The sequence below is a fragment of the Chloroflexota bacterium genome (assembly GCA_011322445.1).
In the GTDB taxonomy this organism is placed as follows: Bacteria; Chloroflexota; Anaerolineae; order Anaerolineales; family DRMV01; genus DRMV01.
Window position 1 is genome coordinate 1 of the sequence record DRMV01000047.1, and the last position, 115,343, is coordinate 115,343.

90 protein-coding genes and 2 pseudogenes (1 of these 92 running past the window's edge) are annotated in these 115,343 nt (G+C 63.0%); 57 read left to right on the forward strand and 35 right to left on the reverse strand.

Annotated features, from left to right (window positions below; all coding sequences use genetic code 11):
• Positions 1-324: 324 nt before the first annotated feature.
• Complete coding sequence (gene acnA / locus ENJ54_09995) at positions 325-3,039, reverse strand: aconitate hydratase AcnA (GenBank protein ID HFC10162.1); 2,715 nt, start codon at positions 3,037-3,039, stop codon at positions 325-327.
• 110 nt (positions 3,040-3,149) lie between these two features.
• Here acnA and ENJ54_10000 point away from each other — a divergent pair, with 110 nt between their 5' ends.
• Positions 3,150-4,331, forward strand: a complete 1,182-nt coding sequence (locus ENJ54_10000) for a CoA transferase (GenBank protein ID HFC10163.1) — start codon at positions 3,150-3,152, stop codon at positions 4,329-4,331.
• Positions 4,332-4,409: 78 nt separating this feature from the next.
• Here the strand turns inward: ENJ54_10000 and ENJ54_10005 are convergent, their stop codons facing one another.
• Positions 4,410-5,612, reverse strand: a complete 1,203-nt coding sequence (locus tag ENJ54_10005) for a pyridoxal phosphate-dependent aminotransferase family protein (protein HFC10164.1) — start codon at positions 5,610-5,612, stop codon at positions 4,410-4,412.
• 302 nt (positions 5,613-5,914) lie between these two features.
• Between ENJ54_10005 and ENJ54_10010 the strand changes: the two genes are divergently transcribed.
• The 17 genes from ENJ54_10010 (at position 5,915) to ENJ54_10090 (ending at position 23,719) form a co-directional block, all read left to right on the forward strand.
• Complete coding sequence (locus ENJ54_10010) at positions 5,915-6,355, forward strand: dehydratase (protein ID HFC10165.1); 441 nt, start codon at positions 5,915-5,917, stop codon at positions 6,353-6,355.
• Entirely contained in the window at positions 6,355-9,687 is a 3,333-nt protein-coding gene (locus ENJ54_10015; GenBank protein HFC10166.1) for a hypothetical protein, read from the forward strand. Before ENJ54_10010 ends, ENJ54_10015 begins: the two co-directional genes overlap by 1 nt.
• The gene (locus ENJ54_10020) at positions 9,684-11,084 is read left to right on the forward strand and encodes a cation transporter (protein ID HFC10167.1); all 1,401 of its coding nucleotides are present in this window, start codon (positions 9,684-9,686) and stop codon (positions 11,082-11,084) included. Before ENJ54_10015 ends, ENJ54_10020 begins: the two co-directional genes overlap by 4 nt.
• An 85-nt stretch (positions 11,085-11,169) precedes the next feature.
• Positions 11,170-12,522: a UDP-N-acetylglucosamine diphosphorylase/glucosamine-1-phosphate N-acetyltransferase gene (gene glmU, locus ENJ54_10025; protein HFC10168.1), complete on the forward strand. Its 1,353-nt coding sequence runs from the start codon at positions 11,170-11,172 to the stop codon at positions 12,520-12,522.
• 31 nt (positions 12,523-12,553) lie between these two features.
• On the forward strand, positions 12,554-13,840 hold the full coding sequence (locus ENJ54_10030) for an HlyC/CorC family transporter (protein HFC10169.1): 1,287 nt from the start codon (positions 12,554-12,556) through the stop codon (positions 13,838-13,840).
• Complete coding sequence (cdd, locus tag ENJ54_10035; GenBank protein ID HFC10170.1) at positions 13,824-14,243, forward strand: cytidine deaminase; 420 nt, start codon at positions 13,824-13,826, stop codon at positions 14,241-14,243. The genes ENJ54_10030 and cdd overlap by 17 nt, the downstream gene beginning before the upstream one ends.
• Positions 14,243-14,965, forward strand: coding sequence for a metallophosphoesterase (locus ENJ54_10040; GenBank protein HFC10171.1), 723 nt, complete (start codon positions 14,243-14,245; stop codon positions 14,963-14,965). Before cdd ends, ENJ54_10040 begins: the two co-directional genes overlap by 1 nt.
• 7 nt (positions 14,966-14,972) lie before the next feature.
• The gene (locus tag ENJ54_10045; protein ID HFC10172.1) at positions 14,973-16,262 is read left to right on the forward strand and encodes a YibE/F family protein; all 1,290 of its coding nucleotides are present in this window, start codon (positions 14,973-14,975) and stop codon (positions 16,260-16,262) included.
• Positions 16,263-16,304: 42 nt separating this feature from the next.
• Positions 16,305-17,606, forward strand: a complete 1,302-nt coding sequence (gene yvcK, locus ENJ54_10050) for a uridine diphosphate-N-acetylglucosamine-binding protein YvcK (protein ID HFC10173.1) — start codon at positions 16,305-16,307, stop codon at positions 17,604-17,606.
• 20 nt (positions 17,607-17,626) lie between these two features.
• Positions 17,627-18,106, forward strand: a complete 480-nt coding sequence (gene folK, locus ENJ54_10055) for a 2-amino-4-hydroxy-6-hydroxymethyldihydropteridine diphosphokinase (protein HFC10174.1) — start codon at positions 17,627-17,629, stop codon at positions 18,104-18,106.
• Positions 18,107-18,161: 55 nt separating this feature from the next.
• Positions 18,162-18,617, forward strand: a complete 456-nt coding sequence (aroQ, locus tag ENJ54_10060) for a type II 3-dehydroquinate dehydratase (GenBank protein HFC10175.1) — start codon at positions 18,162-18,164, stop codon at positions 18,615-18,617.
• Positions 18,614-19,291 carry a DUF1949 domain-containing protein gene (locus ENJ54_10065; protein ID HFC10176.1) on the forward strand — a complete coding sequence of 226 codons (678 nt, stop codon included), beginning with the start codon at positions 18,614-18,616 and terminating at the stop codon, positions 19,289-19,291. The genes aroQ and ENJ54_10065 overlap by 4 nt, the downstream gene beginning before the upstream one ends.
• A 39-nt stretch (positions 19,292-19,330) precedes the next feature.
• A complete protein-coding gene (locus tag ENJ54_10070; protein ID HFC10177.1) occupies positions 19,331-20,122 on the forward strand; it encodes a lipoate--protein ligase family protein in 792 nt (263 codons plus the stop codon).
• 228 nt (positions 20,123-20,350) lie between these two features.
• Complete coding sequence (locus ENJ54_10075; protein ID HFC10178.1) at positions 20,351-20,803, forward strand: Hsp20/alpha crystallin family protein; 453 nt, start codon at positions 20,351-20,353, stop codon at positions 20,801-20,803.
• A gap of 70 nt (positions 20,804-20,873) precedes the next feature.
• Positions 20,874-21,152, forward strand: a complete 279-nt coding sequence (locus tag ENJ54_10080; protein HFC10179.1) for a hypothetical protein — start codon at positions 20,874-20,876, stop codon at positions 21,150-21,152.
• 197 nt (positions 21,153-21,349) lie between these two features.
• On the forward strand, positions 21,350-23,383 hold the full coding sequence (locus ENJ54_10085; protein ID HFC10180.1) for an ABC-F family ATP-binding cassette domain-containing protein: 2,034 nt from the start codon (positions 21,350-21,352) through the stop codon (positions 23,381-23,383).
• Positions 23,384-23,395: 12 nt separating this feature from the next.
• Complete coding sequence (locus ENJ54_10090) at positions 23,396-23,719, forward strand: hypothetical protein (GenBank protein ID HFC10181.1); 324 nt, start codon at positions 23,396-23,398, stop codon at positions 23,717-23,719.
• On the opposite strand, the gene aroB is transcribed toward ENJ54_10090, so the two are convergent.
• The 10 genes from aroB to ENJ54_10140 all read right to left on the reverse strand — a co-directional run bounded on the left by aroB (position 23,673) and on the right by ENJ54_10140 (position 34,596).
• Entirely contained in the window at positions 23,673-25,250 is a 1,578-nt protein-coding gene (aroB, locus tag ENJ54_10095; GenBank protein ID HFC10182.1) for a 3-dehydroquinate synthase, read from the reverse strand. The two genes, ENJ54_10090 and aroB, sit on opposite strands and share 47 nt — an antisense overlap.
• Before the next feature lie 30 nt (positions 25,251-25,280).
• On the reverse strand, positions 25,281-26,462 hold the full coding sequence (locus tag ENJ54_10100; GenBank protein ID HFC10183.1) for a chorismate synthase: 1,182 nt from the start codon (positions 26,460-26,462) through the stop codon (positions 25,281-25,283).
• Positions 26,463-26,468: 6 nt separating this feature from the next.
• Complete coding sequence (locus ENJ54_10105) at positions 26,469-27,920, reverse strand: hypothetical protein (GenBank protein HFC10184.1); 1,452 nt, start codon at positions 27,918-27,920, stop codon at positions 26,469-26,471.
• 66 nt (positions 27,921-27,986) lie between these two features.
• On the reverse strand, positions 27,987-29,528 hold the full coding sequence (gene rny / locus ENJ54_10110; protein HFC10185.1) for a ribonuclease Y: 1,542 nt from the start codon (positions 29,526-29,528) through the stop codon (positions 27,987-27,989).
• Entirely contained in the window at positions 29,516-30,220 is a 705-nt protein-coding gene (locus tag ENJ54_10115) for a hypothetical protein (protein HFC10186.1), read from the reverse strand. Before ENJ54_10115 ends, rny begins: the two co-directional genes overlap by 13 nt.
• A gap of 365 nt (positions 30,221-30,585) precedes the next feature.
• Complete coding sequence (recA, locus tag ENJ54_10120; GenBank protein ID HFC10187.1) at positions 30,586-31,599, reverse strand: recombinase RecA; 1,014 nt, start codon at positions 31,597-31,599, stop codon at positions 30,586-30,588.
• A 239-nt stretch (positions 31,600-31,838) separates the two neighbouring features.
• Positions 31,839-32,357 (reverse strand): hypothetical protein, encoded by a 519-nt coding sequence (locus ENJ54_10125; protein HFC10188.1) that lies wholly within the window; start codon positions 32,355-32,357, stop codon positions 31,839-31,841.
• Between the two features lie 42 nt (positions 32,358-32,399).
• Positions 32,400-32,702, reverse strand: coding sequence for a TusE/DsrC/DsvC family sulfur relay protein (tusE, locus tag ENJ54_10130; GenBank protein ID HFC10189.1), 303 nt, complete (start codon positions 32,700-32,702; stop codon positions 32,400-32,402).
• A 3-nt stretch (positions 32,703-32,705) separates the two neighbouring features.
• Complete coding sequence (locus tag ENJ54_10135; protein HFC10190.1) at positions 32,706-33,350, reverse strand: DUF1641 domain-containing protein; 645 nt, start codon at positions 33,348-33,350, stop codon at positions 32,706-32,708.
• 10 nt (positions 33,351-33,360) lie between these two features.
• On the reverse strand, positions 33,361-34,596 hold the full coding sequence (locus ENJ54_10140) for an NAD(P)/FAD-dependent oxidoreductase (GenBank protein ID HFC10191.1): 1,236 nt from the start codon (positions 34,594-34,596) through the stop codon (positions 33,361-33,363).
• A 181-nt stretch (positions 34,597-34,777) separates the two neighbouring features.
• On the opposite strand from ENJ54_10140, the gene ENJ54_10145 reads away from it, so the two are divergent.
• The 11 genes from ENJ54_10145 (at position 34,778) to raiA (ending at position 44,378) form a co-directional block, all read left to right on the forward strand.
• On the forward strand, positions 34,778-35,473 hold the full coding sequence (locus tag ENJ54_10145; protein HFC10192.1) for a response regulator transcription factor: 696 nt from the start codon (positions 34,778-34,780) through the stop codon (positions 35,471-35,473).
• Positions 35,470-36,648 carry a HAMP domain-containing histidine kinase gene (locus tag ENJ54_10150; protein ID HFC10193.1) on the forward strand — a complete coding sequence of 393 codons (1,179 nt, stop codon included), beginning with the start codon at positions 35,470-35,472 and terminating at the stop codon, positions 36,646-36,648. Before ENJ54_10145 ends, ENJ54_10150 begins: the two co-directional genes overlap by 4 nt.
• Before the next feature lie 127 nt (positions 36,649-36,775).
• The gene (locus ENJ54_10155) at positions 36,776-38,905 is read left to right on the forward strand and encodes a copper-translocating P-type ATPase (protein HFC10194.1); all 2,130 of its coding nucleotides are present in this window, start codon (positions 36,776-36,778) and stop codon (positions 38,903-38,905) included.
• Between the two features lie 84 nt (positions 38,906-38,989).
• Entirely contained in the window at positions 38,990-40,534 is a 1,545-nt protein-coding gene (locus ENJ54_10160; protein ID HFC10195.1) for a twin-arginine translocation signal domain-containing protein, read from the forward strand.
• 108 nt (positions 40,535-40,642) lie between these two features.
• The gene (locus tag ENJ54_10165; GenBank protein ID HFC10196.1) at positions 40,643-40,846 is read left to right on the forward strand and encodes a CDGSH iron-sulfur domain-containing protein; all 204 of its coding nucleotides are present in this window, start codon (positions 40,643-40,645) and stop codon (positions 40,844-40,846) included.
• A 378-nt stretch (positions 40,847-41,224) separates the two neighbouring features.
• The gene (locus ENJ54_10170) at positions 41,225-41,896 is read left to right on the forward strand and encodes a glutaredoxin (protein HFC10197.1); all 672 of its coding nucleotides are present in this window, start codon (positions 41,225-41,227) and stop codon (positions 41,894-41,896) included.
• 46 nt (positions 41,897-41,942) lie between these two features.
• A complete protein-coding gene (locus ENJ54_10175; protein ID HFC10198.1) occupies positions 41,943-42,200 on the forward strand; it encodes a glutaredoxin family protein in 258 nt (85 codons plus the stop codon).
• 58 nt (positions 42,201-42,258) lie between these two features.
• Positions 42,259-42,660 (forward strand): hypothetical protein, encoded by a 402-nt coding sequence (locus tag ENJ54_10180; protein HFC10199.1) that lies wholly within the window; start codon positions 42,259-42,261, stop codon positions 42,658-42,660.
• The gene (locus ENJ54_10185; GenBank protein HFC10200.1) at positions 42,521-43,228 is read left to right on the forward strand and encodes a TlpA family protein disulfide reductase; all 708 of its coding nucleotides are present in this window, start codon (positions 42,521-42,523) and stop codon (positions 43,226-43,228) included. Before ENJ54_10180 ends, ENJ54_10185 begins: the two co-directional genes overlap by 140 nt.
• Before the next feature lie 2 nt (positions 43,229-43,230).
• Positions 43,231-43,707, forward strand: coding sequence for an OsmC family peroxiredoxin (locus tag ENJ54_10190; GenBank protein ID HFC10201.1), 477 nt, complete (start codon positions 43,231-43,233; stop codon positions 43,705-43,707).
• A gap of 128 nt (positions 43,708-43,835) precedes the next feature.
• Positions 43,836-44,378, forward strand: coding sequence for a ribosome-associated translation inhibitor RaiA (gene raiA, locus ENJ54_10195; GenBank protein ID HFC10202.1), 543 nt, complete (start codon positions 43,836-43,838; stop codon positions 44,376-44,378).
• 212 nt (positions 44,379-44,590) lie between these two features.
• Here the strand turns inward: raiA and ENJ54_10200 are convergent, their stop codons facing one another.
• Together ENJ54_10200 and ENJ54_10205 are read right to left on the reverse strand one after the other, a co-directional pair.
• On the reverse strand, positions 44,591-46,048 hold the full coding sequence (locus ENJ54_10200) for a sigma-70 family RNA polymerase sigma factor (GenBank protein HFC10203.1): 1,458 nt from the start codon (positions 46,046-46,048) through the stop codon (positions 44,591-44,593).
• Positions 46,049-46,065: 17 nt separating this feature from the next.
• Complete coding sequence (locus ENJ54_10205; GenBank protein HFC10204.1) at positions 46,066-48,078, reverse strand: DNA primase; 2,013 nt, start codon at positions 48,076-48,078, stop codon at positions 46,066-46,068.
• An 18-nt stretch (positions 48,079-48,096) separates the two neighbouring features.
• On the opposite strand from ENJ54_10205, the gene ENJ54_10210 reads away from it, so the two are divergent.
• From ENJ54_10210 to ENJ54_10235, 6 genes and pseudogenes are all read left to right on the forward strand, one after another.
• A complete protein-coding gene (locus ENJ54_10210; protein HFC10205.1) occupies positions 48,097-48,882 on the forward strand; it encodes a LysM peptidoglycan-binding domain-containing protein in 786 nt (261 codons plus the stop codon).
• A gap of 12 nt (positions 48,883-48,894) precedes the next feature.
• A complete protein-coding gene (locus ENJ54_10215; protein HFC10206.1) occupies positions 48,895-51,237 on the forward strand; it encodes a hypothetical protein in 2,343 nt (780 codons plus the stop codon).
• The gene (locus tag ENJ54_10220; protein ID HFC10207.1) at positions 51,238-51,612 is read left to right on the forward strand and encodes a hypothetical protein; all 375 of its coding nucleotides are present in this window, start codon (positions 51,238-51,240) and stop codon (positions 51,610-51,612) included.
• Between the two features lie 282 nt (positions 51,613-51,894).
• Entirely contained in the window at positions 51,895-52,200 is a 306-nt protein-coding gene (locus ENJ54_10225) for a DUF4282 domain-containing protein (protein ID HFC10208.1), read from the forward strand.
• Between the two features lie 93 nt (positions 52,201-52,293).
• Positions 52,294-53,517 (forward strand): annotated as a pseudogene (gene coaBC / locus ENJ54_10230) (bifunctional phosphopantothenoylcysteine decarboxylase/phosphopantothenate--cysteine ligase CoaBC).
• Positions 53,518-53,925: 408 nt separating this feature from the next.
• Positions 53,926-55,995: an elongation factor G gene (locus ENJ54_10235; GenBank protein HFC10209.1), complete on the forward strand. Its 2,070-nt coding sequence runs from the start codon at positions 53,926-53,928 to the stop codon at positions 55,993-55,995.
• Between the two features lie 144 nt (positions 55,996-56,139).
• Here the strand turns inward: ENJ54_10235 and ENJ54_10240 are convergent, their stop codons facing one another.
• From ENJ54_10240 to ENJ54_10265, 6 genes are all read right to left on the reverse strand, one after another.
• Entirely contained in the window at positions 56,140-56,616 is a 477-nt protein-coding gene (locus ENJ54_10240) for a hypothetical protein (GenBank protein HFC10210.1), read from the reverse strand.
• A 27-nt stretch (positions 56,617-56,643) separates the two neighbouring features.
• A complete protein-coding gene (locus ENJ54_10245; GenBank protein HFC10211.1) occupies positions 56,644-57,429 on the reverse strand; it encodes an alpha/beta hydrolase in 786 nt (261 codons plus the stop codon).
• Between the two features lie 20 nt (positions 57,430-57,449).
• Positions 57,450-59,885, reverse strand: coding sequence for a tetratricopeptide repeat protein (locus ENJ54_10250; protein ID HFC10212.1), 2,436 nt, complete (start codon positions 59,883-59,885; stop codon positions 57,450-57,452).
• Positions 59,886-59,977: 92 nt separating this feature from the next.
• Positions 59,978-60,928, reverse strand: coding sequence for an RluA family pseudouridine synthase (locus ENJ54_10255; GenBank protein ID HFC10213.1), 951 nt, complete (start codon positions 60,926-60,928; stop codon positions 59,978-59,980).
• Positions 60,921-61,460, reverse strand: a complete 540-nt coding sequence (locus ENJ54_10260) for a signal peptidase II (GenBank protein HFC10214.1) — start codon at positions 61,458-61,460, stop codon at positions 60,921-60,923. Before ENJ54_10260 ends, ENJ54_10255 begins: the two co-directional genes overlap by 8 nt.
• Positions 61,461-61,526: 66 nt before the next feature.
• The gene (locus ENJ54_10265) at positions 61,527-62,006 is read right to left on the reverse strand and encodes a GIY-YIG nuclease family protein (GenBank protein ID HFC10215.1); all 480 of its coding nucleotides are present in this window, start codon (positions 62,004-62,006) and stop codon (positions 61,527-61,529) included.
• A gap of 129 nt (positions 62,007-62,135) precedes the next feature.
• On the opposite strand from ENJ54_10265, the gene ENJ54_10270 reads away from it, so the two are divergent.
• The 7 genes from ENJ54_10270 (at position 62,136) to ENJ54_10300 (ending at position 69,926) form a co-directional block, all read left to right on the forward strand.
• Positions 62,136-62,504, forward strand: coding sequence for an ArsR family transcriptional regulator (locus ENJ54_10270; GenBank protein ID HFC10216.1), 369 nt, complete (start codon positions 62,136-62,138; stop codon positions 62,502-62,504).
• 20 nt (positions 62,505-62,524) lie between these two features.
• Entirely contained in the window at positions 62,525-63,970 is a 1,446-nt protein-coding gene (locus ENJ54_10275) for a tetrathionate reductase family octaheme c-type cytochrome (GenBank protein HFC10217.1), read from the forward strand.
• A gap of 12 nt (positions 63,971-63,982) precedes the next feature.
• A complete protein-coding gene (locus ENJ54_10280; GenBank protein HFC10218.1) occupies positions 63,983-66,418 on the forward strand; it encodes a hypothetical protein in 2,436 nt (811 codons plus the stop codon).
• Positions 66,419-66,430: 12 nt separating this feature from the next.
• Positions 66,431-66,982 carry a hypothetical protein gene (locus ENJ54_10285; protein HFC10219.1) on the forward strand — a complete coding sequence of 184 codons (552 nt, stop codon included), beginning with the start codon at positions 66,431-66,433 and terminating at the stop codon, positions 66,980-66,982.
• Positions 66,983-66,992: 10 nt separating this feature from the next.
• Positions 66,993-68,267 carry a hypothetical protein gene (locus ENJ54_10290; GenBank protein ID HFC10220.1) on the forward strand — a complete coding sequence of 425 codons (1,275 nt, stop codon included), beginning with the start codon at positions 66,993-66,995 and terminating at the stop codon, positions 68,265-68,267.
• 126 nt (positions 68,268-68,393) lie between these two features.
• Positions 68,394-68,876, forward strand: coding sequence for a hypothetical protein (locus ENJ54_10295; GenBank protein ID HFC10221.1), 483 nt, complete (start codon positions 68,394-68,396; stop codon positions 68,874-68,876).
• A gap of 279 nt (positions 68,877-69,155) precedes the next feature.
• A complete protein-coding gene (locus tag ENJ54_10300; protein HFC10222.1) occupies positions 69,156-69,926 on the forward strand; it encodes a 2-(1,2-epoxy-1,2-dihydrophenyl)acetyl-CoA isomerase in 771 nt (256 codons plus the stop codon).
• A gap of 36 nt (positions 69,927-69,962) precedes the next feature.
• Here ENJ54_10300 and ENJ54_10305 read toward each other — a convergent pair whose 3' ends face one another.
• Positions 69,963-71,096, reverse strand: a complete 1,134-nt coding sequence (locus ENJ54_10305; GenBank protein ID HFC10223.1) for a 6-phosphofructokinase — start codon at positions 71,094-71,096, stop codon at positions 69,963-69,965.
• A gap of 207 nt (positions 71,097-71,303) precedes the next feature.
• Here ENJ54_10305 and ENJ54_10310 point away from each other — a divergent pair, with 207 nt between their 5' ends.
• Genes ENJ54_10310 through ENJ54_10320 form a run of 3 tightly spaced genes read left to right on the forward strand, consistent with a single transcriptional unit; the run spans position 71,304 to position 74,383 of the window.
• On the forward strand, positions 71,304-72,092 hold the full coding sequence (locus ENJ54_10310; GenBank protein HFC10224.1) for a DUF2085 domain-containing protein: 789 nt from the start codon (positions 71,304-71,306) through the stop codon (positions 72,090-72,092).
• A 10-nt stretch (positions 72,093-72,102) separates the two neighbouring features.
• Complete coding sequence (locus ENJ54_10315; GenBank protein HFC10225.1) at positions 72,103-72,666, forward strand: DUF4126 domain-containing protein; 564 nt, start codon at positions 72,103-72,105, stop codon at positions 72,664-72,666.
• 7 nt (positions 72,667-72,673) lie between these two features.
• On the forward strand, positions 72,674-74,383 hold the full coding sequence (locus tag ENJ54_10320; GenBank protein HFC10226.1) for an adenylate/guanylate cyclase domain-containing protein: 1,710 nt from the start codon (positions 72,674-72,676) through the stop codon (positions 74,381-74,383).
• Between the two features lie 25 nt (positions 74,384-74,408).
• Here ENJ54_10320 and ENJ54_10325 read toward each other — a convergent pair whose 3' ends face one another.
• The 3 genes from ENJ54_10325 to rpsB form a co-directional block, all read right to left on the reverse strand.
• On the reverse strand, positions 74,409-75,128 hold the full coding sequence (locus ENJ54_10325; protein HFC10227.1) for a UMP kinase: 720 nt from the start codon (positions 75,126-75,128) through the stop codon (positions 74,409-74,411).
• Positions 75,129-75,200: 72 nt separating this feature from the next.
• A complete protein-coding gene (tsf, locus tag ENJ54_10330; protein ID HFC10228.1) occupies positions 75,201-75,830 on the reverse strand; it encodes a translation elongation factor Ts in 630 nt (209 codons plus the stop codon).
• A gap of 87 nt (positions 75,831-75,917) precedes the next feature.
• Entirely contained in the window at positions 75,918-76,883 is a 966-nt protein-coding gene (gene rpsB / locus ENJ54_10335) for a 30S ribosomal protein S2 (GenBank protein ID HFC10229.1), read from the reverse strand.
• Between the two features lie 298 nt (positions 76,884-77,181).
• Here rpsB and ENJ54_10340 point away from each other — a divergent pair, with 298 nt between their 5' ends.
• From ENJ54_10340 to ENJ54_10355, 4 genes are all read left to right on the forward strand, one after another.
• The gene (locus ENJ54_10340; protein ID HFC10230.1) at positions 77,182-78,141 is read left to right on the forward strand and encodes a YegS/Rv2252/BmrU family lipid kinase; all 960 of its coding nucleotides are present in this window, start codon (positions 77,182-77,184) and stop codon (positions 78,139-78,141) included.
• Positions 78,142-78,149: 8 nt separating this feature from the next.
• Positions 78,150-79,217 carry a calcium/proton exchanger gene (gene cax, locus ENJ54_10345; GenBank protein ID HFC10231.1) on the forward strand — a complete coding sequence of 356 codons (1,068 nt, stop codon included), beginning with the start codon at positions 78,150-78,152 and terminating at the stop codon, positions 79,215-79,217.
• A complete protein-coding gene (locus tag ENJ54_10350) occupies positions 79,214-79,738 on the forward strand; it encodes an SH3 domain-containing protein (GenBank protein ID HFC10232.1) in 525 nt (174 codons plus the stop codon). The genes cax and ENJ54_10350 overlap by 4 nt, the downstream gene beginning before the upstream one ends.
• Positions 79,739-79,807: 69 nt before the next feature.
• Entirely contained in the window at positions 79,808-80,491 is a 684-nt protein-coding gene (locus tag ENJ54_10355; GenBank protein ID HFC10233.1) for a TIGR00266 family protein, read from the forward strand.
• Between the two features lie 461 nt (positions 80,492-80,952).
• Here ENJ54_10355 and ENJ54_10360 read toward each other — a convergent pair whose 3' ends face one another.
• The 8 genes from ENJ54_10360 to ENJ54_10395 form a co-directional block, all read right to left on the reverse strand.
• A complete protein-coding gene (locus tag ENJ54_10360) occupies positions 80,953-81,354 on the reverse strand; it encodes a peptidase inhibitor I42 (GenBank protein ID HFC10234.1) in 402 nt (133 codons plus the stop codon).
• A 149-nt stretch (positions 81,355-81,503) separates the two neighbouring features.
• Positions 81,504-82,745 (reverse strand): threonine synthase, encoded by a 1,242-nt coding sequence (thrC, locus tag ENJ54_10365; protein HFC10235.1) that lies wholly within the window; start codon positions 82,743-82,745, stop codon positions 81,504-81,506.
• A 27-nt stretch (positions 82,746-82,772) separates the two neighbouring features.
• Positions 82,773-83,930 carry a CapA family protein gene (locus ENJ54_10370; protein ID HFC10236.1) on the reverse strand — a complete coding sequence of 386 codons (1,158 nt, stop codon included), beginning with the start codon at positions 83,928-83,930 and terminating at the stop codon, positions 82,773-82,775.
• 111 nt (positions 83,931-84,041) lie between these two features.
• Complete coding sequence (locus ENJ54_10375; GenBank protein ID HFC10237.1) at positions 84,042-86,810, reverse strand: penicillin-binding protein; 2,769 nt, start codon at positions 86,808-86,810, stop codon at positions 84,042-84,044.
• Between the two features lie 106 nt (positions 86,811-86,916).
• Positions 86,917-87,840, reverse strand: a complete 924-nt coding sequence (locus ENJ54_10380) for a branched-chain amino acid transaminase (protein ID HFC10238.1) — start codon at positions 87,838-87,840, stop codon at positions 86,917-86,919.
• Between the two features lie 134 nt (positions 87,841-87,974).
• Positions 87,975-88,328 carry a DUF4870 domain-containing protein gene (locus tag ENJ54_10385; GenBank protein ID HFC10239.1) on the reverse strand — a complete coding sequence of 118 codons (354 nt, stop codon included), beginning with the start codon at positions 88,326-88,328 and terminating at the stop codon, positions 87,975-87,977.
• A 72-nt stretch (positions 88,329-88,400) separates the two neighbouring features.
• Positions 88,401-90,569, reverse strand: a complete 2,169-nt coding sequence (locus tag ENJ54_10390) for an iron-sulfur cluster-binding protein (GenBank protein HFC10240.1) — start codon at positions 90,567-90,569, stop codon at positions 88,401-88,403.
• Positions 90,566-91,300: a (Fe-S)-binding protein gene (locus ENJ54_10395; protein ID HFC10241.1), complete on the reverse strand. Its 735-nt coding sequence runs from the start codon at positions 91,298-91,300 to the stop codon at positions 90,566-90,568. The genes ENJ54_10390 and ENJ54_10395 overlap by 4 nt, the downstream gene beginning before the upstream one ends.
• Positions 91,301-91,444: 144 nt before the next feature.
• On the opposite strand from ENJ54_10395, the gene ENJ54_10400 reads away from it, so the two are divergent.
• The 6 genes and pseudogenes from ENJ54_10400 (at position 91,445) to ENJ54_10425 (ending at position 97,630) form a co-directional block, all read left to right on the forward strand.
• Positions 91,445-91,711 carry a YggT family protein gene (locus ENJ54_10400; GenBank protein HFC10242.1) on the forward strand — a complete coding sequence of 89 codons (267 nt, stop codon included), beginning with the start codon at positions 91,445-91,447 and terminating at the stop codon, positions 91,709-91,711.
• Between the two features lie 9 nt (positions 91,712-91,720).
• A complete protein-coding gene (locus ENJ54_10405; GenBank protein ID HFC10243.1) occupies positions 91,721-92,035 on the forward strand; it encodes a DUF167 domain-containing protein in 315 nt (104 codons plus the stop codon).
• A gap of 154 nt (positions 92,036-92,189) precedes the next feature.
• Positions 92,190-93,473 (forward strand): annotated as a pseudogene (locus ENJ54_10410) (ATP-binding protein).
• A gap of 3 nt (positions 93,474-93,476) precedes the next feature.
• Entirely contained in the window at positions 93,477-94,238 is a 762-nt protein-coding gene (locus ENJ54_10415; GenBank protein ID HFC10244.1) for a glycerophosphodiester phosphodiesterase, read from the forward strand.
• Between the two features lie 110 nt (positions 94,239-94,348).
• Entirely contained in the window at positions 94,349-97,150 is a 2,802-nt protein-coding gene (locus tag ENJ54_10420) for a hypothetical protein (GenBank protein ID HFC10245.1), read from the forward strand.
• A 63-nt stretch (positions 97,151-97,213) separates the two neighbouring features.
• The gene (locus ENJ54_10425) at positions 97,214-97,630 is read left to right on the forward strand and encodes a hypothetical protein (protein ID HFC10246.1); all 417 of its coding nucleotides are present in this window, start codon (positions 97,214-97,216) and stop codon (positions 97,628-97,630) included.
• 417 nt (positions 97,631-98,047) lie between these two features.
• Here the strand turns inward: ENJ54_10425 and ENJ54_10430 are convergent, their stop codons facing one another.
• Positions 98,048-99,415, reverse strand: coding sequence for a TrpB-like pyridoxal phosphate-dependent enzyme (locus tag ENJ54_10430; protein HFC10247.1), 1,368 nt, complete (start codon positions 99,413-99,415; stop codon positions 98,048-98,050).
• A gap of 669 nt (positions 99,416-100,084) precedes the next feature.
• Between ENJ54_10430 and ENJ54_10435 the strand changes: the two genes are divergently transcribed.
• Positions 100,085-101,245 (forward strand): LysM peptidoglycan-binding domain-containing protein, encoded by a 1,161-nt coding sequence (locus ENJ54_10435; GenBank protein ID HFC10248.1) that lies wholly within the window; start codon positions 100,085-100,087, stop codon positions 101,243-101,245.
• A gap of 68 nt (positions 101,246-101,313) precedes the next feature.
• Positions 101,314-113,325: a sortase gene (locus tag ENJ54_10440; protein ID HFC10249.1), complete on the forward strand. Its 12,012-nt coding sequence runs from the start codon at positions 101,314-101,316 to the stop codon at positions 113,323-113,325.
• Between the two features lie 150 nt (positions 113,326-113,475).
• Here the strand turns inward: ENJ54_10440 and hutU are convergent, their stop codons facing one another.
• Together hutU and ENJ54_10450 are read right to left on the reverse strand one after the other, a co-directional pair.
• On the reverse strand, positions 113,476-115,131 hold the full coding sequence (gene hutU, locus ENJ54_10445) for a urocanate hydratase (GenBank protein ID HFC10250.1): 1,656 nt from the start codon (positions 115,129-115,131) through the stop codon (positions 113,476-113,478).
• A gap of 47 nt (positions 115,132-115,178) precedes the next feature.
• Positions 115,179-115,343, reverse strand: the 3' portion of a protein-coding gene (locus tag ENJ54_10450; protein ID HFC10251.1) for a hypothetical protein. It continues 93 nt past the right edge of the window; 165 of the gene's 258 nt are visible here — the last part of the coding sequence; the start codon falls outside the window, past its right edge — the gene reads right to left on this strand; its stop codon occupies positions 115,179-115,181.

Consider the following 115,343-nt stretch of genomic DNA (forward strand, 5'->3'; position numbering starts at 1 on the left):
CGCCCTGCGGACGCTCCGCTCAGGACGTCTTCGACTTCGCGCCCTGCGGACGCTCCGCTCAGGACGTCTTCGACTTCGCGCCCTGCGGACGCTCCGCTCAGGACGTCTTCGACTTCGCGCCCTGCGGACGCTTTGCTCAGGACGCTTTTGACTGCGGGCTTTGGCTGCGCTCAGCCCGCCGCTCAGGACGGTTGGGCATCCTGGCATCCCTTGTATCGGTGCAAAGCGGTCATCGGTGGACAAAAAAAGGGCACGGCATAAGCGCCGTGCCCTTTTTGGGAGCGAGGCAGCGCCTCGCCCCTACTGTCGTATGTTGGCAAGCAATCAGCCCACCTGCTCGCGCGCCATGTTGCGCAGCACGGTGTGCAAAATGCCGCCGTTGCGGTAATACACCACTTCCATCGAGGTATCCAGCCGCACCAGGGCTTTGAAGGTGGTTTCGCTGCCGTCGTCTTTCACGGCGCGCACGGTCACTTCGCTCAGCGGCTGCAGGTCGTTGCTCAACCCTTCGATGTGGAACACCTCGTGACCGGTCAGCCCCAGGCTTTCCACGCTGTCGCCTTCCTTGAATTGCAGCGGCAGCACGCCCATGCCCACCAGGTTCGAGCGGTGGATGCGCTCGTAGGATTGGGCAATCACGGCTTTCACGCCGAGCAGCAAGGTGCCCTTCGCCGCCCAGTCGCGGCTCGAGCCGGTGCCGTATTCCTTGCCTGCCAGCACCACTAAGGGCACGCCTTCCTCTTGATACTTCATCGCCGCGTCGTAAATCGTCATCTGCTCGCCGTCGGGCAGGTGGATGGTGTAGCCGCCTTCCACGCCCGGCACCAGTTTGTTGCGCAGGCGGATGTTGGCGAAGGTGCCGCGCATCATCACTTCGTGATTGCCACGGCGAGAGCCGTAGGAGTTGAAATCCTTGGGCTGCACACCTTTGGAAATCAGGTACTTGCCCGCGGGGGAATCGGGCGGGATGCTGCCCGCGGGTGAGATGTGGTCGGTGGTGATGGAATCGCCCAGCACCGCCAGCGCCCGCGCACCGTGGATTTCCTCAATGGGCGGCTCTTCCAGCCCTAAGGTGGTGAAGAACGGCGGTTCCTGGATGTAGGTGGAATCGGGGTTCCAGTCGTAAATTTCGCCATCGGGGCTGGGCAGTTTGTTCCACATTTCGTTGCCGGTGAACACGTCGGCGTATTTTTCTTTGAACAGGTCGGGCTTGACGTAGTCGGCGATGGTCTGCAAAATTTCTTCGCTGCTCGGCCAGATGTCGCGCAGGTAAACCGGGTTGCCGTCGGGGTCGTAGCCCAGGGGGTCGGTTTCCAGGTTGATGTTCACCGTCCCGGCGATGGCGTAAGCCACCACTAAGGGCGGCGACATCAGGTAGTGCGCCTTGACCAGCGGGTGCACGCGGCCTTCGAAGTTGCGGTTGCCGGAACTGACCGCGGAGACCACCAGGTCGCCTTCGGTGATGGCGCGCGCCACCTCAGGCGGCAGCGGGCCGCTGTTGCCGATGCAGGTGGTGCAGCCGTAGCCCACCACATGGAAGCCGAGTTCGGCCAGCGGCTCCAGCAAGCCCGACTGGCGCAGGTATTCGGTCACCACGCGGGAACCGGGGGCGAGGCTGGTCTTGACATACGGCTTGCTGAGCAGGCCCTTTTCACGCGCCTTCTTGGCGAGCAGGCCCGCGCCCACCAGCACCGAGGGGTTGGAAGTGTTGGTGCAGGAAGTAATGGCCGCAATCACCACCGAGCCGTGGGTGATCTCGGTTTCCTGCCCGTTGCGCACCAGCGCGACCTTCTTCTTGGTCTCCTCGGGCTTGAGGCCGAAGCCGTGCAGGCCGGCTTCGTTGGTGAGCGCCTTGCGGAAGGCGGCGCCCAGTTCGGGCATGGGCACCCGGTCTTGCGGGCGCTTGGGACCGGCCACGCAGGCGCGCACGTCGCCCAGGTCGAGTTCCAGGGTGTCGGTAAATTCGGGCACGGGCGCGTCGTCGGTGCGGAAGAGCCCCTGCTCTTTGGTGTAGCGTTCCACCAGGTCGATGAGTTCTTCCGGACGGCCGGTGAGGCGCAGGTAGCGCAGCGTTTCCTCGTCCACGGGGAAGAAGCCCATGGTCGCGCCGTATTCGGGTGCCATGTTGCCGATGGTGGCGCGGTCAGGCAGGCTGAGGGCGCTCACGCCGGGGCCGTAGAATTCCACGAATTTGCCCACCACGCCCTTTTCGCGCAGCATTTGCACCACGGTGAGCACCAGGTCGGTGGAGGTCACGCCTTCGGGCAGTTTGCCGTACAGTTTGAAACCCACCACTTCCGGCGTCACCATGTAAATCGGCTGGCCGAGGATGGCGGCTTCGGCTTCGATGCCGCCCACGCCCCAGCCCACCACGCCGAGGCCGTTGATCATCACGGTGTGGCTGTCGGTGCCGACCAGCGTGTCGGGGAAGGCCACCACTTCGTCGCCCTCTTTGGTGGTCATCACCACCTTGGCGAGGTATTCCAGGTTGACCTGATGGATGATGCCGGTATCAGGCGGCACAACGCGGAAGTTATCGAAGGCTTTCTGCCCCCAGTGCAGGAACTCATAGCGCTCGCGGTTGCGCTGGAATTCCACCTCGGCATTGCGCAGGAAGGCATCGGGGGTGCCGAAGAAGTCCACCTGCACCGAGTGGTCGATCACCAAATCTACCGGGATGAGGGGGTTGACGGTGGCAGGCTTCCCGCCGAGGCGCGCCATCGCCGAGCGCATCGCAGCCAGGTCGACCACCGCGGGCACGCCGGTGAAGTCCTGCATCACCACGCGGGCGGGGCGGTAGGGCAGGGTGGGGCGGTGGTCGGTCTGGGGCTTCCAGCCAGCCAGGTTGACCACATCCTGCTCGGTAATTTCCACACCGTTGGCCTGCCGCAGCACCGATTCCAGCATCACGCGGATGGAATAGGGCAGTTTCGAGAGGTTGGTCAGGCCTTGCTTTTCCAGGTAATCGAGGCGATAGATGACAAAATTGCCGTGCGGCGTTTTCAGCACATCACGGGCAGCAGCAAAAGGATTGCTCATCGGTCACTCCTTGAAAGGAATTTTCCGCAAAGGCGGTTTTCGGTTGCCAAAGGGATGCCTTCAAATTATACTACGCACACCGCCACCGTCTTCTCGAAAAGGGAGTTCCTATGCCAACCCATGACAAACCGCTGCCGCTGGAGGGCATCCGTGTCATTGACCTCAGCCGTCTGCTGCCCGGCCCGTACCTCACCCAACTGCTGGCCGACCTGGGGGCAGAGGTCATCAAAGTGGAAACCCCGCGCGTGGGCGATTACGCCCGCATTGCGCCGCCGGAAACCGGCCTCGCGGGGCTATTCCCCGCGGTGAACGCGGGCAAGAAAAGCCTCGCTGTCAACCACCGCAAGCCCGAGGGGCGGGAAATCCTCTACCGGCTGGTGGCCGAGGCCGATGTGTTCGTGGAAGGCTTCCGCCCGGGCGCGGTGAAGCGCTGGGGGCTGGACTACGCCAGCCTGCGGGAAATCAACCCGCGCTTAGTGTATCTCTCGCTTTCCGGCTACGGGCAGAGCGGCCCTTACCGCGACCGCGCCGGGCACGACCTGAACTACCAGGCCATCGGCGGCTCATTAGGGCTGAACGGCTTCGCAGGCGGGCCGCCGGTGCCGCCTTCCATTCCGTTGGCCGACCTGGGCGGGGCAACCTTTGCCGCCATCGCGGTGCTGGCGGCCATCATCGGCCGCGGGCACACCGGCGAAGGCATGTATCTTGACATGGCCCTGGCCGACGCGGTGGTGGCGTGGATGGCGCCTCTCGCGGGCGGCCCCTTCTTTGCCGAGGGCATCCGCCCTGAACGCGGGAAAATGCCCCTCGCGGGCGGGCTGCCGTGTTTCAACGTCTACGAAACCGCCGACGGGCGCTATGTTTCCATCGCGCCCATCGAGCCGCACCTGTGGGGCAACTTCTGCCGTGCGGTGGGGCGCGAGGAGTGGCAGCCCCGCCAGTGGGATGCCGGCCTCATCCCCGAAGTGCAGGCGCTTTTCCGCACCCGCACGCTGGCCGAGTGGGTCGCCCTGGCCGACGAGGTGGACATGTGCCTTGAGCCGGTGCTGGATTACGAAGAAACGCTGCAGCACCCGCAAATCCGCCACCGGGGCTTAGTGCTGGAAGACGACGAAGGCCGCCCGGCGGGCATTGCTTCGCCCTTCCCCTTTGTGCCCCGCCGCGAGCGCCCGCCCGCGCCAGCCTTAGGCGAGCACAGCGCCGAAATTCTGCGCGGCCTCGGTTACAAAGAGGAGGACATTCGCGCCCTGGCGGCGCGGGGCGTGGTGGGGCTGGGCCACGAGGCAGAATAAAGACCGCAGGCACGTAAAAAAACGCCCCCGGGGGGTCTTCCCTGCCGGGGGCGCAGACGGCCGTTTGAGCGCCGGGGGTTAGATCACGCCGGTTTCCTTGCCCACTTTGTAGTAGGCTTCCAGCACGCGGTCGATTTGCTCGTCGGTGTGCGTGGCCATATAGGAAGTGCGCAGCAGCGAGCGGTTGGGCGGCACGGCGGGCGGCAGCACCGGGTTGACGAATACGCCTTCGTCGAACAGCCGCTTCCACACGAAAATGGTCTTCATGTGGTCGCCGATGATGATGGGAATGATGGGGGTTTCGCTGGTGCCGGTATCGTAGCCCATGTTGGTGAGTTCCCGCTTGACCCGTTTGGCAATGGCCCACAGGCGCTCGCGGCGCTCAGGCTCCTCTTTCATGATTTTCAGCGCAGCGCGGGCGGCGGCGGCGTTGGCTGCGGGAATGCTGGCGCTGAAAATCATGGAACGCCCGAAGTGCTGAATGTATTGCACGGTGTCGGCATCGCCGGCGATGAAGCCGCCTAACGAGGCGAAGGACTTGCTGAACGTGCTCATGATGAGGTCTACGCCGTCGGTCACGCCGAAGTGGGCGGCAGTGCCGTTGCCCTGGGGCCCAAGCACGCCCATGCTGTGGGCATCATCCACCATCAGGCGGGCGTTGTATTTCTTGCACACCTCGATCATCTCGGGCAGGGGGGCGATGTCGCCGTCCATGCTGTAGATCCCGTCCACCACCACCAGACGGCCGCGCTTGGGGTCGACTTTGCTCAGCACCCGCTCCAGGTCTTGCAGGTTGTTGTGCTTGAAGCGCACGATGCGCCCCTGGGAAAGGATGGCGCCGTCCACGATGCTGGCATGGTCGGCACGGTCGAGCACCACCACGTCTTCCCGCCCCACCACGGCCTGGATGGTGCCCAGGTTGGTCTGGTAGCCGGTGCTGAACACTAAGGCGGCTTCCTTGCCCACGAAGTCGGCCAGTTCCTCTTCCAGTTCCTTGTGCAGGCGCAGCGTGCCGTTGAGGAAGCGCGAACCGGTGTTGGAGGTGCCGTATTTGCGAATGGCCTCGATGGCGGCTTCCCGCACTTTGGGGTGGGTGGTCAGACCGAGGTAGTTGTTGGACCCGCACATGATGAGGCGGTGCCCCTGATAGTCCACCTCGGTGCCTTCGTTTTCATCCAGCGGCAGGAAGTAGGGGTAATAACCGCCTTCAATGGCTTCTTTGGCTTCGGTAAATTCGGTGACTTTGGAAAAAATATCCTTGATGGCTGGCGTGTCACTCATGATGACCTCCTGATAAGTGCAGCACGGCGAATGATGACAAAAGCGTGAGCCCCGTTGCGGCCGCTGAGGCCCGTGGCGCTTTGTGTTGTGCTTGCGCTCACACGGGTTGCCCCGCAACTGAGGCTATTTTACCCGACTTTGCGCCTGCCGCGAGAGGCAAACCGAAAATTTCGGAGAAATGCCGCGAAAGGGAATCCCTCTCTGTCCACGGACCTGCGCTCGGCGGCCGTTGTGCATTATAATGTAGGCATTCTCATTTCTCTCTGGAAGGAGCAGCCATGACCGAATACCGCCCGCGCGGCATGTATTTCGAAGATTTCCACATCGGCCAGCAAATTGTGACGGCTGGCCGGACCATCACCGAGGCCGACATTATGGCTTTTGCCGGGCTTTCTGGTGATTTCAATCAGTTGCACACCGACGCCGAATTTGCCAGGAAGACCCCCTTTGGTCAACGCATCGCCCACGGCCTGCTGGTGACGAGCATTGCCAGTGGCCTGGCTGCACAAACGGGCATTCTGGAAGGCACCACCATCGCCTTCCGTGAAATTAGCGAGTGGAAGTTTTCCAGGCCGGTCTTCATTGGCGATACGGTGCACGTCGTGCTGGAAGTCGTGGACCTCAAACCGGCACGGCGGCTGGGCGGCGGCGTGGTCAGCATCAAGGTAGACGTGCGTAACCAGCACGATGAAACCGTGATGCGCGGGGTGTGGGCGGTTATCATGGCCAGCCGTCCTGCCTGATGGAGTTGCCTGTGCCCGACGAAGCACGTCCTTCGGAGCCTTCGCCTGCTGAGGAGCCGGAAGGGGAGCAGTCGCCTCCCGAAACCGCCGGATTGCCGCCCGATGCGTTGCAGCCTGCGGGGTGGGTGCGCGCGGCGGTTGGCGATGATGAAGCCGCTGCCGATGCGCCCCCTGAAAGCCCGTTGCCCGCGCAGGAAGACGGCGCGGAAGCGGCGATGGAGGAAGCGCCTCCGTCGGCACCCACAACGGGGGAAGCCGCCGGCCCCGCCGAGGAAGCGGTGGAGCCGCCCGACACACCTGCCAGCAAGCCCATGCACGCCCCACCGCCAGGGGGATTGCCAGAAGAAACCCGCGTGGTGCCGCTGGATGAATATGGGTTGCCCTTGCCGCGTGGTCATGCCAGCCGCCCGCTGCGGCGGTTGAGCACCACGCCGCGCGGGGCTTCGCCTTCCGGCGCTTCCACAGGGAGCGAACCGCCCGCGCCGCCTGCACCCCCGCGGGCGCCTATCTGGCGGCGTTCCCTCGGCTGCGCGCTGCGCGCCTTCTTCGCCCTTCTCTTGCTGGTGGTGTTGGCAGGGGCGGCCGTAGCGGCTTTTGGGGTTTACAAGTATTACAGCATCGCCGCGACACTCCCCAACGTGGACGACCTCAAAAACCGGGCTTCCCATTTCGAAACCACGCGCATCCTCGACCGCAACGGCGATGTGCTCTACGAGATCCTCGACCCGCACGCCGGCAGGCGGACGTATGTGCCGCTGAGCAAAATTTCGCCCTACATGGTAGCGGCCACCCTTGCCACCGAAGACAAGCATTTCTACGAGCACCCCGGCGTCGATTTCTGGGCGGTGGCGCGCGCGTTTTGGCAGAACTACACGACGGGCGAGGTGGTTTCCGGGGCTTCGACCATTACCCAGCAACTGGCGCGCGCCCTGTTGCTTTCCCCCCAGGAACGCAGCCAGCGCACCTACCGCCGCAAATTGCGGGAAGCCATCCTCGCGATGGAAATCACCCGCCGCTATTCCAAAGACGAGATTCTGGAACTCTACCTCAACGAAGTCTATTACGGCAACCTGGCCTATGGCGTGGAGGCGGCGGCGGAAACCTATTTCCACACCAGCGCCGAGAAACTGACCCTCGCCCAGGCGGCCTTCCTGGCAGGGTTGCCCCAGGCGCCCGCGGTGTATGACCCTTACACCAACCGCACCGCGGCCATGCAGCGTTACAAGCAGGTGCTGGCGTTGATTTACCAGACCAGCCAGGAGCAGGGCTGCATTCAGGTCAGCAACAGCGCCCATCCCGTTTGCGTAGGGCAAGACGACATCCTGCAGGCATGGCAGGAGATGGAAGCCTACAAGTTCCCCCCGCCTGAGATTCCCATGCGTTTTCCGCATTGGGTCAACTACATTCGCTCGCTGCTGGAACAGCGCTACGACCCCCAGACCATCTACCGCTCGGGCTTTACGGTGTACACCACCCTTGACCCCACCATGCAGCGCAAGGCGCAGGAAATCGTCAGCCAGCAGGTGCAGGCCCTGGCCGCAAAGCACGTCACTGATGGGGCGCTGGTCGCCATTCGCCCCAGCACGGGCGAGATTTTGGCGATGGTCGGCTCGGCCGATTTTTACAACGAAGCCATCCACGGTCAGGTCAACATGGCCTTAGCGCCGCGGCAACCCGGCTCTTCCATCAAGCCCTATACTTACCTTGCCGCGTTCGAGAAAGGTTGGACGCCCGCGACGCTCATCTGGGACGTCCCCAGCGAATTCCCGCCTTCGGGCAACCCCAACGACCCCCGCCCGCCTTACAAGCCGGTGAATTACGACCATCGCTTCCACGGCCCGGTGACGGTGCGCACCGCGCTGGCAAATTCGTTCAACATCCCGGCGGTGAAGACGCTGCAATTCGTGGGCATCTACGACGACCCGAAAACCCCCCAGAAAGACGGCCTGATCGGCATGGCCGAGCGGCTGGGCATTACCACCCTGACCCGCAAAGATTACGGCCTTTCGCTCACTTTGGGCGGCGGCGAAGTCACGCTGCTGGAACACACCGCGGCCTATGCCGTGCTGGCCAACGGGGGGAAGCGGGTGCCGCCGGTCGCCATCACCCGCATTGTGGACTACCGCGGCAAAACGGTCTATGAATACACCCCGCCCGCGGGGGTGCAGGTCGTGCGGCCAGAGCACGCCTACCTCATCACCTCCATCCTTTCCGACAACCAGGCCCGCGCCTGGGAATTCGGCCTCAACTCGCCGTTGCACCTGCCCTTCCCCGCCGCAGCCAAGACCGGCACCACCAACGATTTTCGCGATAACTGGACGATGGGCTACACGCCCGACATCGCGGTGGGGGTGTGGGTGGGGAACGCCGACAACAGCCCGATGATCAACAGCACCGGCCTGACCGGCGCAGCCCCCATTTGGTCGGCCTTCATGCAATATGCCGAAAACTATCTCACCCACGGCCACCCCACGCCTTTCGTGCAGCCGCCCGGCATTGTGACTTACACCATTTGTGCGGTTTCGGGCGCGCAGCCTTCCAGGTGGTGCCCCAAAACCCGCACCGAAATTTTTGCCTACGACCAGCCGCCACTGCCGCCTTCCGAAGATTTGTGGAAGCCGGCGCGCATTGACACCTGGACGCAACTGGCGCAGTCGTCGGCCTGCAACCCCGACGGCCTGTATGCCCGCGAATGGCTGACGGCCAATGTGAGCGATCCGTGGGCGCGCAAATGGCTGCGGGAAAACAAAGCCGGCCGCGCCTGGGCTGCCAAGATGGGTTTCGAGAACCCGGTCATCTTTTACCCCGCCCGCGCGTGCAAGGCCTCTGACCCGCGCCCTGTGTTGAATTTCGTCTTCCCGCACGATGGCTCGCTCATCACCGACCCCACGGTGGACATCGTGGTGCAGGCCGATGCCACCCGCGATTTCAAGGATTTCCGGGTAGAGGTGCGCCGCCCCGACGAGAAGCATTGGCATCGGTTGTACTTCAGCGATCAGCCGGTGCCTCAGCCCGACAAGGTGACCACCTGGAACATTCTCGATACCTGGGGCGAGGAAGGCCCGCCGACCGGCGAGGTCATTCTGGAAATGTACATGCACAGCACGCAGGGCGACCTGAATTACGCCATCCGCCAGATTCGCGTCAGGCTGGCGGTGCCCACGCCGACGCCGACCCCCACCCCGACCCCTACGGCAACGCCCACGCCTACCGCATCGCCGACCCCCACCATCACCCCCACGCCGACCATGACTTCCACCCCCACGCCGACGCCGACCTGGCCGGTTTCTACGCCTTATCCGTCGCCTACCCCCACACCTACAACGCCATGACCGAAAAACATCCCCTTACTTCCAACGAGGCGCGTTATCCCGCTGTGCAGCATACCCTGTGGGGTGTGTTGGCCTTCAACCTCAGTGTCAGCCTGCTCAAGATTGTGTTGGGCACCCTCACTGGCGCGCTTTCTGTGGTCGCCGACGGCTTTCACTCTCTGGTGGATGCGGCGTCCAACCTCATCAGCCTGCTGATGCTGCGTTTCGCCGCCCGCAAGGCCGACCCCACCCACCCTTATGGCTACCAGCGCTTTGAAACTTTGGGCGCGCTGTTCATCGGGGTGCTGATGCTCATTGCCGCGGGTGAAATTGCCTTTCAGGCCATCGACCACTGGCAGCACGGCGCGGCGCACGTGGAACCCCTGGCGCTGTATTTGATGGGCGTGGCTTTCGTGGTCAGCCTGGTAGTGGTGTGGTGGGAAACCCGCCAGGGGCGGCGCTGGAACTCGGAACTGCTGCTCGCCGATGCAGCCCATGTGCGCAGCGATTTGTGGATTACCGCCTCGGTGATTGTTTCCCTCATTGGTGTGCGGTTGGGCTATGCCTGGCTTGACCCGGTGGCGGCGTTGGTGGTGGCTGTGCTCATCGTCCGCGCAGCGTGGGAAGTGCTGAAGCAGGCCTCGCAATACCTCACCGATGCCTCGGTGGTGGATGCTGAGGCCATTCAAGCCGTTGCGACCTCGGTGCCCGGCGTGATTGATGCCCACAGCATTCGCTCGCGAGGTCGCCCTACCGCTGCTTTTGTAGACCTCCATATCCACGTGCCCCCCGGCATGGGCACCGAGCAGGCGCACGCCGTCGCCACTGAGGTGGAAAATCGCATCAAGGCCGAGGTGGATGGCGTGGTCGAGGCGATGGTGCATGTCGAACCTGCAGCAGTGGCCCCCGGCCTTTCCCCATGGGACGACCTGGCCCTGCGCCTGCGCCGCCTGGCCGATGGGTTGGGGCTGGGCATTCACGAAATTTACATCCACGCCCTGCCCGAAGGCGGCTATCGCGCCGAAATGCATCTGGAATTCCCCGCAGAGATCACCTTGGCCGAAGCCCACAGCCAGGCGGGGGCCTTCATTCGGCGGGCGCGTGCCGAAATGCCGGCCCTGCAAGAAGTGACCGTGCACCTGGAGCCCCTGCCGGGCCGCGTGCTGGCAACCGAACAGGCCGACGACGCCCTGACGGCCGAGGTAGAGGCTTTTGCGAAATCTCACTGCACAGCAGGGAAGATTCGGCAGGTGGTGCTGCGGCGTACCGGCAATCACCTCACCGCGGCGGTATATTGCGCCCTGCCCGGTGAAATGCCGCTGGAAGAGGCCCACAGTTACGCCGACGCCCTGCAACATGCCCTGCTCAACGCCTTCCCGGCCCTCTCGCGGGCCATCGTCCAGGTCGAACCTGACTAAACGACCACCCGACCACCCGACTACCTGACCATCCAACTATCTGACCATCCAACTATCTGACTACCCGACTATCAAGGAGCCCTCCATGCCCAACACAACCGGCATCATTTTAGCCGCGGGCAAAGGCACCCGCATGAAATCCGATCTCCCCAAGGTGCTGCACCCGCTGCTGGGGCAGCCCATGCTGGCGTATGCCCTGCAGGCCATGCAGGAAGCCACCGGCAGCAAACCGGTGGTGGTGGTCGGCCATGCTGCCGAAGAAGTGCAGGCTGCGTTTGCAGGCCTGGCCGGGTTTGCCCTGCAAGATCCGCCCTTGGGCACCGGCCACGCGGTGCAGGCTGCCCAGCGCGCTGTGCCCGAAGACACGCGCTGGGTGCTGGTTTCCAACGGCGACATGCCCCTGCTCACTGCCGACACCCTGCGCGACCTGCTGGAAGCCCAGCAGAGCCACGACGGCCCCATCACCATGCTCACCGTCGAGGTGGACGCCCCCCGTGGCTTCGGGCGGGTGGTGCGCTTCCCCGATGGGCGCGTGCAGGCCATTGTGGAAGAAGCCGACGCCACCGAAGAGCAAAAGCGCATTCGGGAACTCAACGTCGGGGCGTATTGTTTCGATGCCGCGTGGTTGTGGGCTTCTCTGCCCAAACTGCCGCTTTCGCCCAAGGGCGAATATTATCTCACCGACCTGGTGGGCCTGGCCGTAGCCGAAGGGCACAGCGTGCAGGCCCTGCGGCTGGAAGACCCCACCGAGGCCATCGGCGTGAATACCCGGGTGCACCTGGCAGAGGCCGCGACCGCGCTCCAGCGCCGCATCAATCGCGGCCTGATGGAAAGCGGGGTGACGTTGATTGACCCCGACCGCACCTACATCGAACCCACCGTGCGCATTGGCCGCGATACCGTGGTGTGGCCCGACTGCTACCTGCGCGGCACCACCGAAATCGGCGAGGGCTGCGAAATCGGCCCCAATGCCTACATCCTCGACACCCGCATCGGGAACGCCTGCCGCGTTTTCGCTTCGGTGTTAGAATACGCCGTGCTGGAAGACCATGTGGATATTGGCCCCTTCGGCCATTTGCGCAAGGGCGCCCATCTGGCGGAAGGCGTTCACATGGGCAACTTTGGCGAGGTTAAGAATTCCTACCTCGGCCCCGGCGTGAAGATGGGACACTTTTCCTACATCGGCGACGCCACCATTGCCGAAGAAGTCAATATCGGCGCGGGCACGATTACGTGCAACTACGATGGCGAGCGCAAGCACCCCACGAAAATCGGCAAGGGCGCGTTCATTGGCAGCGACACCATGCTGGTTGCCCCGCTGGAAATTGGGGAAGGCGCCCGCACCGGTGCCGGTGCAGTGGTGACCAAGAATGTGCCGCCTTATAGCCTGGCAGTAGGCGTGCCAGCGCGAGTGATTCGTAAACTGGAAGGAAAATAACGCTGAGGTTTGACGCCCCCGCGAGGAGTTTATGGACGAAACCGACCTATGGTGGTTTTATACGCTTTTGGCGCTGCTGCTGGCGCTGGATTTGTTGCTGGCAGCGGTGCGGGCAGGCGTGTTGCGCCTTTCCCTGAGAGACCTCTCTCGTCTGCGCGAGACCGATAACGCCACCTTCCACCGTTTGCTGGACGTGCTGCGCCGCCGCGACCCCTTGCGGCTGCTGGTGCAGTTGGGCATGTTGCTGGCGCATTTCTTCATCGGCGGCGGTGTGCTCTATCTGGCTGTTCGCATCTACCATTTGCCGCTGAACGACCTCGGCGGCCTGTTGGGCCTGCTGGTCGCGGTCGCGTTGATTGTCGGCGCGCTGGAATGGCTGCTCGACACGTTGGTGCGCGGCCGCCCCGCGGCGATTCGTTGGGCGGTGCCCTGGGCCGAGCGCCTGACGGCCCTGGCTTCCCCTTTCGGGCGCCTGTTCTCGCGTCGCGCCGAAGCCGATTGGCTGCTCAACGACGAAACGTTCCAGGCACTGCTCCAGGCCAATTTTCAGGAAGGCCGCCTGGAGCAGGAAGAGCGCGCCATGCTGCGCTCGATTATGCGCTTTGGCGAAACCTTAGTGCGGGAAATCATGGTGCCGCGCATTGATATGGTGGCGGTGGAAGTGAACACCCCTCTGCAAGAGGCGGTGGATCTTTTCATCCAAACCGGTTTTTCCCGGTTGCCGGTGTATGAAAAGAAAGTTGATGACATCATCGGCCTGCTCTACGCCAAGGATTTGCTACCCATTTGGCGGGACGGCCGGGAAACCGCCCATGCATTGCGCAACCTGTTGCGGCCGGCCTATTTCGTGCCCGAAGCCAAAAAGGTGGACGAACTGCTGGCCGAGATGCAGCGCCGTCGTATGCACATGGCGCTGGTGGTGGATGAGTACGGTGGCATTGCTGGCCTGGTGACGCTGGAAGACATCGTCGAGGAAATCATCGGTGAGATTCAAGACGAATACGACCTCGAAGAAGAAATTCCCAACATCCGCCCTTTGGGACCGGGGGAATACCTGCTCAGTGGCCGCGCCGACATCGATGACATCAACGAAGCCCTGGGCACCGATTTCCCCTCGGAAGATGCCGATACCCTGGGCGGCCTTTTGCTTACTGTAACCGGCCACATGCCTGCCGAAGGTGAAGCCGTGACTATTGGCGGGTTCCTGTTCACCATCCGCAAGGTGGACCAGCGGCGCATTGTGTTGGTGCACGCCCGCCGTCTTGTGGAAGGTGAAGCCGTGACACCTGCCGTTTCTGAGGATGTCCATGAAGCCTGAAGTGCAAGCCCAACTGATTCGCGCTGCCCGGGCGGTGCGTCGCCATGCTTACGCGCCTTACTCTCGCTACCCGGTGGGCGCGGCGTTGTTGACCCGCAGCGGCAAAATTTACACCGGGGTGAATGTCGAAAACGCGGCCTTCCCCTCGGGCATGTGCGCCGAGCGGGTGGCGGTGTTCAAAGCCGTTTCTGACGGGGAACGGGCGTTTGAGGCCATTGTGGTGGTCACCGAAAACGGCGGCGCGCCGTGCGGTGCCTGCCGTCAGGTGCTGGCCGAGTTTGGCACCGACCTGGAAGTGGTGGTAGCCGATGCTTCCGGCGCGGTGGTGCTGGAAACCACCCTGGCCGAGTTGTTGCCCGCTTCGTTTGGCCCCCAGAGCCTGCCGGGGGCGGAGGAGGCCTGATGCGGGTGCTGGTGTTTTCCGATATTCATGCCAACCTGACGGCTCTGGAAGCCGTGCTGGCTGACGCGGGCCCGGTCGATGCCCATTGGTTCCTGGGGGACCTGGTGGGCTACGGGCCGGACCCCAACGAATGTGTCGCGCGTGTCCGCTCTTTGCCCAACCTGGTGGCCGTGTTGGGCAATCACGATGCGGCGGTGTTGGAGAAAATGCCCCTCAACTGGTTCAACCGTGAGGCCCGCAACCTCATCCGCTGGACGCAAGAGCGCCTTACGCCAGAAAACTTTGCTTTTTTGCAGCAGTTGCCCGAACAACAGCCGCAAGGGAAGGTGCTGTTGGTGCACGGCAGCCCGCGTGCCCCGGTGACGGAATATATTTTGACCGCCGAGATCGCCGCTGAGGCGCTGGCACGTACCGAGGCCAGTTTCTGCTTTGTGGGGCACACCCATTCCCCTGCCCACTGGCAGGAAGAGGACGGCGGGGTACGTTTTTGCCCGCCGGTGTTGGGGGAAGCCCTGCCGCTGAAGCCGCGAGCAATTCTCAACCCGGGCTCGGTGGGGCAGCCCCGCGATGGCGACCCGCGCGCTGCTTACGCGCTTTACGACACCGAAGCCCAAACGTGGGCCTGGCGTCGGGTGCCTTACGACATTGGCGCGGTGCAGCAGCGGATGCGGGCATTGGGGCTTTCCCCCACGAATGTTTTGCGGCTCGCTGTGGGCCGCTAAGTGAGGGATGGTGATGCAAAAGCCTCCTGCTTCCCGCGATGCGTGGCCGTGGTGGCGCTGGTTGCTGGTGGCCGGTGCGTTGGTGCTGGCTGAGGTGGCTTTCTTTGTGCTGGTTTTTCGCTCGCGCGAAAAGGCTGCCCCGCCCGCGACGGCCACACCGGTGCCCGTCGCGACGCCGATGGCATCGGCAGAGGCCGCTGGGCCTGGGGCCGACATGCAGGGCCAGGTGTATAAAGCGCGGGTAGTGGCGATTTTGGAAAGCCGCCCCATCATGCTGGGGGATCATCGACAAACGTACCAAAAAGTGCGCATTCGCCTGCTGGAAGGCCCGCTTGCGGGCACCGAAATGGTGATGGATTTCGGCCAACGCCAGACGTTGCCCTCGGACATGCACCTGCGCGCAGGCGATGAGATTTTGGTCAACGTTTTGCGTCGTCCCGATGGCGGGCTGATGGTGTATTTCGTCGATTTCGTGCGCCTGCGGGCGATGTTCATCCTGTTTTTGGTGTTTGCTTTCTTTACCATTGCTGTTGGCGGTTGGAAGGGACTGCGCGGCCTGATGGGCATGGCTTTCAGTTTTGCTGTGATTTTCCTCTTTATCTTGCCGCAAATTCTCCACGGCCACAACCCCGTGGTGGTCACGGTGTTGGGTTCGGCGGTGCTTTTGGGTGTGACCCTCTACCTGATTTATGGCTGGACCCTCAAAACGCACGCTGCTGTGTTGGGCATTTTGGCGGCTTTGGTGATCACGGGCGTGTTGGCCCAATATTTTGTCGTGCTCAGCCGCCTGACCGGCTTTGGCAGCGAGGATGCGCTTTACCTCATCCAGTTCTCGACGGTGCGCATTGACATCCGGGGGCTGGTGCTCGCCGGCATGTTGGTGGGCGCGTTGGGCGTGCTGGACGATTTGGCGATTACTCAATCGTCAGTGGTCTTTCAACTTTACGCCACTGATCCAACGCTTTCGTTTCGGGCGCTGTATCGCCGCGCGATGCAGGTGGGGCGCGACCACGTCGCTGCTACCGTGAATACCCTGGTGCTGGCCTATACCGGCGGGGTGTTGCCCATGCTGTTGTTGTTTTACCTCACCAACGAGCACCCTCTCCAGGTGCTGAACTATGAGTTTGTGGCGCAAGAGATTATCAGCATGATGGTAGGGTCGTTGGGGTTGATTGCCGCGGTGCCTTTGACCAACCTGTTGGCGGTTTCGCTGGCGCATTATCACGAGCGGCTGGGGCCTGTGGGGCGCTACCTTGGGCCGCCCGACCGGGGCGAAGGCCACGTTCATGTGCATTGATATCGGTAGCGCCGCCCCCGTTTTTCGGATAGCCGAGGAGCCATGAAAAAATTTCTCCGCCGCGTGGGGCAGTGGTTCGTGCCAGGTTTGGGCATCAAGCGCTGGCTGGGACTTATTGTGCTGGGCACCACCCTGCTGGGGCTGGGGCTGGCGGTGCTACTGTTGAATTTTTACCGCACGGCGCCGGAGGCATGGTGGTTGCCGTTGCTTTCGGCGGCTGCGTTGCGCTTTTTGCCCCGCTGGCTGCGGGCGGCCATTTTTGGCGCCGCGGGCTTTTTGGCGTTGGGCTGGGGTCTGTGGGGGCTGAGCCGCTCGTTGCTGGCGCCCTTTTTGCGGGCCGATAAGCCCATCGTTGAAACCCTGGCCGAGTATCGTCGCAAGGAGCATGGCCCACATGTGGTTGCCATTGGTGGCGGGCATGGGCTTTCCACCTTGCTGCGCGGCCTGAAGCACTACACCCACAACATCACCGCGGTAGTCACTGTGGCCGACGACGGCGGTTCTTCGGGACGGTTGCGCCGCAGCCTGGGCATTTTGCCCCCTGGCGATATCCGTAATTGCCTGGCGGCCCTTTCCAACGATGAGGCCCTGCTCACCCAACTTTTTCAATACCGTTTTGCCGACGGCGGCAGCGAATTGGACGGCCATGCCTTTGGCAACCTTTTCATTTCGGCGCTGAGCGCGATCACCGGCAGTTTTGAAGAGGCTGTGGCCGAATCGGGGCGGGTGCTCTCGGTGCATGGCCGGGTGTTGCCTTCCACCCTGCGGCAGGTGCATTTGGCCGCCGAGGTGGCGTTGCCCCATGACGCGGCCAGCGTGCAGGTGGTGGGGGAAAGCCGCATTCCCGAGGTGGCGGGGCGCATCCAGCGGGTGTGGCTGGAGCCGGAGCAGCCGCCTGCCTTCCCGGCGGCGATTCGCGCGATTTTGACGGCCGATATGGTGGTGGTGGGGCCGGGAAGCCTTTACACGAGCATTTTGCCCAACTTGCTGGTGCCCGATATTGCCGCGGCCCTGCGCGCCACCCGCGCTTTGCGGGTGTTCGTGTGCAATGTCGCTACTCAACCTGGTGAGACTGATGGTTTTTCGTGCCAGGACCACCTCGCGGTGATCGAAGCCCATGTGGGGCAGGATTTGTTCGACCTGGTGCTGGTGAACCACGCTTTTGAAGGGCCGTTGCCGCCGGGCGTGGCGTGGGTGCGGGTCGAGGAAGACCGTCCTTTGCCCTACCCCATGCACAGCGCAGCGCTTTGTTCCCCTGATGCCCCGGCCCGGCACGACCCCGAAGCCTTAGCTACGACTTTGATGCGCCTGCTGGAAAGCCGCACCGGCCCGCTCAAGACGTAGCGCCCCTTTGGAGTAGCCTCATGCCGCTGGTTTATCTTGCTCTGGGTTCCAACCTCGGCGACCGCGCCGCGCGTTTGGAAGCCGCCCGCACGGCGCTGGCCCGCAGGATGACTTTGCGGCGGGTTTCTCGCATTTACGAAACGCCGCCTTGGGGTTATGTGGAACAGCCGGCGTTTCTCAACCAGGTTGTGGCCGTCGAAACCGACCTGGGCCCCGAGGCGCTGCTCACTTATCTCAAATATATGGAAGCCGAACTGGGGCGCAAGCCTTCTTTTCGCTACGGGCCGCGGGTAATCGATCTGGATATTTTGTTCTACGGCAACCTGGTGCTGGAAACGCCGCACTTGCTCATTCCCCACCCGCGCCTGCATGAGCGGGCTTTTGTGCTGGTGCCCTTGGCCGAGATTGCTCCCCGCTTGCGTCACCCCTTGCTGGGGTTGACGGTAGCCGAGATGGCGGCCGAGGTGGATGCTGCCGGCATTACCGTGTGGGAAGGCTGACGCAGCCGGTTTTTGCGAGGGGCGTTTGCTTCCAATTCCTGTGGAAAGTGGTGTCATGATGCCAGCGATTCTTGTGCTTCACGGTCCTAACCTCAACCTGCTGGGTACGCGTGAGCCCGAAATTTACGGCGCGCTCACCCTGGACGAGATCAATCGCCGTTTGGAAGCCCTGGCCGCCGAGTTGGGCGTGACGGTGCGGGCCTTCCAGAGCAATAGCGAGGGCGCGTTGATCGATGCCCTGCACGACGCCCGCACCTGGGCCGATGGCGTGGTGTTCAACCCCGGCGGTTACACGCATACCTCGGTGGCGCTGCGCGATGCCATCGCCGCGATGGGTTTGCCTGTGGTAGAGGTGCATCTTTCCAACGTCCACGCGCGCGAAGACTTCCGCCGCCGTTCTCTCATTGCGCCGGTATGTCTGGGCACGCTGAGCGGTTTTGGCTGGCAAAGTTACGCCTTGGGGCTGCGGGCGCTGGCGGCTTACCTGGCAGAGCACGGCAAGCCCGCATGAGCACCCCCGCTGAAGCCGCCTATCCGGTGCCTGCCTGCGAGGTGCGGCGCGAAATCGTGGTCGTCAATTCCCGCTTCATTGCGGCGCTGGCGCCTGCGGCCACGGTCGAGGCTGCCCGGGCTTTTGTCGCCCGCATTCGCGGGGCGTTCCCCGACGCCTCGCATCACGTCCCGGCCTACATCGTGGGCGGTGGGGCGAGCGCGGTGGCCCACGCCTCGGACGATGGCGAGCCGGCGGGTTCGGCCGGGCGGCCCGTGCTGGCCGTGTTGCGGGGCAGTGGTCTGGGTGATGTGGTTGTGGTGGTGACCCGCTACTTTGGCGGCACTAAACTGGGCATCGGTGGCCTGGTGCGGGCCTATACCCAGGCGGCGCAGCGCGTGGTGGCAGCCGTGCCGCGCGCTCGCAAGGTGCTCAGCCATACGGTGATGCTGGGGTTGCCTTATAATCGCCTGGAGCAGGTCAGGCGCTTGACGGCGCAGCACGGTGGAACGGTGCTTGATGAAGCCTTTGCTGCGGAAGTGACCCTCACGCTGCGCTTTCCGGCTGCAGCCTTCCCCGCGTTTCAGGAGGCACTGCAGGAATTTTCGGCAGGGCGGCTGGAGGCCGTGGTGCTGGAAACCGGCATGGTGCGCCTGCCGCCGCCCGACCTGAGCCCCTGCGAAACGCTTGGGTGATGCCGGTGTGCGCTTTTGAGTGAAAGTGAGCCTGATGCAATGAACGCGCGCGATCCTCAGGAATTCCGGCTTTTGTTGATGCCGCCCGCTGCGGGCGCGTGGAATATGGCTGTGGATGAAGCCGTGCTGGAAGCCGTGGGGCGCGGGGAAGCCCCCCCGACCCTGCGGTTGTATGCCTGGTCCCCGCCGTGCCTTTCGTTGGGCCGCCACCAGCCTGCGGACGACGTGGACCGCGCGCGCCTGGCTTCCCGCGGCTGGGCGTGGGTGCGGCGGCCTACCGGCGGCCGGGCAATTTTGCATACCGATGAACTGACCTATGCCCTGGTTGCGCCTGCCGACCACCCCTTGATGCGCGGCGGCGTGTTGCCCAGTTACCGCCGCATTGCCGCGGGCCTGTTGGAGGCCCTGCGTCTGTTGGGCATTGCCGCCCGCATGGAGGGCGAACGTTCCCCCGAGAAGCAGCCTGCGGCGATGTGCTTTGAAACCCCCTCCAGTTATGAAATCACGGTGCAGGGGCGGAAACTGCTGGGCAGCGCGCAGGCGCGGCGGCAGGGGGCGGTGTTGCAGCACGGCAGCCTGCCGTTGTGGGGCGATTTGGGGCGCATTGCCGATGTTTTGCGTTTTCCCGATGAGCACGCGCGGAAAGCCGCGCGCGCGGCTGTGCGACAGCGCGCACTGACGGCTTCGGAGGCCGCTGGCCGCGAAGTGGGCTGGTGGGAAGCCGCCGACGCTTTCCGCCGCGGCCTGGCAGGTGCGTTGGGGTTGCGGTTCGTCTTTGGAGTGCTCACCGAGGGGGAATTGGCACGCGTGGAGGCGCTGACGCGCCGCTAAACCCCTTGCGCTGGATGAAGCGCGCACTTTTATGAAAAAGCCGTGGTGAGGCGGGCTGCGGCTGGGCATTGTGTGGCCGTCAGGAAGCGAGGCCGGAGCACAGAACGCACCGCCCCCAAAATCGCTTTCTAACAAAACGCTTATTTTTCGTTTGCGTTTTTCTTACATTGTCGCGGTAGGTTAAGGGCAGAGCCGAGAAAGGCAAAACCTTTCAGCAGGAGGTGAGCTATGGCTGAACTCGTGCGGTGGGATCCCTTCCGTGAGGTGGTTTCGCTGCGGGAAGCAATGGATCGCCTCCTCGACGAAGCCTTCACCCGGCCGCTCTCGCTGAGCCTGGGCGAAAATCTGGCCTGGATGCCGCAAATTGATATGTACCAGACCGAGGACGAAGTGGTTGTCAAGGCCACGGTGCCCGGCGTGAAACCGGAAGATCTCCACATCACCGTTACGGGCGACGTGCTGACCATTCGCGGCGAAGTGAAGCAGGAAGAGGAAATCAAAGACGCTTCTTACCACATCCGTGAGCGCCGCTACGGCACCTTCTCTCGCTCGTTGCCACTGCCGGTGCCGGTGCTGATCGACAAGGCCAAAGCCGAATTTGAGAACGGCATCCTGACCTTGACACTGCCCAAGGCCGAAGAAGTGCGGCCGAAGACCATTGAGGTGAAGGCGAAGAAGTAAACTCAACACCCCTTCAGCGGCGAGGTCGGGGCCCAGGCCCCGGCCTTCGTTTGCTGTTACGGAGCGAGCCATGCCAGCCTATACCTTCCGTTGCCGCGTTTGCGGCGAGGTTTTTACCCGCCGTTACAGTTTCCGTGACGATTTGAGTGCCGTGACCTGCCCGCAAGGCCATCGCGAAGTGGAGCGGGTCTTCGTTCCACCGGCGGTGGTTTTCAAGGGCAGCGGCTTCTACATCACCGACCACGGGCGTGGAGGCCACAATAATGGTGGCAAAAGCAAGCCTGCGAGCAAGCCCGCGGCTTCTGCCAAGACCTCTGAGGCCTCTAAGCAACCCGCTGCTGCGGCGTAGAACCTTTCCCCCTTGCTCGGGCTCGTCCTTCAGTCGAAGGAGCAGCGGGGTGAGGTTCGACGCGGTGCGCGCCTTTTTGCTTTCACCCGGGGCAGGATACCAGCCTGCCCCGTCCGCGCGTTTGGGGTAAAATGGACGCGCTCGCTCTCACTCCCGACCAGGGCTGGTTGGCACTTCCTCACTCCTGAAATTCCCCCATGCTTCTTTCCACTCCCTCCCCTCTCGCGAAAGCCTACGGCGCGCGCGATCTATTCCAGAACGTCCGCCTCAGCGTGCCTCACGGCGCGCGCATTGGCATCGTTGGCCCCAACGGTGTGGGCAAAACCACCCTGCTGCGCATCCTCATCGGCGAAGAGGAACCCACCGAAGGCCGCGTGCAGCGCGCCAAGGGCCTGCGCATCGGCTATCTGCCGCAGAACCCCGAAGCCGTGCTGGAAAGCGCCGCGGGGGAGGTCCCCCTGCACGATTTCGTCGCGGCCGCACTGGACGACCTGCGCCGCATGGAAGCCCGCCTGGCCGAAATGGCGGCGGCCATGCAAGGCGACGCGGCTTCCCCCGAAAGCATCGCCCGCTACGGTAGCCTGCAGGCCGAATTCGAGCGCCGCGGGGGCTACACCTACCAAAGCCGCCTGAAGCGTGTTTTGCAGGGCATGGGCTTCCGCGAAGCCGATTTCGCCCGCCCCCTGCGCCAACTTTCCGGCGGCCAGCGCACCCGCGCGTACCTCGCCCGCCTGCTCCTCGAAGCCCCCGACCTGCTGGTGCTGGACGAGCCCACCAACCACCTCGACATTCAGGCCGTGGCCTTCCTGGAAGGCTTTCTGAAGCAATATGAGGGCGCGGTGCTGTTCGTTTCCCACGACCGTTACTTCCTCGACCAGGTGGCGCAGGCCATTTGGGAACTCAGCCCTCACGGGCTGGAAACCTACCGCGGCAATTACAGCGCCTACGTGGCCGACCGCCGCCGCCGTTGGGAAGCCCGCCGCGAGCAGTGGGAAGCCGAACTCGCCCGCCTGCACAAGGATTTGGCCTACATCAAGCGCAACATCGCGGGTCAGAACACCACACAGGCCAAAGGCCGCCTGCGCCGTCTGAGCCGCGCCATCCTGGCGCTGGAAAAGGGCGGTCTGCACGCGCTGCAAAGCACGTCATGGAGCCGCCTGAGCGCAGAACTGGACGTCCACGCTACGGTCATGCCGGTGGCCGAGGCCGAGCGGCGGCTGAGAGCGCTTCGTTTTCCCGAACCCCAGCCCCCCGAACTGCACCTGCGGCTGGACGCGTCCCACCGCTCCGGCGACATCGTGCTGCGCACCCACGACCTCGCGGTGGGCTACGCGGACGCGGCAACGCCCCTTTTCCGCGTGCCCGACCTCACCCTGCGCCGCGGGGAATGCGTTGCGCTCATCGGCCCCAACGGCGCGGGCAAAACCACGTTTTTGAAGACCATTTTGGGGCAGCAGCCGCCCTACGCGGGGCGGGTGGAACTCGGTGCGTCGCTGAAAATCGGCTATTTTGCCCAGGCTGCCGCGCAACTCGACCCGCGTGAAACCGTGCTGAACGCGCTGCTGCGCGCCGCGCCGCGCCTCACGCCCGCAGAAGCCCGCGACCACCTCGCCCGCTACCTCTTCCGCGGAGACGATATCGCCAAACCGGTGCAAGCCCTTTCCGGCGGCGAGCGCAGCCGGTTGGTGCTGGCGCAACTCGCGCTCAGCGGCGCGAATTTCCTGTTGCTCGATGAGCCCACCAACCACCTCGACATCCCCGCGCAGGAAGCCCTGCAAAGCCTGCTGGCCGATTACCCCGGTACGATTTTGCTGGTTTCCCACGACCGCTACCTCATCCGTGCCCTGGCATCGCAGATTTGGGAAATCCGCCCGCAGGCTGCCGCGCTCATCGTGTTTTTGGGCGACTACGACGCCTACCTGGCCGCGCGGGAAGCCGCACCCGCGCAAAGCAAAACCGCCCGCCCCACGGGGGACGAGCGACAGACCCAACGCGAGCGGGAAGGACTTTCCAAGAACCAGCGGCGGCGCATCGAGCGGGAAATCGCGCGGATGGAAGAGGAAATCGCCGCGCTGGAAGACGCGCTGGCCGCGCTGGAAGCCCGCCTGGCCGCGCCACCTGACGACCCCGCGGAAGTGCGCCGCCTGGGCGAAGCCTACGCGGCCCAACAGGCCGAACTGGAAGCCCTTTACGCTCGCTGGGAAGGGCTGCACAAGCAATTGGAGGCGTGAGCAGGTGCTCTGATGCCAGGTTTTCGGGGATGCTCAGATGCCCGGATGCTCAGATGCCCGGATGCTCAGATGCCCGGATGCTCAGATGCCCGGATGCTCAGATGCCCGGATGCTCAGATGCCCGGATGCTCAGATGCCCGGATGCCCGGGTTGGTCTTCCCCCAACCTCTTGATGCCTTTGTGCTGAGCGGAACGCTAACGGCACAGCGCGTTTTAATGACGGTTGCTCCCCCATCTCTGCTCAACTTATCCGAAACGCAAGGTCACACCGGGCGCGACGCCGCGGCGTCTACTCGGCGGCCAGCACGCTGCGGATGGCCTCTTCCGGCGCCGTGATGCCCACGCGCACCTTGCCCACGCGCACGGGCAGGGCAAACCGCAACTGCCCGGCGGCCTTTTTCTTGTCGTGGCGCATGGCCTGCCAGATGGCGTCGGTGGAAAGCCCCGCGGGGATGGTGGTAGGCAGGTGCCATGCCTTCAACGCGGCGGCGATTTCCTCGGCCAGCGCGGCGGAGGCCAGCCCCAGCCAGGCGGCCAGGCGGGCTTCGGCCACCATGCCGATGGCCACGGCCTCGCCGTGCCGCAGCCGGAAGCCGGAGGCCGCTTCGACCCCGTGGCCGATGGTATGCCCCAGGTTGAGCGCGGCCCGCTGGCGGCCTTCGTAGGGGTCGGCTTCGATGACGCGGATTTTCACCGCCATGCCGCGCGCCACTTCCGCGGTCATGGTTTCCCGCGCGCCGCGGGCAGCTAGGGCAAACAGCGCGGGGTCGCCGATGACACCGTGCTTGACCACCTCGGCCATGCCGTTGCGGAACTCGGCCTCGGGCAGGGTGGCGAGCATCTCGGGGTCGGCCAGCACCAGGCGGGGCGGGTGGAATGCTCCCACCAGGTTCTTCCCCGCGGGCAGGTCTGCGCCGGTTTTGCCGCCCAGCCCCGCGTCGGTCATCGCCAGCAGGGTGGCAGGCAGGTTGACCCACGCCACGCCGCGCATGTAGGTGGCCGCGGCAAAGCCGGCCAGGTCGCCGACCACGCCACCGCCCAGGGCTACCACGGTGCTGCCGCGCTCCAGCCCGGCTTGCAGGAAGCCTTCCCACAGGCGCTGCACGGTTGCCACGGTTTTGTGGGCTTCGCCCGCGGGGAAGACCAGCCGCGCGACACGATAGCCCGCAGCCTCGAGGGAAGCCTGCACCGCGTCGCCGTGCAGGGCTGCCACCGTGGCGTCGCTGACCAGCGCCACCGGCCCTTCCAGTCCGGCGGCGCGCAGCCAGGCCCCCACACGCTGCCGCACCCCCGGCTGCACGGCCACGGTGTAGCCTTCGGGCGCCCACGGCGAGGTCATACCCCGCAGGTGAAAGCGCCCCAGGCGAATTTGGGCTTCCCACAGGGCGGCTTCAGGTGAGTGACGGTCGGTGCGCAGGCGAAGGGGGAAACTGCGGTAGTGGGCTTCTCGTGTGTCCAGGAGTTCCTGCAGGCGGCGGGCGCGGGCCGTGGGGGAATCACCGGCCAGCAGTGGCCGCTGCCCCTGGGCGGCTTCCGCACGGGCGAGCAAGGTTTCCGGGGTGGCTTCCAGCACCAGCACCTGGCCCGCGGCTTCGGCCCGACGGCGGTTGGCCGCGTCGAGCAGTGCACCCCCGCCCAAAGCCACCACCGCGTCGCCTGGCTGCTGCGTCACCGCCCTCAGCGCCTCGCTTTCCATGCGGCGGAAGGCGGGCTCGCCTTCTTCGGCAAAAATGCGCGGGATAGGTTTGCCGGCTGCGGCGGCGATGCGGTCATCGAGGTCAACGAAGGGTAGCCCCCAGGCGGCAGCCAAAGCGCGCCCTAAGGTGCTTTTGCCGGAAGCAGGAGGGCCGTAGAGGAAATATTTCATGGCAACAGGGGGAGTTTGGCGGGCAGCCGGTTACGGTTCGGGCGGCCAGAAGGTGTGGGGCTGCCCGTCGAGGGGGAAGGCGTCACGATGCGGGTGGGGCAAGGCAGCAAAGCGGGCCTGGAGTTCGTCCAGGGTGTCGCCTCCCAGCCGTTCCAGTAGCGCGTCGGCGAGCACAAAGGCCAGCGCGGCTTCGACAATGGGCACAGCCCGCGGCACATGGCAGAAGTCGGAACGCTCGTAGCGGGTTTCGGCAGGCTGGCCGGTGTGCAGATCGGCGCTGGGCTGGGGGGTGAGGGTGGTGGCGATGGGCTTGAAAGCCACGCGCACCACCACGGGCTGGCCGTTGGTGATGCCGCCTTCCAGACCGCCGGCGCGGTTGGTGGGGCGTTGCAGGCTGCCGTCGGGGGCGATGGTGATGGCGTCGTGGGCCTGGGTGCCGCGGCGGCGGGCATTGGCAAAGGCATCGCCAATTTCCACGCCTTTCGCCGAAGGGATGCTGAGCAGCGCCGCGGCCAGGCGGGCGTCGAGGCGGCGTTCCCAATGCACGTGGGTGCCCAGACCGGGCGGCACGCCCAGGGCGAAGGCTTCCACGATGCCGCCCACGGTGTCGCGGGCCTTGATGGCGGCCTGGATTTCGGCGTGGAAAGCGTTGGCGGCTTCGGGTGTGGGCGCGCGGACGTCGTTGGTTTCAGCAGCCTGGGCGCGGGCGTCCAGCGGGAAGGCGGGGGCGAGGTCTGCTTCGGCCTGGCCGATGGCGCGCACATAGCCGCCGATGCGGATGCCAAACTGCGCGAGCAGGTGGCGGCAGACCGCCCCCGCGGCCACCCGGGCCACGGTTTCTCGCGCCGAGGCGCGCTCTAACGCCGGGCGCAGGTCGGCGTAGCCGTATTTCAACGCCGCGGTCAGGTCGGCGTGGCCGGGGCGCGGCACGGTCATCGGCGGCACGGCCTTGCCAGCCCATTGGGTGTGGTTGCGGTTTTCCAGCCACAGGCCCAGCGGCGCGCCGGTGGTGCGGCCTTCCAGCACGCCGCCCACAATGCGCACCCGGTCGCGCTCGATTTTCATGCGCGGCCCTGCGCCATACCCTTGCTGGCGGCGCGCCAGTTCGCGGTCGATCACCGCCGCGGGCAGCGGCAGCCCCGCGGGTAAGCCTTCCAGAATGGCTACATACCCCGGTCCGTGCGATTCACCGGCAGTTAGCAGCGTCAGCATGGCGGGTCAGGTCTCCTCGGCAATCACCATGCGCCCGTCGCGGGGCTCGTAATGGTGCGGCCCTTGCGGCACGCGCGGGCTGATTTCCAGCGCGCCGTTGTCCATCGCTTCCCAGATGGCCTGAAAGGGGGCTTTGCCCGGTACCCATTTTTCCACCACCACCATGCCGTGCCCCGGAATGATGGTGAAGGCTAAGGTGCGCGGGTCGGCAGGGTTGCGCAGGGTTTCAGCGCGGCGGAAGGCTTCGACGATGCCCTCGGCCTGGGCACGTGTCGCGCAGGAAACCGGGAAGTGGTGGTAGGCTGCGCTCATGGGGGCAAATTCCACCACCTGTGGGTCATAGGAAGCCACCCCGCGATGGCCGTGCAGTTTGGAGCGCACCACGGGCACGGTGTGTTCCTGCCAGCGAATGCGCGGCAGGACCTCGTCGATGGCAAACAGTTCGACGGCTTCCGAGGAAGGCGGGTCGTTGCGTTTTCCTTCCACATGGCGCACCAGGGCGCCCTTGCGGTCGGGGCGCACGCCCACGATGACCGCCAGTTCATCTTCGGTGAGCGCGTCTTTGGCGACGGGGCGGGCGCTGCCGGTGATGGTGGCTACCAGCCCCGGGAAGGTCGGTTCCCAGGTGGCAAAACAGCCCTCGCTGTATTGTTCGGAAATGCTGGCTTCTAATGCCGGGACGGCCACGAGGTCGTTGATGCGCACCATTTGGGTGAAAAAGCGGCGCTGGCCGAAGGCTGCCCCGGCGCGCACCATCGCCCGCGGGGCTTCGGCGCGCTGCCATGCCTCGGCGGCGATGGGGGGCGGGACGATTTCATGGTCGGTCACTTCTTCGGCGCTGACCGCAGTGACCAGCCGCAGGGCAATGTCGGTGTAAAAGGTGTCGGGGTGGGTGAAAGGAATGCGGGGGTAGGCTCCCACCAGGTCGAAGAGGTAGGCTTCCTGGGGGCGGTTTTCCCCCACGGTGAGGATGATGCGCAACCCCTTGGCCTGCGCCTGCACCACCCGCTCCAGCGCGAGGAGGGGGCCGCCGCGCCGCCCCTGCTCGACCAGGGTGCGGTAAGCCTGAGGGGCCATGCCGGGGTAGGCAAAGTCTTCAGGGCGCGGGGGGTCGTGGGCCAGGGCTTCTGCCAGGTGGTCGAGCGCGGCCTGGAAACGGTGGGGCGACACCGCGACCACGGTGACCACGGTGGGGGTGGTTTGCAGGCGGAAGCGCCGCCGGGCGGTGAACATCAGCGCCTGCCGCCAGTTGAGCGGTTCGCCAAAGGGCGCGGTGGTGAAGATGAGGTTGGTGTCGGGGCGGGGCGGCTCGTCGATGCGGTGGCCTAAGGTGTGGAAGGCGGTGCGCAGCCCCGCAAGGACTTCTCGCGCCAGGGGGCTGGCGTTTTCCCCCGGCACGAATGCCACCCGCTGGGTAGCCAGCCAGGGATGGATGGGTAGCATGGGTTTGGTGGGCATGGCTTCCTCCCGGTAAGCAGCAGGGCGGGTTGACAAGCCAACCCGCCCTGTTGAGTGCTCGTGAGGCTATTTGGCGTAGTCCACCGCGCGGGTTTCGCGGATCACGGTGACTTTGATCTGGCCGGGGTAGTGCAGGTTTTCCTCGACCTTTTTGGCGATGTCGCGCGCCAGGCGGGCGGCTTCCAGGTCGTCGATGTCTTCGGGGCGGACGATGATGCGAATTTCGCGCCCGGCCTGCAGGGCGTAACTTTCGCTCACGCCCTTGAAGGCGTTGGCGATTTCCTCGAGGGCGCGGACCCGCTTGAGGTAGTCTTCCAGGCTTTCGCGGCGTGCGCCGGGGCGGGCGCCGCTGATGGCATCGGCGGCTTCCACGATGATGGCTTCGACGCTTTCCTGCTCGACTTCGTGGTGGTGCGCCGCGACGGCGTTGATGACCTGGGGCGAAACGCCGTAGCGTTTCAGGAATTCCGCGCCGATGAGGGCGTGGGTGCCTTCCAGGTTGTGGTCCATGGCTTTGCCGATGTCGTGCAGCAGACCGCCGGCTTTGGCGACTTCGACGTCGGCACCCAGTTCGGCGGCGATCACGGCAGCGAGTTTGGCGGTTTCGACGGCGTGATCCAACTGGTTTTGCCCGTAAGAGGTGCGGAACTTGAGCCGCCCCAGCATTTTGAGGACATCGGGGTGCAGCCCCGCGACCCCGGCTTCGTAGGCGGCTTCTTCGCCGGCTTCCATGATGATGCGCTCGACCTCTTCGCGTTCTTTGGCGACCACTTTTTCAATGTGCGCGGGGTGAATGCGGCCATCGAGCACCAGTTTGGCTAAGGCGCGGCGGGCGATTTCCCGGCGCACGGGGTCGAAGGATGAGACGGTGACGGCTTCGGGGGTGTCGTCGACGATCACGTCGACCCCGGCGGCTTGCTCGAAGGCGCGGATGTTGCGCCCGTTGCGGCCAATGATGCGGCCTTTCATGTCGTCGGAAGGCAGCGGCACCACCGAGGTGGTGATTTCGGAAACATGCTCGGAAGCCACGCGCTGGATGGCCAGGGCAATCAGGCGGCGGGCGCGTTTTTCGCCTTCTTCTTTGGCTTCGGTTTCGACCTGCCGGATGATGCGCGCCATGTCGGCGCGGGCTTCTTGCTCGACTTCGGCCAGCAGTTGCTGGCGGGCTTCTTCGGCCGTCATTTGGGCGATGCGCTGCAGGCGCTCCGATTGTTCGCGGTAGAGGCGCTCGACTTCGTTGGCGCGCTTGTCGAGGGCGCTCTGGCGCTTGTTGAGGGCTTGCTCACGGCGTTCCAGGCTTTCGGCGCGCCGGTCGAGTTCCTGGCGGCGGCGTTGCAGGCGCTCTTCTTCGCGCCGTAGTTCGCGCCGCGATTGTTTGAGGTGCTCTTCGACTTCCTGACGGGTTGCCAGGGCATCGTCTTTGGCGCGCAGCACGATTTCGCGAGCTTCGTCTTTGGCCTGCTGCACGATGCGCTCGGCCTCGGAAGCCACATCGGCCAGGCGTTTTTTGTCGGTGCGGGCTTTCCAGAAATAGCCCACGGCAAAGCCCGCGGCCAGGGCTATTAGCGATACAACCAGGAAGGTGATGAAAACAGTTAGTCCATGCATGGCGTTTCCTCGTCGTCCAGGGGAACCTCGGCGTCTGAGGCCGAGGGGGCATCGGGATGGCGTTGCTGCCACGCCCTGAGCACGGCTTCCTTGACGATGTCGTAAGGGAAGCCGCGGCGTGCCAGGTAGGCGCTCATTTTGCGGCGGAATTCGGGCCAGGGAAGCCCCCCATAGCGGCGGAGGGCTTTGCTGGCCGCGGCGTCCGCTGAGGCGGTCTCGTCTACGGCTTCCAGTGCCTGGGCGATAGCCTGTTCGGAGAGGCCCTTCTGGCGCAGTTCAGCGCGCAGGGCGCGGCGGCCGCGCGGGCGAAAGGTGGTGCGGTCGTTCACCCACGCGCGGGCAAAGGCAAGGTCGTTCACCAGCCCCAGGTCGCGCAGCCGGTCCAGCACGGCGGTAATGTCTTCCTCGGCGACGTCGCGGCGACGAAGATAACGGCGAATTTCTTCCTCCGTGCGCGGGCGGTAGCCGAGGTAGCGCAGGGCGCGCTGGTAGGCTTGTTCGCGGGCGTCGGCGGCGCGCAGACGGGCGATTTCTTCTTCGCTGAGCTCTTGCCCGACCTGCAACCAGGCCGCCACAATGCGGGCTAACCCGAAAGCAAATTCGCCGTCCAGGTAGATGTTGACCCGCTGGGGGTGGCGTTGTTGCGCCGTAATGGCGGTGATTTTCGGTGCCATGATTGCCCTCGCGGGCATGCAAAAAGCCGTGGCACGCGCCACGGCTTCGGACGATACTTAGGTAACACCGACCCGCGGTGGGTAAGACACCGCCGGGGAGGTTGCTGTTGTGTGCCTCGCAGGGGGAGCGGCAGGGATGGGGAGAATGCCTGCAAGGTTGTTCGTGAGGATAGACAAACCGCCTTTGCGGTATCGGCCTACCCAAACAGCGCTTCGGTGTTCCGTTGACCAGCCGTGGCGGCGCATGGCAAGGATGACAGGGTGAGAGAGAACACTGCCATGCGCTCAACATGCCGGGCCTGATGCCCACGAAACGCAGCCCCACCCGAAAGTCGGGCGGCGTTTCGCGCGCACCAGCGGCAGGAAGCCGGTGGCGCGACGTCTCAGCCTTCGGCGGCGGGTTCTTCTTCGGTGCCGAGCAGGGTGTCGCGAATGAGGTCTTCCAGTTCGGCCATCAGGTCGGGGTGTTCGCGCAAGAAATGCTTGACTTTTTCTCGCCCCTGCCCCAGCCGCATGTCGCCGTAGGAGTAGTATGCCCCGCGCTTGGTGAGAATGTCTAAGTTGACAGCCAGGTCGAGGATGTCGCCTTCTCGCGAGATGCCCTCGCCGTAGAGAATGTCGAACTCGGCCTGGCGGAAGGGCGGAGCCACTTTGTTTTTGACCACTTTGACGCGCGTCCGATTGCCGATGATTTCGGTGCCGGCTTTGATGGCCTGGATGCGGCGGATATCCATTCGCACCGAGGCGTAGAATTTGAGGGCTAAACCGCCGGGTGTGGTTTCGGGGTTGCCGAACATCACGCCGATTTTCTGGCGCAACTGGTTGGTGAAGATGACAGCAGTGTTGGTTTGCTTGATGGCGCCCGAGAGTTTGCGCAACGCCTGCGACATCAGACGGGCTTGCATGCCCATCGAGGCATCGCCCATGTCGCCTTCGATTTCCGCGCGCGGCACCAACGCGGCCACCGAGTCGATCACGATGACGTCTACCGCGCCGGAACGTACTAAGGTTTCGACGATTTCCAGGGCTTGTTCGCCCGTGTCGGGTTGGGAGATGAGGAGGTTGTCTACGTCAACCCCGATGGCTTCGGCGTAAAGGGGGTCGAGGGCGTGTTCCATGTCGATGAAGGCCGCAATGCCGCCCAGTTTTTGGGCTTCCGAAACGATGTGCAGGCACAGGGTGGTTTTACCGGAAGATTCCGGCCCATAGATCTCGGTAATGCGCCCGCGGGGGATGCCGCCGATGCCCAGGGCGATGTCAAGCGAAAGAGAGCCGGTGGGGATGGCTTCCACTTGCAGGTGGTGGGCTTCCCCCAGGCGCATGATGGCGCCTTCGCCGTAACGTTTGGTGATTTCAGAAACCGCCTGTTGCAAGGCGTTTTGTTTGCCGTCGCTCATGAGTGAAAAAACTCCGTTGCAGTCGAAAATGAAGGGGTTGACACAGACCCAAGGTGCTTTATGACCCTCTAAAGTGTACTGCATTCCGGGCATGCTGGCAAGGGCGCGTCCATCAGCCGCGCGAGACCAGGGGAAAGCAGCCGTTAAAGCCTGCAGGCCGGCGTCCCTCGCCAGCCTGCAGGTGGGCCAATGCCCTGCCTGGAGAAACAGAGCCCAGCCCGGCAACCCTAACTCGCTTGCTAAATGAAGACGATCTGCGCGCCGTCGGTCATGTCGATGAACTCGCCAGCGGTCACCACGCCTTCGACGCCGTCCAGGAAATCTTCTTCGCTCAAGCCCATCATATCGACCGTCATTTTGCAGGCATAGAGGTGAGCGCCCGCGTCGGCCAGCATTTCGACCATCTCACGCACCGGCGGCACATGCACTTCGGCGATTTTCTTCCGCATCAGGGCTGTGGCCACGGCGGTCATGCCCGGCAGCACCCCGAAGATTTGGGGAATGCCCATGTTGATGGGGAAGCCCATCATGCCGGTCTTCATGCTGGTGTTGCCCACCGGCGCAATTTGCAGATGGTCCACGCGGCTTTTGGTGATCAGGTCCAGGCCCCAGAAGGTAAAAAAGACGGTGACGTCCACGCCGTTGCCCAGCGCCGCCCAGCCCATGATGAGCGCGGGGTAGGCCATATCGAGGTTGCCTTTGGAGCAGATGAAGGCAATTTTGCGTTCCGGTTCGTCGGTCATGGGGGAATCCTCCATGGGGGGCCCCAGCGGCCTGCAAGCCCCCGGGGCGGGGGAAAGTTACACGCACCCTTCGGGTTTACCCAGGCCGGCAATTTTGGCGATTTTCTTGGCCGGGCCTTTGGGGAACAGCTGGAAAAGTTCCTTCGTTGACACACCCGTGCCCTGGGAAATCTGGCGCAGGGTGGGGGCTTTGCCGGTTTCCAGCCCTTTGGCGCGGCAGAAGCGGATGATATCCCAGTGCTTTTCGGTGAGGGTGATGCCTTCTTTTTCGGCCAGGGCTTTGGCGATGTCTTCGTTCCACACGGCGGGGTCGGTGAGGTAGCCTTCGTCGTTGAACGGGAGGTTTTCGAAAGAAATCATGGTTTACGCTCCTTGAGAGGGGGGAGAAGAGGGGGAAGTTTTGACGGGCTTGGCGCTGCCAAGGGCTTGCAGCAGCCCCAGGGCGCGAGCCAAACCGCGGCGGGTTTGTGGGTCGCGCATTTGGCGGGCAAGATGCCAGAGGGAAGGCGTTTCTTCGGGTTGGGATTTCAGCGCAGTAAGCAGCGCCGCGGCCTCTTGGGCAAAGGCATCCACATCGTCGGGCTGGAAGGCCCCGGCGACCTCTTGCACCGCGACCCACCCGGCCCGCAGCAGGGTGAAGAAACCGGCCCGTTCCAGGCGGTCGAGTTCCTGCACCACTGTGGTGAGCATGGGTTTGCTGAGGCGGTTGAGTTCCTCGGCCAGTCCCATCGCCGATTCCAGTTGGTCCAGCATTTTGAGCAGCAAGTGGATGTCGCGCAGCAGGCGCTTGAGCAGGAAGAACAGGTCTTCGGTGCTGAAGTCGGAGCCGATTTCAGCCAGTTCGTCGATGCTGATTTTGACCATCTGGTTGCCGATGGGAATCAGGTCGCGTTTGAGTTCGTCCAGCTCTTCCTGGCGGCGGCGCTGCTCGGCCAGATGCGCCTTGATGCGGTCCAGGCGCTCCAGCAGCAGGCTGAGTTGCTCTTGAGAGATGGCAGTCGCAGTCATGGGAAGTCTCCTATACCCACTTGCCGGCCATGCTCATCTGCGATTCGAAAGGCATGTCGCCACCTTTCAGCAAGATGTTCCAATACATCCAGCGGAAGAGCATTTTGCCCCAGTGATTGGCGTAAGATTGTTGCAGCAATGAGAAGGGGCCAAAACCGGGCAGGGGGTATTTGCCGGGCAGCGGTTCGACTTCGTAGTTGAAGTCGATGAGCACGCCTTTTTCGAAGCCCGATTCGATGAAGCAGTTGGCGTGGCCGTCGAACTTGGGCTGCGGTTCCAGGCCTTCCATGCTGCGGAGCAGGTTGTCGATGACCACGTCCAGCATGAAGTGGGCCACTGAGCCCGCTTTGGATGTGGGCACGTTGGTCGCGTCGCCGATGACGAAGATGTTTTCCCAGTCGCGGCTGCGCAGGGTATGTTTGTCGGTGGGCACGAAGTGCAGTTCGTCGCCCATGTTCGAGCGGGCAATGGCATCGGAGCCCATGTGCGTCGGGATGGTCACCAGCAGGTCGTAGGCGATTTCGCGTTCGTCGTAGGAGCGGATGACCTGCTTGCCGGCGTCGACTTCCATCAGGTTGAAGTCAGGCTCCAGCAGCACGCCTTTTTCTTCCAGCATGTTGCCCAAAATGGCAGCAGCACGCGGTTTGGTGAACGCGCCGGGCAACGGGGTGGCGTACACGATTTCCACCTTGTCGCGAATGCCGCGCTCGTGGAAGAACCAGTCGGCCAGGAAGAGGAATTCCAGCGGCGCGACCGGGCACTTGATGGGCATTTCGGCGACGTTCAGCACCAGCCGCCCGCCTTTCCAGAACTTGAGGAAGCGGGCCAGTTTGGTGGCGCCTTCCAGCGTGTAGAAGGGGAAAATGTTCTCGAACCATCCGCCGCCGTCCACCAGGCCGGGCGTTTCCTCAGGGTGGATGTGGCTGCCGGTGGCAATGACCAGGTAGTCGTAGTTGATGGTGCGGTTGTCTTTGCGCAGTTTTACCCGGCTCTTTTCCGGCTCGATGACCTCGATTTCCGAAAAGACCACTTCGACCTGCGGCGGCAGGAAGTTGCGTTTGGGCTTGACGACGTCGCGGGGGGTGTACAGCCCAAAGGGAATAAAGAGAAAACCGGGCTGGTAATAGTGGGTTTCCTCTCGATCAACGATGATGATGCGCCACTCCGTCGGGTCCAGATGTTGCGCCATTTTGTTGGCCACCATGGTGCCGCCGGTACCGGCGCCGAGAATGAGCAAGGTTTTCATAACAGGGCTCCTTTGAGAAGAGTTTCACAAGCAGTATATCCGTTGCACGTAAACTGGCCTTAAAGCCAGTGTGAAGGTTTTGCAAAGGTTTTTCGCCATGCCCCCGGCTCATAGTACAATGTAAGCACCGGTGAGGGGGCCGCTGTCTGGCTGGTGTGTTGGAAGGAGAGGACAAGGAACCATGACCCCCGCAAAGATTCTCGTGGTCGATGACGAGGCCAACATCGTGCGCCTGGTGCAGGCTTACCTGCAACAGGAAGGCTACGAGGTCTATACGGCGACCGACGGGCTGGCCGCATTGAAGGCTGCCCGCACTTACCGCCCTGACCTGGTGGTGCTGGATATCATGCTGCCGGGGATGGACGGCCTGGAAGTGTTGGCGCAATTGCGGCGGGAATCGGATGTGTATGTCATTTTGCTGACGGCCAAAACCGAGGAAACCGACCGTATCGTGGGGTTGACTTTAGGCGCGGATGATTACGTGCCCAAGCCGTTCAGCCCCCGCGAACTGGTGGCACGGGTCAAAGCCGCGCTGCGGCGCATTCAACGGGAAGCCGGTCCCCTGCCCGGCAGTGTGTTGGTGTTGCGCCGCTTGCGGCTGGACCAGGGACGGCGGGAAGTCACCCTTGACGGCAAACCGGTGCATCTCACCCCGACCGAATTTGACTTGCTGATGGCCCTCGCGCGTTACCCCGGCATGGTGCTCAGCCGGGAGCAGTTGATTACCCATGTGTGGGGTGCCAATTTCTACGGCGAACAGCGCGTCGTAGACGTGCATATTGGCCACATTCGCCAGAAACTGGAAGCCGCCGGCGGTGAAGGCTTGATTGTGACCGTGCGCGGGGTAGGCTATCGTCTGGAGGACGAACTGACATGAAACTGAAGTTGCCGGCACGGTTTTCTTGCCCGCCACGCAAGTTTTGGTGGCGGCGGTTGGGGCCGAAACTATTTCTTTCTTACCTTGTGGTCATCACCGCGGGGGTGGTGGTCGCCCACACCGTGGTGCTGTGGGCTGCGCCCTCGGCTTTTGCTCACCACATCCTCACCATGCAAGAGGCCGTGCGCCAGGCGGCCAGCGGCGGACAAATTACCGTCAACCTGCAAGCCGACCTTTACACCAGTTTCCACCGCGCCCTGGACCAGGCTTTGATCTGGTCGCTGGTGGGCGCTGTGCTGGCTGCCGTGGCGGTGAGCATTTTCGTGACCTTCAAAATCGCCCGCCCTTTGCAGGCCATGGCCCGTGTGACCCAATACATTGCCGAGGGTCATTATCAGGAACGCGTGCCGGTGTTTGGCTCTTCGGAATACCCTGACGAATTGACGGAACTTGCCTTGCACTTCAACCTGATGGCCGACCGCCTGGCTCACAGCGAAGAACGCCGCCGGGCGTTGATTGGCGATGTGGCTCACGAACTGCGCACCCCCCTGACCACCATCAAAGGCTATATCGAAGGGCTGGTCGATGGTGTGCTACCGCCGGAGCGGGAAACCTACCTGCTCATTTGCCAGGAAGCCAATCGCATGAGCCGCCTGATTGACGACCTGCAAGAACTCTCGCGGGTCGAGGCAGGGGCTTATGAACTGCATCTCCGCCCCTTGACGGTGCAGGCTTTGGTCGAGACCGCCGTCCGCCGCCTGGAACCCCAGTTTCGCGAAAAGGGCGTGGCGCTTCGTTTGGCTTTGGATGGTCGCCTGCCGCGGGTGATGGTGGACCGGGACCGCATGCTTCAGGTGCTCACCAACCTGTTAGGGAATGCCCTTCATTACACCCCCAGCGGCGGCGAAGTGACTGTGCGATCCTACCGCGTGGGGGGTGAGGTTGCTATCGCCGTGAGCGATACCGGCGTTGGCATTCCCCCTGAGCATCTTCCGCACATCTTCCAGCGCTTCTACCGGGTTGACAAATCGCGTTCGCGCACTGGCGGCGGCACCGGCATCGGCCTGACCATCGCCAAACATCTCGTCGAAGCCCACGGCGGGCGCATATGGGCTGAAAGCCCGGGCAAAGGGCAGGGGAGCACCTTTACTTTCACCTTGCCGGCGGCGGTTTAGCGCACATCTTCACTGAATCTTTACGCTTTACCTAAAGAAGGTTCATGCTGGCAGGGTATCCTCAAAGGGCGGCATCCTCTGCCGCGGCGAAAGTTCTCCTCGCTCGTTTTCCCGAAAGGATCATCTCATGACCCATAAGCATGTTTCCGGTGGGCATTCTGCCCCTTTGGCTGGGAATTCCCCACCGCACGATGGTGGCGGCCATGCCCATGACGCCTATTTGGCCTCTGGGGCGCACGCCCCCCATGCACCTCAACCTGAAAACCACGAAGGGCACCAGGGCCACGGCGTTGACCACAGCGGCCACGAGGCCATGTTCCGCACCCGCTTCTGGGGCAGTTTGCTCCTCAGCGTGCCGGTGCTGGCTTACAGTCCCTTCGTGCAGCGCATTTTCGGTTTCACTGCGCCGCCCTTCCCCGGCAGCGAATGGGTTTCCTTCTTCTTCGCCCTGGTGGTCTTTGCCTACGGCGGCATTCCTTTTCTCAAAATGGCCGTCCCCGAGGTGCGCGACCGCAAACCGGGGATGATGAGCCTGATTTCCCTCGCCATCACCGTGGCGCTGGTGTATAGTCTGATTGCGCAGGTCACCGGCATCGGTGAAGGCTTTTTCTGGGAACTGGTGACCCTGATTGACGTCATGCTCCTGGGGCACTGGATGGAAATGCGCAGCATTCGCCAGGCTTCGGGGGCGTTGGATGAACTCGCCAAGTTGATGCCCGATACCGCTGAGCGGCTGCTGCCCGATGGCAGCACGGAAACCGTGCCGACCAGCGCATTGAAAACCGGCGATATTGTGCTCGTGCGCCCCGGCGCCAGCATCCCTGCCGATGGCGAAATTGTGGAAGGCCACTCCCAGGTCAGCGAGGCCATGATTACCGGCGAGTCGCGGCCGGTCAAGAAAGACGTGGGCGATAAGGTGATTGCCGGCACTATCAACGGCGATGGTAGCCTGCGGGTGCGTGTCACCGCGGTGGGCGACCAGACGGCGCTGGCGGGCATCATGCGGCTGGTTGAGCAAGCGCAGCAATCGAAGTCGCGCACCCAGTTGCTGGCCGACCGCGCCGCGGGGTGGCTGTTTTACATTGCCCTCGGCACGGCCATCGTGACTGCGGTTGTTTGGACGCTGGCTGTAGGTTTCAACGTGGATGTGCTCAAACGGGTGGTGACGGTGCTGGTGATTGCCTGCCCCCACGCGTTAGGGCTGGCTGTGCCGCTGGTGGTTGCCATTACCACCGCGTTGGGCGCGCAGAACGGCATTCTCATCCGTGACCGTTTGGCCCTGGAAGCCGCCCGTGAGATTGACGTCGTCATCTTTGACAAAACGGGCACGCTCACTGAGGGCAAGTTTGGCGTGGTGGGCATCGCCCTGGACGAAAGCCGGCGCGACGAAAACGCCGCGCTGGCGCTGGCTGCTGCGGTGGAAGGCGATTCCGAGCACCTGATTGCCCAGGCTGTGCGGCGGGCGGCCGAAGAACGGGGCCTGGCGCTGCCGCAAGTCTCGGGTTTTGAGGCCATCAAAGGCCGTGGCGTGCGCGCCATGGTCGGTGGGCAGAGAGTGTATGTGGGTGGCCCGCGACTGCTGGAAATGTTAGGGGTGACCCTCAGCCCTGCCATAGAAGACTTTGCGGTGCAGGCGGGGCAGCGCGGTCAGTCGGTCATTTACCTGGTGCGCGGCGAAAAGGCACTGGCAGCCTTCGCGGTGGCCGACGTCATTCGGCCGGAAAGCCGGCCTGCTGTCGAGCGTTTGCACGCAATGGGTGTGGAAGTTGCCATGCTCACCGGCGATAGTTGGGATGTTGCCCGGGCTGTCGCGGAGTCGTTAGGCATTGATACGGTGTTTGCCGAGGTGCTGCCCGAGCACAAAGACCAAAAGGTGGCCGAACTTCAGGCGCAGGGCAAGCGGGTGGCGATGGTTGGCGACGGCGTGAACGATGCCCCCGCCCTGACCCGCGCCGACGTGGGCATTGCCATTGGCGGCGGCACCGATGTGGCCATCGAATCGGCGGGTATCATTTTGGTGCGCAGCAATCCGCTGGATGTAGTGAAAATCATCGCCCTCAGCCGGGCAAGTTATCGCAAAATGATTCAAAACCTCTGGTGGGCGGCGGGCTACAACATTGTGGCGCTTCCTCTTGCTGCCGGTGTGTTGGCCCCTATCGGGATCAGTCTTTCCCCGGCGGTGGGCGCGTTGCTGATGTCGCTTAGCACGGTGGTCGTGGCCGTCAACGCTCAACTGCTGCGGCGCGCCGCGCTGTAAGCGGGTGTGCTGGAAGGCGACTTCCTGCTTTTGAGGGTGGCCGCCTCGGTGATGATAGCCGTGTTTTCCCAGAAAGGATTTCTTATGTCTCAACTGACACGACGCGATTTTCTCAAACTGCTGGGCATAGGCACCGTGACTGCTGCCGCCGGAGGGGCTTTATGGAGCCGCCTGCGCAGCAGCAACCCGCAGGGCACGCCCGTGCCTTCTGCTCAGCCTACCCTGAGCGGCGCCCCGGATGTGGACGTGGCCCTGCGGGCGCTGCCCGATGAGGTTTCCATTTTCTCCGGCAAGCCCACGCAGGTGTGGCGCTTTCAGGGGCAGGTGCTCAGCGGCTCGCCCGAAGCCTTGCAGGTCATTCCCAAGACGTACCTTGGGCCTGTCTTCCACCTGAAGCGCGGGCAGCGGGTGCGGGTGCGCTTCAGCCACGACCTTCCCGAAACCTCCATCGTCCACTGGCACGGCCTGCACGTGCCCGAAAAGGACGACGGGCACCCCCGTTTCGTGATTCCCAAGGGCCAAACTTACACCTACGATTTCACGGTGCGCGACCGGGCCGGGACGTACTGGTATCACCCCCACCCGCATGGGCGCACTGGCCCGGAGGTCTACCGCGGCATGGCGGGGTTGTTCATCGTTTCCGACGATGAAGAACAGGCGTTGGGGCTGCCATCCGGCGACTACGACATCCCCCTGGTGCTACAAGACCGCCGTTTTGACAGCAACAATCAACTGGTGTATTTGCAAAATGGCCGCATGGAGCAGATGACCGGCTTTTTGGGCAACACCATGCTGGTGAACGGCCAGCCCGACTTTGTGCTGCCCGTGGGAACGCGCCCTTATCGGCTGCGTTTGCTCAACGGCTCGAATGCGCGCATTTACAAACTGGCGTGGGAAGACGGCACCCCGCTGACGGTCATTGGCACCGACGGCGGCCTGCTGGAAAAACCGCTCCAGAAAGCCTTTGTCACCCTGGCTCCGGCGCAACGCATTGAACTGTGGGTAGACTTCTCACAAGTGCCGGTGGGCACGCGCCTGCGCATGTTGAGCCTCACTCACGGCGCCCCCGGCGGGCAGAGCACTTTCCCTGTTTTCACGGTAGAAGTGGCCCGCAAGGAGAAATCCGATGCCCGGCTGCCCGAGCGCCTGAGCACCATCGTGCCTTACCGCGAGCAAGATGCTGCCAACGCGGCTTCCCCCCGCACCTTCACCCTCGCCATGCAAATGGGGCAGGGATGGACGATCAACGGGCGCACGTTCCAAATGACCGCGGTGGCTTCCGACGAAGTGGTGCGGTTGGGCGACCTGGAAGTCTGGTCGTTCATCAACCAGCCCGCCGGCGGTGGCATGATGGGCGGCGGCATGAGCATTCCCCACCCCATGCACGTGCACGACTTGCAATTCCAGATTTTGCGCCGCACCGTCGATTCCCGCTGGCGCTCTCTGTGGGATACCCTTGCTCCCGGTTTTGTGGATGCAGGATGGCACGACACGGTGCTGGTGATGCCCGGCGAGCGGGTGGATATTCTGCTCAAGTTCCAGGATTTTGAGGGGCTTTTCCTCTACCACTGCCATAACCTGGAGCACGAAGACATGGGGATGATGCGCAATTATCGGGTGAAGGCGTAAAATTAGGGAAGGAGAACCCCTCGCGGGGCAGGCTGTGGGCCGCTGTGCGAGGGGTTGACCGATCGTTTGCGGAAGCAAAGAGTTCACAGTTTTCAGGAGGAAAACACAATGGAAATCAAAGCCACAAAGAACGGCCCCTATCTGGTTCCCGGCCCGGTGACCTACACCGATGCCGAAGGCCACGAGCACACCGCCGAAGGTAAGGTGATTGCGCTGTGCCGCTGCGGTCATTCGGCCAACAAGCCGTTTTGCGACAGTGCACACCGCAAGATGGGCTTCGAGGCTGAGGAAGTGGTGCTGAAGCTCTCATAAGCCGAAAGGCGCGCTTGATCTGAAATTGAGGCTCTTGTAATCGGCGCGGCGGCAATCGGCTGCTGAACGCCGGCGGTGCTCGCGGGTTGGTGGGGCGCGGCGTGTTACCGACTGTCCTTTTGCGCCGCGGCCTGCCTGCCGCGGCAGGGGGGCAGGTTCCGCAATCGAGGTTTGTTAGAGTTTTCTAAAAACCCGCGCCACGGCCTCCTGCGCGGCCCGCTTTGGAGTATACTTTTTGCGGGCAAACTGGGGACTGCCTGAATTTCTATGACAAATGTATGATTTTTTACCGCCCTGTGGTAAAATGGAGCCGCTTTTTGCCGAGGGGCAAAAAGTTGTTTTCTTATTTGACCCTATTTCCCGTGGAGGCTTTGAAAGATGGCTGAACGTTTGTTGGACGACCAAATCGTGGAACAGGTCCGCGATGTGTTTTCTTCGATGAAGCATGATGTGGCCCTGGTGCATTTCACCACCACCCGCAGCGACTGCATGTACTGCGAAGAAACCAAGCAGTTGCTGGAAGAGATTGCTCCCCTTTCCGACAAGTTGCACCTGGAAGTGTATGACATCGAAGCCGATGCCGAAAAGGCCAAGGCTTACAACATTGACAAAACGCCGGCGACGGTGGTCGCGGCTTATGACAACGGCGAAATCAAAGATTTCGGCATCCGCTATTTCGGCATTCCTTCCGGCCACGAGTTCAGTTCGCTGATTCAGGATATCCTGACTGTCTCCGAGCGCGACTCTGGCCTGAAGCCCGAAACGCGCGAGTTCCTCAAGAGCCTGACCGAGCCGGTGCATTTGCAGGTGTTCGTCACGCCGACCTGCCCTTACTGCCCGCGCGCCGTGACCCTCACCCACCGCATGGCGCTGGAAAGCGACAAAGTGGTGGCCGACATGATCGAGGCGATGGAATTCAACGAACTTTCCAACGAATATGGCGTGAGCGGCGTGCCGCACACCGACATCAACCACCACAAAGGCACGGTGGTCGGTGCCGTGCCGGAAGAGCACTTTGTTGCTGAAATCCGCCGCGTGTTGGGGATGTAACCTGCCAGGGTGTTCCCCGCACGGCGGCTTCCTGCAAGGAGGTGCCATGGCTGCGGAAAAGAAAAAATATCCGCGGGTGATCATCTTTACAACGCCCACCTGCCCGCACTGTCGCGCGGCCAAGCGCTACTTGCGGGCCCGTGGGGTGCCGTTCAAAGATGTGGATGTCTCCCGCGACCACGCGGCGGCCCGTGATATGGTGCGCCGCAGTGGGCAAAGCGGTGTGCCTGTGTTGGATATTGGCGGTAAGATTGTGGTTGGCTTCAACCGCGCCAAAATCGATCGCCTGTTAGGCCTACGCTGAGCCTATACCACCTCCCCTCGCTGCGGCGGGAGGAGGTGTTTTTTTACCGGAGGAACGCATGGCAAGCCTCAAGATCGCAGTAGCCACGCCCGACGGCGAGCATTTGAGCCCCCACTTTGGGGAAACACCGTGGTACGAGGTTTTTACCGTGGAAGATGGGCAAATCGTGGCCCGTGAGCGGCGCGCGAAGCCCCACCACAGCCACGACCACGACCATGATGACCACCACACCCCCGGCATGGGGCGCGGTGGGCAGCATTTCTTCGAGCCCATTCGCGATTGTCAGGTTTTGATTGTCGGCGGCATGGGGCGGCCAGCCTATGAGTGGGCGCGCACCTTGGGGCTGGAAGTCATCCCCACTAAGGGCGCCGTGGAAGAAGTTGTGCGTGCGTACCTGGCGGGCACCCTGCAAGCCGATATGCGTCGCGTCCACCGGGCGGTGGGCGGCCACCATCACTAAGCGGCGAGGTAGCGCAGTGCCTGCGCGTTGGAAGGCGTTGTTGGGAGCGTTGGCCGGTATCTTACTGGTGGCGGGCGGGGTGGCAGCAGCCCTTTACCTGCCGCGCCACATGGAAGCCGCGGAGCCTTCGGCGGTGCCGCTTGCCGTGGACTTCCCCGCCCCCGACCTGCACCTCACCACGCTGGACGGCCAGAAAATCGCCCTGAGCGACTTTCGGGGCAGGGTGGTGCTGGTCAACAACTGGGCTACCTGGTGCCCGCCTTGCCGGGACGAAATGCCTACCCTCGACGCCTATTACCGCGCCCATGCCGATGAAGGGCTGGTGCTGATTGCCATCGCCGCGCATGAGTACCCCTTTGAAATTCGGGATTTCCTGAAAAAGCACGATTGGCACCTTGCCTTTCTCATCGCGCCCGACCCCCAGGAGCAGGCGATGACCGCCTTCCATCAGACCCACCTGCCTGCCTCGTACGTCGTGGACCGGGATGGCACGGTGCGGCTGATGTGGGTGGGCGCGATTAGCCGCAAAATGTTGGAAAAGTTCGTGACACCCCTTTTGGAGAAGTGAAAATGGATGCCAAAGTGACTCTCTTGCAGCGCATGACCTTTGACGCCACGGCCAGTTATTCCAACTTCCATGTCATTCTCGACACCGTGCCAGCCGTGGGTGGTGATGAGCGGGGCTTCCAGCCAATGGAACTGATGCTGGTCTCGCTGTTGGGCTGCACGGCGATGGATGTGATTTCCATCCTGCGCAAGAAGCGGCAGGAAGTCACCGCCTTTGAAGTGAAAGGCCACGCCGAACGCGCCGACCAGCACCCCAAGGTATTCACCCACATCACCATCGAATATCACGTCACCGGCAAGAATGTGGATGAGAAAGCCGTGGTGCGTTCCATTGAGCTTTCGGCTGTTCGCTACTGCCCGGCGCAGGGCATGTTGGCCAAGGTGGTGCCCATTCAGTTGAAATATTTCATCTACGAAGATACCCCTACAGGCCCTCAACTGGTCAAGGAAGGCGAATACACCCGCCCCGAAGAAGCGTAAAGCCCCCCATCCGTTCCCCCGCCCCGAAGATTTTCCCTTCGGGGCTTTGTTTACGCTGCTTTAACTAACTTGTGCTAAGATAGAAGTAGCAATGCCCGCGTTTCTTCGGCAGATGACAAGGAGGTTCTATGAGCGCCGAGCTGCAGATTTACACCAAGAACCTGGAACTCACCGACCGGTTGCGGGAACAGGTGGAAAAGAAAGTGCCCAAACTTGCCCGCTACATCCAGAGCATTCAATCGATGCGGGTGGACTTGAAACACGAGCCATCGGCACGGAATGCGCAAGACCGTTACGTCGCGCAGATTACCGTGCGTGGCAAGCGCTTCATCTTGCGGGCGGAAGAGCGGGCTGATGACATCCTCACGGCGCTCAACGCCGCGCTGGATAACATGCAAAGGCGCATTCGCCGTTACAAAGGGCGCCATTATCGCGATCGCGGCGAAGAGCCAGCCCCCGCGTGGGAGACGGAAGAAGCCCCAGAGGAACCTGTCATCGCCCGCCGCAAACGCTTCGCCCTCATCCCGATGGACGAGCGCGAAGCCATCGAACAGATGGAACTGCTGGGCCATAGCTTCTTCGTGTTCTACAACGCCAACACCGATAGCGTCAATGTGCTTTACCGCCGGCGAGATGGCACTTACGGTCTGATCGAACCGGAACTCGGCTGACCTTGCACGTGAACGGGAAACATCAGGCCGCCCCGAAATCTCGGGGCGGCTTTTGAATTGCCTGACCGGAGCGTTTTGTGCTGAACGGGGCCTCTTGCGAACAGTGTGCCCTCGCGCGCAGGGCCGCAGCGAAGCAACGAAGCCGAAGTGCCTGCACTGAGCCGTGCCGAAGTGCGAAACGCTGCCAGAGATTTACCCGAAACTCTGCCGGGTTAGCTGAGGTAATCGCGCAAGTGCCGGTTGAGGGCAGGGTGGCGCAGTTTGCGCAGCGCCTTGGCTTCAATTTGGCGCACCCGCTCGCGGGTGACGTTGAAATATTGCCCGACTTCTTCCAGGGTGTGAGATTTGCCATCCAGCAGGCCAAAGCGCAGTTCCAGCACTTGCCGCTCGCGTTCGGTCAGGGCGGCCAGGGCGTGTTGCACCTGCTCGCGCAACATGCTGCGGGTGGCCTGGTCGAGGGGGTGCGGCGTGTCGGTGTCTTCCACGAAGTCGCCCACGGTGTTGTTGTCTTCGTCGCCGACGGTGTTTTCCAGCGAAATGGGCTCTTCGGTCGAGCGGAAGACCTTGCGCACCTTGCCAATGGCAAAGCGCCAGCGTTGTTCCAAATGAGGCGGCAGGGGCTGCTCTGCCTGCAGGGCCGCGCGGATGGCTTCGGCTTCTTGGGGGGTGAGGTAGTTGCTCTCAAGGGCGATTTCTTCCAGCGTGGGGTCGCGCCCCAACTTTTGCGTCAGCCGCCGCTGGATTTTCCGCAGTTTTTGCAGCGCTTCGATCATGTGGACGGGCACGCGGATGGTGCGCGCCTGGTCGGCGATGGCGCGGGTCACGGCCTGGCGAATCCACCACGTGGCGTAGGTGCTGAATTTGTAGCCGCGCGCCGGGTCGAACTTATCGATTGCGCGCAGCAGGCCAATGTTGCCTTCCTGAATCAGGTCGAGCATGGGCACACCGCGGTCGAGGTAGCGCTTGGCGACGCTGACGACCAACCGCAGGTTGGCGCGCACCAAAGCCGTGCGCGCGGCTTCGGCGCGCTGCTCGAGGGCTTCCATCTCGGCGCGCAGGGTGTCTTCGTCGGGCAGGTAGCGGCGGAAGGTGCGGTCGGAAGGCAGGTGGCCGTGTTTTTCATGGAAGGCGGCCAGCCGCTCGGTGGTGGTTTCGGGCAGGGCATAAAGCGCCGAGAAGACGGAGACGATGTGCGCCGCGACGCCATCCCAAAACGGGTCTTTGCCCCAGGCGCCGTTGTTGAGGTAAGCGCGGGTGTAAGAAGGCGTGTCGCTCTGCCAGGTGTGGTGGAGCATGCGGGCTTCGGCAGCCATGAGCGAAAAATCGGGGGCTTCGCAGCCCCACCGGGCGACGTCTTCCAGCGCGCGCTGCCAGGCCGTGCGCATTTCGGTGTAAAGGGCGCAATACAGCCGGGCGGGGGCGTTTTCCGGCTGGCGGCGGCGGGCTTTGGGGTGCGATTGCAGCCAGCGGATGCGCTTGTGCGCGGCCAGCATCACTGCCAGCCAGAATTCCTGGTCGGCGTTCAGCAGCGCCGTTTGGCCGATTTCCCGCAGGTAGAGGTAAATCGGGTCGCTTTCCAGTTCCTCATCGGGGAAGGTCGGCGTTTCGGCTTCAGGTTCTTCGGCGGCTTCAGGAATCTCGGGCGGGTTCCAGAAGTCTTCTGCGGTCATGGCGGTTCCCTTTGAGGTCAGTGTGCAGCGGGCAGGTGCAGCCCTTCTTTGAGAGCGCGGTCGAGCAGCCCGCGGTGGCGGATGGCTTCGATCAGCCGCTCCTGATAGAGCGGGGTTTCATCTTCGGCGGCGCTTTCGAGCAGAAAGCGCAGTTCGTCGAGGGCACGATTGACTTGCTCCCGTCGCAGGCGGAGCAGGGCATGGAGCAGGGCGGGGGTGTATTGCTCAGCGTTGAGGGCGGCGGTGGCTGCCAGGCAGCGCTCGGCTTCGGCGTGCAGTTCGGTGGGCAGGCGCAGCACCAGGTCGTCTTGCGGCTCGCGGTCTTCCTGTTCGGTGGCGGCGAGCACGGCCTCGAAGAGCAGCCGGTGGGGTGCGGCGGGGAAATCGGCCGCGCGCAGGGGCTGCATTTCGTGGGCGCGCAGCCAGCGGTCGGCGCGAAAGCGCAAATGGGGGGCGCGTAGCAGCAGGCCCAGCACCTGACGGGAAAGGCTGGCAAGCAGCGCAGGGGTGCGGGAGGGCGCCGCAGCCGACGTTTGGGCTTTTGTGGGGCGTTGGGCGGTGGAAGCCCCTCTGGCAGGCGTGCGGCGCTGCACTGGCTTGCGCCTGCGTTGCGGAGGACGCCATGCCAGCAGCGTATCTTCATCCACCCGCAGCAGGGCGGAAAGTTTTTGCAGGTAGGTCTTTTGCTCGATGGGGTTAGCCACTTCGTAAATCAGCGGCAGCACCTGCTCGGCGAGGTCAGATTTGGCTTTCGGGTCATCCAAATCCATGTCGGCGGCCAGGGTGTGCATCACGAAAAGGATGATCGGCTGCGCCGAGGCCAGGATGCGCTCCCACGCCGCCGGGTCGGCTAAGGCAATTTCGTCGGGGTCTTGCCCTTCGGGCAGCAGCGCCACCCGCAAGTCGGCCTTCAGACGGCTTTCCTGGCGTAACAGCCCTTGCGGGTCGAGGCGGAAGCCGCTGGCTTCCCGCAGGGCTTCGCGCGCCACTTCCATGCTGCGCAGGGTGGCGCGAATGCCGGCCGCATCGGGGTCGAGCGCCAACACCATGTGGCGGGTGTAGCGCTTGAGGGTGCGCAACTGGCCTTCGTTCAGGGCCACGCCCATCGGCGAAACCGCGTTGGGGAAGCCGGCCTGGTAAAGGCCAATGACATCCATGTAGCCTTCCACAATGACCACCTGATCGCGCTGGCGGATGGCTTTGCCCGCTTTGTCCAGGCCGTAGAGCAGGCGGCTTTTGTCGAAGATCTCGGTTTGGGGCGAGTTGAGGTATTTGGGAATGCCGTCAGGGTCGAGGGTGCGGGCGCCAAAGCCCACCGCGCGGCCACGCGCATCGCGGATGGGGAACATCACCCGGTGGCGGAAACGGTCGTAAATGCGCCCGTCGTCGCGTTGAGTGAGCAAACCGGCGGCCAGCAGATCGTCGTCGGTGTAGCCTTTGCCGGTGAAATACTTGCGGGCGGCTTCCCACGCGTGGGGGGCGTAGCCGAGGCCAAAGGCTTCGATGGTTTCGTCGGTGAGGCCGCGCTTGTGCAGATAATCGAGGGCCTGCTTGCCCGCGGGGGTGTGCAGGTGGTGGCGGTAGAAGGCCACGGCTTCTTCCATCAGGTCGTAGAGGCGCTGGTGGGCTTCCCGCTCGGCGGCGTCTTCGGCGCGGCGCGGCTCCAAAGTCACGCCGGCGCGCTCGGCAAGGTGCTCGAGGGCCTGGCGGAAATCCCAGCCTTCGCGTTTCATCACGAACGTGAAAATATCGCCGCCTTCGTTGCAGCCGAAGCAGCGCCACGTGCCGGTTTCCGGGAAGACCACGAACGCGGGCGTGCGCTTGTTATCGTGGAAGGGGCAAAAGCCGATGTAGTTCTTGCCCGTGCGGCGCAGGTCCACGGTTTCGGAAACGATATCGACAATGTCGAGGCGGTTTTTGATTTCCTCTACGGCATCCATCGTCACCCTCGTGGGGGATGGGGTAGTGGCATTATACACGCGAATGGCCGAAAAGCGGGCGATGTCGCGCAGGGGGCGTTTGTTTCGCATTCGGGGTATAATGGCAGCATGTTGATGCGTCGATGGCGTTGGGCTTTACTTTTGTTGGCGCTGGCGGCGGTGGCGACTTTGGCCCGTCAGCCGGCCGCGGCGCGCGTGCCCGCGGTGCTGACGCCTTTCCCTACCCCTACCCCGGGGGCCGATGGTGTCATTCGCTACAAGGTGCAGCCGGGCGATACCCTCTGGCGGGTGGCAGCCATTGCCAAAGTGTCGGTGGATGAACTGCGCGCGCTCAACAATCTGCGCCCCGACCAGCCTCTTCAGCCGGGTCAGATTTTGATTTTGGGGGTAGGCGTTTCAGAAAAACCGACGCCCACACTGCAGCCCGGCGCGCCCCCCACGGTCACGCCGACGCCCACCCCTGAGCCGGGGGTTGGCACGCTTTGTGTACTGCTCTATGACGACGAAAACGGCAATGGCCTCTACGAGGAAGATACCGAGCGCCCGCTGGCGGGCGGCGCGGTGAGCGTGACCACCCGGGTGGGCTCGGTTTCCCTCACGGCGACCACCAACGCCAAAGATTTCGTCTGCTTCGACGACCTCAAAGAAGGCAAGTATATCGTCACGATTGGCGTGCCGAAAGATTACAACCCGACTACTGCTCCCAATGTGACCCTCACGCTGCGGCCGGGCGACACCACTTATGTCACCTTCGGGGCGCAGCGGGCTGCCCCCGCCACCACGACCGCCACGCCGAAACGCAAATCGCCCTTGCTGGGCATCGTGGGCTTTGTTTTCCTGCTGGGCGGTGTGGGGCTATGGGTGTTCGCCGCCCGTCGCATGCGAGGGCGGTAAGGCCAGTCTGCTATGTGGCAACATCGCCTCTTTATTCTCAACCGACAACAAGGCCTGCCGGCAGGCGACCTGCCGGGGGTGGCTCTTTACCTGCCTCTTAAACGCGCCCACCGCATGCGCCGGCGGGATGCGTTGCTGATTTATCTGCACCAGGAAGGCAACGCGCCGTTGGGGGAGAAGGACCAGCGCGCCCTGCTGGAAAAACTGGCCGGGCGTTATTTCACGTTGAACGGCTCGGTCACCGCGGCAATGAAGGAACTCGCCAACGCACTGAACGCTTTTTTCCTCAACCGCAACCGTAAACTCACGCCTCACGGTAAACACGCGCTTGGCTGGTTGACCCTGGCCGTGTGGCGCGGCAACAACCTTTACCTGGCCCTTTCAGGCCCCATGCACGCCGCGGTGCTGGGCGAGACGGTGACTCATTACCACGACCCGCAGGTCAGCGGCCGCGGGCTGGGGGTGGGCCGTGCGGCGCGGCTTTATTTCGCCAGCGCCGCCGTGCAGCCGGGCGATGTGCTGCTGATCGCACCTCATTTCCCTGCTGCGTGGGATGCACGGGTGCTGCGCCTGGAAGCCAGCCGGAAAATCTCGCCTTTGTTGCGGCGGTTGGTGGCTTACGGTGGTGCCCAGCAGGAGAGCGCCATTGTGCAGGTGCGCCCCGGCGAGCCGGAGGTGCGCCGCACGGTGTTGACGGCAGGTGCCGCGGCCATGCCGGCGGCGCTTGAAGGTTCGGCCCCTGCCCCTGCGGAAAGCCCCGCAGCTCAGGCGCCGGCCGTGCCCCCGCAGCCAGAAGAGGCTGCACCTGGCCTTGCCCCTGCCTCGGAAGCGCCAGGAAGCCCCCCTCTGCCTGTGGAAGCAGCAGCCTCCCCGCCGCCTTCGCCGCGGCCCCAAAAAGCCGCGGCGCCTGAAGGGCCGCCTTCCCCTGGGCCTGCGGTTTCCCGCGGGGCGCCGTCGGCGTCACCCCCCGCGGGCACGGGCACCAGGCCGCAGCCGCGCGAGCGGCGCATTCCCCTGGCCGGGCAGGCGCGGGCTGCTTTCACTGCCGCTGGTGAAGGCCTCCGGCGGGGGCTGGCGGCGCTTTGGCGCGCCGGCGAGGGGCTGGTCGAAGGGTTCCGTAAGGTGGCTTCCCAGGGGCTTTCCACTTCGGCCGATGAGGTGTTTGCCCTGCCCCGCTCGTTCATGGCGCTCACCGCGGTGGCGGTGCCGCTGGTGGTGGTGACGATTGCCGTGGTGGTCTTTGTGCGCCGGGGACGCTTGCAGCAGTATCAGGCTTATTTCGCGCTGGCGCAAACTGAAGCGCAGCAGGCGGAAACGATTAAAGAGCCGGTCACCCGCCGCAACGCGTTGGTGGAGGCATTGCACGATATCGAGGCCGCCGAGACCTACCACCGCACGGCAGATTCCGAGGCGCTGCGCGAGCGCATCACCCAGGCGCTCGACCAGTTGGATGGGGTGCAGCGGGTGGATTTCCAGCCGGTTTCTGACCGTTTGCCTGCGGCAAGCCCGGTGCTACGGCTGCTTTTCCAGGGCGCTGACCTCTATGCCCTGACCGAGAACGGGCATGTCTATCATTACCAGGTGCGCGGCCAGCATTACATTCTCGATCGCGACTTCCAGTGTGGGCCGGGTGAGTATGGCGGCGGATCATTGCAGGTAGGGCCGTTGGTAGATGCCGCGTTGTTCAGCCGTCAACTGCAGCCGGAAGCGTATAGCATCGTGGGCATCGACGCGGTCGGGCACGGTGTGCTCTGTGGCCCCCAGCGGGAAACCTCGGGTTTCGTGCTGCCCCCTGCGACGCCTACGAACTGGCAGCGCCCGACGCGTGTGGCTTACCAGGATGGCGATCTCTACATCCTCGACCCCGTTGCCAAGACGGTGGAAGTGGTTTCGATGGATGGTGGCGGGGAATTCAGCGGCACGCCGTACAATTACTTCACCCAGGGCGCACCCGCAGGCATGGAGACCGCCATTGAAATGGCGGTGCAGCGCGGCGGGCTGTATTTGCTGCATGCCGATGGGCAAATGACCCGCTGCGAAGAGGCTTCTGGCAACGCGGTGAAGTGCAAAGCCTTGCTTTACAACGATACCCGCCCGGGGCGCGCCTCCGGGCCGGTGATGCCCAATACGCGTTTTTCGCAAATTGTGTTGGCTTCTGCGCCCGACCCTTCGCTCTACATGCTCGACGCGGCGTCGGGGGCTGTGTATCGTTTTTCGTACCAGTTGCAATTTGTGACACAATACCGACCTGCTCAGCCGCTTCCGGCTGAAATCACGGCCTTTGCCGTGGACCCGGAAACGCAGACGCTGTTCGTCGCGGCGGGCGGGCGAATTTATCAGGGTTCCCTGCGATAGATGTGCACGTTCTTCTCCTTCGTCCTTGATGTGTTGGCCGCACTGGGGGTGGTGCTGTTTGGCTGGTTTGGGCGGTTGTTCCTTTTTCAGCCAGCCCGCTACCTGCGGGCTTTTGCTTCCCTGCGGTTGGAGAATTTTCAGCGCTGGGGGCTGAGTGAGGAAGAAATCGCCCGGCGTCCGCCGGCGGTGTTGATGCGCTGGCTCACGCGAAAGCCTTACCGCCAGTGGCTGGAAAGCCTGGCGCGCGAGCCTGAGCGCCATCGCGCCTTGCTGGTGTTGGTGCGGCTGTATGGCGTCGGGCTGGCGGTGGTGGGGCTGGCAATGCTGGCCGCGTTGCTGCTGACTTTGCCGGTGCAGGTAAGGGCTTGTTTTTGAGTTTTCCCCGTTGAGATGTGGAAAACCTCCGGTTTGCCTGTGGAAAACTCGCGCGAGGCGGGGAAAACTCGGCCAGGTTGGGGAAAACGCCTCCGCCATCGGGGAGAACGCCGGGAAAATGGAAGGAAAAGCCGGGGAAATCTCCCCTGGGGCATGGTACGGCTGTTTGGGCTTTGTGCTACAATCAAAGTGTTCGTAGCCTGCATTGCGGCGTAGAAGGGCTGGCATCCGCAATGCAGGTTTTGCAGAATCCGCAGCATTTGTACTTTGGAGGAGGGAACGATGAACTGGAAGGATTTCCTGGCTTTCCGCCGCATGGTCACGCCGATCATCATTCAGGTCATTTTTTGGATTGGCGTGGTTGGTGTCATTCTGGGCGGCATCGTGGGCTTCTTTTCAATGCTCATCACGGGTATCAGCCAAGGGGAAGCGATGTCCATCTTGGGCGCTTTGATTGGCGTGCCACTGATGACGATTGTAGGCCTGTTGCTGGTGCGGCTTTACACCGAACTGCTCATTGTGATTTTCCGCATCAACGATACCCTCACCGACATCAAGAACCTGTTGGAAGAGCGCCGACAGGCCTGAGTGAAAGCGGGGCGCTCTCTCGCGCCTGCGCGGGGGAGCGCCCTGTCGCGGGGGCGAGGTAACGGCAAGGCAAATCCGAAGGAGGCTTCTTTGATCAAGCCATTGGCAGGCAAACGGGTGGTTTTGGGGGTTTGTGGTTCTGTGGCGGTCTACAAGGCCGCTTTTGTGGCTTCGCGGCTGGCACAATTAGGTGCAACAGTCACCACCGTGTTGACCGACGCGGGGGCGCGTTTTGTGGCGCCGCTGACCTTTCAGTCGGTGACCGGCGCGCCAGCCTACACAGATGCTGACTTGTGGGGGCAGGGAGGGCACGTGCTGCATGTGGGGCTGGGGCACGCGGCCGATCTGGTGGTGATTGCCCCTGCCACGGCCAACACCCTCGCCAAACTGGCCCACGGCCAGGCCGACAACCTCCTGACACTGACCGCCCTCAGCACCACCGCCCCCCTCCTCATCGCCCCGGCGATGGACGGCGGCATGTTCGCCCACCCCACCACCCAGGCCAACCTGGAAACGCTGAAGGCGCGCGGCGCGCATATCCTTGGCCCGGCGGAAGGCCACCTGGCTTCCGGCCTGACGGGCAAGGGGCGTATGGTGGAACCGGAGGCTATCATCGGCCAGGCGCGCTACCTGTTGACCCGCTCAGGCCCCTTGCAGGGGAAGCACGTTGTCGTCACCGCGGGGGGGACGCAAGAGCCCATTGACCCCGTGCGCGTGGTCGCCAACCGCTCTTCCGGCAAGCAAGGGTTCGCATTGGCGCAGGCCGCGCTGGATTTCGGTGCAGAAGTGACCCTGGTCAGCGGCCCCACGGCTCTGCCGACGCCCGGCGGCGCCCGGCGGGTGGACGTGCGCACCGCCGCGGAGATGCAGGAAGCCATCTTCCGCCACCTGGACGAAGCCGACATGCTGCTGATGGCCGCCGCCGTGGCCGACTACCGCCCCGAAGCCCCCGCCGGGCACAAAATCAAAAAAGGCCGTGACCGCTGGGAACTCCCCCTGACCCGCACCACCGACATCCTTGCCACCCTGGCCAGCCGCCGTGCCGATTTCCCCCGCCTGCGCCTCGTGGTCGGCTTCGCAGCCGAAAGCCACGACCTGCTGGAAAACGCCCGCCACAAACTGCAAGCCAAGCGGATGGATCTCATCGTCGCCAACGATATCACCGCCCCCCAGGCCGGTTTTGCCGTCGACACCAACAAGGTGACGCTGCTCTACGCCGACGGCCTGCAGGAAGCCCTTCCGCTGATGAGCAAAGCCGAAGTGGCCCACGCGGTGCTGCTGCGGGCGTTAGTGTTGCTGGAAGACGGCCTGCTGGGCCACCTGACCCCGCGCCGCGCCTGGGAACGCGCCCAGCCCGAAGGGGCCTACGCCCCCCCTTCGCTGGAAAACGAGGGCTTCATTCACCTTTCCCGCCTCGACCAGATTCCACGGGTACGGGCACGTTTCTACGCCGGTCGGGACGACCTGCTACTGCTCAAGATCCGCTTTGCTGCCATTGCCGACCACCTGCGCTGGGAAGCCGCCGACGGCGAAGTCTTTCCCCACCTCTACGCCCCCCTGCCGCTGGAAGCCGTGGCCGCGGTGGAAGCCATACCATAAAGGGAAACCGCCCGATGCGCAGCGTTTCTTTGACAACTTTGCTTTCTTCCCTTAAAATACCACCCGCTTGCCTTGAACCAACCTCGCGTGAAATGCGAGCAATCTTATCACGGAAGGGGTCTTCCCATGAAAGAGTACACGACCGAAAAGATCCGCAACATCGCTCTGGTTTCCCACAGCAGTGCGGGCAAGACCATGCTCGCCGAGGCACTGCTGCATTTTACCGGCGCAACCACCCGTCTGGGGAGCATCAAAGACGGCTCCACCGTTTCCGACTTCGAAGAAGAGGAAATCCGCCGTGGGTTGTCCCTTTCCACTGCCCTCATTCCGGTGGAATACCAAGACCACAAAATCAACCTGCTGGATACCCCCGGCTACACCGACTTCGTCGGTGAGGTGATTTCCGCCCTCTACGTGGCCGATGGCGCGGTGGTGCTGGTGGATGCGGTGGCTGGCATCGAGGTCGGCACCGAAGTCGCGTGGTCTTACGCCGACAAGTTTGGCCGCCCGCGCTTCCTGCTCATCAACAAGATGGACCGCGACAACGCCAACTTCCAGAAAATGCTCACCCAGGCGCAGGAAACCTTCGACGCCCGCTTCATTCCGGTACAACTGCCGTGGGGTGAAGGGGAAGCCTTCCAGGGCGTGATCGACCTGCTGAGCATGAAAGCCTACGCGGGCGCAGGCACCGAAGCGCAAGACATTCCCGCCGAACTGGCCGACGCGGCCGAGGAAGCCCGCATGGCGCTGGTGGAAGCCGCCGCCGAGGGCGACGACAGCCTGCTGGAAAAATACCTGGAAGGCGAAGAACTGACCGCCGACGAGGTGGTGCGGGGCCTGAAAGCCGTGGTGATGAGCGGCGATTACGTGCCCGTGTTTGTGGCCGCGGGCGAAAAGGAAATTGGCCTCGCGCCGCTGCTGGAAGCCATGATTGCCCTGATGCCTTCCCCCGCGGAAGCACCTGCCCTGCCCGCGGAAAACGCCAAAGGCGAGCCAGTGGGACTCACCGCGGACGACAGCGGCCCCCTCGCCGCCTACGTCTGGAAGACCACCGCCGATCCCTTCGTGGGCAAGATCACCTACTTCAAGGTGGTTTCCGGCACCCTGCATTCCGACACGCGCGTCTGGAACGCTAACAAGAACACCGAAGAGCGGCTGGGCACCTTGCACATCCTGCGCGGCAAAGAACAGATTGCCGTCAAGGTGCTGCATGCCGGCGACCTGGGCACTGTGCCCAAACTGAGCGAAACCGGCACCGGCGACACCCTCTGCGACAAGGGCAACCCCATCAAAATTGCCATGCCCGAATACCCCACCGCCCTCTACCGCGTCGCGGTGGTGCCTCAATCGCAGTCCGATTCCACCAAACTCGGCTCTACCCTCACCCGCCTGTGCGAAGAAGACCCCACCCTCTCGTGGTATCAGGACGGCTCCACCAAGCAGACCATCTTGCAGGGCATGGGAGACCAGCACATTGACGTCGCCATCCGCAAGGCCAAGACCAAGTTCCAGCTCAACCTCGACACCGCGGAGCCGAAAGTGCCCTACCGCGAAACCATCACCAAGAAGGGGCAGGCGCAATACCGCCACAAGAAGCAGACCGGCGGCGCGGGCCAGTTCGCGGAAGTGCACATGCGGGTGGAACCCAACCCCGAAAGCGACTACGACTTCGCGTGGGAAGTCTTCGGCGGCGCGATTTCGTCCAGTTTCCAGCCTTCCATCGAGAAGGGCATCAAGAACGTCATGAAGCAGGGCGTGATTGCCGGTTATCCGGTGGTCAATGTGAAAATCGCGGTCTTCGACGGCAAGGAACACCCCGTGGACTCCAAGCCGGTGGCTTTTGAGATCGCCTCGCGGGAGGCCTTCAAACTGGCCTTCCAGGACGCCGGCCCCGTGCTGCTGGAGCCGATTTACAAAGTGCGCATCACCGTGCCCGAAAGCAATATGGGCGATGTGCTCGGCGACCTGAATACCCGTCGCGCCCGGGTGCAGGGCATGGACACGGAAAAAGGCCGCTCGGTGATTACCGCTGAGGTGCCTTTGGCCGAGATGCTGCGCTACACCACCGACCTGCGCTCGCTCACCGGCGGCCGCGGCGTGTTCGAAATGGAATTTTCGCACTACGAGAAAGTGCCCGCTCACCTGCAGCAGGAAATCATCGCCGAGCGCCAGCGCGAACTGGCCGAAGAAAAATAACTCCCGGCGAAGGCTGACAGAAAACGAAACGCTCCCCCCAACCACCGGGGGGAGCGTCGTTTTTGGGACCTGTTCAGCCTCTGACGGCATGCCAAAGCACGCTGGAGGGCGGAATGGATTTCATAGAGGCGCGCGGCAAGGGTGTCATCCCTCTCCGTCTCCTTCTTCCCCGAACAGCCGCAGCCATTCATCCAGTTCCTCATCGGAAAGTGCCGCGGGTTTTTCTTCACCCGCGGCGGCGCTGGAAGGCGCGCCCAGTTCGGCGGCAAATGCTTGGGAATCCACCACCCGCGCCCCGGCCCAACGCGCCTCTCGCTGCACCTCATGGTCGGAAGAAACCACCACCCAGTTGCGGGCCTGCTTTCCCAGTTTCCGCACCCGCGCGGCGATGGCCTGGTCGGCCGTGCGGCCTTCCCGCACGAACACCGCGGTGACCGCACCAAAACGCCGCCTGCCCGCGTGCCCCGGCGCGGCGCGGTCGAAGTACACCTCAGCACGGGTGTTACGGCGGGCGCAGTAGCGTTGCAGCCGTTCCACCAGACGCATTTCGTCGTTGGGGTCGCGCAGGCTCAGGCCGGGAATTTTGGGAATCAGGTTGTGGCCGTCGATGATGTAGGGCATGGGAGGGAGAGTCGGATAGTCAGGTGGTCAGGTAGTCAGGAATTCCAGCAGGGCGCGGTTGAACGCTTCGGGGCTGTCGGCAATCACGGCGTGGCCCGCGCCGGAGATGACGACGTGCCGCGCCCCTGGAATGCCGCGGGCGAGTTCGGCCTGCACTGTCGGGGGGATGGTGGCGTCTTCCTCGCCGGTGACGACCAGGGTGGGGCAGTGGATTTCCCCAAGGCGGGAGACCACATTGAAGCGCGCCAGCGCCCGCATGGCAGCGCGGTAGGCGCGCGGGTCGGCCTGCCGTATTTCGGCCAACAGCGCCTCTCTCATGGCTTCCTGCCCCGCTTTGGGGAAGATGTGCTTCACGACCGTGCGCCCCTGGACTTCCAGCCCTACGGTGTGCACCACTACCATCCGCAGGGCGAAGTAAGCCCACTCACGCAGCCCTTCGGGGCGCAGCGCGGCAAAGGTGTTGACCAGGGTGAGCGAGCGCACCTTTTTGGGGAATTCCAGGGCTGCGGCCAGGGCGACCGTGCCGCCCATGGAAATGCCAACCACGTGGGCGGGCAGCGCGTCGAGGCTTTCCAGCAAAGCGAGGGCCGCGGCGGCTGCACGCTGCGGCGACCACGGGCCGCGGTGCGGCGTTTTCCCGAAGCCGGGCAGGTCGACGGCAATGGGGCGGAAACCCGCTTCGGCCAGGGCGGTCAGTTGTGCCTGCCACGAGGCCGCCGTCGAGCCCAGGCCGTGGAGCAGCAGCACGGTTTCTGAGTGCTGCGGCGCGGGGTCAAGGTAGTGCATGGCGGGGGAAGAAGGTTGGGGGCACATGGTTTATGGTCGGGGTGGAGTTAGCCGGGGGGCATGGTGCCGTAGAGGTTGCGGTAGATGACAAAGGTTTCGTAAATACGGCGGATGTAGTCGCGGGTTTGGCTGTAAGGAATGACTTCCAGCAGCAGGTCGGGGTCGCCGTGGGCGGCTTGTTGCCAGCGTGCGGCGTTACCCGGCCCGGCATTGTAGGCGGCCAGCGCGGCGTAGAGGTCGCCTTTCAGGTAATCGCGCTGGCGGGCGAGGTAGTGTGCGCCGTAGGTGATGCTGACCTTGGGGCGGTAGAGGTCGTCGGCGGTGAAGTCGGGCGGCCAGCCGGTCTGCTGGTAGATTTCCTGGGCGGTGGCGGGCATGAGTTGCATCAGCCCCCGCGCGCCTGCCGAGGAATGCACGAACCCTTCGAAAAGGGATTCCTGCCGCAGCACGGCAAAGAGGAAGAGGGGATGGAAGCCATAAGCCTGCGCGGCAGGCAGCACCAGGTCGCTGTAAAAAGTGCCGAAGCGCAGGTGGGCAAAGTAAGGCGGGGCCGCAGTGAGGGTGGCGGCGTCGTCGAGCCCGGCCAGGTCGAGCACATGGCGGGCGGCGAACACGGCGCTGCGGTAGAGCCCGATTTGCCGGAAGTATTCGGCCAGGCGGAAGGTGTCGGCGGGGCTGTCGGCCACCGCGGCGCGCAGGTTTTCGAATTCGGCTTTGGCTTCCTCGTAGCGCCCCAGGCGCCACAGTTCGCTGCCGCGAATAAAGCGGGGGTCGCTGGCGAGGTGGCCGGGGGTGAGCAGGTCTGCGGGCGAGGCGGCCAGTTCGAAGCGGCTGCGCACCCACGCGGCAGCCTGCTGGCGCTCGGCTTCCCAGTTGGTGGGCAGGTGGAAGGCCGGGGGCGGCGTGAAGGGAGGGCGGCCATCGAGCAGGTCGCGGGCGCGCTCGCTGTAATAGCCGGTGGGGTCGGCGGCGGTCGCGAGTTGCCAGGCGTTGCGCGCCCCGGCCTGGTCGCCCGCGGCCGCGCGCAGTTTTCCCAGCCAGAGGTAGGCGGCGGCGCGGTTTTCGGCTTTGGCGGCGGCGTCGGCGGCTTCCTGCAGCAGCCCCCGCGCCGTTTCGTCGTTCCCTAAGCGGTGGGTGGTGATGGCCGCCAGGTACAGGCTGCGAAAGGCGTAGCCAGAAGAGGGGTATTCCCGCGCGACGCGTTCCCACAGGGCGGCAGCGCGGGCCAGGTTGCCGGCACGCACCTGTACGCGGGCGGCGTCGAAAAGGAACTCGGCGGCGCGCGGGTGGGTGGGGGCGGCCTGCACGAAAGCCAGCAGGGTGTCGGTGGCTTTGTCGTACAGGTCGAGGTAAGCCCATTCGGTGTAGGCTTTTTGTTCCCAGGCTTTATCCCAAAAGCGGCTTTGGGGGTAGCCGTCGATGAGCGCCTGCCAGGCGGTCGTGGCCTCGGCGGCGTTGCCCATCGCCCGCAGCGCCAGCCCTTTGTAGTAGAGCGCGGTGTCGCTGCCGCCGGGCTGGGCGTTGAGGTAGCGGTCGAAAGCCTGCACCGCGACGCCATATTGCCCGGCGAAGTAGTCGGTGAGCCCGCGGTTGAGGTCATCGACCGGCACGCCGTCTTTGACCAGTTGGGTGAGGGCCAGGTAGGCCTGATAAGCCGCGGGGTAGTTGTTGACGGCGTCGAGGTAGGCTTCATGAGCGTGTTCGAGGTCGTGCAAAGCGGTGTAAGCCTGGCCGATGTACCAGTCCAGCAGGGCGCGGCGGTAGCCGTTGGCGTCGGCCTGGTAGAGCGCCTGGTATTCGGCAATGGCGGTGGTCAGGTCGCCTTCCATGTGATGGGCGCGAGCGATGCCCAGTTTGATGCCGTAGATGCGGTCTTGGGGTGGGGAAGCCTTGAGGGCAGCCTGGTAAGCCGAAGCCGCGCCGTTGTAGTCGCCCGCGTTGAAGCGGTTGTCGCCCATCCACTCGTAGAGGTAAGCGTCGATGTAGCCGGGGCGATGTTGCAGGAAGGCCTGATACGCCTCGGCAGCCTCGGCGTAGCGTTCCAGCGCCTGGTAGGCTTCGGCGAGGTAGAAATAGGCGTCGGTGGCGGCAGCGGTGTTGGGGTAGGTGGTGATGACAGCCCGGAAGGCGTCGAGGGCGGTCGCGTAATGGCGAGCGTAAAGGTCAGCGCGCCCCAAACCGAGTTGCGCGGCGGCCAGCACGGCAGGGTCGGCGCTTTGGGCCTGGGCTTGCTGGAAGGCGGCCCGCGCGGTATCCCAATCGCCTTCGAAAAGCGCCCGCTGGCCGTTGGTCAGCCAGCCGGAGGGCTGCGGCGTGGGCGTCGGCGTGGGCGTGGGGGTAACGGTGGGCGTGGGCGAAGGGGAAGGCGTGAAAGTAGGGGAAGGCGTGGGCGTGGCCCAAAGCCCGGCAGGCGCGGGCAAACTGCATGCCAGTAGCACGAAGAAAAGCAGGAAGAAAAGGAAGGTCAACCGGGAAGAGCGCATGGGAGGGGAAGCCGAGTAGTCGGGTGGTCGCTTGGTCAGGTAGTCAGGTGGTCGCTTGGTCGGATAGGGGGGCGGCGGGGCGATAGGGGGCGTCAATTTTTCTGCGGGCGGTTTGCTTGCCTCAATGCTGCCAGCACATCTTGCATATCCTCTGGCAGGGGGGCGGCGAAGGTGCGGGGGGCGGTTTCGCCGGGGAGGGTGATGGTCAGGCTGTAAGCGTGCAGGGCGTGGCGGGTGATGGGCAGCGAGGAACGACGGCGGCCATAGAGCGGGTCGGCTACCACCGGGCAGCCGAGGAAGGCCAGATGGACGCGGATCTGGTGGGTGCGGCCGGTGAGGGGATGGGCTTCGATGAGCGTGTGGTGGGGGAAGGCTTCGAGGGTGCGATATTCGGTCACCGCGGGGCGGCCTTTGCCCGGCGGGACGACTTTCATCCGTTTGCGGTGGGCGGGGTCACGGTCGATGGGGGCTTCGATGCGGCCTGTGGGCGTGGGAGGCGCGCCGTCTACCAGCGCGAGGTAGACTTTGTGGGTGGTGCGGGCTTTGAACTGCGCTTGCAGGAACTGGTGGGCGGCGTCGTTCTTTGCCAGAATGATGACGCCCGAGGTGTCTTTGTCCAGGCGATGGACGATGCCGGGGCGGTGTTCGCCACCCACGCCCAGCATTTCGGGCGCATGCGCCAGCGCGGCGTGCACCAAGGTGCCGCTGCTGTGGCCGGGCGAGGGGTGGACGACCATCCCCGCGGGCTTGTTAACGACCAGTACATCGTCGTTCTCGAAGAGCACGTCCAGCGGGATGGCTTCCGGCACTAAGGTGGTGGGCAAAATCGGGGGAATGGCAACGGTGATGGTGGCTGGGGCTTCCAGGGCAAAGCCGGTTTTGGTGACCGTCTCCCCGTTCACCGTCACGCGGCCTTCTTTGATCCATGCTTGAATGCGGCTGCGGGAATAGGTGCCTTCCAGCGCCGCGGTGAGGAATTTGTCGAGCCGTTGGGGGTGGTCGCCGGCAAAGGGGAAGGCGACCGTGCGGGCGGTTTCAGGCATGGGGTGTTTCTTCGGGCGCGGGTGAGGTTTCGGCGTCGGGTGCATGAGGGGGCGTTTCGGGGGCAGGCTCGTCGTCGGCGAACAATTCGCCCAGCAGCAGGAAGGCCACGCTCAGGCTGATGGCGGCATCGGCAAGGTTGAACACCGGGAAGCGCCCCACCGCGATGAAATCGGTGACGTAGCCGTGGCGCAGGCGGTCGAGCAGGTTACCCAGGGCGCCGCCCCATTGAATGGCCATGCCCCAGCGCAGCCACCAGCCACTGCGGGCAATGGCCGGGAAGGCCAGCAGCACCCCCAGGGCGTACACCACGCCCAGCGCCAGCAGCACCGGCCCCCAGGCCTGGCCGAGGCCGAAGGCCATGCCGCTGTTGTGCCAGTTGGTGATGTGCAGCCACGGCAGCGCGGCGAAAGGCGTGGTCTGCCGCGCGAAGGGAATGTGTGCTTCGATCCAGGCTTTGGCAGTTTGGTCGGCGAGCAGCACGCCGCCGCCGATTAGAAAAAGGAAGCCATAGGCTTTGAGGGTTTTCAGCATGAATGCTCCGAAAAGTCGTCGCGTGGCGATTTGGTCGCGTTGTTGTCTGGTCGCGGCCGGGCAGGCTTACGGCCAGCAGGCTTCCATTGTACCGCGAGTTGCGGTGAAGACCGCGTTTTGCAGCGCCGCCAGGGAGGGAAACCCCACCAGGTGGGCGGGGCAACCCGCGCGGCAATCGGAAGCGCCGAAACCGGGAAGGGGAATGAAAGCCCCGGGGGAAGCAGCCAGGGACTGAGCCCAGCGGCATTCCCAGGGGGTGGGAGGGTCGGTGGCCGTCGTCCACCCCCAGGCGAGAGGCGCAGCCTCTACGCGGAGGAAGTCAATATGCCAGCGGCGGCGCGGGCTGCCGCGCAAGTGCCTTCCCAGGCGGGCGCGCACACCGCCGGGGCCGTGGGCGCTGCCGGTGTAAACGTAATACCCTTGGGGGAAAAGGGCTGCTCCCAACCGGCCGATGCGCACGCGGGTGGAGTGGGGCAGGGCCAAAGCCAGCCAATAGGCGCCCGGCAGCGCGGGGAGGGCTTCGGGGGATGAACAGGTGGGCGGCATGAGATAAGTATATCCGACGCTCAAACGGGTGACAATTGTCACTAACCATTGCTGGAGGGCAAGAGTATTATCTTAAAGTGACGTGAGAAGTGGTATACGCATAAGTGTATAGGTAGATACTCCCAAAGGATGGCTTTCATGCTCCCGCCCGAACAGCGAGAAGAATTTGCCCCGATGCAGGCCGAAATTTGTGCGGCGTTAGCGCATCCGCAGCGCATTTTGATGCTGTGTGCGCTGGCCGAGCACCCTTACCATGTCAGCGGGTTGGCCGAGCATCTGGGCATCAGCCAGCCTGTGGCTTCCCGCCATTTGCGCACGTTGCGGGAACAGGGGCTGGTGTGTGCCACTCGCAAGGGGGCGATGGTGGAGTATCGCCTGGCAGACCCCAGGTTACTGGAGGCCTTGCGGGTCTTCCGTGAAGTTTTGCAAGAGCGCCTTGCCCGGCGCGCCAGTTTGCTGGAAGTCGCTGCTGCCGCAGAGCGCAGTCCGCAACCCTAACTTTCCAGAAGGAGAAGGCTATGGACAAAAAACCAACATGGTTGCTGGGCCTGGTCGGCATTCTCCTGGTGGTCATTGTGCCTATTTGGGTGCTGTGGCCGAAACCCGCTCAACCCCAGGGTGATCCGTGGGCGCACCTCCCGAAATATCAGCCCCACGTGGACCACTCCGCCATCATCCAGGGGCCGTTTGAGACGGGGCAGGATGTCACCAAGACCTGTCTGGAATGTCACCCGAATGCTGCGAAGGATTTCATGCACACTTCTCACTGGCAATGGCTGAGTGAGAAGGCTTTCAACATCCCCGGCCACGACAAACCAATTCGGCTGGGGAAGTTGTATTCCTTCAACAACTTCTGCATCAACACAGAAGGCAACCAGCGGGTGTGCATGACGTGCCACACGGGCTATGGGTGGACGGAGGAGGCTCCCACCGATTTCTCGAACCCCGACAACGTCGACTGCTTGATTTGCCATGCTGACCCCAGTAAGTATGGGCGCGGCGCCTACGGCAATCCGGCGGATGGGGTGGATCTGGTGGCGGCGGCCAAGAGCGTCCGGAACCCCACGCGCGCCAATTGTTTGACCTGCCATGCTTATGGCGGTGGCGGCGACAACGTCAAACATGGCGACATCAGCAGCGCGCTCTACCACCCTGACGCTGCCACAGACGTGCACATGGGTAAATACGACTTCCAGTGCACCACCTGCCATCGCACTGAGCACCACGAAATCAAGGGCAAACTCATCAACTTGAACTACACCGTAGACCCGAAGGAACAGGTGCAGTGCACGGACTGCCACAGCAGCGCACCGCACAAAGACCCCCGCTTGAACGAGCATGTCAAGTCGGTGGCCTGCCAGGCGTGTCATGTGCCCGAAGTGGCTGAAAAGATTCCCACCAAGGTCTATTGGAACTGGGCGACTGCCGGCAAAGACCTGCCACAGAACCACTTCCATTACCTGAAGATCAAAGGCGACTTCCGCTATGTCAAGAACCTCATCCCGACCTACATCTGGTTCAACGGCAACGAAGCGGAGCGCTATGTGAAGGGCGACAAGATCGATCCCACCAAGATCACTTACATCAACAAGCCCGCGGGCAGCATCAACGACCCCACGGCCAAGATCTTCCCCTTCAAGATCCACGTGACGATGCAGCCCTATGACAAGAAGTATATGTACCTGCTGGCCCCGTTGACGGCTGGTAAAGATGGCTTCTGGACCAACTTCAACTGGGATCAGGCCTTCAAACTGGCCGAACCGCACACCGGGCTGAAGTTCAGCGGTGAGTTTGGCTTCACGAAGACTTACATGTACTGGCCGTTGACCCACATGGTCAAGCCGAAAGAACAGGCGCTGCAATGCGTAGACTGCCATGGCCCCGAAGGGCGCCTGGACTGGCAGGCTTTGGGCTATCCGGGCGACCCGATGCAATGGGGTGGCCGCTTTGACACCAACCACTAAGGGAGTGTAGCCATGCAGCGGAAATTTATCTCCTTGTTGCTCTTCACGGCTCTGGTCGCGGTCATGGCGGCAGGCATTGCCCTTGGAGTGCGGCAGGCATTGGCCGAGGGAGGCCCCACTCCCGAGGTGACGCCTTCTCCTATGCACCCCACCTATGCCTTGCTGGATGCCGACGGCAACCCCGTTGTCCAGAGCGGAAAGCCCGCTGACCTGACGAAAACCTGCGGGCAGTGTCACGATACGGCTTTCATTACTTCCCATGCAACGCACCAGAAAGCCGAGAAAATCGCTGGCTTTGAGGGCATGACGGCTTCCTGCTATCTCTGCCACAGCACGGCTCCCAATGGGGAAGCCCGCAAAGCCGCCCTTGCCAGCGGCGATAAGGCCTGGGCCGATAGCGCCGTGCTGCTGGGCTCGGGCATTCTGGAAAAGACTGCCGACGGCTGGAAGTGGAACCCCGATGCCTTCGAGGCCGATGGCACCCTCAAGTCCAAATACGTCAACCTGCATCAACCCACCAATGCCAACTGCGCCCAGTGCCACGGTGAAGTCCACACCGACGTCAAGACGCCGTTGGTGGTGGGCGACCTGGCCGACAACTGGGTGACCCTGACCACTGGCCAGGTGGTTTCCCCGCAGCGGATCTCGGCTTCGGGCATGAACATCGAAGGCAAGGAATCCATGCCGTTCGCGTGGGATGTCCATGCCGAGCGCGGCGTGCAATGCGTGGACTGCCACAGCAGCGCCAATGCCCCGGCGGCGCGGCGTTACAGCGAATTGCCTTCGTATTTGACCTTTGACCCCCGGCACCCCGATGTGGGCGCTTACCTGAAGCAACCGAGCCATGTGTTGACCCAGGAAAGCTGCGAGTCGTGCCATGACCCGGTCGCAGCCCACAAGGATTGGCTGCCGTATCTCGACCTTCACTTGTCTAAAGTGGCGTGCGAGACCTGCCACATCCCGCAGATGCATGCCCCGGCGGCAGAGACGTTCGACAAGACGGTGATTTTGCCCGATGGCACCACCCCCACGGTGTATCGCGGGGTCATGGCTTCCGACGAAGCCGCCCCGGGTGCCGATGCCAAAGAGCCGTTCACCGTGTCGCACAAGGTGGTGGGCTTCCAGCCGGTGTTGCTGAAGAACGCCGACGGCAAGGAAGCGCCCTATAACCTGGTGACCACCTTTGAATGGGTTTACAAGAAAGATGGGAAGGACGTCGAGGTCAGCATGGCTGACCTGAAGAAAGCCTGGATGCCGGATGGCAAGTATGCTGACGACATTGTGAAGGCTTTCGACGCCAATGGCGACGGCAAACTGACCGCCGATGAACTTTCCCTCGACACGCAAGAGAAAGTCGATCTTATTGCCAAGCACCTGAGTGCGCTTGGCTTGAGCGACCCCCACATTGTGGGCGTGGTGAAACCTTACGCCATTCACCACGATGTGGTGCAGAGCGATTACGCTATCCAGGATTGTCGGGCGTGCCACGGGCCGAATTCCCGCATTGGGAAACCGATGGCGCTGGCGATCGCTGCACCCGCCGGTGTGACGCCGGTGCTCGAGACTTCCGAGGAAGTGAAGGATGCCGGCAAAGTGGTGGCAGAAAACGACGGGCTGTATTATGAGCCGGAGAAGGACGCTCAACTGTACGTCGCCGGCCGGGATAGCGTGCGCTGGATTGACATCCTGGGTGTGGTGGCTCTCATTGCCACGCTGCTGGGTGTGAGCGCTCACGGCGCGCTGCGGGCTTACTTTGCAAAGAAATACCCGCCCAAGCATCACGGCGCCGTCAAAGAGGCTTATCTCTACACGGCTGCTGAGCGCTTCTGGCACTGGCTGCAAATGGCGGCCATTTTGGGCCTGCTGTTCACGGGGTTGATCATTCACAATCCGGACCTCTTTGGTGGGTTCTCCTTCCGTGGGTTGGTGTTCACCCACACGGTGTTGGGCTGGATTTTGGTTATCAACTTCGTGTTTGCGGCTTATTATCACCTCAGCACGGGCTACATCAAGCAGTTCCTGCCCAAGCCGCAGGGCCTGTTTAGCCGGATCATCTTGCAGAGCAAGTTTTACTTGATGGGCATTTTCAAGGGCGAGCCGCATCCGTTCAAGAAGACGTTCTGGAACAAGCTCAACCCCTTGCAGCGCCTCTCGTACTTTGGTTTGTTGTTCGGGCTGCTCCCCATCCAGATGGTGACCGGTATGTGGATTTGGGCAGCGCGAGTGTGGCCGCAAGCAGCGACGGCGTTGGGTAGCACGACCATGTCGTGGGTCGTGGGCATTCATACCCTGGATGCCTGGCTCATCGGTGTGTTCGTCGTCGCTCACGTCTACCTCACCACGACCGGGCACACACCCTTCGCTTACATTGAAGCCATGATAACCGGCTGGGAAGAGGTGGAAGCGGATGAGGACGAGGCCCCCGCGCCTGAGGCCCCCAACGCCTAAGGAGTGTTGACGATGGCTGAAAAGAAATCGTGGTTTCAGAAACTGATTGACCGGCCGAGGAAGCCTTATGCTAACCCTTACGTGGGTGGCGTGCTGTTGGGCCTGAGTTTGTTCTTCTCGTTGCTCATCACGGCAAACGGCCTGGGCGCCTCGGCAATCTTTGCCCGCATGAATGGCTTTCTGGTCAACCTGGTTGCGCCCCATCATGTGGACCGCGTGCCGCAGTTGATCAAAGTGGCCGGTGGTACGAAGAATCCCTTCGACAACTGGATTACCTGGGAAGTCATTGGCCTCATTTTGGGCGCCTTTGCTTCTTCGGTGATCTTCGGACGCTTCAAGCCGGAAACCCCTCGCGGCCCGCATCTCTCTGAAAAGGGGCGCTGGGTGATGGCGTTCTTCGGCGGGATGATCTTCCTGTTTGGCGCCCGTATGGCTCGCGGGTGCACCTCCGGACAGGTGCTTTCCGGCGGTGCGACCCTCTCCGCAGGCAGTTGGCTGATTGGCTTGGTGATGTTTGCCTTTGCCTTCGCCACCGCTGCCGTCGTGCGGAAACTGTGGAACTGAGGAGGAAATTATGTTCCCATTAGCCTCCATTCACGCACTCGGCAAGGTCGGCCTGGCCCTCGTGGAGATTCTCATCGGCATCGGCTTTGCCTTTGGCCTGGAAATCTCCGGTTTCAGCAACTCGTACGTCCTGACCGGGCAGTTCTACTTCCGCAACGGCCGCGTCATCAAGGCGATGTTTACTGCCATCCTTGTGGCGATGGTGCTCATCTTCGCCTCGGTGGCGGTAGGGTTACTGGATTACGACGTCATCTGGGTTGACCCCACCTACCTCTGGCCTGGCGTGGTCGGCGGCGCGCTGATGGGCATCGGTATCATCATCGGCGGTTACTGCCCCGGCACCTCGATTGTGTCTTCCACCGCCTTGAAGAAAGACGCCTGGTTCTTTGTGCTCGGCGGCCTGGTGGGCACTTTCCTCTTCAGCGAAACTGAGCGGCTGTTCCACTACTTCTACAACAGCAGCTTCTACGGCCGTGTGACGCTGATGGATGTGTTCCACGTGAGCGCCGGCGTGGTGGTGTTCGTCATGGCGATCATCATCGTGCTGACCTTCTGGCTCAACGAGTGGGCGGTCAACAAGTTCAAGCGGGAAGACACGCAACCGTACCCGACCCCGCGCTGGGCGCCGATTGCTACCGTGGTCGTGCTGCTGGCGGCTGCTGGTGTGTGGGCCATTTGGCCGAACTGGCAGCAGCGCTGGAATCAGGTCGCGGCAACCCAAGAGCCGCTCTTGCAGCAGCGCGAGGTGCAAATCAGCCCCTATGAACTGGCTACCACGATCAACAAGACCAAGACGTTGCAAACCGTCATCGTGGATGTGCGCGACGATTACTCCTACAACCTCTTCCACCTGCGCTGGTCGCGGCACATCCCGCTCGACGAACTGCTGGGTGCCGTGCCTGAATTCCGTAAGATGGCGAAAGAAACGCCGGCCACGGTGTTCGTCATCGTGAGCAATGGCGAAGATCAGGCCACGCAGGCGTGGAAGATGTTGGTGGCGGAGAAAGTGCCCAACGTGTACCTGCTGGCGGGCGGCCTCAACGATTGGATCAAGGTCTTCGGCGAGAAAGATATGGCCGAGGGCAAGATCATGGAAGCCAAGGCCGCAGGCAATACCCAACTGCTGGATTACTACTTCGCAGAGGCGCTCGGCGACCGTTACCGCGCGGCCGATATGCTGGCTGACCCCGACAACGATGAAATCATCGAGAAAATCAAAGACCAGTTTGTGCCCAAGATCAAGGTCAAAGGGCCGACGGGACCGGCTGGTGGTGGCTGCGGATAGCCTTTGCCATGCTCGCAAGCCCCCGACTGCGGTCGGGGGCTTTTTGTTTGGCCGCCAGGGGCGTTTCGTGGTATGATTGCTTTGCCCTTCGGGGCACAACCTTCAACAGAAACAGGTGCTTAACCGATGGAAGAACGCAAAATTACCATCATCGAAGGTCCCCCGCCTACCTTCGAGGCTGCCATGGATGAATGGACGCTTTCGCTGGTGGAAGGGCCTTCGCTCAGTCAGATTGCGATGACCCGTGTGCGGGCAGTCAATGGCCCGGCGTTGGTCGAGCGTTGCTACCGCGCCTGGCGGCAGCGGGAGCCCATCCATTTGGAATTCCGCGGCCCCGATGGCCTGATCCAACGCGTGCCCATTGTGGCCGCGCATTACAGCCAAGTGGATGACGCCGACGTCCTTCGCCTCTGGGTCGCGGTCGACAACGCCGACGTGCAGGTGGAATACGAATTCGTGGACGACGCTGATGAGGAAGACGACGCCGGCGAGTTTTCGTCCATTGCCCCTGAAGACCTGATGTCCGACCAGGCCGACGAGGAAGACGCAGGCGACGCGGGCGATGACCTCGACGCCGACGACGATTTACTGGCCGGCCTGGGCTTCTAAATGCCCTTTGGCGCGCTTTTGACGCCCCCGCAAGGGGGCGTTTTTGTCGCCGGGTGGCTTTTTGCCGCCATTGAGCCGTAGCGAAGACTTTGCGCCTGTTCAGAAAATCGTACCGCGAGGTCATTGCGGGCCTGCCGAGCGGCAGCCGAAGGGGCGAAGCCCCCGAAGTAGGGAAACCACCCTGGCGGCTGTACCGCTGTGCCGTGATGCAGCGGCAAGAAGTTTTTCGGATAGGCTTTTGGATGGCAAGTGGTGTAATCTTTCCTGAGGAGGCTTTGGATGGAGACCCCTTTGCATGTGACCCGCGACGGCGCGGTGATGGTGCTGACCCTCAATCAGCCGCCCGTCAATGCATTTACCCACGACCTCACCCTGGCACTGCAAAAGGCCCTCAGCCAGGCCGGGCGCGATCGCACGGTGCGGGCGGTGCTGCTCAACGCGGCCAATCGTGCTTTTAGCGCCGGGCAAGACTTGACCGAATTGCAGGCCGTCGAAGGGGAATCCCTGCGCGGCCACTTGCAGCGAACTTACAACCCGTTGATTTTGCAACTGCGCCGCCTGGAAAAGCCGGTCATTGCAGCGTTACACGGCGCGGTGGCGGGGGCGGCGTTGGGTGTGGCGCTGGCCTGCGATTTGCGCATTGCCGCTGAAGGCACCCGTTTCCTGGTGGGCTTTTCGGGAATTGGCCTGGCCCCCGATTCGGGCGTTTCCCTGTTGTTGCCTTTGATCATGGGGCTGGGGCGCGCTACGGAATATGCTTTCACCAACCAGCCGTTTACCGCCGAAGAAGCGCTGGCTTGGGGCGTGGTCAACCGGGTGGTGCCTGCTGAGCAATTGGAAGAAGCCGCTCGCGGCTGGGCGCAGGAACTCGCCGCTGGGCCTTTGACGGCGCTGGGGCTGACCAAACGGGCTTTCAACCGTGCCATCATGCCGCATCTGGAAGCCGTGCTGGATTACGAGGCTTACATTCAAGACATTGCCGGCAAGACAGCAGAGCACCATGAAGGCGTGCAGGCCTTTCTGGAAAAGCGCCCACCAAAGTATGTGTAAAGCCATCGGGCGGGGCCTCGTGCCCCGCCCGTTTTTTTATGGCTGACAGGGAGCTTCAGGGGGAGCGAGAGGGGGCAAGGGCGGCATTTCGTCACCAAAGCAGATGCCAATCTCCCGCGCGGTGCGGACAGCGTCGCTTTCGGGGTCGACGTGCTTGACGTGCGCACCGACTTCGTCCAGCGGCAGCGAAGTGACCCGCATTTGCCGCAGCACCGCCACACGCCCAAATTGGCCGTGCACGGCCAAACGCACGGCTTCCCCGGCCAGGGTGGTGGCCAGCCAGCGGTCGAAAGCCGAGGGCGAGCCGCCGCGTTGCAGGTGGCCCAGCACGGTCACCCGCGTTTCGACCCCGCATTCCTCTTCCAAATATTTCCCCACCACCTGCCCAATGCCGCCCAGGCGAGGCACCACCACCGCGTCGCCCGGCCGGGCGACGATCTCGTGCCCGCCTTCAGGGCGCGCGCCTTCTGCCACCGCTACAATGCTCGATTTGTGTCCCCGGCGGATGCGTTCCTGCACCATCTCGCACAGCACTTCGTAGCGGAAGGGAATTTCGGGAATCAGGATGATATCTGCCCCGCCGGAAAGCCCGCCATAGAGGGTGATGAAGCCGGCTTCCCGGCCCATCAATTCCACGACCATCACGCGATGGTGCGATTCGGCGGTTGTGTGCAGGCGGCCCAGGGCGTGAGCGGCACAGTTGACGGCGGTATCAAATCCAAAAGTGGCGTCAGTGCCCCAGACGTCGTTGTCGATGGTCTTGGGCACGCCGACCACGGGCACGCCTTTGTGGAACAGGTCGCGGGCGATGCCTAAGGTGCCATCGCCACCGGCCACGATGACGGCTTCTAAGCCTAAATCGTGGATGCGCGCGACCACTTCGTCGGAAATGTCGATGATGACTTCTTCCCCGTTGCGCATCACTTTGCGGGCAAAGGGGTTGCCACGGTTGGCCGCGCCGAGAATGGTGCCGCCGCGGTCGAGAATGTCTTCCACATCGTCGAGGGTGAGGCGGAAGACGCCGTGGGGCTTGAGGAAGCCATCGTAGCCGTCGCGCACGCCCAGCACTTCCCAGCCATAGGTGAGGGTGGCGGAGCGCACGACGGCGCGAATGACGGCGTTGAGGCCGGGGGCATCGCCCCCGCCGGTAAGGACGGCCATACGAGGCATGGTGGGCACCTCCTGAGGGTGGGGTTGGGGGAATTGTACCCTGAAAAGTGCGGCTTTGCCTGAGAAACGCGGGCTTGGGGGCGCGGTCAGTGGCGGGAAAGCGACCCATCGGCGGGAAACGCTCGCGCAGGGCCGCTGCGTGCTGGCCTTGGGAGGGAATTTTACAAGGGCATAGGAAACATCGCCGGGGCGGGGTATAATCTGCCCATGCGCGCGAAACGTCTGCTTCGTTGGGTGCTGCTCGTGATAGGCGCTGGGGTGTTGGGCGGCTGGCTTTACGCGACGCCACCGGGCCTGTTGGGCAAAGCGGACGCTGTGGCTTATGCCGTTTGCGCTCGCAACCCCTTGCACTCGCCTTTTCTGGGCGCTCGCCAAATGCCCTTGTGTTTTCGCGATACGGGCATGCACCTGGGGGCGCTGCTGACGCTGCTCTTTTTGGCGTGGCGGGCGCCGCGGCGGGGCGGCTTTCCCAAGGGAGCCACGGCATGGCTTCTGGGGTTATTGGCAGCGGCCTTTGCGATCGATGGCGGCAATTCGTTTCTCTACGCCGCCACGGGGAAGGCGCTTTACCTCCCGCACAACCTTTTGCGGCTGTTGACCGGTTTGGGAATGGGGCTTGTGATCGGGGCCCTGTTGTATGCCGCTTTCCAGCAGACGGTGTGGCGGCGGTGGGAAAGCGCCCCTGCTCTGACCCTGCGCCGGTTGGGAACACTGGTGCTGCTCGCGGCGGGGGCTGGTGCGCTGGTGTGGTCTGGTAACCCTCTCGTGCTTTACCCGGTGGCGCTGCTGAGCACGGGCGATGTGGTGCTGCTGCTGAGCATGATTTACGGTCTGTTTGCAGTAGGCCTGTTGCGGCGTGAAAATACAGCCCGCACCTGGCGAGACTTGATAGGGTTTTTCTATGTGGGTTGGCTGGTCGCTATGTTGCAAATTGGCCTTTTCGATGCCTTGCGTTTTGCTTTCACCCATACCTGGAGCGGTTTCCCGCGCCCTTGAGGAGGTTTAGATGGCGGTGCTCACCGGGGTGTTTTCGGCGTTTGGACTGGCGGCCAGCGCGGGGTTGAATGCTTATATTCCGCTGCTGGTGATTGCCGTGCTGGCGCGGTGGACGCCCTGGCTGACCCTTTCGCCGCCGTGGGATGTTTTGACCCACCCTGCTGTGATTGCCGCGCTGGTGGTGTTGGCCGCGATTGAGTTTTTTGCCGACAAAGTCCCCGCCGTCAATCATCTCAACGACCTGGTGCAAACGTTTGTGCGCCCGGTCGCGGGGGCAATTGCTTTTGCCGCGGGCAGCGGCGCGATTGGGCACGTTCATCCGGCCCTGGCAATGATTGCCGGCCTGCTTGTCGCAGGCAGCATTCACGCAACCAAAAGCGTTGCGGTGCGCCCGGCGGTCACGGCAACCACCGCTGGGGTGGGGAACATCCCCGTCAGCATGGCCGAAGATGCCGTAGCGACGGTGGTTTCCTTGCTGGCGGTGCTGGTGCCTTTGGCGTTGCTGTTGCTCGCGGCGCTGGGGCTGGTTTGGGCTATACGACGGGCGCGGCGCGCCCGCACTCTGGCTTCCTGAGGTGCGTGTGTTTGAAGAAACGCTTTCCCCCTTACAACAGCGGTTGCTTTACATCCAATCTCGCGTCCTTCAGGTCGAACAGACCTTGCGGGAATCGCCCGCCGATGTCGCGGTGGTGCTCCCCGACCTGGAGCACCTGCGGCGCTCGCTGGAGAAACTGGATGCTCAGATCCGCCAGTTTGAGCGAGAGCGGCAGCGGGTGTTTGCCCTGGCCGACGTCTCGCAGGTGGTGAATTCCAGCCTGGAACTGGATGAAGTGCTGCGCATTGTGATGGATACCATCATCCACCTCACAGGCGCTGAGCGGGCTTTCCTGATGCTGAAAGACGACCAGGGCCGTCTGCGGGTGGAAATTGCGCGCAATTGGGACCAGGAATCGCTGGATGAAAGCGACCTTTCGGTCAGCCATACGGTCATCAACCGGGTGGTGGAAACCGGGGAAGCCGTGCTCACCACCAATGCCCAGCAAGACCCGCGCTTCAAGGCCCAGCAGAGTGTGATTTTCCACAACCTGCGGGCGATTTTGTGTGTGCCGTTGAAGGTCAAGGGGAAGGTGACCGGCGTGATTTACGCCGATAACCGTTTGCGGGCGGGGGTGTTTGGGCAGGAAGACCGCGAGATTCTGATTGCCTTTGCCAACCAGGCTGCCGTGGCGCTGGAAAACGCCCGTCTGTTCGATTCGGTGCGCCGCACCCTGGCCGAAGTGACGGAACTCAAAAACTTGTTGGATAACGTCTTTGCTTCCATTGCCAGTGGGGTCATTACGGCGGATGTGGAAGACAAAATCAACCTGTGCAATCAGGCGGCTGAGCGCATTTTGGGGCGCACGCGCGCCGAAATGTTGGGCAAGCCCCTGCGCGAGGTGCTGGCTCCCCTGGGCGGAGCGCTGCATGCTCATCTGGAACGCGTGAAGCAGGCGGCCAAGCCGGTGGTGGGGTTGGAAGTCGCGCCGGAATGGCCCGGCCGGGGGCGGGTGTTCCTCAACCTCAACCTGGCCCCCTTGCGGGGCCCGGAGGGCAAACCGCAGGGCGTCACCGTGGTGGTAGACGACCTGACCGAGAAGCGGCGGCTGGAAGCCATGCGCTCGCTGTTCGAGCGGATGGTCTCACCGCAGGTTATTGACCAGCTGGACCCGGAAGCCTTGCACCCCGGCGGCAAGCGTACCACTGTGACTGTGTTGTTTGCTGACATTCGGGGTTTTACGCATTTCAGCGAGGGGCTCGACCCGGAGCAACTGGTTTCGGTGCTCAACCGCTACCTGGCGGCGGCGGCTGAAGCCATTTTGGAAGAGGAAGGCACTATTGACAAATTCATGGGCGATGCTGTCATGGCCTGGTTCAATGCCCCCATTCCCCAACCCGACCACACTTTGCGGGCTGTGCGCGCCGCGCTGCGCCTGCGAGGGCGCATTCGGCGGCTTTCGGAAAGCCTGCCGCCTGAGATGCGGCTGCACTTTGGGGTGGGCATTCACGTCGGGGAGGCCGTGTTGGGGCTGATCGGGACGGAGAAGCGGCTGGAATACACCGCCATTGGCGACAGTGTGAACACGGCCAGGCGCATTCAGGAAAACGCAGCCCCCGACCAGATCTTGCTCAGCGAACCGGCGTACCGCAGTGTCGCCACGCGGGTGCTGGCGCGGCGGGTTCGCCCGCTTCATGCCAAAGGCAAGAGCCGCCCGTTGGAAGTGTATGAATTGCTGGGTTTGAGGGGGAGGTAGCCCCTCGCCTGCGAGCGGGGGGCTATCAGGCGGTTACTAAGGTACCCACTGGCTCGCCGTAGAGGGCGCGGCGCAGGGCGCTTTCATCCCACAAGTTGAGCACCAGGATGGGCATTTCGTTGTCCATGCAGAGGGAAAGCGCCGTCGCGTCCATCACCTGCAGGCGGCGGTTGAGGGCCTCGATGTAAGAGAGGCGGTCGAAGCGGCGGGCGTTGGGGTGGGTTTTCGGGTCCGCGTCGTAGACTCCATCGACCTTGGTGGCTTTGATGAGCACGTCGGCGCCGATTTCCATCGCGCGGAGCGCCGCGGCGGTGTCGGTGGAAAAGTAAGGGTTGCCGGTGCCGCCGCCCAAGATGACCACGCGCCCCTTTTCCAGATGCCGGATGGCGCGGCGGCGGATGTACGGCTCGGCAACCGAGCGCATTTCGAGGGCGCTTTGCACCCGTGTGGGAATGCCGGCGCGCTCGATGGCGTCCATCAGGGCCAGGGCGTTCATCATGGTGGCTAACATGCCCATGTAGTCGGCGGTGGCGCGGTCCATGCCGCGTTGCAAGCCCTCGGCGCCGCGCCAGAGGTTGCCCGCGCCAATGACCACGGCGACCTGCACCCCCAGCCGGTGCACTTCACCAATGCGTTCAGCCAGCACTTCGGCGGCTTTCGGGTCCACGCCGCGCCCGCCGTTTTGGGGGGCCAGGGCTTCCCCGCTGAGTTTGAGCAGAATGCGGTTGTAGTGCAATGTGGGCATCGCGCTTTCCTTTCTCTCGGTTGCGAGCGGTTCAAAAAAAGCCAACCCGGCGGGTTGGCTTGATGGGAGCGGTCATTCTTCGGCGGCTTCTTCGGCTTCCTGTTCGCTGAATTCGCCGAGTTCCCAGCGGACGAACCGCCGCACGACGATGTTTTCGCCGATGGCGGCGATGTTTTGGTTGATGAGGTCGGCAATGGTGATTTTGTCGTCGCGGATGTAGGCCTGGTTGAGCAGGCACACTTCGTCCTTGAATTTCTTCAGGCGTCCTTCTACAATGCGGTCGACGATTTTCTCGGGCTTGCCTTCCCGCAGGGCCTGTTCGCGGGCGATGCCGCGTTCGTGTTCCAGCACCTCTTCGGGGATGTCTTTCTCGGAGATATAGCGCGGCGACATGGCGGCGATTTGCAGCGCGATTTCGTGCGCCAGTTTGCGGAAGGCGTCGGAGCGGGCGACGAAGTCGGTTTCGCAGTTCACTTCGACCATTACGCCCACGCGGCCACCGCCGTGGGAATAGAGTTCGATGATGCCTTCAGAAGCGGTGCGGCTGGCCCGCTTGGCGGCTTTGGCAAGGCCCTTCTTGCGGAGGATTTCCACCGCTTTGTCGAAGTCGCCGTTGGCTTCCACCAACGCGTTTTTGCAGTCCATGATGCCGGCGCCGGTCGCGGCGCGCAATTCTTTGACCTGTTCCATTGTTACAGCCATGGTTCGTTCTCCTTCGGGTAGCATGGCACGCTGGCATGGGGGAAGCCATGCCAGCGTGGTGAGGGTTAGGGTGTCAGAGGAAGCGTTTTATGCTTCGGGGGCTTCGTCTTCGGCGGCTTCCGCAGGCGCAGCCGTTTCGGCTTTTGCTTCGGCGGTTTCCTCGGCGGCCGGCACTTCGGCTTCGCTCGGTGCAGCCGCTTCGGCCTCGGCGGGGTGCTCGGCTTCGGCCATCTGCTGGATTTTTTCCAGCGTGGAAGCGCCCAGCAATTCGTCTTCGGCCAGTTCGGGCTGGGCTTCGGCCTCAGCCTGGGGAGCAGCCTGTGCAGCAGCCTGGGCCGCGGCTTCCTCTGCTTCGGCCTGCTCTTTCTCGCGAATGGCTTTGCCTTCCAGCACCGCGTCGGCAATTTTGCCGACGATCAGTTTGATGGCGCGGATGGCGTCGTCGTTGGAGGGGATGACGTAGTCCACGCTGCTGGGGTCACAGTTGGAATCGACCACGGCCACCACGGGGATGCCGAGGCGGTTGGCTTCTTTGATGGCGGTCTCTTCCCGGCAGACGTCGACCACGAAGACCAGGTTGGGCAGGCCTTTCATGGTGCGCAGGCCGCCGACGCGCTGGCGCAGGCGCTCGATCTGGCGGTTGAGACGCAGCGCCTCTTTTTTGGGCAGGCGGTCAAATTCGCCCGCGTCGCGGCGGCGTTCCAGGCTTTCCAGGTAGCGCACGCGTTGGCCGATGGTGCGCCAGTTGGTCAGGGTGCCGCCCAGCCAGCGGTAGTTGACGTAGGGCATGCCGCAGCGGGTGGCTTCCTCTGCGATGGTTTCCTGTGCCTGGCGCTTGGTGCCGACGAAGAGCACGGTGCCGCCGTTGGCCACGGTTTTGCGCACCAGGTCGTAGGCCTGGCGCAGCGATTTTTGGGTGATTTGCAGGTTGAGGATGTGAATGCCGTTGCGCTCGGTGAAGACATACGGGCGCATTTTGGGGTGCAGTTTGCGGGTGCGATGCCCGAAATGCACGCCACATTCCAACATGGTTTTCATCGAAACCAGAGCCATAAAACCTCCTTAGCGTTTTGCCTCCGCCTCCGTCGTCCTCGCACGGCACCGAGGCAGCGGCCCTCTGCCCCGGCACGCCCCGGCAAGTCGGGAGGCGTGTGGAATTGGCCCCCGCCGTTGCGGGAGCGGGAAGAGTATATCACAAGCGGCGGGAATTCGTCTATGGTTTTTCGCGCGCCGACAACCGGGCAGGTTCCCCACCAAAGCGCAATATCGGGTAAAATCAAGTGCGTCTTCTTCGACCGTGGCATTGCCAGGCGGTCTTTCGCGAGGCGATTTTGTTTTGCTCGAGGGAATCATGCCTTTTGCTTATCTTGTTTACAATCCTGCTGCCGGGCGCGTTTCTATCCGGCATTTCATTGGGCGGGCGCGTGCCATTTTGGAAAGCGCAGGCTGGGAGGTGGACCTGCGGGAAGCCTCTTCGGCAGATAGCCTGACGCACCTTGCCAGGGAAGCCGCTCAGCGGGAAGCCGATGCTTTTTTTGTGGCGGGCGGCGATGGCTCGATCAACCTTGCCGTAGCGGGGCTGGCGGGAAGTCACACAGCGCTGGGGGTGCTGCCTGCCGGCACCACCAACGTTTTGGCACAAGATCTGGGCTTGCCCAAGCCTTCGCTGGCGCACCTCGACGCGGTGGAAGAGGCCGCCCGTTTGCTTGCCCGGGCGCCGACGTATTTGGCCGACGTGGGCATGTGTAACGGCCGGCCTTTTCTCATGTGGGCTGGTGTGGGGCTGGACGCGATGGTAGTCAACGATGTCGAGCCGCGCGCCCGGTGGGAAAAGCCCTTTACTTTGCCGAAGTACATTCTTTCAGGCATCAAGAACACCGCGGCGTGGTCGGGGTTGCAATTGCAGGTGGAAGCCGACGGTAAGCGTGTGCAGGGCGTGTTCGTGCTGGCTGTGGCAACGAACATCCGCCGGTATGCGGGCGGAGTGGCCGAAATTTCGCCGGAAGCCTACATGGACGATGGCAAAATGGACCTGTGGCTCTTCCGCGCCGAGAACCTGACCGAAATTGCCCAGCGGTTGCTGGAGGTGTTGATGCGCCGCCATCTGGATTCGGAGGGCATCGAGCGGCTGGCTTTCCGCGAGGCGGCGCTGTCGGGTGAGCATCCGCTGATGATGCATACCGATGGCGAACCCAACGGGGAAGCCGAGCGCATCGAACTTTTGGTGCGTCCCCGTGCCCTGCGTTTGCTGGTGCCGCCCCGGGGCATCCGCCTGTTCCAATACGACGCCGTTTCCCCTTTCGCTGCATGAGAGGAGCCATGTCTCGCTTACGCCATTTCTTCCGTCAACATCCTTTGTATGCCTTGCTCGCGGTCGCGCTGCTGGCTTTCCCCGCGCATTGGCTGGCGTGGGGTGAGCAATGGGTCTTCCTTTTTGCTGCCCTGGGCGTGATACCGCTGGCGCAGATGATCGGCGACGCTACCGAAGACCTGGCCGTGCATACCGGCCCCCGCTGGGGCGGCTTGATCAACGCCACCTTAGGGAACGCTGCTGAACTCATCATTACCCTTTTTGCCATTCGGGAAGGTCTTTTAGCGCTGGTTAAGGCTTCTATTACCGGCTCGATTTTGGGCAACCTGTTGCTGGTGCTGGGCTTTTCCATGCTGGCCGGCGGCATCAAAAACGGAAGACAGCGCTTTGACGCCCGCCATGTGAGCAACAGCGCGGTGCTGACCGTGCTCGCCGTGCTGGCGTTGGCGATTCCCTCGCTGGTCAGCAGCGCGATTGGGGAAGCCGGTAGCCCCAAAGTGGAGGCATTCAGCCTCACCGTGGCCGCGATTATGCTGCTGCTCTATGGGCTTTACCTGTTTTACAACCAGACGACTGCCCCTGAGCACACGCCCGACCCTGAAGAGGTGGCCCGTGCCCGGCCGGTGCGCTCGGCGTTGACCATGCTCGCGGTGGCAACGGTGGGCGTGGCCATTTTTTCAGAGTTGCTGGTGGGCTCGGTGGAGCCGGTGGTGCGGCATTATGGCGTTTCGGAGTTCTTCCTGGGCATTATCCTCATCCCCATCATCGGCAACGTTGCTGAGCATCTGGTGGCTGTGCAGCAGGCCCTCCGCAACCAGATGGATTTGAGCGTCGAAATTGCGGTGGCTTCCAGCCTGCAAGTGGCGCTGTTCGTGGCCCCCGCACTGGTGTTCATCAGCCTGCTTTTTGGGAACCCGCTGACCCTGGTGTTCCACCCCTTTGAAATCATGGCTTTGGCTGCCGGTGTGCTGGTCATGGCGCTGGTTTCTATGGATGGCGAATCCCATTGGCTGGAAGGGGTGGAACTGCTGGCGGTGTATGGGATTCTGGCCGTGGCCTTTTTCCTGTTGCCATGAAGACTTTTGAGGCTCCTCCTTACCGACCGTGGCGCGACCCGTGGGTGTGGGGCGGGGCGTTGCTGGTTGGCCTTTCGCTGGTGGGTGGGCTATGGGCAGCCCTCGCGCTGGGGAAGGCTCCACGCGCGGCAGCGCCGTTGCCCGCGGTGGTTACGGTCATCCCGGCACCGACGCCAACCCCCACACCGCCTGTCACGGCTACCCCTGCCGGCGCGACGGCGACGCCCATTCCGCCGCCGCCCCCGCTGCCCAGCAGCCTCGCTGTGGGGGTGTTCGTGCAAATTCGCGGCACCGGCGGCGACGGCCTGCGCGTCCGTACCCAGCCTGCCCTGGACGCGCCCGTGGTTTTCCTTGCCAAGGAGGGGGAGGTCTTCCATGTGGTGGATGGCCCCCACCAGGCCGATGGTTACACCTGGTGGCAGTTGACGGCCAACGGCGTGCCTGAGCGCACCGGTTGGGCGGTTTCCAATTATCTCAGCGTGTTGCCCACGCCCGCCGTGCCGCCTACCCCCACCCCGTGAGCCCTGGCCTTATGCTATACTGAAATTGAAAGACGGTCCTTGTTCGTTTTCCCCCGAAAGGAGCAAAAAATGGAATACACCCTGACCGGCACGGTGATGCAGGCCCTGGATATTGTGCTGGGGAAGGACGAAGCCGTTTACACCGAAGCCGGCGGCATGGCATGGATGGGCGGGCCGGTAGAAATGAAAACCAGCACGAAAGGCGGATTGATGAAAGGGCTGGGGCGGATGTTGGCGGGCGAATCGTTGTTCATGACCACCTACACCTGCCGCGGCAACCGCTGCCTGGTGGTCTTTACGCCCGAAGCGCCGGGCAAGGTCATCCCGCTGGAACTGGCGGCCGGGCAAAGCATCATTGCCCAGCGCGATGCCTTCATGTGCGCTCAGGAAGGCGTGCAGATGGAAATGCTTTTCCGCAAACGCCTGGGCACGGGGCTGTTTGGCGGGGAAGGCTTCATTTTGCAGAAAATTACCGGCCCGGGCCTGGCTTTTCTGGAAATCGCTGGGGAAGTGCGCGAATACACCCTCCAGCCGGGGCAGATGCTGAAGGTGGACCCCGGCCATATCGCCGCCTTCGAGCCGACGGTCGATTACAGCATCGAGCGGGTCAAGGGTGTGAAAAACATCCTTTTCTCGGGCGAGGGGCTTTTCCTGGCGACGCTTGCCGGCCCGGGCAAAGTGTGGCTGCAAACCATGCCCGTCGTCAACCTGGCACAAAAGATTGCGCGCTATCTTCCGACGAAGAGCAGTTAACGCTCGCGCGGCAAAACCTAATGCATTCTCAAACAAGATTTTGGTCATTCTGGAAGGCGCCATCCGCCCTGCCTGGGGCGAGATCTCACCCATCCCCCGCTGAGCCTCGTTTGGCCTTCGACTTGGCCTTCGACTTCGCTCAGCCCAGGCGCTCAGGCCGGGCGCTCGGCTCCGGCGGGCTGAGCGAAAGCGAAGCCTCGCCGGAGCGGGGGTAGGGAGAGATCAAGCCAGGTGACTGAACACTGCCGGAGAGCCTGATCCCAATGATCTGCGTTGATGATGCACTAAAAAGCCTGACGGGGAAGCCCCGTCAGGCTTTTGTTTTCATCGGTTTCTCGCTCTGTCACGGCGAACATCTGAAGGATGTGAAGCCACCCTTACCAGGCCTTGCCAGGGGGTTCCTGGCGTTCAGGGCGTCGTAACAAGACGCAACGCTGTTCTGCGTTAGCCGTTCTGGTTTTTCACGGCTGCACGGTGACGGTGACCGAGAAGGTTTGCACGGGTTGGGGTGGTTTTTCCCACGGGCGGGCGTACACCAGTTTGAGGGTGGTGGCGCCACTGCCCGCGGCCACAAAGCGCCACTCGGCTGTGCCACCTGCGCCAAGCCGCTCTTGCGACGCGGGTTCGGGCGTGTAGCCAGCCTCTCCGGCCGGGCGTAGCACTGCTTCGTCCACCGCGCTGAGGTTCCATGCGTAGCCTGTGGTGGGGTTGGCCGCCAACCGGACCACAAGCACCTGGCCTGCCTTCAGCGTTATGGCGCTGCCGTTGTCGCTTTCGGTGAGGACCACTTCGTGAGGCGTGCTTCCACAAGCGCCAAGCCATATAAGCCCTGCCAGGGCCAACATCCAGAGGCGGGGTTTCATTTCGTCCTCCTTACCTGAGCGGCGGATAACCCCTCGCTGCGTTTTGCACTGCGGCTTCGCTTTATGCCCTGAGCGGCAGCGTCGGCGGATGCTAAAGTCGAAGGGGGCCTGGCCTGGCGCGGCGCGCGATTATCCGCAATCGGCGTTCCTCACGCGGCCAGCAGTCGCGAAAGAGCGTCTAAATCGGGGGGCACCACGGGCGCGGCGGGCACGGCTTTCATCGCCGCGCCGACATCTTTCAGCCCGCTGCCTGTGCTCAGCACCAGCACCGGCTCGTCAGGGGCAATCAGCCCCTGCGCCAGGGCGGCTTTCAGGCCCGCAAACGCGGTGGCTGCTGCGGGTTCAGGGAACACGCCGGTTTTGCCGACTTCCGCAATCGCGGCCAGGATGGCCTCGTCGGGCACGGTGATGTATGCGCCATTGGTTTCTTTTACTGCACGCAGGGCGCGGAAGCCGTCGCGGGGCAGGTCCACGCTGATGCTGTCGGCCAGGGTGTGGGCGGCAACGGGCGCGATTTCCTCGCTGCCCGCGGCCCACGCTTTGGCAATGGCCGCGGAGCCTTCCGCCTGTACGCCGAACAGCCGCGGCATGGTTTCCAGCAGGCCGAGGCGGTGCAAATCCCAGAAGCCTTTGTAAACGCCGCTGATGATGTTGCCGTCGCCCACGGGGATGAAGACGCTGAGCCGCTTCAGCCCGTGTGGGCGGATGACCTGCTCGTAGATTTCAAAAGCCGCGGTTTTCTTGCCCTCCGCGGTGAAGGGGTTGTAGCCGGTGTTGCGGCAATACCAGCCGAGTTTTTCCGCCGCGGCCACCGAGAGGTCAAAGGCGTCGTCGTAGGTGCCGTCGACCAGCACCACCTGCGCGCCGAACACCAGCAGTTGGGCAATTTTGGCCTGGGGCGCGGTTTTGGGCGCAAGGATGACGGCCTTGTGCCCTACCGCGGCGGCCATGCCCGCGAGGGCTGCGCCCGCGTTGCCTGTGGACGCGGTGATGACCACCTCGGCACCGATTTCCCGCGCCCGGGCCACCACCACCGCGCTGGCGCGGTCTTTGAACGAGGCGGTAGGGTTGGGGCTTTCGTCCTTCAGCCAAAAGTGCTGCAGGCCAAGGGAAGCCGCCAGCCGCGGCAGGGTGTAAGTGGGCGTCCAGCCAGCGCGGCGCAGGGGGGTGCCCTCGCCGCCCGGGTCGCCTACGGGCAGCAGGGGCAAATAGCGCCACAGAGAAGCCTCTTTTGCGCCCGCGGGCTCGGCAAACAGCCGCTCGGCTTCCGGCTTCAGCGCGTCGTAATCCAGCAGCACGTCCAGGTTGCCGCCGCATTCCGGGCAGGTGTAGGTCACGTCGGCGGCGTAGGTCGCGCCACAATGAGAACAGCGGTAGGAAAAAGTGGTCATAGGCTTTTCTCCAACGGTGAAATGCGTTTAAGGCACATCTTCCGGCGGCAGCGAAGCCGCCCGAATACGCGCCATGATGGCTTGGGCTTCTTCCGGCGGTGCGATGTGCACCGTGCCGTCGCCGTCAATGTGCACTGGCGTGTACGCATAGGATACCATGTTCTGCCCTTCAAAGGTAAGGGTCAGGATGACGCCTTGCTGCGTTTCCTGCGACCAGGTTTGATCGAAGACGAAGTTGCCCAGGCTGTAAAACACCGGCACGCCGCCTAAAATTTGCATCCCCTGCACGACGTGCGAATGATTGCCCACAATGACGTCCGCGCCGGCCTCCACCAGCCAGCGGGCGGCGCGGCGTTCCAGATAGTTGGGGGTTGCCTCGTATTCCGGCCCCCAATGCGGCAGCGCGATGACCACGTCGGCCTGCTGGCGGGCTAAGGCGATGGAGCGTTGGGCGTTTTCCGGCGTGAGGGGCGCGGTGCCGGGGGTGTCGGCATCAGCCCAGGAGAAGCCCAGTTGGTTGAGGGAAACGAAAGCGAAGCGCACCCCGTGGATGGTGACCACATAAGGCTGCAGCGCGGCGTTCAAATCGGTGCCGCCGCCGACGGTGGGAAGCCCCGCGGCGTGCAGGTTTTCCAGCGTTTCCAGGAAGCCCCGATAGCCGCACCCCACCCAACCACAATTGCGGATGTGATTGGTGCCGACGTTGACCAGGTCGAAGCCCGCCCAGGCTAAGGTTTGGGCGTGGTGAGGGTCGCCCGTGAGCACGAACGTCCGGCGGCAACCGGTCACGATGCCGCTTTGGGTGAGGGCGGTGTTGAGCAGTGCCACGGCGAAATTGGCTTTGCGGATGAGGGGGGCAACCTGAGCGTAGATGTAATGGTCGTCGCCGCGCTGGTCGGCCGCGGCGCGCACGCAGCGCGCGGGCACGATGTTCCCCACGAAAAGGAAGGTGGTGGTGGCGGGTGTGGGGCTTGGGGAGGGCGTGACCGTGGCGGTGGGTGTGGGCGGCGTGGTGGGGGAAGGCGTGGCCGTCGGCGCGAATGTGGCTGTGGGCGGCACGGGGATGAAGGGCGTCGATGTGGGGGAAGGTGAGGGGGCCTGTGGCTGGCGGCTGCCGCTGCAAGCGGTCAGCATGAGCAGCAGGGCCAGGGCAATGAAAGCAAGGTTGCGATGGCGAAAAGGCATGGCTTTTGACCTCCCTTGGCTGCTGCGCGCCCGTGGTGTGGCGCTTGGGGTAGGGCCGGGGGCAAATTCTCGGCGGGTTTGGCTGGCTCGCCGCGGCCCGCGCGATGAAGGCTACCGCGTGGGGGCGCTCACCGTCACCGTTTCGGTCGCGGTGCTCTGATTGCCCGCGGCATCGGCTGCGACCAGCCGCAGGGTGTGTTTCCCGGCGCTCAGGCGGGCGGCGAAGGTGTAAGGCGGCGCGTAGAGGGTGGCCAGGGGCTTGCCGTCCACTTCCAGCCGCACCCACGCCAGCGCCAGGTCGTCGGTGGCGTCGGCCTGCACGACGAGCGCCCCGCCCGCGGGCACCGGCACAGTTCCGTGGGGCAGGGGGCGGGCAAAGTCGATTTGGGGCGGCTGCTGGTCTACGGTAACCTGCAGGGTGGCGGTGCGCGCCCGCCCCTGGGTGTCGGTGACAATGAGTTGCACGGCATAGAGGCCGCTCATGCCGCGCGTATCCCATTGCCCCAGTACCCCGGCCTCCACCGGTTGCTTCCCTTCTGCGACCACCAGCCAGCGGCGCGGGTTCAGCCCCTGCCCCACCTGCACCCGATAGGCGGCAAAATCTTCGCCGGCGGCGGTGCCCCGCAGCGTCACCGTGCCGTGCACGTAGGTGAAGGGCGCGGGTGCGGTGAGGTTGGCGGCGGGGTCGGGGCGCGTCGCGGGCACCATGTCATAGCCTTCCGGCGGCAGGGGAAGCCCCGCCTGCCGGGCCCATGCCCGCGCTTCGGGCGGCACGATCATGAACACCCGGCTTTCCACCAGTTGGGGCGGTGTGAAAATCGTGGCGCGCAGGCCGGTTTCGGCATCCACTGCGACGCGGCGGTAGAGGTTGTCGGGCGCTGTGGGTTCCCGCCCTTGCAGGAAGACCTCTTCCACCAGGTTGGGGCAATCGGCGGTCGGCAGCAGGCCCGACGGGTCGCACACGGTGACTTCGCTGACGTCGGGCGGCCGCGGCCAGCCTTCGGCGGGCTGCTCGGCCAGCGCCGCGCGTGCCAGGGCGTGCCAGTAGGCCAGGGCGGCATCGCGGCTTTGGGCGACCGAACTTCCGCGGGCATACACCGCAACCACCCGCCGGGGGGTGAACCCTATTACCCATACGCCGCCGTCGGTCGCTTGCCCCAGGTGGACGGCCACCGGGCGCCCCAATTCCAGCGGGTTGGGGTGCCCCAGCGAAGGCCATTTGGCGGCCTGGTCGGCGAGGACGTCGGTCACAAGGTAGGCCAGGCCGGGGCTGAGGACGTCACGGCGGCTGGGCTGGTAAGCGAAGCGCAGGTTGCCGTGGGTGTCCACCGCGTGCAGCAGCGCCGCTGGTTGCAGCGTTTCTCCCACCGGGAAGCCGCTCCACTGCCCCAGGGTGGCGAAGGTGGCCGCGCCGTGGGCGATTTCCGGCAGGGTGAGGTGCCCCGACCCCAAGAGCAGCCCGAAACCGCTTTCGCTTTGGCTTTGCAAGGCAGGAAGGCCGATGCGGGCCGCGGTAGCCCAGACGGTTTGAGGGCCGAGTTGGTCGAGCAGGTGCAGGGCGGGGACAATGTCATCGTTAGCCAAGGCCAACCGGAGGCGCATGGGGCCGTGGAATTTGCCGTCGGGGTTGGTGGCCTCGACGCCCGCGGGCAGGGCCGCGGGTACATCCCAGGTGAGGCTGGCGGGGGAAAAGCCGCGCGAGAAGGCCACGGCGTAGACCCACGGAGCCAGGGCGCTGCCGGGGATGTGGGGTTGAAGGGGGCCGGGAGGCGCGCTGAGGGCCAGAATTTCCCCGTCGGGGGCCGAAAGCACGACGGCTTCCAGGTCGGCGTCGGCGGGCAAGGGGGCTTCCAGCAGCAGCGGGGGCAGCAGGCGGCCAGCCGGGCAGTTGGGGACTTCCGCTGCTGCGTGCAGCACGGCCTGGCGCAGGCAGTCAGCCTGGGCTTGCAGGTTGGTGTCGAGGGTGGTGGCGACATCCAGTCCGCGGCTGGGGATGGGCCAGGGGCGGGTGGCGAGCTGGCTGCGCGCCAGGGTGAGGACGGGGGATGGGGTGTCGCGCGGGGGCGGTTTGATGGACGGAGGCGTGGTGAGGGCCGCGGCGGATTGGTCGGCGGTGATGCGCCCGGAAGCCAGCAGCGCCATGACCAGCCGTTGGCGGGCGCGCTCGGCCTGCTCAGGGGCGTCCCACGGGTTGATGGCGGGGTCGGGCAGCGCGGCGGCGAGCAGGGTGGCTTCAGAGAGGGTCAGGTCGGCCGCGGGTTTGCCGAAGTAGGCGCGGCTGGCGGCTTCCAGGCCGTAAAGGTCGTGGCCGAAGTCGGCAATGTTGAGGTACCAGGTGAGGACGCGGCGATGGCCGTAGGTGTCGATGAGTTGGGCGGCGAGCAGGCGGGCGCGCAGGCGGCGGCGCAGCGAAGGGGGTTCCTGGTAGAGCAGCAGGCGCAGCGCCAGCCGCTCGGCGATGCCGGGTGGTGTGTTGGTTTGCCAGAAGTGGCCCGTGTAGCCGCCCTCTTGCCAGAAATGCGGTTCGACCGCGGCCAGGAGCGCGTCGACCGCGTAGGAAGGCAGGGCGTCGGGGGTGAGGTAGGTGGGGGTGGGGGCGGAAGGGGCGAGGAGATGCGTGCCGCTGGCATCCCAGAAGCGGGTGGGGGTGAGCAACAGGCCGTTGGGGGCGTCGAGGTCGGCGGGCAGGGCGTCGGGGGAAGGCAGGTCGGCGGTGAGGGACGCGTAGCCCCACGCGGCCCCTGCGACCACAGACGCGGCCACAAGCCCCAGCGCCATCAGCAGCCCCAGGCCCCAGGGGCGCAGGCGCACGCTCAAACGCTGCCGGGCAGCGGCTTCCCGCCGCCGACGGGCGCGCAGAATGGTAGGCAGGTGTTGCATGGCTCCATTGTATCAAACAACGGCGTGCATCCCCCTGAGGTGGGCTTAGGAAAAAAGCCCTGCCTTCAAACCGAAGGCAGGGCCAGGGTGTGGCGGAAAGCAGCGGTTAGTCGTAAACCGGTTCGTTCCAGTGGCGATATTTGGGCACTTTGCCGCGTACCACGTCGTCGTAAAGATCGCGCAGTTTGGCGGTAATGGGGCCCATCACGCCGTCGCCCACGGGGCGATGGTCCACTTTGGTGACCGCGGTGACCTGCGCGGCGGTGCCGGTCATGAAGAGTTCGTCGCAGATGTAGACTTCGGTGCGGTCGATGGGGCGTTCCACGACCTCGATACCCAGTTCTTCTTTCGCCAGTTGGATGATGGTGCGGCGGGTGATGCCTTCCAGGATGTTTTCGTACACCGGCGGGGTGATGAGCACGCCGTCGCGTACCATGAAGATGTTTTCGGCGCTGCCTTCGGAAATATGGCCGTCTTGGGTGAGCACTAAGGCTTCGTCGAAGCCCGCCCGCAGCGCGTCGGTTTTGATGAGGGCTGAGTTGACATACGCGCCGGAAATCTTGCCGCGCGCCGGAATGGTGTTGTCGTCAATGCGCCGCCAGCCCGAAATGGTGACATGCGCCCCGGTGTCGTTGCTCACATAGCGGCCAAAGGGCACGGTGAAAATGGTGATTTCGTCGGTCATGTCGTGGCATTTCACGCCAATCATCTCATCGGCCTTGTAGATGAGCGGGCGGATGTACATGTCTTCGTGGGCGTCTTCGGCGCGCAAGAGGTCTTTGAGCACCTGGGTGAGGCTTTCAGGGGTGTGGTCGAAGTGCATGCAGAGCAAACGGGCAGAGCGCAGCAGGCGCTTGAAGTGGTCGTGAGGGCGGAAGATGAAGAGTTGCTGCTCTTCATCGTTCCAATAAGCCCGCACGCCGCCAAAGGCCGCCGTGCCGTAGTTCAGCGCGTGGGTCATCACGCCAACTTTGGCTTCGGAATACGGCACGATTTTGCCCTCAAAATAAGCAAATTTTGGAAGTGCCACAGTTCGCCTCCTTACGATGGGTGCCGGGGAGAGGGGATGGTTGTGGGAAATTATACACCTGAAAGGGGGTGCGTTTCAAAACAAAAAAGGCCTTGCCGTTTGGCAAAGCCTTTCTTTCGTAAGCCGCCGGGGAATTATGCCCAGCCCTGGTTTTTCACGAAATCGGTGACGAGCGGAATGTCGAAGTCTTTGCCCTGATAAGCCTTGATGCCAAGGTAAATCAGATAAATCCACCAGAACAGCGGCAGGCAGGCCAGCACGATGGTGATGCCACTGACAATGGCCAGCACGATGCCCACGATGCCCAGGATGAGTGCCTGGGCGCTGTGCTTGCGGATGAAGGGGCGGTTTTTCTTGTCTTCCATCAGCATGATGATGATGGAGACCAGCGGCGCAAACACATACGCCAGCAGCGCCCACAATTTGTCATCGCTGGTGATTTCCTCGGCGGCGGGGACTTCCTGCGGGGTTTCAAATTGCTCACTCATTCTGAAAAATCCTCCGTGAAAATGAACGAAATGCACGCTCTCGTGCAACTTGTCGGCAAGGATTGTACCATACTACCCCACCAGGAAGACCACCACCCGCCGGGGCCCGTGCACGCCGATGGTGAGGGTCATTTCGATGTCGGCAGTGCGGGAAGGGCCGGTGATGAGGGTGGTCATGGAAGCCGCCGTGACCGCGGGCAACGCGAGGGCGGTTTGCAGGTCGGGCACGATGTCGGCGGCGCGCAGCACGGCAAGGTGAATTTCGGGCAGCAGGGAAGCCGTCTGAGGGCGGCCTGGGCCCGCGGGCAGCACCAGCGTGCCCGTGGCGGCAATGCCTGCCAGCGCCCCGGTCAGCCCGGCCTGGGGAATGCCTGCCTCGTCCTCCCACGGGAAAGCGGCGGTCGGGTGGGCGATGCCCGCGGCGTCGAGGGCGGCAACGACTTCGGGCGGAAGATGCGCCTCATCCCATGCCCACACGCGCTTCAGCCCTTCGCGCTGCAGGAAGGCCGCGATGGCTTCCCCGGCGCTCGCCATGTCGGGCACGGGCACCACTTCGCCGCCGAGGGCGGTGAGGGCGGAGGTGAAAGAATTGCGGGTTGCGGGTTGCGGGGTGTGGGAGGTGGGAGGTGAGTTGCGAATTGCGAATTGCGAGTTGCGAGTTGCGAGTTGCGAGTTGCGAGAGGCAGCCTTCACGCCGCGCAGGAAGGGGAGGGGGCTGAGGGGGGCGGCCAGACGCGCCAGGGGGCGCAGGGCTCGCTGCGCCAGGCGGAAGAGCGCCGGTTTGGTTGCCACCCGGGCGTAAAGCCCCAAAAAGGCGCGCAGCGGGTGGGGGAGCGGCGGGGGGGCGGTTTTCCCCTGCGTGGCGGCTTTGGTTGCCTGGGCGGCTTCGGTGCTCAGCCGCCGCGCCTGCAAAATCAGGTCGGGCAGGGGCACTTCCACCGGGCAGGCTTCGGCGCATGCCCCGCAGAGGGTGCAGAGGTAGGGCAGGTTGCCGTAATCTTCAAAGCCGAACAGCCCGGGCGAGATTACGATGCCGATGGGGCCGGGGTAAGGGGTGGGCTTCCCGCCGCGGCCAACGTAGGCGTGCCCGCCGATTTCCTGGAACACCGGGCAGGTGTTCAGGCACGCGCCGCAGCGGATGCAGCGCAGGCCGTCGGCCAGGGGCGTTTGCGCCATGCGGCGGCGGCCATTGTCCACAATCACCAGGTGGCGTTCCGGCGCGCCGTCGGTTTCGCCTTCCCGCCGCGGGCCGTGGATGAGGGTGGTGTAAACCGTCAAATCCTGGCCGGTGGCCGAGCGGGGCAGCAGTTCCAGCATCAGCGCCAGTTCGGTGGGGGTGCGCACCAGGCGCTCCGCGCCCATCACGGCGATGTGCAGCCGGGGCAGGGTGGTCACCATGCGCCCGTTGCCTTCGTTGGTCACGATGCAGATGCCGCCGGTTTCGGCAATGCCGAAGTTGACTCCGCTGATGCCGACGTCGGCCTGCAGGAAGGCTTCCCGCAGGTGGCGGCGGGCGGTGGCGGTCATGGCTTCCACATCTTCGGTGTAGGGCATGCCCAGCAGGTCGTGGAAGGTCTGGGCGACTTCCTGACGGCGCAGGTGCACCGCGGGGGTGATGATGTGGGCGGGGCGCTCGTGGCGCAACTGGATGATGAACTCGCCCAGGTCGGTTTCGATGACCTTGTGCCCGGCGGTTTCCAGGGCAGCGTTGAGGCCGATTTCTTCGGTGACCATGGATTTGGATTTCACCACCAGCCGCGGCCCTTCGCCCTGGGAAGCCACCAAATCGAGGACGATGCGGCGGGCTTCGGCGGCGTCGGCGGCCAGGTGCACATGGAAGCCGTTGCGGCGGGCGTTGGCGACGAACCGGTCGAAGACTTCGTCCCAGTGGGCGAGGACGTCGGCGCGTACTTCGGCGGCGCGGCGGCGCATGGTTTCCCACGGTTGGGGCAGGGAAGCGTGGGCGCGCTCGCGGGCTTCGCGGCGGCGCTCGGCGTTGGCGTCTAAGGCCGCCTGCAGCGCCGGGTTGGCTAATGCGTGACGGATAGATTGACGGAGGGTGGACATGGTGGGTGGTTGCGTGGTTACCTGGTTGCCTGGTTGAACGGGGTATTGGGGTGTTGAGGTATTGGGGTATTGGGGTATTGGGGGCGTGGGGTATTGAGGAAGGCGAATGGTGCATCCTGCATCTTGCATCCCGCATCTTGCATCATGCATCCTGCATCTTGCATCCTGCATCATCCACCGTTCACCGCTAATACCTCCGCGATATGGATCATGCGCGTCGGCACCCCGGCCCTGTTCAGCCCGCCCTGGATGTGCAGCAGGCAACTGGGGTCGGCGGTGATGCAGTATTCGGCCTCGGTGGCGGCAATGTTGGCGACTTTGCGTTCCAGCATGGCCGCGGCAATTTCGGGGAATTCGGCAGAGAACACCCCGCCGAAGCCGCAGCATTCTTCGGCGTGGGGCAGTTCCACGAATTCCGCGCCGTGCAGCGCGGCGATGAGGGCGCGCGGCTGGTGGTCCACGCCGAGGGCGCGCAGCAGGTGGCACGAGGGGTGGTAGGTGACGCGGTGGGGGAAGGCCACGCCGAGGTCGGTCACGCCGAGCACATCGACCAGAAACTCGCTAAATTCGTAGGTGCGCCCGGCTAAGGCGCGGGCGCGGGGCAGCCAGGCAGGGTCTTCGGCGAAAAGTTCGGCGTAGTGCTGGCGCAGCATGGCGGCGCAGGAACCGGCGGGCATCACCACCGGGCCTTCGTAGCCTTCCAGCACCTGAATGGTGTGCTCGGCCATGCGGCGGGCGTTTTCCCAATCGCCGGCGTTGAAGGCCGGCTGGCCGCAGCAAGTCAGCCCCTGGGGGCGCACCACCTCGGCGCCGGCGCGACGTAACGCCGTTGCGGCAGCGTCAACGATGGTGGCACGAAACGTGCCTGCCAGACAGGTGGGAAAGAGGTTAACGGTGATAGGCATGGCAGCCTCAGCAGAGAGGTGGAAGGTGAAGGGATGCTTTTATCATACCCCACGCTGGCCGTTTTGGGTATAGGCTTGTGGCGTCTGCGCCTCGCGATGGATTTTTGCGGTAAAATAAAGTAACAACGTCGCGAGGAGGTCCCTTTGATCGGTTTCTTGGTTTATCTCATCAACATTGTGGCGAACGTTCTGGAGCTCGTCGTTGTCGTGGATGCTGTGCTTTCCTTTTTCATGCACCCGTTGCATCCGGTTCGGCAGGCGTTGGGGCGCATCGTTCGTCCCCTGCTCGCACCTATTCAGCGTGTAATTCCTCCGATAGGTGGTTTTGACCTCAGTCCCATTGTGCTTATTTTCTTGATCGAGATTGTTCGCAGTGTCCTCGTTCATTTCTTGCTCGCGTTGGCATGGTGAGGGAAAACGATGAAACGAAAGTTCCGCTTTCATAACGGCAAGACGGGCTCGGCGCTGGCGGTGCGGGTGACGCCGCGGGCTTCCCGTGACGAAATTGCGGAGGTGCTGAGCGATGGCACCATTCGCATTCGCTTGACCGCTCCGCCTGTGGAGGGGAAGGCCAACAAAGCGCTCATCAAGTTCCTGGCCAAGGTGTTGGATGTCGCGCCTTCTCGCATTGAGATTGTGGCAGGGGAAGGTGGGCGCGACAAACTGGTTTCCATTGTGGATATGGATGTCGAAGCCGCGCAGCGCAAAATCATGGAACATCTGGCGCAACCTTGACACGTAGCACGTGGGAAAGCAGCCCCCCTTTGTGGGGGCTTTTTTGTCGCCAGCCTCGGGGGGTGGTGGTGCTATAATGGAAACAACCGGGCAAAGGAAGCCCAATGCCTGATTTGTGGAGGTGTGCATGACCGCTTTAGGTGCCAGCCGCGGCTTCGTTCCGCCGCCGATTACGCGCGTGGAAGAAACCGGTCTCTCTTCCCTCTGGCTGCAGGACCTCGCTTTGAAAATTCTTTATTTTCAGGGGTATTTGACGGGCTATGACATTGCCGAGGCCATGGCTTTACCTTTCACCGGCCTGGTTGATCAATTGTTGGATACGCTCAAGCGGGAAAAATTAATCGAGGTGAAGGCCTCGCGCGGCGGCCTGGGATCGGGGGTTTATGAATATGCCATTACGGAGGCCGGGCTGCGGCGGGCGCGTGAGGCACTGGCGCGGAGTCAGTATGCCGGGCCTGCACCGGTGCCTTTGCATGTTTACAACGAAGCCATGCGTAAACAGAGCCGCTCGCGCATGACGGTGACGCCGCGGGTGATGCGAAAGGCTCTGGCTTCGCTGGTGCTTTCTGAAAAGACCTTCCACCGCATTGGCCCGGCGGTCAATTCGGGGGCTTCCATTTTTCTCTACGGCCCACCGGGCAACGGCAAGACCACCATCGCCCGCGCCATTGGCGATATGGTGCTCTCTGAGGCAATTTATATTCCTTATGCCTTGTATGTCGATGGGCAGGTCGTGACCCTTTACGACTCGGTCAACCACAAGCGTGCCCCTGACGAGGATGCTACCGGCCACGGCACGGGTTCGTTGCGTGCCAGCAAGCGCCGCGACCCCCGCTGGGTGCGTATCCATCGCCCTTTCATCATGGTGGGCGGCGAGTTGACGCTGGCCAACCTGGACCTGATTTTCGATGATGTCAACAAGTTCTACCAGGCACCTGTGCAGGTCAAGGCCAACGGCGGCATTTTGCTGGTGGACGACTTTGGCCGCCAGCAGGTGCGCCCGCGCGATTTGCTCAACCGCTGGATTGTGCCGCTGGAAAACCGCATCGACTACCTGACCCTGCACACGGGCCGGAAGATTGAAGTGCCTTTCGACGTCCTGGTGGTCTTTTCGACGAACTTGCCCCCTAAAGACCTGGTCGATGAAGCCTTTTTACGGCGGCTGCGCCACAAAATTTACATCGGCGACCCCTCTTACGGCGAATATCGGGAGATCTTCCGCCGGGTGGCGCAGGCCAAGGGCGTGGCTTACAGCGACCAGGGGCTGGCTTACCTCTTGCAAGAGTGGTACATCAAGCGCGGACGAAAATTGCGCGCTTCGCATCCGCGTGATATCTGCGACCAGATCATCGACATTGCTCGCTACCGTGGCATTGAACCGACGATGACGCGGGAACTCATCGACCAGGCTGCGGCAGCCTATTTCGTGGATCTTTAGGTTATGTTACCTCTTTGGAAGAACTTGCCCCGCCCCGTGATCATTGCCCACCGGGGAGCATCGCATGATGCCCCGGAAAACACTTTGGCGGCCTTCCGCCTGGCCGTGCGCCAGCACGCCGAAGCGGTGGAACTGGACGCCAAACTGACGCGCGATGGCCGCATTGTGGTGATGCATGACAACACCGTAGACCGCACGACCAACGGCCACGGTGCGGTGCGCAAAATGGATTGGGCTGCCCTGCGTGCCCTCAGCGCGGGGGGGGAACCCGGCGACCCCGAAACCGCCATCCCTTTGCTGGCAGAAGTGTTGCAGGCCGTGACGCCTGATCTGCTGGTGAACATCGAACTGACGAATTACGCTGCACCTTTCGATGCCCTCCCGGTCAAGGTGGCCGACCTGGTTGTCGCCCTTGGTGTCACCGACCGGGTGTGGGTGTCGTCCTTCAACCCGCTGACCTTGCTGCGCTTTGCGCGTCGCCTGCCGGAAGTGCCGGTGGGCTTTCTGGTTGACGTGCGTCGCCCGTGGCTGTATCGCCTTTTTCATCGCGTGGTGCCCCACGCCCTGGTGGAGCCGCACCGGGCGCTGGTCACGCCGGAAGCCGTGCGCCGCTGGCATGCTGCGGGCAAGGCCGTGGCCGTTTATACGGTGAACGATGCCGCTGAAATGGAGCGCCTCTTCGCCTGGGGTGTGGATGGCATCTACACCGACAACCCGCGCCTGGCGCGTGAGGTGCGGGCTTCTTTCCTGGCCCGTTTGTCTTGAGGCCGTTCCGCCGGGTGTTTGCAGCGGGCGGCCTTACCGAGAGAGGCTGATTTTCACCAGGGGCGTGGAAATCGGCAGCCCCGAGGGCTTTTACGCCTCGGGCCAGGTGCATGTTGGTCTCTGGAGGAGAAATGCGCCCTTCCCGCCGCTGGGCCAAAGCCGCCCTGTTGGTGGCTTTGGTGGTTTGGCTTGTGCCACTGCACGCACAGGCCCAGCCCGCGTCTGAAACTTCGCCTGAGCAGTGCGCTCGGCAAATTCTGGCGCGCCTCTCGCCCGAAGAGCGGGTGGGGCAGTTGTTTTTGGTGGCCTTTCAGGGGGATGCCCAGGCTTCCGACGCGCCGGTTTATCATTTGATTGCGCAGGCCCATGTGGGTGGGGTGGTGCTGCTGCGCGCCAACGACAACATCCCCGGCGGCGAGGATGCCCCCCAGGCGCTGCAAGACGAAATTCGCGGCCTGCAGCGGGCGGTGTGGGTGGAAGCCCAACAGGAAAGCCTTGACCCCGAAAGCGGTGAAGCCCGCTACCCGCCTTACGTCCCGTTGCTGATTGCCACCGCTCAGGATGGCGACGGTTACCCCTATGACCAGATTTTGGAAGGCATGACGCCGCTGCCCAGCCCTCTGGCAATTGGCGCGACATGGCAGCCAGGGCTGGCGCGGGCGGTGGGGGAAGTGTTGGGGCGGGAAACCGCTGCTTTGGGCATCAACCTGCTACTCGGCCCCCCGCTGGACGTGGCCGCCACGCCTCACCCCGGCAGTCCTGGCGATCTGGGCATTGACACGTTCGGCGGCGACCCCTATTGGGTGGGCCAGATGGGGAAGGCGTACATTCAAGGCGTGCATCAGGGCAGCAGCGGGCACGTCGCGGTGGTGGTCAAACACTTCCCCGGCTACACCGGCTCCGACCGTTCGCCTGCTGAAGAGGTCGCGACGGTTCGCAAGTCGTTGGAGCAACTCAAGCAAATCGAACTGGCGCCCTTTTTTGCCGTGACCTCGGCAGCCAACCCGGCTCAGGTGGCCGATGGCCTGCTGGTTTCCCACATTCGCTATCAGGGCTTCCAGGGAAATATTCGCGCCACGACCCGGCCGGTCAGCCTGGACCCGCAGGCGTTTACCCAACTGATGGCGCTGCAACCGTTCGCGGCCTGGCGTTCCCACGGGGGGCTGACGGTGAGCGACGACCTCGGCAGCCGAGCCATCCGCCGCTTTTATGATCCCACCGAGCAGCGTTTCGATGCTTTCCTGGTGGCGCGCGATGCCCTTTTGGCGGGCAACGATTTGCTCTATTTGGGCATGGGGTTTCACGACCCCAACGACCCTGACCAGCCCACCACGGTGCTCAACACGCTGAAATACTTTTCCCAGAAATATCGCGCCGACCCCGCCTTTGCCCAGCGGGTGGATGCCGCGGCGCTGCGGGTGTTGACTTTGAAATGCCGCCTTTTCGGCAGTTTTACCCTCAGCGCTGTGCAACCGCAGCCTGATGCCCTGGCGGTATTGGGCAAGGGCAGCGATGTCACTTTTCAGGTGGCGCAACAGGCGGCCACGCTGATTTCCCCCGCGCCCACCGACCTGGAAAGCGTGTTGCCTTCCCCGCCGCAGCGCGGTGAGCACATTGTGCTGCTTTCGGAGGGGCTTTCGTATCGCCAGTGTAGCACGTGCCCGCCCCAGGAGGCGCTTTCGCCGGGTGACTTCCAGCAGGTGTTGCTGCGGCTTTATGGGCCGGGCAGTGGTCAGCAGGTGCGCCCGCAAGATTTTACCCCCCTCACGTTTGCCCAACTGGAAGCCTGGCTGGACGACCCGGCCGCCCACCCTTCGGTGCGGGAGAGCCTGCGGCGCGCGGATTGGGTGGTGGTGGGGCTGCTGGATGTCAACCCCCACGACCCCGCTTCGCGGGCTTTCCGGCATTTGCTCGATGCCCAGCCCGGCCTGTTGCGCAACAAGAAAGTGGTGGTGTTTGCTTTCAACGCACCTTACTATCTGGATGCGACCGACATTTCCAAACTTTCGGCCTATTACGGCTTGTATAGCAAGGCGCCGCCTTTTGTGGAGGCAGCCGCCCGTTTGCTCTTCCGGGAAATTGCGCCGCAGGGGGCGTTGCCGGTGTCGGTGGGTGGGGTGGGTTACGACCTGATCACGGCGACTTCCCCCGACCCGCAACAGGTCATTCCCCTGACGTGGGATTTCCCGCCGCCGCAAGAGGCCTCGGCGGCTGCCACCCCCTCGGTGACCGGGCCCCTGCGGGTGCAGCCCGACCAGACCGTGCCGGTGCGCACTGGCGTCATCGTCGATCACAACGGTCACCCGGTGCCCGACGGCACGGTGGTGCGTTTTTTGCTCACCACCCCCGGCGGCGATCAGGTGCAGCAAAGTGTGGAAGTCACCACCACCGACGGCATTGCCCGGGCTTCGTTCCAGGTGGCTGAACCCGGCTTGTGGGAAATCCGCGCCCAGAGCGACCCGGCGCGGCAATCGCAGGTGTTGGCGATTGAAGTGCCCGGCAAACCGGGGGAAGCCACGGCTTCGCCGCAGGTCGTGGTGGTAGCCGGAACGCCGCGGCCGGCTGCCACGCCCACGCCCACGGAGGGCGTGTTGGCCCCGCCGCAGCATCGCCGGGTGGAGGGGGTGGACTATTTGGCTGCTCTGCTGGTGGCGTTGTTGGTGGGGTGGGGGGCTTATCGCGCCGCGTTGCAGCAGGGTATGGCCCGCTGGGGCGTGCGCTGGGGCTTGCTGGCTTTCGCTGGGGGGATGGCGGCTTATGTGGTGCTGGCCGTGGGTGGGAAGGCCATGACCGCCGCACTGGAACGCTGGGGGTATGCTGTCGCTCCCGGCGCGGCGTTGGTCGGCGCGCTGGTGGGGCTGGCCGTGGGCCTGGTGTGGCGCGCACTGGCCCGCCATTCGCGGCGCGAGTAGTGGACTTTCCCCATAGATTGCCTTTGGCGCTGGTCTTATTCACATCATTTGAGGAGGAATGCCATGCCGAAAATTTACGTTGCCGGGCCGCTGTTCACCGAAGGGCAACGGTGGTTGTTGGAACGCGTCGATGCCGTGTGCCAGAAGGCGGGCTTTGAGACTTATTTGCCCCATCGCGACGCAGGGTTGTTTGACCGCGACAGCGACTCGTCGTTTTTCTTTCAGCAGGATTTGCGTCAGTTGCAGGAAGCCGCCGCGGTCGTCGCCGTGCTCAACGGCGATGATGTGGATTCCGGCACGGCGTGGGAGATGGGCTATTTTTACGCCGTGAAGGGCGGGCCGATTGTGGGGTATGTCCACGATACCCGCAAACCTCACCCTCGGGCGCAATTGAATCCCATGGTGGTGGGCAGCCTGCACGCGCTGGTGCACGATTTGGAAGCGCTGGCTGAGGTGCTCGCGGGGTTGAAGAAGGCGTAGTGTTGGTGGGCGATGCCCAGATGCCCTGTGCAGGGAGGCCGGATGCCCTGTGCGGTGATGCCCGGTAAAACGAAGCCGTCCTGAGCGGAGCGCCGCAAGGCGCGTAGTCGAAGCCGCCCTGAGCGGAGCGCCGCAGGGCGCGTAGTCGAAGCCGCCCTGAGCGGAGCGCCGCAGGGCGCGTAGTCGAAGGACGGCGGGGAAAACGAACCCCAGATTGCGCAGATTGCGCAGAAAAAAATCCACCGGTGCACACCGCTTTTCAGCGTGCGGCATGGTGATGTGCTTTGGAAAGCGGCGACTTGGCCTTCGACTTCAGCGCCTGACGGCGCTTCCGCTCAGGCCGAGTTGCCGCACGCCATAAAAAAACCTGACAGGCTTCCAAAAAACCTGTCAGGTTTTTGCGCGTGCAGGCAAGCGTTAGAGCGCGACGTCGGGAAGTTTTTGCAGTGATTTGCGGATTTCTTCCTCGGGGTAACTGTAATCTTGCAATTGGCCGCTGAGGTAGGCCTCGTAGGCGCTGAGGTCGAAGTGCCCGTGACCGGAGAAGTTGAAGACGATGACGCGCTTTTCACCGGCTTCTTTGGCCTTGAGGGCTTCGTCGATGGCAACTTTGACCGCGTGGGCGGTTTCCGGCGCAGGGATGATGCCCTGGGTGCGGGCGAACAGCACGGCGGCTTCGAAGACGGCGCGCTGATGTACAGCCACCGCGTCGATGGCGCCCTGGTCGTAGAGCGCGCACACTGCCGGGGCCATGCCATGATAGCGCAACCCGCCCGCATGGATGGGCGCCGGTACGAAATCGTGGCCTAAGGTGTGCATTTTGACGATGGGGGTGATTTTGCCGGTGTCGCCGTAGTCGTAGGCGTAGAGACCTTTGGTGAGTGTGGGCGCTGCGGTGGGTTCCACCGCAATCACGCGGTAGTCTTTTTTCCCTTGCAGTTTATCTTTGATGAAGGGGAAAGCAAAGCCGCCGAAGTTGGAGCCGCCACCAATGCACCCGATGAGCACGTCGGGTTCCTCACCAGCCAGTTCCATTTGCTTGATGGCCTCTTGCCCGATCACCGTTTGGTGCAGCAGCACGTGGTTGAGCACCGAACCGAGGCTGTATTTCTTCTTGCCGTTGGAGGTCAGCGCGGCTTCTACGGCTTCGGAAATTGCGATGCCTAACGAGCCGGGGTTGTCAGGGTTTTCGGCCAGGATGCGGCGGCCAAACTCGGTGCGGTTGGTGGGGCTGGCAAACACCTGCGCGCCGTAGGTTTCCATGAGAATGCGCCGGTAGGGCTTTTGGTTGTAGGAAACCTTGACCATGTAAACTTCCACGTCAATGTCAAAGAAGTTGCCAGCCAGGGCAAGGGCGGAGCCCCATTGCCCCGCGCCGGTTTCTGTGGTGAGGGCGTGCACGCCCTCGGCTTTGTTGTAAAACGCCTGGGCGACGGCGGTGTTGGGTTTGTGGCTGCCGGAAGGCGAGACGCCTTCGTACTTGAAGTAGATGTGGGCGGGGGTGTCTAAAGCCTTTTCCAGCCGGCGGGCGCGGATGAGCGGGGTGGGCCGCCACAGGCGGTAAACCTCGCGCACCGGTTCCGGGATTTCAATGTAGCGCTCGGTGCTGACTTCCTGCATGATGGCCTCACGCGGGAAGAGGGCTTCCAGGAACTCGGGTGTGACCGGCTCTTTGGTGACCGGATGCAGCGGTGGCGGCAGCGGTGTGGGCAGGTCGGCTGCGATGTTGTACCAGAACTTGGGCAGATCGGCTTCGGAAAGCAGGAAACGATATTGGTCGGACATGCTACACCTCCGTTGAAAATTGGGCGGGTTGTGACGGTCTTAAGCCAATGGGCTGGGCGAACTGCGGTGTTTAACGCAAAACGCGTTCGTCCCGTTTGGGGACGAACGCGTGGTGAGCGTCCGCGGTGCCACCCCGGTTAGGCCGGCGCGCCGTTAAACAAAAAGCCCGCCGTGAAGCGACGGGGAAGGGTCGGAACACTGGCAAGCCAGCCTCACTCGTTTCGGGTACGGCGGGCGCGTGTGCGCCGCGCTTATACCCTTTGCCTTGATAACGGTGGCAACTCCGGCACGGGCTACTGCCCTGGGGGTTCGCCCGGCGGCTCTGAGGCCCATTCGGCGTTGGCGTGCAGGCCGGCTCTCACCTTCCCCGGCTCTCTGTGCTGCCGTGTCAACGCTTACTCGTCCTCTTCACAGCCTTTAGGTGTGTAGGGGTTGTTGGCGCAAGTTATACGCGCAAACAGGGCTGGTGTCAAGAGTAGGCGCGCAAATTGCCAGGGAATTCGCGAAAAGCCGCCCGGGTAAGCCTTGGGGCCAGAGAGGGGCTTCCCTTTTTGGGCGTTGGGACGGAAGTTGGGCTTGTGGCGAGCGAAGGTGGTGGAATGGGATGGCCCATGAAAAGTTGACTTTTAAGGGCGAGTTTGTGGGCGGTTTGTGGTAGAATGAAACTTGATGAAAAACAAGGGTAAACCTTCGTCACGCCCCACTTTGGCGTGGCGGGAGCAACTGGCGGCATGGGGGGTGCTGGAGTTCATCAGCCGCCTGGGAGGCCATGTAGTGGTCTTCCTTTTGATTGGGGCTGCTGTGTGGTTTTTGCACCGCAGCCATTTGCCGCGCTTGTTGGCGGCGCCGGCTGGTGAAACGGCGCTGGCGGCTGAGGCGGCCACGCCCGAGACGGCCGTGCCGACGCCGGGGGCTGCGATGCCGCCGTATGTGGGGGCTTCTTCGCCCATCCAGGCAGTGCGCCGGAAGACTGTTTTGCACACCGACGTGCCCACGCGGCCGCGGGAAGAAGTGATCAAGTATAAAGTGCAGCGCGGCGATACCGTTTTCGGCATTGCCGAGAAGTTTGGCCTTAAGCCGGAAACCATCTTGTGGGGCAATTACAACATTCTGGCCGACGACCCCCATCGACTGCGTCCGGGGCAGGTGCTCAACATTTTGCCGGTTGATGGCACCTATTACCAGTGGCATGCGGGGGATAATTTGCGCGTGGTGGCAAAATTCTTTGGCGTTAAGCCTGAAGACATCATCGATTACCCTGCCAACCACTTGCCGCCCGATACCGACCCGGAACACCCTCACATTGCGCCGGGCACATGGCTGGTCGTGCCTGGGGGGCACCGCGCGTTTGTGAGTTGGAGCGCGCCGCAGATCTCTCGCAAGAACCCCGCAGTGGCGAAAGTGTTGGGCCCGGGTTTCTGCGGCAAGGTCTATACCGGCCCGGTAGGAACGGGCACGTTCATCTGGCCCACAACTTTACACTATCTTTCGGGTTATGATTATTCGCCAGCCATCAACCATTACGGCATTGACATTGCCGGTAAGTTGGGCTATCCGGTTTACGCGGTCGACAACGGTGTGGTCGTGTATGCCGGGTGGAATAACTGGGGTTACGGCAATGTCGTGGTCATCGATCATGGCAATGGATGGCAGTCCCTCTATGCGCATTTGAGCCGCATTTTGGTGCAGTGCGGTCAGGCGGTTTATCAGGGGGATATGATTGGTGCCATCGGCAGCACGGGGAATTCCACAGGCCCCCATTTGCACTTCGAACTTCGCCACGAAAAATACGGTAAGGTCAACCCCTGGAACTTTTTGCCCAAGCCCTAAAGCCGGGTAGTTGCCTGCGAGCAAAGGCATAAAGGGGTGCTTGAACGCTATTGAGGAGGAGAAACATCATGTCGCACTTTGCCCGCACTTTTCGTCGCCTTTTTACCACGCGCTGGTTTCATGTGCTCATAGCGGCATTGTGGCTGGGGGGGCAGGTGCTTGCTGTGGCCGCGCGCCCAGCCCAGGCTTTGGGGAATGCATCGCTGGCCCCTGCTGTGGAAAGTGATGCGTTGCCGCAGGGCGTCGCGCCTGCTGCCAACGAAAAACCGCTGACCGCGCCGGCGGCCTCCGTGAGTCTGGATATGCCTTCCTCCGTTTTCCTGGGGGAAGATTTTCAGTTTACGGTGACTTTCGACAACACCGGTGACCAGCCCGGTTACGGCCCTTTCGTGGATCTGATATTCCCTGTCACAGGGCAGGATGGCGACGATGGGGTGGATTTTTTGGGCGCGACTTATTTGGGGACGGATGTCGAGAGCGTGGTGCAGACTTTCCCCGATGATGGCAGCGGGACGGGGTGTGTTTCCCATCCCTGGCTGCGCGACAACACGGGTGCGTATGTGCAGGTTTGTGGGAAGGCAGGCGACAAGTTGGTTTCCCTCGAACTGCCGTTTGGCTCTTTTGTGCCTGACCAGCCCGCCGTGAATATCACCGTCAAGGCGCATTTGAGCGACCTGGCCGACATTTCGCCCGCGCTGACCATCAAAGCCCGCGGTGGTTACATGTACGGCGCGACGCCGGAAGACGATTGGTGCTGCGGCGATACGCCGATTGCCCAGCCGAGCAGCAACGACGGCACCGGCTGGCCCAGCGGCGACGTGACGCCGGTGGTGATGACGGCGGAAAAGGCGTTTACAGGGAAAGACAACGTCTCGCCGGAAATTCCTTCGGGCGAGACCCCTGCCGAGCGTTACATCATCAGCGCAGATGTGGCTACCGGGCAAACCATCACGGATTTGCGCATCCAGGACCCACTCCCAAAGACGGTGCAATACATCAGTTATACGGTCAACGGGGCAACGGTGAAAACGGAAAATGCCTTGCCTTCGACTTCAACCCCGGGGGGAACTTTTGATATTACCCTCGATGATGTCACCGGCGTGGATGGCAACGATGTCACCGTTGAAATTTATTACTACATCCCTCGGCTGGACGCCGACGGCAACCCAACCATTGACCCCAACACCGGCGTTGCCCAGAATACCGACAATTCGGCCACTGTCACCGGAACCTGGACACCGAAAGACTCCCGTGATGGCGATACACCGGAAAGCATCACCGTGGGGCCTTTCGGGGTGTTGCAGAAGTCCCTTCAGATTCAGAAATCGGTGCGCGATCTCACCGACGCCACTTATTCGCCCAAAGATGTCGTGGAATACACCCTTGATTTTCAGGTTTCCGACTTCTTTGCTTTCGACCAGGTGGTGGTGACCGACACGCTCTCCGACGGGCAGCACTTCGACCCCTCTTTCACGCCCACGCTGGAAATCAACGGCAACACCTACGCGCTCTCGCCAGCAGCGGGCTTTGGCAGCAGCAACTATGACGTCCTCTGCAACTATACCGGCGGCCCTGGTAGCGAGTGTACGGCGGCGGATAGCAGCATAGCGGCGGGCAGCACCAAACTGGTGTTTCGCGTCTCTCAGGAAATCATCGATCGCGCGCTGGATGCCAATGGTCGCCTGGTGGGCGGTTGCGTGGATCCGGTCAACGGTAGCAATCCGCCGGACTGTGGTACCTATAATGACGGCAAGACGGAAGGCCACATTGTCTTCCGCGCCAAGATTCTAGATCAGTTTACCGACGATTACCCTTCCGGCGACCCCAGCGTGGACCAGGGTGACAAACTCGACGACCAGGCCACCATTTCGGCGCGGCTGTTGAATACCGTCGATTTTACACCGACAGGTTCCACGGTGACGGACGACGCCACGGCAGGGTTTACCATTGGCCGCGGCGAGTTGACGAAAGCGGTTTATGCCATCAACGGCAGCACCACCCTGCCCACGGACGCCAATGGCAATGTCATCATCAAGCCCGGCGACGAGGTAACGTACCGCCTGACCTACACGCTGCCTTCTTCGGATATAGAAAACCTTTCCTTTGATGATTATTTTCCCCTGCCGGTTTTCCATGTGGATGACCCCGATCAGGATGGGACTGCAGGCCCGGCGTGGAGTTTCTCGGCTGCGGGCGGCATTCCCGCGCCCGGCGTGGTGACGTTGGGGCCTTCGGATACGTTCTACCAGTACATGACTGACGGTTTGAACAACGGGACGGGGAATCTGACGGCTTCCCAGCACAACACGACCCCCACGCAGGAACCCGTTGTGGTGAGCAATACAGCAGCCAACAGCATTGCGATTTATTACGCCGATTACGACGACACGCGCGACCAGAGCACCACGGTAGATTTGCTCTTCACGGTTGTGGTCTCCGCAGATCCTTTTGCCGATGGCCTTTTCCTTACCAATCAGGCGCATGCTTATGAAGGCAGCACCAATGCTGCCGACAGTACGGCCAACGGCATCGTGCAGGTCAAACTGACCGAGCCGGTTTTGACGAGCAAGAAAGGCATTGTGTGGACGAGCAACCCCAATGCCCATTTCAGCACCGATGTGGGGCCGGCGGGGGTGACGTTTAACGACCCGAGCAACAGCCCGCGCTGGAGCGGCACGATCAACGCCGCGGGGCTGGATGCCACCCCCATCGATGCCAACGTCAGCGGCGTGGACGCTGGCGACATCGTCACCTTTGCCATCACCATTCGCAATACAGGCTCCAGCCTGAAGGGTGCTTTCGACATTCAATTGCGGGACGTGCTGGACAGCAACTATTACCAGATCCCCACGAACAGCACCGGCCTCAACCTGCAAATTTACTACGGCGATGGCAGTGGGCCGATTTCCTACACTGGCTTGGGCGGCGGGCCGGATGGCACCGATGGCACTGCGGATGACCTCTTTGGCAACGGCATCGAGTTGCAAGATCCAGTAGGGGAGGGCGTCTGTCAGGCGCACGACCCGAATTCCAACAACGATGTCATCATTATTACCTACGATCTGACCGTAAAACCGGACGTGCACCCAACCAACGACGGTCTCAACACCTCCCATCTCATGCACTATGCCGGCGCGGAAGGCGGCCCTAACCACTTGGCGGTAGACGACACCGACACGGCCCATGCAACCACCCTGGCGGGTTTTTCCAAGACGCTGGTAAACACCGAAGTGGTCACCGCCGATAACGGCAGCGGCGACGTGGTCATCGGGGAACTGGTGACCTACAAACTGACCGCGGTCGTGCCGGAAGGAGAGATACCCAATGCCCGTTTGGTGGATACGCTCGACGACGGCCTGGCTTACGTCGGCTGCACCAGCGTGACGGCCTACTCCGGCAATGCGGTCACCTCGGACGTGACCACCGATCTCGCCAGCGGCTCGGACTTCAGCGGCGTGTGTAGCAACAACGTGACCGTCGCCAACGACGGGCATAATCTCACCTTCGATTTGGGCAACATCACCAACGCCAACCGTGACGACGACAAACTCGAGACCATCAAGGTGATCTATCAGGCCGTGGTGCTGAACGTGAGCGGCAACCAGAGCGGCACGCTGCTCAACAATAGCGCCTCCTTCCTGATGGATGAAGGCAGCGGCGATGTGACATTGGGAGGGGGCAGCGCGCCAGAGGTGACCGTCAAAGAACCCACCCTCACGCTGAGCAAATCGGCAGACCCCACTGCGACCGACGCGGGCAACACGGTGACTTATACCCTGACGGTGACGAATGGGAGCGCCTCCGGTGATACCACGGCGTATGACGTGGTTTTGAGTGATAGTGTCCCGGCAGGGATGAACTACGTCTCTGGCTCCTTTGGCGTGGTTTCAGGGAGTTGTGACGTTGCGCCTACTTCGACCAGTGATACCAACGGCAGCCTGGAAGCCCAGTGGGATGCTTTCCCGGCGAACAGCAGTTGTCAGTTGACCTTCCAGGCGACGGTGGATTATGGGGTGGCACCGGGGCAAAGCATTGAGAACACGGCGCATCTTACCTGGACGAGTTTGTCTGGCGATCAAACGGCGCCGCGCTCCACTTACAACACGGCTTCCACCGAGCGCACCGGCGCGGACGGCGTTGGCGGCGCATTGAACGACTATGCTGCGGATTCCAGTGCGACGGTGACAATTCGAAACGTGGCCCCCGATAAGTATCAGAAAGGCACTTCCGAAAGTCACACCAGTGGGGCCAATCTGGCAATTGGCGAGATTGTGCGCTACCGGCTGGTGGTGGCATTGCCGGAAGGCACGTCGAAGAATTTCCAGATTCACGACAGCCTGCCAGAGGGCGTTACCTTCTTGAATGACAACACGGCCAAGGCGGCGTTTGTTTCCAACGGCACGGGGATTTCTTCTACTGGCACCGGTGTGGCTCCGGCCATTACTGATACCGATTGTTTCCTCACAGGTAACAGCGCCGACGGCACCACGCCAGCCATTCCAGACACGTGCAGCCCGCTGGCTGATGGGAATGTGAGCGCCCCTGCTGCCGTCACGCAGGACGATAACACTTTCGATACAGGCACGGATGTCTATTTCCGGTTGGGCGATTTGGAAAACCATGACAGCGATTCGGACACCGAATACGTGATCGTGGAGTTCAACGCGCTGGTTGACAACAGCAGCACGGCCAACAACACGGCAGGCGATACGCTTACCAACAACTTCACGGTGTGGATTGATGGCACCCAAAACGATGGCGCGTCCAACGACGTCACGGTCACGGTGGTCGAGCCGCACATTACGGTGGACAAGAACGTCGTCACCGCGGCGACCGATGCTGGTGATCCGATGGTTTATCGCATCAGCATTACCAATGATGCCAGTGGAGCGGATGCGGCGGCTGCATTTGACCTCTCGCTCACCGACACCTTGAGTTCGTATTTGAACCTGAACGGTGTCACAATTTACACCGACGGCACGAATGGCTCGACGACGCTGGCTGGCTCTTGTGGTGATACGCTCCAGACGGTAACGGATAATTCCGGCACGGGCACTGGCGCGACGGCAAAAGTTGACATTACTTGCTTGAACCCTGGTGAGAAGGTGGTTGTTGACATCAACGCGACCGTGGTGAACGATGTGCCTGCAGGCGTCACGATTGCCAATACGGCTAATGGTGAAGGCTCCAGCCTTCCCGGTGCGGGCACGCCAAACGGTTCGGGCAGTAACGATACGGGGTCGATGACGCCCGGCGCTTCGGGCACGACGACGGGTGAACGCACTTACTCCGATAGCAGCGCGACTTCGACGGTGTTGGCCAGACCCACCATTGACAAGTCGGTTGCCTCCACCCAATACACCATCGGCGACCAGATCACCTTCAACTTGCTCGTTACGCTGCCGGAAGGCGTGACGCAGGATCTGGAGATCTTTGACGACCTGCCGACCGGGCTGGAGTACGTCAGCCATAGCATCATCACCACGGCAGCCGCCAGCGGCGGCCTGCTGGCCGCTGACTTCAACGGCTCTTTGCCTGCCCCAACAGTCACGGCCCCCGGCGGCTCCGGCGGCGACGTCACGCTGACCTTCGGCGACACCACCGTTACCGATGACAACGACACCGATAACAACGCCTTCCTGGTGCAAATCGTGGCCCGCGTGATGAACGTCACGGACAATCAGGACGGCGACAACAAGACCAACACCGGCACGGTGCGCTGGACGAATCCCAACAATGGCAACACCGCCAGCGCCAGCGACACGGCGGCTATCAGCATCATTGAGCCGCGCATCACCACGACCAAGTCGGTCTCCCCGGCCAGCGGGGTCCAGGCAGGTGACACGCTGACCTACACGATCAAGTTCGAGAACACAGGGCACAGTGAGGCTTATGATGTGACCGCGGAAGATACCCTGGCGCAGGGTGTGAGTTACAACAGCAACTCGGCTTCCTGTACCGACGGCTCGAACAACGTGCCGGTCAGTGTGAGCGTCAACGGCAATACCCTGTCCTTTGACGGCGTGCCCGCTGGCGCTTGGGATATCCCCGCAGGCGACTACATTGAATGCACCTACACTGTCACCGCGCAGGATAGCCTGTACGTGGACGGCGACCATACCAATACGGTGGATGCGGACTGGAGTTCCCAAGACGGCACGCCCAGCGCGCCCGATGTGGAACGCGTGTATGACGACACGACGACATACAACTTCGATGGCACGCAGGATACCGCTTCGGCTGCTTTCCAGGTGGCTGCGCCCACGCTGCAAAAGGACGATGGCGGCGTTTCCCAAACCCTTATCGGCGATACCATCCACTTCACGCTGACCATCACCAGCCCCAAGGGCACGCTTCGCGATGCTGTGGTGACCGATCACTTGCCGGAAGGCTTGACTTACGTGAGCGGTTCTCAGCAAGACAACGGCGCGCTTTCCACCACGCCCACATTTACGGTCACCAACAATGCCGATGGCACGACCACATTGAAGTGGGATTACGGCGCGACGCCTGTGGCGCAGTCCAGCCCCTTGACCATCGAATACGATGCAGTGGTGGCAAACGTAGCCAGCAATCAGGATCTCACCACGCTGACCAACGACGTTTATTTGAATTACACCAATGCGGCGGGCTCCGATCAGCAGTTGCACGATAGCGAGTCTTCCCAGGTGACGGAAGCCAGCCTGACCATTGACAAAAGCGTGAGCGTGATTTCGCCGCAGATCGACGCGGGCGGTCAGGTGAACTACACCATCACCATCGAAAACCCCAACGATGGCAGCAGCCACGCCACGGCTTACGATGTGCATTTTGCCGACGATTTGCCTTCCCAGGTGACGCTGGAGACGACTTCGGTGAGCGTTTCGGGCGGCACGGTGGAAGCAAACAACACTTCGGGCAACAAAGTGGATGTCACCATCAGCGATATCGCGGTGGGTGGCTCCGTGACCATCACTTACTCGGCCACGCTGAACACCAGCGTGACGCCGCAGCAGTTGATCGAAAACACCGGCGACCTGGACTGGACGAGTCAGCCCGGAAGCAACGCGAACGAGCGCACCGGCGCCGACGGCGCAGGCGGGTTGAATGACTACGCGGTCTCGGATACGGCCAGTTTCACCAGCGACGACGCGACCGCGTTGGATAAACTTACGCCTTCTCCCACTCAGTACACCATCGGGCAGGAAGTCACCTTTGACCTGGTAGTGACCCTGAACGAAGGCACCACACCTTCGCTGGTGGTGACGGATGACCTACCGAACGGCCTGGAGTACGTCAGCCACAGCATCGTAACCAGCGGTGCCCCGCTCACTAAAGCCTTCAGCGATCCCGCTGAGGTGAACAATCCCACCGTCACGGTGACCTCGGGTGATGGCGGCGGCATCACATTGGACTTTGGCGATGTGACCGTTACCGGCAACAATGACACCGACGACAACAGCTTTGTCGTGCGGGTGGTGGCCCGCGTGGTGAACGACAACACATACAAATCGGGCGACACCCTGACCAATCATGCCACGCTGCAATATACCAACGGTCAGGGGAACGCCCAAACCCTCACGGATTCCGAGAGCATCACCCTGGTGGAGCCGCAGATCACCACCACCAAATCGGTTTCCCCGAGCAGCGGCGTGCAGGCGGGCGACACTTTGACCTACACGTTGCAGTTCTCGAACACTGGGAACAGCACGGCCTACGATGTCACCGCCGACGACGCTTTGCCTAACGGTGTGACCTACACCACGGGTTCCGTGGCCTGTCAGGACGACGGCGGCAATACTGTTCCCGCGACCGTAACGGCCAGCGGCCAGAACCTGCACTTCGATGGCAGCCCCGCGGGCGCATGGGATATTCCGGCCAATGGCTACATTGAGTGCCACTACACGGCCACGGCAAACAGTGATATTCCGTTGGGTGGGTCGTTTACCAACACCGCAGACGCCGACTGGAGCTCGTTGGACGGCACTGTGAACGGCGAGCGCATTTACAACGATACTGCCGGGACGCCTCAGGATGGCACGCAAGACGAGGCCAGCGCGACGTTCACCACCGATCAGCCTTCTACGGTGGACAAAGACGATGGCGGTGTGACCCAAACCATGATTGGCGACACCATCCATGTCACCATCAGGGTTTCCAGCCCCACCGGCCAACTGGCGAACACGGTGGTCACCGACGTGCTGCCGGAAGGCATGAAATACCTCGCCGGCTCTCAGAGCACCAGCGGCATCTCGGCCGCGACGTTCACGATCAGCGGCCCCAACGACGGCACGGCTTCGACGACTTTGACGTGGGACTTCGGCACCGCCACGGTTTCCAGTTCGCCCTTTACCATTTCTTACGACGCGGTGGCGACCAACACCAGCGGCAATGTGGACGGTACCAACCTGGTGAACGACGTGACGTTCTCGTATGACGATGCGGATGGCACCACGCATACCCTGACGGATTCCGACGATACTACCATTGTGGAAGCCGCGCTGACGGTTGATAAGCTGATTTCCAGCATCGACGCCACCCAAGATGCCGGTGACACCGTAACCTACCGCGTGACCATTACCAACCCCAACGCATCCAGCAATGCCCCGGCATACGACGTCCATTTCGCCGACACCCTGCCCGCGGCGGTGGCGTTGGATACCGCCTCCGTGTCGGTTACTTTGAACGGCGGGGCAACCGGCATGACCAACAACTCCAGCGGCAATGACGTGGACGTCACCATTGACAACGTCCCGCTGGATGCCTCGGTGGTCATCGAATACAAAGCCACGCTGCAAGATAGCGTGACGCCTTCCGAACTGATTGCCAACACCGCCCACACGACCTGGACTTCCCAGCCCGGCGCGAACGCCGACGAGCGCACCGGCAGCGACGGCGCGGGCGGTTTGAACGACTACGTTGCCAGCGATACGGCATCCTTCAATGTCCACGACCCCTACTACAGCAAGTCACTGGAAAGCACCTCGGAAGCCAGCACGCTGGACCCCAATGTCACCATTGGTGAAGTCTTGACCTTTGTCCTCAACGTCACCTTACCGGAAGGCACCACGCCGTCGCTCCATATCGTGGATAACCTCCCTGATGGCCTGGAATACGTCGTCGGCTCGGTGCAGGTGGATACGACCGGCTTCAACGGCACGGTGCCCGCGCCCACTGTCGCCCCCAGCGGCTCGGCTTCCAGCGGGCAGGACATCACGATAGATTTCGGCCAGATCACGGTGGCTTCCGATAACGACGACACCAACAACACCTTCAAAGTGCACTTCCAGGCCGTGCTTGTGGATGAAAGCGGCAACCAGAACGACAACACCCTGACCAACAATGCCACAATGCAAATTGGCAATGGCGCACCCGTTACGACCAACGATGTCGCCGTGAATGTGGTGGAACCCGACCTCTCGGTCACGAAGGCGGTGAGCAACGCCACACCGGCCTATGGCGAAACGCTGAATTACACGCTCACCGTGGCGCACACGAGCGATAGCACGGCAGATGCCTTTGATGTGGAAGTCACCGATGTTATTCCCGTCGGGCTGACCTATGTGACCGGCTCTGCCACAACGCCAACAGGCTGGGTGGTTTCCTACAATGCTGCCACCCACACCCTGACCTGGAAAGGCGATTTGTCTCGCGCAACCGGCTCGGTACAACTGACTTACCAGGCCAAAGTGGACGGCCCGCCCGCACCACCGAATATCGGCGACACTTTGAGCAACACGGCGCAGGCAACCTGGACTTCGTTGCCTGGCTCGGATGCCAACGAGCGGACCGGCGCTGGTGGCGTGGACGACTATGCCAGCGACGCTACGGCGGACGTCACGGTAACCGCGCCGAATCTTACCCTTTCCAAGGATGATGGCGGTGTGTCTTCGGCAGCAGGCCAGGTGATTGTGTACCACCTGAACTACGCCAACACCGGCAACGTTGAAGCCACCGGTGTGACCATCACAGAGACCGTCCCCGCCAATGCCACTTTCAACGCGGCCAGCAGCACGACGGGATGGAGTTGCTTGGACGGCGCGACAACCGGTACGGTTTGTACGTTCTCGGTAGGCACGGTAGCCGCAGGCGCCAGCGGCACGGTGGACTTTGCCGTGCATGTGGATGACCCGCTGCCGGCGGGCGTGGGGCAGGTGAGCAACACGGCTGTCATTGCCGATGATGGTACCCACGGCCCCGAAAGCACCACCGACGATAACACGGCCAGTGATACCACCCCTGTTGCCGCTGCACCTGACTTGCAAATTACCAAGACCGACGGCGTCGAAGTGGTGGCTGCTGGTAGTCAACTGACTTACACCCTCACTGCCACCAACGTCGGCACTCAACACGCCACGAATGTGGTCATTACCGACACCATCCCCGACCATACCACCTTTGTCTCCGCCAGCAACGGCGGCACTTACGACGACACGACCCGCACGGTCACCTGGCCGACGCTGGATCATCTGAACGTTGGGGAGGCCGTCACTTATACGGTCACTGTGACCGTGGGCGACCCACTGGCAGCAGGTGCGACTGCAATTACCAACCGCGCTGAAGTGCAGGATGATGGCGCAAACGGCAGTGACCTCGATCCGGCAGATAACGTTGCTGTGGATGTGGATAGTGTCACCACAGGCTCGAAGTCTTATCAAGGTTCCAACCAGGCCTTCACGACCGACCCCGACGCGGCCATTGGTGAATTCCTGACTTACGAAGTGACGCTCACAGTGCCGGCAGGGCGGACGTTGAGCAATGTTACCCTCACCGATGTCCTCGGGCGCGGGTTGGCCTTTGTTTCCTGTGAGAGCGTTGACCTCGATGGCGTGATTTCCACGGCGGGCAACGCCGTGGCGCTGTGCAACGACCCCACGAACCCCACTGTGAGTGCTTACCCCACGGGGAGCGCGGCTGCGGAAGATCAGGGCCGTGAGGTTGTGTGGCACTTCGGTGACCTGACCAATGGCAGCACGACCGATGCCACGGTCACTGTGCGCTATCAAGTGGTTGTGCTGGATAGCGCCGAAAATCAGAGCGGCGTCTCGCTTAACAACCAGGCTGTCTGGCAATGGACGGGTGGAGAAGTTTCGGGTAGTGCAACCCCTGTGACCGTGCGGGAGCCCGATCTTGCCATCAAGAAGTTTGCTTCCCCGCGTGTGGTGTTGCCTGGAGAGCCTATTACCTTCACCCTGGAAATTGCTCACACAGCGGAAAGCGAAACCAATGCGTATGACGTGGTGGTGACCGACGAGTTGCCGTACAAGTTACGTTACGTTGATGCGAGCCTGACGGTTGTCGATGGTCCAACCCCCACCAGTATGGCTTACGATGCGACCACGCACACCATCACCGTGACGTGGGATGAATTCCCGCTTGGCAGCACGGCGCGCATCCGGTTCCAGGCTACCTTGCATACCAGTAGAGGGCACAGTGCGACCAACACTGCTTCTGTGGCGTGGTCGAGTCTGCCCGGCGATGTTAGCGCGCCGCAATCGAATTACAACACCCTTTCGCACGAGCGGCAATACGACCCCCTTAGCCCTGTGGACGTATACAGCCATGAGGACAGCATCAGTGTGATGATGGCGTTGCCCGACACGGGCTTTGCTCCTGGGCGGGTGACCACGCTGCCCGAGCAAAAAGTGGCTTATGACAAACTGGATGGGTTGATTCTGGAAATCCCCAAGTTGGGCGTGCGGGTGCCGATTGTGGGTGTGCCGCGCGACGACAAAGGCTGGAATTTGACCTGGCTGTGGGACGAGGCGGGTTGGCTGGAAGGCACGGCCTTCCCAACCTGGGAAGGGAACACAGCCCTGACCGGGCATGTTTACCTGCCCGATGGCGAACCTGGCCCCTTTGTCCACCTGTACGACTTGCGCTGGGGCGATCAGGTCTTCATCGACGCAGACGGCAAGCGCTACGTTTACGAAGTGCGCGATGTCAGGCTGGTGGAGCCCAACGATGCCTCCGTGCTTGGGCATAAGAATCGGGACTGGGTGACGCTCATCACCTGCAAAGGCTACGACGAGGCCAGGGGCAGTTATGACTATCGCGTCGTGGTGCAGGCGGTGTTGATGAAAGTGGAACCTGAACCGTAACCTGCCCGCATTTGTGTGTTCCCCCCGCCGAGGGGCGCGCTACTGCGCCCCTCGGCTTTTTTGTTTGGCGCCGAAACAGCAGAGGGACAGCCCGCAGGCCGTCCCTCGAATGCCCAGACGACGCGATGATGCGACCAGGCGACAACGCGACTACTTGTCCAGCATCGGCATCCAGATGCCCTTTTCCCGGGCAACCCGTTTGGATTTCTCATAGCCTGCGTCGGCATGGCGCACCACGCCCAGGCCAGGGTCGGTGACCAGTACCCGGGCCAGGCGCCGCGCCGCGGCTTCCGTGCCGTCGGCCACCACCACCATGCCGGCGTGCTGGCTGTAGCCGATGCCCACGCCGCCGCCGTGGTGGAACGAGACCCACGTTGCCCCCGCCACCGCGTTCAGCAGGGCGTTCAAAATCGGCCAGTCGCTGATGGCATCCGAGCCGTCTTTCATGGCCTCGGTTTCCCGGTTGGGGGAAGCCACCGAACCGGCGTCCAGATGGTCGCGGCCAATCACGATGGGCGCTTTTACGATGCCTTCCGCCACCAGTTGGTTGAACATCAACCCGGCCTTGTCGCGTTCCCCATAGCCCAGCCAGCAAATGCGGGAAGGCAAGCCCTGGAAAGGCACCTTCTGCTGCGCCTTCTCAATCCAGCGGCGCAGGTGCTCGTCTTCGGGGAAGAGTTCCAGCATGGCCTCGTCGGTGCGGTAAATGTCTTCGGGGTCGCCGGAAAGCGCCACCCAGCGGAAGGGGCCTTTGCCTTCCTCGAACAGCGGGCGGATGTAGGCCGGAACGAAGCCTGGGAAGGCGAAGGCGTCTTCCACGCCGAAGTTGTAAGCCTGCTGACGGATGTTGTTGCCGTAATCGAACACCTCCGCGCCGGCCTTTTGGAAGTCCAGCATGGCCTGAACGTGCACGGCGATGGATTCCAGCGCCATTTTGCGGTGCGTGGCGGGGTCGGACTTGCGCAGGCGTTTGGATTCCTCCACGCTGAGGCCGCTGGGCACGTATTCCAGCAGGTCGTGTGCGGAAGTCTGGTCGGTGACGACGTCGGGCGTGATGCCGCGGCGCACCAGTTTGGGGAAGACGTCGGCGGCGTTGCCAATCAGGCCGATGGATTGGGCTTCGCCAGCCTTGAGGGCTTTGTCCACCAGGCGCAGGGCTTCGTCCAGGTTGTCCACCACCACGTCCACGTAGCCGATTTCCAGCCGCCGCTGGGCGCGAGCAGGGTCGACTTCCACAATCAGCCCCACGCCTTCGTTCATGGTGATGGCGAGGGGCTGCGCGCCGCCCATGCCGCCCAAACCGGCGGTGAGCACGAATTTGCCCTTCAGGGAAGGCCAGCCGCGTTGATGCGCCAGCGAGCCCAAGGTTTCATAGGTGCCCTGCAAGATGCCCTGGGTGCCGATGTAAATCCACGAGCCCGCGGTCATTTGGCCGTACATGATGAGGCCCTTTTGCGCGAGGTCATCGAAGACTTCCCACGTGGCCCAGTGGGGCACCAGGTTGGAATTGGCGATGAGGACGCGCGGGGCGTCAATGTGCGTTTTGAACACCGCCACCGGCTTGCCCGACTGCACCAGCAGGGTGTCGTCGACGTCCATCTTTTGCAGGGTTTCCAGAATGGCGTCGAAGGATTCCCAGTCGCGGGCAGCCTGTCCGCGGCCACCATAGACCACCAGGTCTTCGGGGCGCTCGGCCACTTCGGGGTCGAGGTTGTGCTGAATCATGCGGAACGGGGCTTCCAGTTGCCAGTTCTTGCAGTGCAATTGTGTGCCGCGCGGGGGATGCACAACACGAGGGCCAGACATAGGAACCTCCTCAAGAAGGAATGTGGGATGAGAAAATACAACGCACCCTAATCGAGGGTGCGTTGTGGGCGTTCCGGGAGGGCATAGACGTAGGCCATACGCTTGTCGTATTTTTCCACCCGCCCCATACGCACGAGCAGTTCCAGGTCGGTGTCGTTGGCGGGGTGGCTGTAAATGGCTTCGGAATAGGGGAAGAATTCGCCTGTGGCAAT

Excerpts from the sequence above, each read along its gene's own strand:
- acnA (HFC10162.1), bottom strand. The coding sequence starts at position 3,039 with ATGAGCAATCCTTTTGCTGCTGCCCGTGATGTGCTGAAAACGCCGCAC.
- ENJ54_10000 (HFC10163.1), top strand. The coding sequence starts at position 3,150 with ATGCCAACCCATGACAAACCGCTGCCGCTGGAGGGCATCCGTGTCATT.
- ENJ54_10005 (HFC10164.1), bottom strand. The coding sequence starts at position 5,612 with ATGAGTGACACGCCAGCCATCAAGGATATTTTTTCCAAAGTCACCGAA.
- ENJ54_10010 (HFC10165.1), top strand. The coding sequence starts at position 5,915 with ATGTATTTCGAAGATTTCCACATCGGCCAGCAAATTGTGACGGCTGGC.
- ENJ54_10015 (HFC10166.1), top strand. The coding sequence starts at position 6,355 with ATGGAGTTGCCTGTGCCCGACGAAGCACGTCCTTCGGAGCCTTCGCCT.
- ENJ54_10020 (HFC10167.1), top strand. The coding sequence starts at position 9,684 with ATGACCGAAAAACATCCCCTTACTTCCAACGAGGCGCGTTATCCCGCT.
- glmU (HFC10168.1), top strand. The coding sequence starts at position 11,170 with ATGCCCAACACAACCGGCATCATTTTAGCCGCGGGCAAAGGCACCCGC.
- ENJ54_10030 (HFC10169.1), top strand. The coding sequence starts at position 12,554 with ATGGACGAAACCGACCTATGGTGGTTTTATACGCTTTTGGCGCTGCTG.
- cdd (HFC10170.1), top strand. The coding sequence starts at position 13,824 with ATGTCCATGAAGCCTGAAGTGCAAGCCCAACTGATTCGCGCTGCCCGG.
- ENJ54_10040 (HFC10171.1), top strand. The coding sequence starts at position 14,243 with ATGCGGGTGCTGGTGTTTTCCGATATTCATGCCAACCTGACGGCTCTG.
- ENJ54_10045 (HFC10172.1), top strand. The coding sequence starts at position 14,973 with ATGGTGATGCAAAAGCCTCCTGCTTCCCGCGATGCGTGGCCGTGGTGG.
- yvcK (HFC10173.1), top strand. The coding sequence starts at position 16,305 with ATGAAAAAATTTCTCCGCCGCGTGGGGCAGTGGTTCGTGCCAGGTTTG.
- folK (HFC10174.1), top strand. The coding sequence starts at position 17,627 with ATGCCGCTGGTTTATCTTGCTCTGGGTTCCAACCTCGGCGACCGCGCC.
- aroQ (HFC10175.1), top strand. The coding sequence starts at position 18,162 with ATGATGCCAGCGATTCTTGTGCTTCACGGTCCTAACCTCAACCTGCTG.
- ENJ54_10065 (HFC10176.1), top strand. The coding sequence starts at position 18,614 with ATGAGCACCCCCGCTGAAGCCGCCTATCCGGTGCCTGCCTGCGAGGTG.
- ENJ54_10070 (HFC10177.1), top strand. The coding sequence starts at position 19,331 with ATGAACGCGCGCGATCCTCAGGAATTCCGGCTTTTGTTGATGCCGCCC.
- ENJ54_10075 (HFC10178.1), top strand. The coding sequence starts at position 20,351 with ATGGCTGAACTCGTGCGGTGGGATCCCTTCCGTGAGGTGGTTTCGCTG.
- ENJ54_10080 (HFC10179.1), top strand. The coding sequence starts at position 20,874 with ATGCCAGCCTATACCTTCCGTTGCCGCGTTTGCGGCGAGGTTTTTACC.
- ENJ54_10085 (HFC10180.1), top strand. The coding sequence starts at position 21,350 with ATGCTTCTTTCCACTCCCTCCCCTCTCGCGAAAGCCTACGGCGCGCGC.
- ENJ54_10090 (HFC10181.1), top strand. The coding sequence starts at position 23,396 with ATGCCAGGTTTTCGGGGATGCTCAGATGCCCGGATGCTCAGATGCCCG.
- aroB (HFC10182.1), bottom strand. The coding sequence starts at position 25,250 with ATGAAATATTTCCTCTACGGCCCTCCTGCTTCCGGCAAAAGCACCTTA.
- ENJ54_10100 (HFC10183.1), bottom strand. The coding sequence starts at position 26,462 with ATGCTGACGCTGCTAACTGCCGGTGAATCGCACGGACCGGGGTATGTA.
- ENJ54_10105 (HFC10184.1), bottom strand. The coding sequence starts at position 27,920 with ATGCCCACCAAACCCATGCTACCCATCCATCCCTGGCTGGCTACCCAG.
- rny (HFC10185.1), bottom strand. The coding sequence starts at position 29,528 with ATGCATGGACTAACTGTTTTCATCACCTTCCTGGTTGTATCGCTAATA.
- ENJ54_10115 (HFC10186.1), bottom strand. The coding sequence starts at position 30,220 with ATGCCCGCGAGGGCAATCATGGCACCGAAAATCACCGCCATTACGGCG.
- recA (HFC10187.1), bottom strand. The coding sequence starts at position 31,599 with ATGAGCGACGGCAAACAAAACGCCTTGCAACAGGCGGTTTCTGAAATC.
- ENJ54_10125 (HFC10188.1), bottom strand. The coding sequence starts at position 32,357 with ATGGAGGATTCCCCCATGACCGACGAACCGGAACGCAAAATTGCCTTC.
- tusE (HFC10189.1), bottom strand. The coding sequence starts at position 32,702 with ATGATTTCTTTCGAAAACCTCCCGTTCAACGACGAAGGCTACCTCACC.
- ENJ54_10135 (HFC10190.1), bottom strand. The coding sequence starts at position 33,350 with ATGACTGCGACTGCCATCTCTCAAGAGCAACTCAGCCTGCTGCTGGAG.
- ENJ54_10140 (HFC10191.1), bottom strand. The coding sequence starts at position 34,596 with ATGAAAACCTTGCTCATTCTCGGCGCCGGTACCGGCGGCACCATGGTG.
- ENJ54_10145 (HFC10192.1), top strand. The coding sequence starts at position 34,778 with ATGACCCCCGCAAAGATTCTCGTGGTCGATGACGAGGCCAACATCGTG.
- ENJ54_10150 (HFC10193.1), top strand. The coding sequence starts at position 35,470 with ATGAAACTGAAGTTGCCGGCACGGTTTTCTTGCCCGCCACGCAAGTTT.
- ENJ54_10155 (HFC10194.1), top strand. The coding sequence starts at position 36,776 with ATGACCCATAAGCATGTTTCCGGTGGGCATTCTGCCCCTTTGGCTGGG.
- ENJ54_10160 (HFC10195.1), top strand. The coding sequence starts at position 38,990 with ATGTCTCAACTGACACGACGCGATTTTCTCAAACTGCTGGGCATAGGC.
- ENJ54_10165 (HFC10196.1), top strand. The coding sequence starts at position 40,643 with ATGGAAATCAAAGCCACAAAGAACGGCCCCTATCTGGTTCCCGGCCCG.
- ENJ54_10170 (HFC10197.1), top strand. The coding sequence starts at position 41,225 with ATGGCTGAACGTTTGTTGGACGACCAAATCGTGGAACAGGTCCGCGAT.
- ENJ54_10175 (HFC10198.1), top strand. The coding sequence starts at position 41,943 with ATGGCTGCGGAAAAGAAAAAATATCCGCGGGTGATCATCTTTACAACG.
- ENJ54_10180 (HFC10199.1), top strand. The coding sequence starts at position 42,259 with ATGGCAAGCCTCAAGATCGCAGTAGCCACGCCCGACGGCGAGCATTTG.
- ENJ54_10185 (HFC10200.1), top strand. The coding sequence starts at position 42,521 with ATGAGTGGGCGCGCACCTTGGGGCTGGAAGTCATCCCCACTAAGGGCG.
- ENJ54_10190 (HFC10201.1), top strand. The coding sequence starts at position 43,231 with ATGGATGCCAAAGTGACTCTCTTGCAGCGCATGACCTTTGACGCCACG.
- raiA (HFC10202.1), top strand. The coding sequence starts at position 43,836 with ATGAGCGCCGAGCTGCAGATTTACACCAAGAACCTGGAACTCACCGAC.
- ENJ54_10200 (HFC10203.1), bottom strand. The coding sequence starts at position 46,048 with ATGACCGCAGAAGACTTCTGGAACCCGCCCGAGATTCCTGAAGCCGCC.
- ENJ54_10205 (HFC10204.1), bottom strand. The coding sequence starts at position 48,078 with ATGCGAAACAAACGCCCCCTGCGCGACATCGCCCGCTTTTCGGCCATT.
- ENJ54_10210 (HFC10205.1), top strand. The coding sequence starts at position 48,097 with ATGTTGATGCGTCGATGGCGTTGGGCTTTACTTTTGTTGGCGCTGGCG.
- ENJ54_10215 (HFC10206.1), top strand. The coding sequence starts at position 48,895 with ATGTGGCAACATCGCCTCTTTATTCTCAACCGACAACAAGGCCTGCCG.
- ENJ54_10220 (HFC10207.1), top strand. The coding sequence starts at position 51,238 with ATGTGCACGTTCTTCTCCTTCGTCCTTGATGTGTTGGCCGCACTGGGG.
- ENJ54_10225 (HFC10208.1), top strand. The coding sequence starts at position 51,895 with ATGAACTGGAAGGATTTCCTGGCTTTCCGCCGCATGGTCACGCCGATC.
- ENJ54_10235 (HFC10209.1), top strand. The coding sequence starts at position 53,926 with ATGAAAGAGTACACGACCGAAAAGATCCGCAACATCGCTCTGGTTTCC.
- ENJ54_10240 (HFC10210.1), bottom strand. The coding sequence starts at position 56,616 with ATGCCCTACATCATCGACGGCCACAACCTGATTCCCAAAATTCCCGGC.
- ENJ54_10245 (HFC10211.1), bottom strand. The coding sequence starts at position 57,429 with ATGTGCCCCCAACCTTCTTCCCCCGCCATGCACTACCTTGACCCCGCG.
- ENJ54_10250 (HFC10212.1), bottom strand. The coding sequence starts at position 59,885 with ATGCGCTCTTCCCGGTTGACCTTCCTTTTCTTCCTGCTTTTCTTCGTG.
- ENJ54_10255 (HFC10213.1), bottom strand. The coding sequence starts at position 60,928 with ATGCCTGAAACCGCCCGCACGGTCGCCTTCCCCTTTGCCGGCGACCAC.
- ENJ54_10260 (HFC10214.1), bottom strand. The coding sequence starts at position 61,460 with ATGCTGAAAACCCTCAAAGCCTATGGCTTCCTTTTTCTAATCGGCGGC.
- ENJ54_10265 (HFC10215.1), bottom strand. The coding sequence starts at position 62,006 with ATGCCGCCCACCTGTTCATCCCCCGAAGCCCTCCCCGCGCTGCCGGGC.
- ENJ54_10270 (HFC10216.1), top strand. The coding sequence starts at position 62,136 with ATGGCTTTCATGCTCCCGCCCGAACAGCGAGAAGAATTTGCCCCGATG.
- ENJ54_10275 (HFC10217.1), top strand. The coding sequence starts at position 62,525 with ATGGACAAAAAACCAACATGGTTGCTGGGCCTGGTCGGCATTCTCCTG.
- ENJ54_10280 (HFC10218.1), top strand. The coding sequence starts at position 63,983 with ATGCAGCGGAAATTTATCTCCTTGTTGCTCTTCACGGCTCTGGTCGCG.
- ENJ54_10285 (HFC10219.1), top strand. The coding sequence starts at position 66,431 with ATGGCTGAAAAGAAATCGTGGTTTCAGAAACTGATTGACCGGCCGAGG.
- ENJ54_10290 (HFC10220.1), top strand. The coding sequence starts at position 66,993 with ATGTTCCCATTAGCCTCCATTCACGCACTCGGCAAGGTCGGCCTGGCC.
- ENJ54_10295 (HFC10221.1), top strand. The coding sequence starts at position 68,394 with ATGGAAGAACGCAAAATTACCATCATCGAAGGTCCCCCGCCTACCTTC.
- ENJ54_10300 (HFC10222.1), top strand. The coding sequence starts at position 69,156 with ATGGAGACCCCTTTGCATGTGACCCGCGACGGCGCGGTGATGGTGCTG.
- ENJ54_10305 (HFC10223.1), bottom strand. The coding sequence starts at position 71,096 with ATGCCTCGTATGGCCGTCCTTACCGGCGGGGGCGATGCCCCCGGCCTC.
- ENJ54_10310 (HFC10224.1), top strand. The coding sequence starts at position 71,304 with ATGCGCGCGAAACGTCTGCTTCGTTGGGTGCTGCTCGTGATAGGCGCT.
- ENJ54_10315 (HFC10225.1), top strand. The coding sequence starts at position 72,103 with ATGGCGGTGCTCACCGGGGTGTTTTCGGCGTTTGGACTGGCGGCCAGC.
- ENJ54_10325 (HFC10227.1), bottom strand. The coding sequence starts at position 75,128 with ATGCCCACATTGCACTACAACCGCATTCTGCTCAAACTCAGCGGGGAA.
- tsf (HFC10228.1), bottom strand. The coding sequence starts at position 75,830 with ATGGCTGTAACAATGGAACAGGTCAAAGAATTGCGCGCCGCGACCGGC.
- rpsB (HFC10229.1), bottom strand. The coding sequence starts at position 76,883 with ATGGCTCTGGTTTCGATGAAAACCATGTTGGAATGTGGCGTGCATTTC.
- ENJ54_10340 (HFC10230.1), top strand. The coding sequence starts at position 77,182 with ATGCCTTTTGCTTATCTTGTTTACAATCCTGCTGCCGGGCGCGTTTCT.
- cax (HFC10231.1), top strand. The coding sequence starts at position 78,150 with ATGTCTCGCTTACGCCATTTCTTCCGTCAACATCCTTTGTATGCCTTG.
- ENJ54_10350 (HFC10232.1), top strand. The coding sequence starts at position 79,214 with ATGAAGACTTTTGAGGCTCCTCCTTACCGACCGTGGCGCGACCCGTGG.
- ENJ54_10355 (HFC10233.1), top strand. The coding sequence starts at position 79,808 with ATGGAATACACCCTGACCGGCACGGTGATGCAGGCCCTGGATATTGTG.
- ENJ54_10360 (HFC10234.1), bottom strand. The coding sequence starts at position 81,354 with ATGAAACCCCGCCTCTGGATGTTGGCCCTGGCAGGGCTTATATGGCTT.
- thrC (HFC10235.1), bottom strand. The coding sequence starts at position 82,745 with ATGACCACTTTTTCCTACCGCTGTTCTCATTGTGGCGCGACCTACGCC.
- ENJ54_10370 (HFC10236.1), bottom strand. The coding sequence starts at position 83,930 with ATGCCTTTTCGCCATCGCAACCTTGCTTTCATTGCCCTGGCCCTGCTG.
- ENJ54_10375 (HFC10237.1), bottom strand. The coding sequence starts at position 86,810 with ATGCAACACCTGCCTACCATTCTGCGCGCCCGTCGGCGGCGGGAAGCC.
- ENJ54_10385 (HFC10239.1), bottom strand. The coding sequence starts at position 88,328 with ATGAGTGAGCAATTTGAAACCCCGCAGGAAGTCCCCGCCGCCGAGGAA.
- ENJ54_10390 (HFC10240.1), bottom strand. The coding sequence starts at position 90,569 with ATGATGCAGGATGCAAGATGCAGGATGCATGATGCAAGATGCGGGATG.
- ENJ54_10395 (HFC10241.1), bottom strand. The coding sequence starts at position 91,300 with ATGCCTATCACCGTTAACCTCTTTCCCACCTGTCTGGCAGGCACGTTT.
- ENJ54_10405 (HFC10243.1), top strand. The coding sequence starts at position 91,721 with ATGAAACGAAAGTTCCGCTTTCATAACGGCAAGACGGGCTCGGCGCTG.
- ENJ54_10415 (HFC10244.1), top strand. The coding sequence starts at position 93,477 with ATGTTACCTCTTTGGAAGAACTTGCCCCGCCCCGTGATCATTGCCCAC.
- ENJ54_10420 (HFC10245.1), top strand. The coding sequence starts at position 94,349 with ATGTTGGTCTCTGGAGGAGAAATGCGCCCTTCCCGCCGCTGGGCCAAA.
- ENJ54_10425 (HFC10246.1), top strand. The coding sequence starts at position 97,214 with ATGCCGAAAATTTACGTTGCCGGGCCGCTGTTCACCGAAGGGCAACGG.
- ENJ54_10430 (HFC10247.1), bottom strand. The coding sequence starts at position 99,415 with ATGTCCGACCAATATCGTTTCCTGCTTTCCGAAGCCGATCTGCCCAAG.
- ENJ54_10435 (HFC10248.1), top strand. The coding sequence starts at position 100,085 with ATGAAAAACAAGGGTAAACCTTCGTCACGCCCCACTTTGGCGTGGCGG.
- ENJ54_10440 (HFC10249.1), top strand. The coding sequence starts at position 101,314 with ATGTCGCACTTTGCCCGCACTTTTCGTCGCCTTTTTACCACGCGCTGG.
- hutU (HFC10250.1), bottom strand. The coding sequence starts at position 115,131 with ATGTCTGGCCCTCGTGTTGTGCATCCCCCGCGCGGCACACAATTGCAC.